This window comes from Desulfovibrio simplex, from assembly GCF_055387835.1.
Map to the genome: position 1 here is coordinate 1,030,980 of NZ_AP042377.1, position 115,343 is coordinate 1,146,322.

The 115,343-nt window shown below is 56.1% G+C and carries 81 protein-coding genes, 1 tRNA gene and 3 pseudogenes (1 of these 85 only partly in view); 36 read left to right on the top strand and 49 right to left on the bottom strand.

Translation table 11 applies throughout. The features are described 5' to 3' along the window. Both ACZ5DH_RS04255 and ACZ5DH_RS04260 read right to left on the bottom strand, forming a co-directional pair. Window positions 1–480: the 5' portion of a YicC/YloC family endoribonuclease gene (locus ACZ5DH_RS04255; protein WP_464255901.1), read on the bottom strand. 402 nt of this gene lie to the left of the window's left edge; 480 of the gene's 882 nt are visible here — the first part of the coding sequence; it begins with the start codon at window positions 478–480; the stop codon falls past the left edge of the window. A gap of 142 nt (window positions 481–622) precedes the next feature. Beyond that, window positions 623–877 (bottom strand): zinc ribbon domain-containing protein, encoded by a 255-nt coding sequence (locus ACZ5DH_RS04260; RefSeq protein ID WP_464255902.1) that lies wholly within the window; start codon window positions 875–877, stop codon window positions 623–625. A 309-nt stretch (window positions 878–1,186) separates the two neighbouring features. Here ACZ5DH_RS04260 and ACZ5DH_RS04265 point away from each other — a divergent pair, with 309 nt between their 5' ends. Further along, on the top strand, window positions 1,187–1,768 hold the full coding sequence (locus ACZ5DH_RS04265) for a DJ-1/PfpI family protein (RefSeq protein WP_464255903.1): 582 nt from the start codon (window positions 1,187–1,189) through the stop codon (window positions 1,766–1,768). A 477-nt stretch (window positions 1,769–2,245) separates the two neighbouring features. Here ACZ5DH_RS04265 and gcvH read toward each other — a convergent pair whose 3' ends face one another. The 4 genes from gcvH to ACZ5DH_RS04285 form a co-directional block, all read right to left on the bottom strand. Further along, a complete protein-coding gene (gcvH, locus tag ACZ5DH_RS04270) occupies window positions 2,246–2,626 on the bottom strand; it encodes a glycine cleavage system protein GcvH (RefSeq protein WP_464255904.1) in 381 nt (126 codons plus the stop codon). A gap of 10 nt (window positions 2,627–2,636) precedes the next feature. Beyond that, window positions 2,637–4,022: a dihydrolipoyl dehydrogenase family protein gene (locus ACZ5DH_RS04275; protein WP_464255905.1), complete on the bottom strand. Its 1,386-nt coding sequence runs from the start codon at window positions 4,020–4,022 to the stop codon at window positions 2,637–2,639. 12 nt (window positions 4,023–4,034) lie between these two features. Further along, window positions 4,035–4,859: a glutaredoxin family protein gene (locus tag ACZ5DH_RS04280; protein ID WP_464255906.1), complete on the bottom strand. Its 825-nt coding sequence runs from the start codon at window positions 4,857–4,859 to the stop codon at window positions 4,035–4,037. A gap of 96 nt (window positions 4,860–4,955) precedes the next feature. Continuing rightward, the gene (locus ACZ5DH_RS04285; protein ID WP_464255907.1) at window positions 4,956–6,290 is read right to left on the bottom strand and encodes an MFS transporter; all 1,335 of its coding nucleotides are present in this window, start codon (window positions 6,288–6,290) and stop codon (window positions 4,956–4,958) included. A gap of 335 nt (window positions 6,291–6,625) precedes the next feature. Between ACZ5DH_RS04285 and ACZ5DH_RS04290 the strand changes: the two genes are divergently transcribed. Next, complete coding sequence (locus ACZ5DH_RS04290) at window positions 6,626–8,158, top strand: outer membrane homotrimeric porin (RefSeq protein WP_464255908.1); 1,533 nt, start codon at window positions 6,626–6,628, stop codon at window positions 8,156–8,158. 816 nt (window positions 8,159–8,974) lie between these two features. On the opposite strand, the gene ACZ5DH_RS04295 is transcribed toward ACZ5DH_RS04290, so the two are convergent. Then, window positions 8,975–10,423, bottom strand: a complete 1,449-nt coding sequence (locus tag ACZ5DH_RS04295; protein WP_464255909.1) for an aryl-sulfate sulfotransferase — start codon at window positions 10,421–10,423, stop codon at window positions 8,975–8,977. A 334-nt stretch (window positions 10,424–10,757) separates the two neighbouring features. Here ACZ5DH_RS04295 and ACZ5DH_RS04300 point away from each other — a divergent pair, with 334 nt between their 5' ends. After that, window positions 10,758–11,465, top strand: a complete 708-nt coding sequence (locus ACZ5DH_RS04300) for a Crp/Fnr family transcriptional regulator (RefSeq protein WP_464255910.1) — start codon at window positions 10,758–10,760, stop codon at window positions 11,463–11,465. 378 nt (window positions 11,466–11,843) lie between these two features. On the opposite strand, the gene ACZ5DH_RS04305 is transcribed toward ACZ5DH_RS04300, so the two are convergent. Next, on the bottom strand, window positions 11,844–13,628 hold the full coding sequence (locus tag ACZ5DH_RS04305) for a sigma-54-dependent Fis family transcriptional regulator (RefSeq protein ID WP_464255911.1): 1,785 nt from the start codon (window positions 13,626–13,628) through the stop codon (window positions 11,844–11,846). Between the two features lie 683 nt (window positions 13,629–14,311). Here ACZ5DH_RS04305 and ACZ5DH_RS04310 point away from each other — a divergent pair. The 4 genes from ACZ5DH_RS04310 (at window position 14,312) to ACZ5DH_RS04325 (ending at window position 20,945) form a co-directional block, all read left to right on the top strand. After that, window positions 14,312–17,137 (top strand): molybdopterin-dependent aldehyde oxidoreductase, encoded by a 2,826-nt coding sequence (locus ACZ5DH_RS04310; RefSeq protein WP_464255912.1) that lies wholly within the window; start codon window positions 14,312–14,314, stop codon window positions 17,135–17,137. A gap of 119 nt (window positions 17,138–17,256) precedes the next feature. Next, window positions 17,257–18,363, top strand: a complete 1,107-nt coding sequence (locus ACZ5DH_RS04315) for an NAD(P)-dependent alcohol dehydrogenase (protein WP_464255913.1) — start codon at window positions 17,257–17,259, stop codon at window positions 18,361–18,363. Window positions 18,364–18,485: 122 nt separating this feature from the next. After that, window positions 18,486–20,747, top strand: a complete 2,262-nt coding sequence (locus ACZ5DH_RS04320) for a pyridine nucleotide-disulfide oxidoreductase/dicluster-binding protein (protein WP_464255914.1) — start codon at window positions 18,486–18,488, stop codon at window positions 20,745–20,747. 9 nt (window positions 20,748–20,756) lie between these two features. Beyond that, window positions 20,757–20,945 (top strand): DVU_1557 family redox protein, encoded by a 189-nt coding sequence (locus ACZ5DH_RS04325; protein WP_464255915.1) that lies wholly within the window; start codon window positions 20,757–20,759, stop codon window positions 20,943–20,945. Between the two features lie 260 nt (window positions 20,946–21,205). Here the strand turns inward: ACZ5DH_RS04325 and ACZ5DH_RS04330 are convergent. After that, window positions 21,206–21,639 (bottom strand): annotated as a pseudogene (locus ACZ5DH_RS04330) (IS5 family transposase); the annotation flags it as partial. An 810-nt stretch (window positions 21,640–22,449) separates the two neighbouring features. Beyond that, window positions 22,450–23,612: pseudogene (locus tag ACZ5DH_RS04335) on the bottom strand (IS3 family transposase). 249 nt (window positions 23,613–23,861) lie between these two features. Here ACZ5DH_RS04335 and tnpA point away from each other — a divergent pair. Then, a pseudogene (gene tnpA / locus ACZ5DH_RS04340) lies at window positions 23,862–24,270 on the top strand (IS200/IS605 family transposase). A 367-nt stretch (window positions 24,271–24,637) separates the two neighbouring features. On the opposite strand, the gene ACZ5DH_RS04345 reads toward tnpA, so the two are convergent. Next, window positions 24,638–24,991 carry a helix-turn-helix domain-containing protein gene (locus ACZ5DH_RS04345; RefSeq protein WP_464255916.1) on the bottom strand — a complete coding sequence of 118 codons (354 nt, stop codon included), beginning with the start codon at window positions 24,989–24,991 and terminating at the stop codon, window positions 24,638–24,640. A 101-nt stretch (window positions 24,992–25,092) separates the two neighbouring features. On the opposite strand from ACZ5DH_RS04345, the gene ACZ5DH_RS04350 reads away from it, so the two are divergent. Further along, complete coding sequence (locus ACZ5DH_RS04350; RefSeq protein ID WP_464255917.1) at window positions 25,093–25,356, top strand: helix-turn-helix domain-containing protein; 264 nt, start codon at window positions 25,093–25,095, stop codon at window positions 25,354–25,356. Between the two features lie 213 nt (window positions 25,357–25,569). Here ACZ5DH_RS04350 and ACZ5DH_RS04355 read toward each other — a convergent pair whose 3' ends face one another. Then, complete coding sequence (locus tag ACZ5DH_RS04355; RefSeq protein WP_464255918.1) at window positions 25,570–26,163, bottom strand: site-specific integrase; 594 nt, start codon at window positions 26,161–26,163, stop codon at window positions 25,570–25,572. Window positions 26,164–26,400: 237 nt separating this feature from the next. Further along, complete coding sequence (locus ACZ5DH_RS04360) at window positions 26,401–26,586, bottom strand: hypothetical protein (RefSeq protein WP_464255919.1); 186 nt, start codon at window positions 26,584–26,586, stop codon at window positions 26,401–26,403. A 261-nt stretch (window positions 26,587–26,847) separates the two neighbouring features. Here ACZ5DH_RS04360 and ACZ5DH_RS04365 point away from each other — a divergent pair, with 261 nt between their 5' ends. Continuing rightward, window positions 26,848–27,363, top strand: a complete 516-nt coding sequence (locus tag ACZ5DH_RS04365) for a PAAR domain-containing protein (RefSeq protein ID WP_464255920.1) — start codon at window positions 26,848–26,850, stop codon at window positions 27,361–27,363. Window positions 27,364–27,376: 13 nt separating this feature from the next. Then, entirely contained in the window at window positions 27,377–27,955 is a 579-nt protein-coding gene (locus tag ACZ5DH_RS04370; protein ID WP_464255921.1) for a type VI secretion system amidase effector protein Tae4, read from the top strand. Between the two features lie 829 nt (window positions 27,956–28,784). Here ACZ5DH_RS04370 and ACZ5DH_RS04375 read toward each other — a convergent pair. The 13 genes from ACZ5DH_RS04375 to ACZ5DH_RS04435 form a co-directional block, all read right to left on the bottom strand. Further along, window positions 28,785–28,861 (bottom strand) — tRNA-Pro (locus tag ACZ5DH_RS04375). 54 nt (window positions 28,862–28,915) lie between these two features. After that, window positions 28,916–30,949, bottom strand: a complete 2,034-nt coding sequence (locus ACZ5DH_RS04380; RefSeq protein ID WP_464255922.1) for an alpha-amylase family glycosyl hydrolase — start codon at window positions 30,947–30,949, stop codon at window positions 28,916–28,918. 102 nt (window positions 30,950–31,051) lie between these two features. Next, window positions 31,052–31,954: an NAD(P)-dependent oxidoreductase gene (locus ACZ5DH_RS04385; protein ID WP_464255923.1), complete on the bottom strand. Its 903-nt coding sequence runs from the start codon at window positions 31,952–31,954 to the stop codon at window positions 31,052–31,054. A 14-nt stretch (window positions 31,955–31,968) separates the two neighbouring features. Further along, window positions 31,969–33,675, bottom strand: a complete 1,707-nt coding sequence (locus ACZ5DH_RS04390; protein WP_464255924.1) for a formylglycine-generating enzyme family protein — start codon at window positions 33,673–33,675, stop codon at window positions 31,969–31,971. Beyond that, on the bottom strand, window positions 33,665–34,948 hold the full coding sequence (locus tag ACZ5DH_RS04395) for an FtsX-like permease family protein (RefSeq protein WP_464255925.1): 1,284 nt from the start codon (window positions 34,946–34,948) through the stop codon (window positions 33,665–33,667). The genes ACZ5DH_RS04390 and ACZ5DH_RS04395 overlap by 11 nt, the downstream gene beginning before the upstream one ends. Continuing rightward, entirely contained in the window at window positions 34,945–35,805 is an 861-nt protein-coding gene (locus tag ACZ5DH_RS04400) for an ATP-binding cassette domain-containing protein (RefSeq protein ID WP_464255926.1), read from the bottom strand. The genes ACZ5DH_RS04395 and ACZ5DH_RS04400 overlap by 4 nt, the downstream gene beginning before the upstream one ends. 10 nt (window positions 35,806–35,815) lie before the next feature. Further along, on the bottom strand, window positions 35,816–37,819 hold the full coding sequence (locus ACZ5DH_RS04405; RefSeq protein WP_464255927.1) for a vWA domain-containing protein: 2,004 nt from the start codon (window positions 37,817–37,819) through the stop codon (window positions 35,816–35,818). Window positions 37,820–37,845: 26 nt separating this feature from the next. Beyond that, complete coding sequence (locus ACZ5DH_RS04410; protein ID WP_464255928.1) at window positions 37,846–38,928, bottom strand: sel1 repeat family protein; 1,083 nt, start codon at window positions 38,926–38,928, stop codon at window positions 37,846–37,848. Window positions 38,929–38,930: 2 nt separating this feature from the next. Beyond that, on the bottom strand, window positions 38,931–41,558 hold the full coding sequence (locus tag ACZ5DH_RS04415; RefSeq protein WP_464255929.1) for a putative virulence factor: 2,628 nt from the start codon (window positions 41,556–41,558) through the stop codon (window positions 38,931–38,933). A 15-nt stretch (window positions 41,559–41,573) separates the two neighbouring features. Then, window positions 41,574–44,684 carry a virulence factor SrfB gene (locus ACZ5DH_RS04420; protein ID WP_464255930.1) on the bottom strand — a complete coding sequence of 1,037 codons (3,111 nt, stop codon included), beginning with the start codon at window positions 44,682–44,684 and terminating at the stop codon, window positions 41,574–41,576. Window positions 44,685–44,686: 2 nt separating this feature from the next. Continuing rightward, the gene (locus tag ACZ5DH_RS04425) at window positions 44,687–46,024 is read right to left on the bottom strand and encodes an SrfA family protein (RefSeq protein WP_464255931.1); all 1,338 of its coding nucleotides are present in this window, start codon (window positions 46,022–46,024) and stop codon (window positions 44,687–44,689) included. Then, the gene (locus ACZ5DH_RS04430; protein WP_464255932.1) at window positions 46,021–47,226 is read right to left on the bottom strand and encodes a S1 family peptidase; all 1,206 of its coding nucleotides are present in this window, start codon (window positions 47,224–47,226) and stop codon (window positions 46,021–46,023) included. Before ACZ5DH_RS04430 ends, ACZ5DH_RS04425 begins: the two co-directional genes overlap by 4 nt. A 77-nt stretch (window positions 47,227–47,303) precedes the next feature. Then, on the bottom strand, window positions 47,304–48,101 hold the full coding sequence (locus ACZ5DH_RS04435) for a glycine zipper domain-containing protein (RefSeq protein WP_464255933.1): 798 nt from the start codon (window positions 48,099–48,101) through the stop codon (window positions 47,304–47,306). 597 nt (window positions 48,102–48,698) lie between these two features. Between ACZ5DH_RS04435 and ACZ5DH_RS04440 the strand changes: the two genes are divergently transcribed. Beyond that, window positions 48,699–48,902, top strand: coding sequence for a dual CXXC motif small (seleno)protein (locus ACZ5DH_RS04440; RefSeq protein ID WP_464255934.1), 204 nt, complete (start codon window positions 48,699–48,701; stop codon window positions 48,900–48,902). Window positions 48,903–48,904: 2 nt separating this feature from the next. Here ACZ5DH_RS04440 and ACZ5DH_RS04445 read toward each other — a convergent pair whose 3' ends face one another. Further along, window positions 48,905–50,215 (bottom strand): BaiN/RdsA family NAD(P)/FAD-dependent oxidoreductase, encoded by a 1,311-nt coding sequence (locus ACZ5DH_RS04445; protein ID WP_464256501.1) that lies wholly within the window; start codon window positions 50,213–50,215, stop codon window positions 48,905–48,907. Between the two features lie 144 nt (window positions 50,216–50,359). Between ACZ5DH_RS04445 and ACZ5DH_RS04450 the strand changes: the two genes are divergently transcribed. Then, window positions 50,360–51,358 carry a YheT family hydrolase gene (locus ACZ5DH_RS04450; protein WP_464255935.1) on the top strand — a complete coding sequence of 333 codons (999 nt, stop codon included), beginning with the start codon at window positions 50,360–50,362 and terminating at the stop codon, window positions 51,356–51,358. Between the two features lie 285 nt (window positions 51,359–51,643). Here the strand turns inward: ACZ5DH_RS04450 and hrpB are convergent, their stop codons facing one another. Then, a complete protein-coding gene (hrpB, locus tag ACZ5DH_RS04455; protein ID WP_464255936.1) occupies window positions 51,644–54,376 on the bottom strand; it encodes an ATP-dependent helicase HrpB in 2,733 nt (910 codons plus the stop codon). 110 nt (window positions 54,377–54,486) lie between these two features. On the opposite strand from hrpB, the gene ACZ5DH_RS04460 reads away from it, so the two are divergent. From ACZ5DH_RS04460 to ACZ5DH_RS04490, 7 genes are all read left to right on the top strand, one after another. Next, window positions 54,487–55,620: a sigma-54 interaction domain-containing protein gene (locus ACZ5DH_RS04460; protein WP_464255937.1), complete on the top strand. Its 1,134-nt coding sequence runs from the start codon at window positions 54,487–54,489 to the stop codon at window positions 55,618–55,620. 62 nt (window positions 55,621–55,682) lie between these two features. Then, entirely contained in the window at window positions 55,683–59,339 is a 3,657-nt protein-coding gene (locus tag ACZ5DH_RS04465; protein ID WP_464255938.1) for a tetratricopeptide repeat protein, read from the top strand. A 221-nt stretch (window positions 59,340–59,560) separates the two neighbouring features. Continuing rightward, window positions 59,561–60,304, top strand: a complete 744-nt coding sequence (locus ACZ5DH_RS04470; protein ID WP_464255939.1) for a DUF4851 domain-containing protein — start codon at window positions 59,561–59,563, stop codon at window positions 60,302–60,304. A gap of 335 nt (window positions 60,305–60,639) precedes the next feature. Next, window positions 60,640–61,038 (top strand): Ros/MucR family transcriptional regulator, encoded by a 399-nt coding sequence (locus ACZ5DH_RS04475; RefSeq protein WP_291302683.1) that lies wholly within the window; start codon window positions 60,640–60,642, stop codon window positions 61,036–61,038. Between the two features lie 429 nt (window positions 61,039–61,467). After that, window positions 61,468–62,418, top strand: coding sequence for a biotin synthase BioB (bioB, locus tag ACZ5DH_RS04480; RefSeq protein WP_464255940.1), 951 nt, complete (start codon window positions 61,468–61,470; stop codon window positions 62,416–62,418). After that, window positions 62,402–64,525 carry an adenosylmethionine--8-amino-7-oxononanoate transaminase gene (gene bioA, locus ACZ5DH_RS04485; protein WP_464255941.1) on the top strand — a complete coding sequence of 708 codons (2,124 nt, stop codon included), beginning with the start codon at window positions 62,402–62,404 and terminating at the stop codon, window positions 64,523–64,525. Before bioB ends, bioA begins: the two co-directional genes overlap by 17 nt. Window positions 64,526–64,572: 47 nt before the next feature. Beyond that, the gene (locus ACZ5DH_RS04490; RefSeq protein WP_464255942.1) at window positions 64,573–65,877 is read left to right on the top strand and encodes a sodium:solute symporter family protein; all 1,305 of its coding nucleotides are present in this window, start codon (window positions 64,573–64,575) and stop codon (window positions 65,875–65,877) included. On the opposite strand, the gene ACZ5DH_RS04495 is transcribed toward ACZ5DH_RS04490, so the two are convergent. Further along, window positions 65,798–66,040 (bottom strand): hypothetical protein, encoded by a 243-nt coding sequence (locus ACZ5DH_RS04495; RefSeq protein ID WP_464255943.1) that lies wholly within the window; start codon window positions 66,038–66,040, stop codon window positions 65,798–65,800. The genes ACZ5DH_RS04490 and ACZ5DH_RS04495 overlap by 80 nt on opposite strands. After that, window positions 66,034–66,417, bottom strand: coding sequence for a prenylated flavin chaperone LpdD (gene lpdD, locus ACZ5DH_RS04500; protein ID WP_464255944.1), 384 nt, complete (start codon window positions 66,415–66,417; stop codon window positions 66,034–66,036). Before lpdD ends, ACZ5DH_RS04495 begins: the two co-directional genes overlap by 7 nt. A 506-nt stretch (window positions 66,418–66,923) precedes the next feature. Here lpdD and ACZ5DH_RS04505 point away from each other — a divergent pair. The 5 genes from ACZ5DH_RS04505 (at window position 66,924) to pbpC (ending at window position 78,289) form a co-directional block, all read left to right on the top strand. Further along, window positions 66,924–68,699, top strand: coding sequence for a formate--tetrahydrofolate ligase (locus ACZ5DH_RS04505; RefSeq protein ID WP_464255945.1), 1,776 nt, complete (start codon window positions 66,924–66,926; stop codon window positions 68,697–68,699). 257 nt (window positions 68,700–68,956) lie between these two features. Further along, window positions 68,957–69,469: a hypothetical protein gene (locus ACZ5DH_RS04510; RefSeq protein ID WP_464255947.1), complete on the top strand. Its 513-nt coding sequence runs from the start codon at window positions 68,957–68,959 to the stop codon at window positions 69,467–69,469. Continuing rightward, window positions 69,444–70,001 (top strand): YqiA/YcfP family alpha/beta fold hydrolase, encoded by a 558-nt coding sequence (locus ACZ5DH_RS04515; protein WP_464255948.1) that lies wholly within the window; start codon window positions 69,444–69,446, stop codon window positions 69,999–70,001. The genes ACZ5DH_RS04510 and ACZ5DH_RS04515 overlap by 26 nt, the downstream gene beginning before the upstream one ends. Before the next feature lie 38 nt (window positions 70,002–70,039). After that, window positions 70,040–75,724: an alpha-2-macroglobulin family protein gene (locus tag ACZ5DH_RS04520; protein WP_464255949.1), complete on the top strand. Its 5,685-nt coding sequence runs from the start codon at window positions 70,040–70,042 to the stop codon at window positions 75,722–75,724. A 198-nt stretch (window positions 75,725–75,922) separates the two neighbouring features. After that, window positions 75,923–78,289: a penicillin-binding protein 1C gene (gene pbpC, locus ACZ5DH_RS04525; RefSeq protein WP_464255950.1), complete on the top strand. Its 2,367-nt coding sequence runs from the start codon at window positions 75,923–75,925 to the stop codon at window positions 78,287–78,289. 167 nt (window positions 78,290–78,456) lie between these two features. On the opposite strand, the gene ACZ5DH_RS04530 is transcribed toward pbpC, so the two are convergent. The 8 genes from ACZ5DH_RS04530 to ACZ5DH_RS04565 form a co-directional block, all read right to left on the bottom strand. Beyond that, window positions 78,457–78,591: a hypothetical protein gene (locus ACZ5DH_RS04530; RefSeq protein ID WP_464255807.1), complete on the bottom strand. Its 135-nt coding sequence runs from the start codon at window positions 78,589–78,591 to the stop codon at window positions 78,457–78,459. 423 nt (window positions 78,592–79,014) lie between these two features. Next, window positions 79,015–80,322: a branched-chain amino acid transport system II carrier protein gene (gene brnQ / locus ACZ5DH_RS04535; RefSeq protein ID WP_464255951.1), complete on the bottom strand. Its 1,308-nt coding sequence runs from the start codon at window positions 80,320–80,322 to the stop codon at window positions 79,015–79,017. A 510-nt stretch (window positions 80,323–80,832) separates the two neighbouring features. Next, window positions 80,833–82,278 carry a sodium:solute symporter family protein gene (locus ACZ5DH_RS04540; RefSeq protein ID WP_464255952.1) on the bottom strand — a complete coding sequence of 482 codons (1,446 nt, stop codon included), beginning with the start codon at window positions 82,276–82,278 and terminating at the stop codon, window positions 80,833–80,835. Window positions 82,279–82,639: 361 nt separating this feature from the next. After that, a complete protein-coding gene (locus ACZ5DH_RS04545) occupies window positions 82,640–83,215 on the bottom strand; it encodes a TetR/AcrR family transcriptional regulator (RefSeq protein WP_464256502.1) in 576 nt (191 codons plus the stop codon). A gap of 129 nt (window positions 83,216–83,344) precedes the next feature. Further along, window positions 83,345–85,780, bottom strand: coding sequence for a Lon protease family protein (locus tag ACZ5DH_RS04550; protein WP_464255953.1), 2,436 nt, complete (start codon window positions 85,778–85,780; stop codon window positions 83,345–83,347). 15 nt (window positions 85,781–85,795) lie between these two features. Then, window positions 85,796–86,728, bottom strand: a complete 933-nt coding sequence (gene hemC / locus ACZ5DH_RS04555; RefSeq protein WP_464255954.1) for a hydroxymethylbilane synthase — start codon at window positions 86,726–86,728, stop codon at window positions 85,796–85,798. Window positions 86,729–86,740: 12 nt separating this feature from the next. Beyond that, window positions 86,741–86,974 carry an FmdB family zinc ribbon protein gene (locus ACZ5DH_RS04560; RefSeq protein WP_464255955.1) on the bottom strand — a complete coding sequence of 78 codons (234 nt, stop codon included), beginning with the start codon at window positions 86,972–86,974 and terminating at the stop codon, window positions 86,741–86,743. Between the two features lie 2 nt (window positions 86,975–86,976). Next, window positions 86,977–87,609: a D-sedoheptulose 7-phosphate isomerase gene (locus tag ACZ5DH_RS04565; protein ID WP_464255956.1), complete on the bottom strand. Its 633-nt coding sequence runs from the start codon at window positions 87,607–87,609 to the stop codon at window positions 86,977–86,979. A gap of 204 nt (window positions 87,610–87,813) precedes the next feature. On the opposite strand from ACZ5DH_RS04565, the gene ACZ5DH_RS04570 reads away from it, so the two are divergent. Genes ACZ5DH_RS04570 through gatB form a run of 3 tightly spaced genes read left to right on the top strand, consistent with a single transcriptional unit; the run spans window position 87,814 to window position 91,804 of the window. Continuing rightward, window positions 87,814–88,602, top strand: a complete 789-nt coding sequence (locus ACZ5DH_RS04570) for an NAD(+)/NADH kinase (protein ID WP_464255957.1) — start codon at window positions 87,814–87,816, stop codon at window positions 88,600–88,602. Then, window positions 88,599–90,344 carry an ARMT1-like domain-containing protein gene (locus ACZ5DH_RS04575; RefSeq protein WP_464255958.1) on the top strand — a complete coding sequence of 582 codons (1,746 nt, stop codon included), beginning with the start codon at window positions 88,599–88,601 and terminating at the stop codon, window positions 90,342–90,344. Before ACZ5DH_RS04570 ends, ACZ5DH_RS04575 begins: the two co-directional genes overlap by 4 nt. 26 nt (window positions 90,345–90,370) lie before the next feature. Continuing rightward, entirely contained in the window at window positions 90,371–91,804 is a 1,434-nt protein-coding gene (gene gatB / locus ACZ5DH_RS04580) for an Asp-tRNA(Asn)/Glu-tRNA(Gln) amidotransferase subunit GatB (protein ID WP_464255959.1), read from the top strand. 278 nt (window positions 91,805–92,082) lie between these two features. Here gatB and pgl read toward each other — a convergent pair whose 3' ends face one another. The 6 genes from pgl to ACZ5DH_RS04610 all read right to left on the bottom strand — a co-directional run bounded on the left by pgl (window position 92,083) and on the right by ACZ5DH_RS04610 (window position 97,738). Then, the gene (pgl, locus tag ACZ5DH_RS04585; protein ID WP_464255960.1) at window positions 92,083–92,832 is read right to left on the bottom strand and encodes a 6-phosphogluconolactonase; all 750 of its coding nucleotides are present in this window, start codon (window positions 92,830–92,832) and stop codon (window positions 92,083–92,085) included. 290 nt (window positions 92,833–93,122) lie between these two features. Continuing rightward, entirely contained in the window at window positions 93,123–94,181 is a 1,059-nt protein-coding gene (locus ACZ5DH_RS04590; protein WP_464255961.1) for a DUF2939 domain-containing protein, read from the bottom strand. Between the two features lie 3 nt (window positions 94,182–94,184). Continuing rightward, complete coding sequence (locus ACZ5DH_RS04595; RefSeq protein WP_464255962.1) at window positions 94,185–94,943, bottom strand: class I SAM-dependent methyltransferase; 759 nt, start codon at window positions 94,941–94,943, stop codon at window positions 94,185–94,187. A gap of 197 nt (window positions 94,944–95,140) precedes the next feature. Further along, entirely contained in the window at window positions 95,141–95,521 is a 381-nt protein-coding gene (locus ACZ5DH_RS04600) for a Rid family detoxifying hydrolase (protein ID WP_464255963.1), read from the bottom strand. A gap of 13 nt (window positions 95,522–95,534) precedes the next feature. Next, the gene (locus ACZ5DH_RS04605; protein WP_464255964.1) at window positions 95,535–96,764 is read right to left on the bottom strand and encodes an aromatic amino acid transport family protein; all 1,230 of its coding nucleotides are present in this window, start codon (window positions 96,762–96,764) and stop codon (window positions 95,535–95,537) included. A 26-nt stretch (window positions 96,765–96,790) separates the two neighbouring features. Further along, on the bottom strand, window positions 96,791–97,738 hold the full coding sequence (locus ACZ5DH_RS04610) for a bile acid:sodium symporter family protein (protein ID WP_464255965.1): 948 nt from the start codon (window positions 97,736–97,738) through the stop codon (window positions 96,791–96,793). A 271-nt stretch (window positions 97,739–98,009) separates the two neighbouring features. Here ACZ5DH_RS04610 and ettA point away from each other — a divergent pair, with 271 nt between their 5' ends. The 3 genes from ettA (at window position 98,010) to ACZ5DH_RS04625 (ending at window position 102,099) form a co-directional block, all read left to right on the top strand. Further along, window positions 98,010–99,692, top strand: a complete 1,683-nt coding sequence (ettA, locus tag ACZ5DH_RS04615; RefSeq protein WP_464255966.1) for an energy-dependent translational throttle protein EttA — start codon at window positions 98,010–98,012, stop codon at window positions 99,690–99,692. A 151-nt stretch (window positions 99,693–99,843) separates the two neighbouring features. Beyond that, entirely contained in the window at window positions 99,844–101,343 is a 1,500-nt protein-coding gene (locus ACZ5DH_RS04620; protein ID WP_464255967.1) for a DUF4139 domain-containing protein, read from the top strand. Window positions 101,344–101,448: 105 nt separating this feature from the next. Continuing rightward, window positions 101,449–102,099: an HAD family hydrolase gene (locus ACZ5DH_RS04625; RefSeq protein ID WP_464255968.1), complete on the top strand. Its 651-nt coding sequence runs from the start codon at window positions 101,449–101,451 to the stop codon at window positions 102,097–102,099. A 6-nt stretch (window positions 102,100–102,105) separates the two neighbouring features. Here ACZ5DH_RS04625 and ACZ5DH_RS04630 read toward each other — a convergent pair whose 3' ends face one another. The 5 genes from ACZ5DH_RS04630 to ACZ5DH_RS04650 all read right to left on the bottom strand — a co-directional run bounded on the left by ACZ5DH_RS04630 (window position 102,106) and on the right by ACZ5DH_RS04650 (window position 107,359). Then, complete coding sequence (locus tag ACZ5DH_RS04630) at window positions 102,106–103,335, bottom strand: HD-GYP domain-containing protein (protein WP_464256503.1); 1,230 nt, start codon at window positions 103,333–103,335, stop codon at window positions 102,106–102,108. A 222-nt stretch (window positions 103,336–103,557) separates the two neighbouring features. Then, window positions 103,558–104,781 carry an aspartate kinase gene (locus tag ACZ5DH_RS04635; protein ID WP_464255969.1) on the bottom strand — a complete coding sequence of 408 codons (1,224 nt, stop codon included), beginning with the start codon at window positions 104,779–104,781 and terminating at the stop codon, window positions 103,558–103,560. Between the two features lie 72 nt (window positions 104,782–104,853). Further along, window positions 104,854–105,339 (bottom strand): tRNA (adenosine(37)-N6)-threonylcarbamoyltransferase complex ATPase subunit type 1 TsaE, encoded by a 486-nt coding sequence (gene tsaE, locus ACZ5DH_RS04640; protein WP_464255970.1) that lies wholly within the window; start codon window positions 105,337–105,339, stop codon window positions 104,854–104,856. Further along, window positions 105,327–106,988: an NAD(P)H-hydrate dehydratase gene (locus ACZ5DH_RS04645; protein WP_464255971.1), complete on the bottom strand. Its 1,662-nt coding sequence runs from the start codon at window positions 106,986–106,988 to the stop codon at window positions 105,327–105,329. The genes tsaE and ACZ5DH_RS04645 overlap by 13 nt, the downstream gene beginning before the upstream one ends. Next, on the bottom strand, window positions 106,988–107,359 hold the full coding sequence (locus tag ACZ5DH_RS04650; RefSeq protein WP_464255972.1) for a holo-[acyl-carrier-protein] synthase: 372 nt from the start codon (window positions 107,357–107,359) through the stop codon (window positions 106,988–106,990). The genes ACZ5DH_RS04645 and ACZ5DH_RS04650 overlap by 1 nt, the downstream gene beginning before the upstream one ends. 170 nt (window positions 107,360–107,529) lie before the next feature. Between ACZ5DH_RS04650 and ACZ5DH_RS04655 the strand changes: the two genes are divergently transcribed. From ACZ5DH_RS04655 to ACZ5DH_RS04675, 5 genes are all read left to right on the top strand, one after another. Further along, window positions 107,530–108,864: a UDP-glucose dehydrogenase family protein gene (locus ACZ5DH_RS04655; protein WP_464255973.1), complete on the top strand. Its 1,335-nt coding sequence runs from the start codon at window positions 107,530–107,532 to the stop codon at window positions 108,862–108,864. 172 nt (window positions 108,865–109,036) lie between these two features. Further along, window positions 109,037–110,638, top strand: a complete 1,602-nt coding sequence (locus tag ACZ5DH_RS04660; RefSeq protein ID WP_464255974.1) for a sigma-54 interaction domain-containing protein — start codon at window positions 109,037–109,039, stop codon at window positions 110,636–110,638. A gap of 659 nt (window positions 110,639–111,297) precedes the next feature. Then, window positions 111,298–112,503, top strand: coding sequence for an ammonium transporter (locus ACZ5DH_RS04665; protein ID WP_464255975.1), 1,206 nt, complete (start codon window positions 111,298–111,300; stop codon window positions 112,501–112,503). Window positions 112,504–112,529: 26 nt separating this feature from the next. Then, window positions 112,530–112,868, top strand: a complete 339-nt coding sequence (locus tag ACZ5DH_RS04670; protein WP_464255976.1) for a P-II family nitrogen regulator — start codon at window positions 112,530–112,532, stop codon at window positions 112,866–112,868. Between the two features lie 54 nt (window positions 112,869–112,922). Then, window positions 112,923–115,115: a glutamine synthetase III family protein gene (locus tag ACZ5DH_RS04675; RefSeq protein ID WP_464255977.1), complete on the top strand. Its 2,193-nt coding sequence runs from the start codon at window positions 112,923–112,925 to the stop codon at window positions 115,113–115,115. Window positions 115,116–115,343 lie beyond the last annotated feature (228 nt).

Here is a 115,343-nt window from a genome sequence, read left to right on the forward strand (position 1 = left end):
CGAATGCATGTCGGTGGCCAGGGCGCGCCCTTCAGTGGCGCGGGCCTCGTTCCAGTCTTCCAGAGCGAGAGCCAGGCCTTCTTCAAGGCTGGTGGTCAGCTCTTCATCCATTTCTTCGCCGTTGTCGCCCCACAGAGAAGATATCTGCATGAGGGCGTTGTAGTCAGGCGTAAAATCTTCGTTCCGGGCCTGGGCAAGGGCATGCAGGCTGTCCAGAATGGCGTTGGCCTGGTTGGCGTCAAAGCGCATGGCAGGGGCATCGCCGGGGGCGTACTGCAGTATGAGGCTGATGTCCACCCGACCGCGCGAGGCAAAGCGCCGGACGACCTTTTCAAGGCGTGGTTCAAGACTGCGCACAGCAAGGGGAAGACGCCACTTGAGGTCAAGATGGCGGCTGTTGACGCTTTTAATTTCCCATTGCTGGATCGTGTGGGTATTTTCAACAAGGCAGCGGCCAAAGCCGGTCATGCTGCGTAGCATAGGTTCCTTCCCGTGTAAGAGTATCTTTGCGAGTGTAGAGCAAGCCCCTTACGAATGCAACAAAGCCCTTGTCGCGGGAGGCGCAAGGGCTGAAATCTTTGAGGTAATCGGCTGGAATCGCCTGCATATCCCTCATATTCCGTCAGGACAGGCCGCCGCCGTTTGTTCCGCAGCCGCCGGAAGGGCAGCCGCCTGCGGCGCAAGGGGGCTTTGTCTTGCTCATGGGGCGCACCGGGCCGGGCTTGAAGGGAAAAGCGCCCGTTTTGAGCGGGCTTGGAACACTCATCTGCCGTTGGGTGGCTGCACCGCATTTGGGGCAGGCCGGGGCTTCATCGTCAAAGACCAGCTCTTCAAATACGTTGCCGCAACCAGTGCAGGTAAAGTCAAACATGGGCATACTGAATCTCCTGAAATGCGCTGACTATGCAGGATTTGTGGCGGCCTGCCCGCATCTGTGCCGTTGTGCCGCAGATGCGTGGTACGCCGTCTGGCAATCGCGCCAACCATGCCAACGGGGCCAACCGTATTTATAGGCCCAACCGGGCCATCAGGGCGATGTGCGCCTGGGGGGCCTATGGGCTTGCCCACAGGCTATATCTGCTTATATAAACACATATACGCGTAAAGCAAGGGCGGCATGATGCCGCCCGGCAAGCGCAAACCGGTTCCTGGCTGTTGACCGGCCCGGAGCCGCAGGAGGAAAATTATGAAAAAAATTCTGGTGCTGGCCGGTGATTATGTGGAAGATTACGAAGTAATGGTACCTTTCCAGATGCTGCTCATGCTGGGCTATGACGTGCATGCCGTCTGCCCGGGCAAAAAGCCCGGTGATGTCGTGCGGACCGCCATACACGATTTTGAGGGGGACCAGACATATTCTGAAAAGCGCGGCCATAATTTTTCCATCAACTATGACTTTGACAAAGTGAATACCGCCGATTACGTCGGGCTGGTCATTCCCGGCGGGCGCGCGCCCGAATATCTGCGCCTGAATCCGCGCATTCTTGAAATCGTGCGCGAGTTCGACGCTGCCAAAAAGCCCATTGCCGCAGTGTGCCACGGCCCGCAGATACTGGTTTCTGCCGGGGTGCTGAAAAACCGGACATGCACGGCGTATCCCGCCGTGAAGCCCGATGTGGTGGACGCTGGCGCCAAGTGGGGCGAGTTTAACGAAACCCTTACCAATGCGGTTGTGGATGGCCATATTGTCACCGCTCCGGCCTGGCCTGCCCATCCCGCCTGGATTGCGGCCTTTGCCAAGCTGCTTGGCGCCAAGATCAGTATCTAGGTGTACTGTTCCAGCAGGTCGTTCACACTCCACAAAACCAGTGAACCTGAAGTTAGCAGACAACAGCAAAACAGAAGGAGGGAAGGGGAGAATAGTTGTAAGAATGCCTAACCGAGGTCTGTTGTCGAAAAGAAATAGTGCGCGGACGCAGTACGAGCCTGCGAACAGAGTGGCGGCTGGCTACGGAGTGGACCTGAGTCCCGCTGAAAAGCAGAAAAGCCGTAATGCCTATGGCTGGCGAACTGCGCTTGCAAACCGCAGATTACGGCCAGGTGTTGTTGCAACAGGTACGGAAGTGCGCCGCTGGCTGGATATTGTGGGTGTGGAAACCGCGCGAATGGCATGAACTGTTTGAGCCGCGCGGGCAGCGTGTGGCGCGTCAATGCGACCCAGGCCCGTGCAGAATGGTTGATAGTGGAACAGGCGGTAAGCCCCTACCGGATTTTTTTGCGGGGCTTACCGCTGTGAAACTGTTTTTTAGGCCTTGACCATCGAAGCGTAGTCGCTACCGCTCATGCAGTCGCTTTCATCATAAGAAGAAGCGGTGACGCGCACCAGCCAGCCCTGAGCGTACGCATCGTCGTTGAGCAGCTCCGGCGTATCCGCAAGCGCGCTGTTGGCTTCCACCACGGTGCCTGAGATCGGCATGATGGCATCGCTGGTAACCTTGACGGATTCAATGGAAGCGCAGGATTGCCCCTGTTCGAAATGGACTCCTTTTTCCGGCAGATCCACGAAGATTACGCTGCCGAGCTGCTCCTGGGCATAGTCCGTGATGCCGATGAGCCAGGAACCGTCATCCTGTTTTTGCGCCCACAGGTGGTCAGCGTGGTACAGTCTGTCGTCAGGAAAGTGCATAGTCTTCTCCTTATGCGCCTGTTGCGGAAGATTTTGGCGCCCGTATGGCCGCTGGGATAATTTCATCCAGAGTGGGGTGGGCGAACATGATTTCGTCCAGCCTGGATTCCGTATATGCATCCTTTATGAGCAACTGGGCCACCGTCACCAGATGCGACACTCCGTGCCCGACAGCGGCGATGCCAGCTATGCGGCCCTCATGCCATACCACTTTGACAAATCCAGCGGTTCCGCCGCTCGCCTGCGCAATGGGGTTGGCCGTCAGGGGAGTCTGGGAAACTTCCACCGCTTTGCCCTGACGGAGCAGCGCGTCCGCAGTCTGGCCAACGCGCATGATTTCCGTGCCGCCGTATACGCAGGAGGGAACAGGCCCTGGCTCATAATCGCCCCGGGTTTCACCCAGGATATGTCTGGCCACAAAGGCAGCCTGATGTTCCGCGGCATGCGCCAGAAGGGTAAGGCCGTTGATGTCTCCTATGGCGTACAGGTCTGGGCCGCTTTGCAGCTTCGCGTCCACCTGCACGTAGCCACGTGCCGTAAGGCTGCCGCCGGCGCTCTCCACCCCGAGGCCAGCGCTGTTGGGGGTGCGGCCCACAGCCACCAATGCCTTGGCCGCCGTGACGACTGTGCCATCCTCAAGTTCCAGTCGCGCTTTGCCGTCAACAGAGATCAGGCTTTTGGCCTTGGCACCCTCATGGCAGGCAATGCCCTTCTTGGTCAGAGCGCGAAGCATTTCTTTTGCTATGTCCGCGTCTTCCGTAGGCGCTATGTGTGCGGCGGCTTCCACTATGGCCACCGTACTGCCCATGGCTGAAAAAAAGTCCGCCATTTCAAGACCAATGGCTCCCGCACCCACCACGATCAGACTGTCGGGGATGGCGGTGACGCGCAAAAGATCGGTGCTGTCCAGAACATTCTGATGGTCGGGCACAAGCCCCGGAAATGCCGCGGATGCGGTTCCGCAGGCAAGGATTATCTTTGTACCGGCCAGTGCTACAGGGCCTTGGGCAGTGGTGACCTGCACCTGCGTCTGTCCTTCCTTTTGTCCGGTGCACACACCACGGCCTTCAAAAAGGTCTATGCCAAGAGCGGCCAGGCTTTTGGCAAGAGTCTGGCTTGTTCCCTTGATAAAGCGTGTGACGCGGTTTTGCAGGGCCGTAAAGTCCACCTGTATGCTGCCTTTGGCAATGCGCACACGTTCCTGGGCATGCAAAAGACCTTGCGGAGCCGTGGCGCCAAGCAGCATTTTTGTGGGGATGCAGCCAGCGTTGAGGCAGGTGCCGCCCCAATGGCTGTCCTCAATCAGCGCGACCTTTTTGCCAGCCTGAGCCAGAATGCGGGCCGCAGTGGTTCCACCAGGGCCGCCTCCTATTACGATGACGTCGTATGTCTGCACGAAATAATCCTCCTATTTGGCGACGTCTGCTTTGAACAGAAACTGGCGTGAAGCGGAGCGGTACACGAGCAGCGTTTGTTCCGGCAGAGCCTCCAATCCGCGCATATCCCAGGCCATATCCGGCGTGACGGCCTCAATGACGTAGGGCAGGGTGGGCGCATTGCAGGCCTCAAAGACCATCTTGGCGGCGGCAAGTGCCTCGGCTCTGTCCGGCCATGCCCACGTTCCGTCTTCGCCCGGCTGGGGAACCGCGAAAAAGCGTATGATTCCATCGGGAGTCGCACGCACAAGCTCGATGGTTTCCGCAAGCGCATCCCTGGACGGCGCGCCGCCAAAAACGCGTTCAGTTGCGGCGCTTGCGCCCACGACGTTAAGAATGACGTGCACGTCCTTGATGGCAAGAAGTTTTCGCAGCAGCTCGGGTTTGCGCCCGTCCACCTGCAACCATACCTGAAGACCGCCCTTTGCCAGCCGGTCCACAAGGGTGAGCATATTTTCTTCCTGCCCATCGGGGCATTGGGACGGGTAGATTCCCGCGATCTTGCCGTGAAGCATGTCGCTTCTGGTCACGCAATGCTCAAGAACGCGGCCGGAAAGCAGGTAGGCCAGTATTTCGCCGGAACCCTGTTTGATAACTTCTCCGTCATCAAAAAGCGGAAACTCCACGCCTTCGGGATTGCGATAGATGGCCTTGCGGTTGGTGCGGTAAAATGTGTTGAAGGTCTGCGCGTCGGCCTTGAAATCAACAGTGTCGTATTCCAACCCGCGCTCGGCAAGAAAACTTTTGACAATCTTGCAGCGTATACAGTCGGGCGCTGTGTAAAGGGTGATGCTCATGGCGCTCTCCTTGAAATTACGCAAGCCGGGCAGGCAGAAAGTTTTGGCCTATCTGTCCCGCCCGGCAAGCTGAAAAAAGGTTTGTGGCCGGTATGGTCAGGCGATGTCTTCCAGCGACTTGCCGCCAGTGCGGGCGCCCCACAGGGCAAGCACAATGGCGGGCATGATGCAGAGTGCGCTGAAAATATAAAACACGCCATCAAAGCTGTATGCAGCGTAAACTACAGGAATGAGAGGTTGTGAAAAAGCTACCGCAAGACGGCCTATGGAAGAATGAAAGCCAGTGGCCGTGTTACGCAAGTGAGTGGGGTAGGATTCTGCCGTGTACGAAAAAATGGTGAATCCCAGGCCCATGACAAAGGCTGTGAGCAATGCGCCCACGCCGACCACAACCCAATAGGAACTGACATTGCCGAAAATGGGCGCCAGCACCGACATGACAACCAGCATGATGACCAGCGGTATCTTGCGGCCGCCCATATCGGTAAAGGCGCTGGAGGCGAAGAGGCCCAGAGGCACGCCGATTGAAATGAGCGTCGTGGCCATAAGACATTCTTCAAGAGTAAAGCCGTGCGCTTTGAGAAGCGTGGCCGTCCAGTTGGTGACCACAAAGGTGGCGGGGTTGGTGCAGAGCACCAGCACAAGAATGACCAGAGTGCGTTTGACGTATTTCTGACTGATCATGCCCAGCAGCACTTCGCGCAGGGGTGGTTTGTGGGTGGCGCCTTTGCTGGCAGCTTCTGAAAGATCAATATTCATGTGCGTCAGGTCAAGCATGACCTCTTCCGCTTCCTTGATGCGGCCACGGCTCACAAGCCAGCGGGGGGATTCGTCCAAATACTTCCAGGCGATGAACAGGGCAATGTAGCCCATGCCGCCAAGATAGAAAATGTAGCGCCATGCCTCTTCATGCAGAGGGATGATGGCTCTGCAGAGCATGCCGATGACGGGCACGGCGCAAAACCCCACCCCTGCCACAAGGTTTTGCCATTTTCCCCGGCTTTCTGCCGGGGCCATTTCAGCAATATAGGCCTGTGAGCACACCATGAGGCAAAAGACGCCAAAACCTGTCAGGGCGCGTGAGGCCACAAAAATATGGAAGTCGTCCGTCATGCCGTTGATGATGGACGCCGTGGAAAACAGGGTGATGGCGATAAGAAATGTTTTACGACGTCCAATAAGATCGGATATGAATCCTCCCACAAAACCGCCGCATGTCATGGCCGTGAAATACCAGAAGGTGACCGTGCCAATGTCGCGCATGGTCAGCCCCCAGTGTTGCATCAGGGCCGGGGCAATGAAACCGAAATTCCAGTTGTCCATTTGTTCGCAAAAGTACGCCACCATAATAATGAAAAAGACGGCTTTATGGCGACCAGTGACTTGAAGTCCGTCGAAGTAGTTATTGCTGATTCTCTCTTGGCCGGGCATGGATTTTTCCTTTTGGCGCTAGGAGTTAAGCTTGAATTGTTTTCTGTTGTGCTGAAACTGCCAACTTCAACGGGAGCAGGAGGTTGTGCTTTTATTAACTGGTTACGCTTTTCGTGTTGTAGACTGCACTACGTTTTTACATTTTTTTCACATATCTCGGATTGGCTGTATTTTTGCCGGAATCCACACATATTGCTGACATATTTTATGTGAAAAAAAAGATTTATTTGGAAAATGTGTCGCCTGCGCAACAATTACGGGGAAAATAAAAAGTCATTGTCCTGTGAAGGAAGCGGGAGGTGCAGGAGGTTGCACCCATTTTCACAGGAGGAGTCATGAAAACTTTGGGCAAAAAATTGTTTTGCTTGTTGTTTTGCGGCGTGTCCATTTTGCTTCCTATCCGGGGCAATGCCGTGGATTTTAAGGTCAAGGGGGCCTTTGACATCAGTTTTCAAACATCCAACGTCATGCCGCTTGGTGTGACCGGTAAAGACACTTTTCAGGCATTGCAGCGCCTGCGCATGCAGTTGGACGCCATTGCCAGCGAAAATCTTTCGGGCAGTCTGCAAATTACCGTCGGCACAAACGGCCAATCCTGGGGGTCCGCCAAGGACGGAGCGGCCCTTGGTAGTGACGGCAATAACATAGTGGGTGTTCGTGCCGCGTACATCGACTGGCGTGTGCCACAAACTGAAGCCAAGGTGCGCATGGGCATACAGCCCCTCCTGCTGCCTGGTTTCGTCACGGACTGGAGCGCGGTGTACGGGCAGCTTACATCAGGCATCACGGTCAGCACCCCCGTATATGCGAATGACGGGATGACGGTGGGGGCCACGTTTTTCTGGGGACGGCCATATAATGACAACTCTCAGAATACCCAAAACGGACGTCTGGAAGCAAACTACCTGGACAATCTGGATGTCTTCGCCCTCGTTCTGCCAATCAAGGCCGAGGGGCTGAAGGTTTCGCCCTGGGGCATGTATGCCCTTATAGGGGAAAACAGCCTGCGCGGCATAAACGACAACACGTCTCAGCGCGAACCTGCCATCTATGCCCCGCGCGGCGGACTTATGCCCGTACTTGGCAGCGGCATGAATTATTACCAGACGTTTGAGAAAACTTACCGCAATGCCAACAATACCTGGGGTAACGGTTGGTGGGGCGGTATGACGGTCAACCTGACCCAGTTGGAACCGTGGGATCTCGCCGTTGAAGGCACCTATGGCCGTGTAGATATGGGGGAACTCAAGGATTATACCCAATTTGATCCCAAGGGAAAGGGCAAAACCTTTCAGCTTGTGCGCGAAGGCTGGTATGCGGCCATGCGGGCGGACTACAAGTTCGGCTGGGGCACCCCCGGAATCCTGGCCTGGTATGGCAGCGGCGATGATGATAACCCTTATAACGGCTCCGAGCGACTGCCTGTTTTTAACACGCCGTGGCCGGTGACGCCTCTGGGCTTTGGCGGGGGCTTTTTCGACCTGGATACCTGGAAGGTGCTGGGGCACAACCCCAGCGGTATGATGGGCTTTGTAGGCAGCATCAAGGACGTGAGCTTTATTGATGACCTGAAGCACACGCTCAAGTTTGCCTATTTTCATGGCACCAACAGCTCGGAAATGCCAAAGAAGGCCAACATGACCTCGTATCCCTCTCGGGCGGACGGGCCGATGGCTTACCTCACCACTACCGACCATGCGTGGGAAACAAGCCTTTCCAGTACCTACACAATATCTCAAAACTTCCAGGTCAATCTTGAGGGTGCCTATGTCAAACTGTATCTGGATCCTGACACGTGGCACGGTGTCGAAGATTCACAATATGAGGACAACTGGCGAGTTTCTTTAACCTTTCGTTATACTTTCTGATGTAACTTCGGCCTTGATGCGACGGCTCTGAGCGGTAATATCCAGCCGTTCAGAGCCGTTCTCCATTTTCTGGTCGCGCCATCAATCCCATACGTCCGGTTCGCACGCAGAGGCTGGCGGCGGGGGGCGCCACGGAGCATTAGAGCATTTTCGCATTGAGAATATCTATTCACAATGCTTCCAAGACGCCCACTCCGGCGCGTAACCGCGCAAATAAATTGCGCTTACGCCTCCGCGGCGGGCGTCTGCTCCCGCATCCGCCAGAGCAATTTCAAAGAGAAATTGCTCTAATGCTGTGAAATACCGGCGGCAGCGCGGGCGGAGGGCAGCCATGAAGGCCTGGACGCAACTTCAGCCAGTGCCTCGGTGATTGCGGATAAGCATCTGTTGGCTGGTGATTGTAAAAACCAGCCGCCATGGCTCAAGGGCGACAGCCGTAAACTTTGCGAGTGCACATTTCAGTGGTGACCTGATGAGCCCTCATGCTTAGTATATGGTAGGCGTTAGGATAAAGTCCACATCCTGCGCGTCCAGATCAGATTGCCAACAAAATGCTTTACATCTCAATTTGTCATTCTTCAAAAAGATGCGATTTTCGACAGAATCCACGCCACATTGCGGCGCGCTGCACTCTTGCGCGGCGCTGAAGCATTTGACTTTTTTCAAAGGTAAAACGCTCTAAACCATGCGGGTGAAATACAGCGGCAGGGTACAAAAGCCTTTATCCCGTGTTGAGGATATACCGACAAAAAAGATGAGACCCCGGCGGCAGATCCGGGGTCTCATGGCATACGGAGGAGGGGGGATGGAGTCGGGCTATTCGGTTGCGGCCACGCAATGCCCCGCGCCGCTATAGTAACCTATGGTGCCCTCCACCTTGACGGTGGACATGGCGCCAAAGGGGGCGGCCCCAGGAACACGGAAGTCCTTGACCGTCAAAGGCTCAATGGCTTTTTCTTCGGGAACTTCGGCCTGCGGAACCCACGAATACGGCACGCGGTATGCGCGGTACACCCAGTTCATGGGCAGGCTGATGTGCCCCTTGTAAGGACAAACATATTCCCACACGATTTCATGTTCAGCAGTCACTTCAAACACGCGGCCGTCAGAACCTTCGCAGATGAGCGTGTTGCCATTGGGCAGGCGCTGCGCGGAGCTGATGAAGGGGCTGTAGAAACGGTAGGCGTCGAGCGGGACAAGGAAGCCCGCTTCATGCGGCGTATACTGCCACACGATTTTCATGGCCACGGGGTCAATTTCAAGCACCCGCGAGTAGTCGCGCTGCGCGGCCTTGACGCCATGGGGCGCGCCAGGGTTGGGGTTGCCGTATCCGCCCCAGCCGCCGTTGTCGTACACAAGGATGTTGCCTTCGCCCGGCAGGCCGCGGGGGATCATGTGGGCGTGGTGCTGGCCGATAATCCAGCCAATGGCTTTTTCTTCAGGCGTGCGGTCATAGTCAGGGCCGAGCTGCCACACGATCTTGCCTGTCTTTTTGTCCAGGATCAGGATAATATTGGTTTCGCGGCCATCAATGATGATGTTGTCCGGATGGAAGCGGGCGTCGCCTGCATCAAACCACTTGTTGGGGCCAAGCGTGGACATGGAATTGACATGCATCCAGTCACCCACGCCCGGAGCGTTTTCCATGATGGTTCCGCCACGGAAGTTGGGGTCGCGGCACATGGCGTTGCGGGCGGCCTCGCCAAAGCCCATTTCTTCCGCATGGTCGGCGCAGTTCCATTCCCAAACGATGTCGCCGTCCCAGGTGACTTCATAAATGACGTCATCCACCAGCATCTTGTCGCTGATATAGGGATTGACGGTGTTTTTGTGGCAAAGTACAAGGGTATTGCCGGAATCTATTTTGGGTTCCTGCCCGGGAGCGTAATACCCCGTGGAACTGCCTTCCCGCTGAAAATCATGGTGCTGACGCGCCATCCAGCGGCCTTCCGTACCAGGGTCTTCAATAAATTCCGCCCTGTCAAATTTCCAAACAACATTGCCGTCCCAGTCGACCTGGACGAGGTCGAGCTGGTCTTGCAGGCCATGCTTGGGGTGGCGGGTACCTGTGCTGCCCATGAGCATGCCGCCAGGGAACATTTTATTGGGAAAGCCGTGCAGATCCTTCCACATGCGGATTTCGTGCCCGTTCATGCCGATCAGCAATGCGCCGTTGTCGGGAGCCTGCAGAATGGTAAAGCCGCTCCATGCCTTTTCCGGTTTGTAAACTGTGACCCCTGTGGGATAAATAGTCGGGTGACCCATGAAGACCTCCATACGTGCGGGTTATTTTTTGCACAATAGGGTTGATTGTCAGTAGTTTTCTCAACCTGTTCGTACGATAACCGCATGATAGCCTTGGCTGACAGTGAAAATTGTAGTTCATGCAACAATATTCACAAAAAAAGGGCGCTAGGATTATTTCATCAACAAGCACCCGCCTCGGGCCACTGCCGTCGTGGCCTTTTTCAGCGTACCCCGGCAACGGATGTTATTTCCCATTAATACTCTGTGTGATGGAAGCAGTACTGCTTTTTTGGTTATGGAGATCAATCTTGGACTAGTCAGTTGATCTAACCTCTGTTTCAAGGAGGGGCTAATGTCTTTTATCGAATTGCTCAACCAGAATGAATGCTGGGGCAAGGTTGTCAGAGAAAAAGCTCGTAAATGGGAAAAAGGCTGGAAATTCAGCGATGACGCGCCATCGATGTACTATGTCCTCAGCGGCAGGGTGCGCCTGATGGCACTGGACGCCTGCGGCAATGAGAAAACCCTGTGGTATCTCAGCAAAGGGTGTTGTTTCAATGAAACGGTAATGTTTGACAGAAGTTCCATCACCTCCCATTCTTCCGTGCGAAGGATGAAATTTTACCATGAATGCACGGAAAACTGCTACTTGCACATGTTTTCGCAACGGGAAGTGGAGGAACTGGGTAAAAGGAACCCCGAGCTTTTATTGAATCTTTGTCAAAGCTTTGCAAAAAAGGTCGGCTTTCTGGCAGAGTCTCTTGTTTCGCTCAGTCTTGAATCGCCCTTGACCAGAGTCTGCAAGTATATGGCCTCGCGCATTATACCGGGATCATCACCCCTTCGTGCCCGGCGCGACATTTCCTATCGTGAAATGGCAGATTTGTTGGGCATGCACCGCACCTCAATCCATAAGGTAATGCGCCAATGGCAGGCCGAAGGCGTATGGGATTTTGAAAGAAACAGCTCTGAAGTGGTTATTTTGCAGCCAGATGTGTTTTTTGAAGAAGCCAGCATGTGCCAGGAAGATACGCAGCAACGGCACCACTACAGCAGATAGCGTGTGGAAAATATGGACGCCATGGCCGTGTATGTCAATATCGTCCATCCCTACTGGGCGCAACGCCGGAAGGCTTTTTTATAGACATGCAAGGTTAGGGTCGCGATGCGCGCTACTGGCACAACCAGCCAGGCAGCCAGTTGTTATATTTCTCCTGGGCGGGTATACGTATGCGCGTACGCCCGCTCTTTCATTGCCGGTCGGATAAAGCGTGTCGCCCGGAGCAGATTGCTTTTGAGAATGCGCGCCTCAATGTCTGTGGCACGCTCGTGACGGCGCTCAGCAGCGCGGATAAACCGCGTTACGTATACTTTTGTTGACGCCTGCCATGCAGCCGCTGTCAGGCAGTATGCGGCAGTGTCCCATGGTCCGAAGGGGTCATGACTGCTTTGCCCGCGGCTCGTTCTTTTTCAGTTTACGGTACAAGGTGACGCGGTTTATCCCCAGCAATGCCGCCGCCTTTCCCATGTGGCCGGCGCATTTGTCCAGGGCAGCCTCAATGGTTTCGAGCTCAAGCGCGCGCAAATCCAGCGCTGGAGACTTTGCACGGCACGCGCCGCCGGAAGCTGTTCCCGCCCCACCTCGCAGCCTTTTCGGCAGATCCGCGAGGGTCGGAGCGCCGCCACGCATTTTGGTCAGAGTGCTGATAACCACATTTTCGAGTTCACGCACGTTGCCTGGCCAGTCATGCGCGTACAGCGCTGCCATGACCTCGGAGCCGAAGGTTATGCCGCCAGGCAGTCCGTGTTCGTTTGCATAGTTGTCCACCATAAATTCCAGCAGTGGAGCGAGGTCATCCTTGCGCTTGCGTAAAGGCGGAACCCGCAGACTGATGACGGAAAGGCGATAATAAAGATCATTTCTAAAGCGGCCGCTTTCCACAGCCTGCATCAGAGGCACGTTGGTCGCGGCCATGACGCGTATGTCAAGCGGCCTTGCGCGCTCGCCCCCCACCCTGGTGACGCTTTTTTCCTGTAACACGCGCAAAAGATTAACCTGGGCCGCAAAAGGCATGTCGCCAACCTCATCAAGGAATATGGTGCCGCCCTGAGCCTGTTCGAACTTGCCTTTTTTCCCGGCTTTGTCCGCGCCGGTAAAGGACCCGCCTTCATAACCGAACAGTTCACTTTGCAGTAGTTCGGGCGAAAGGGCCGCGCAATTTACAGCGACAAACGGGCCTGAACGCCTTCCACTGGCCTGATGCATGGCCTGGGCCAGCATTTCTTTTCCGGTGCCGCTTTCGCCCTGGATCAGAACTGTATGCTCCGTGGCGGCAATTTTTCTGGCATCGTCAATAACGCCGCGCATGATTTCACTTTGCCAGATGATATCCTGAAAGCCATAACGGACTTTTCCGCCCCGATCCCGCTCATCCACCTTCCTTCGCAGCACACCGATTATTCCTCCGCATGCGTCATTGGCGCCTCCGGCGCTGCGCAAACATGCTTCAACCACAAGAGGACTGGAAGAAGCTGAAAAGAAGTGCAGTTCGGCCAGGTCACGACCGATTTTCATCCCCTGGCGTACGGAAGCGTAATTGGAAACAAGGGTGTGTATGTCGTGCCCGATCACTCTGTCATCCTTGACGCCCAGCAGTTTCAAGCCTCGCGGGCTGACATGCGTCAGCACGTCATTATTGTCCACCACAATAAGCGCTTCAGCGCTGCTTTGCATCAAGGTGAAAAACTGGGTGCGGAGTTTCTGGTTGGCGTCACTTTGCGCGCGGTAGCCCAGCTCAATTCCGATGGCCCCGGCGGTCAGCCGAACCAGATTCAAAAGCTGGGATGGATGCCTGCCACCCCCCACGGTCGTGATATCAAGCACACCCTGCAGGTCCCCTTGCGGGCTGAATATGGGAGAGGCGGTACAGCTCCAGTCGTGATACACTTCACGGTAGTGTTCACACATGCGAACCTGGACAGGATTTTTTTCGGCCAGGCAGATACCCGGCGCGAATGTGCCGATGCCCGCCTCAGAATGCCTTGCTCCTGGAAAGACACCAAGCTGCTCAGCGAGCCGCTTTGGTCCGCTCGCGCCCAGGAGGTCGAGAATATAGCCGTCATTGCTGTACAGCATGACCAGATACTCCTTGCCAAAGAGCAGATCATGCAATTGCCGTAAATGGCTGGCGGCTGCAGACAGCAAAAGCTTATGTTTTGCCATGACGCCTTCTGATTTTTGTACAAAAGAAGAGTAAGATTCATAAGGGTTTACAGCAAGATTAAGACAACGCTGCCACGAAGCCGCTATTTCCGGACGTAGAAAAGTTGTCTGCACTTCCCGGTTCAGGGCAAGTGCTTTCCAAGCTTCTTTAATGCGCGCCAATGAAGCACGCTGCCCCATCTTTTTCTCTATTTGACTTGTCATAAGTGCACCGGTGGTAAAGCTGCCCTTGAGATCATTTCACGCCGTCCGGGCCTGAAAACAGCAATAGCCTCAATATTCATGTTGCACAAAGCAATGCTGCGGACAAAGCGCATGTTGCATGATGCATTATTCAAAAAATTTTAAATAAATTACACTAGTTCCATGTTGCATTTTGCAACATGGATGTGGCTTTTCATATAAAACAGCATAATTTGGCATACCACAAACAGTTAATAAGGCAAAAATATTTTTTAGTAAAACAATTATAAAAACCTATTACTTCTTATAAAAACTACATGTTACATATAGTTATCTCCAATACGTGCAAACTGGCAATGTTATTGCAAACTATGGCCGTGACGGACGGGCCCAGGCCCGTCTGGCTTCCTCACGCGGAGACGGCGCGACGCGGCAAAGTGCACGTCAACCTGTGCCGTATAAGCCAACGATCTGCTCCAACCATAACAGGGACAGGCCATATGAAACTTACAAGACTCTTTTTGACCATCAATGGCGCACGGCGCATGGTTGTCTGTGATCCGGAAAAGGATTCTTTGGCGGACATGCTGCGCAGACTCGGCCTCACAGGAACCAAGGTCGGCTGCAAGGCAGGGCAGTGTGGCGCATGTTCGGTCATATTGAACGGCGAAGTCGTCCGCTCTTGCGTGCGCAAGATGAAAAATATCAAAGAATTCAGTGTTATTGAAACTATTGAGGGCATTGGCACGCCCACATGCCTGCATCCGCTCCAGCAGGCCTGGATAACCTATGGCGGTGTTCAGTGTGGTTTTTGTTCGCCTGGCTTCATTGTTTCCGCCAAGGGGCTTCTGGATAAAAATCCTGACCCTTCGCGTGAAGACGTGCGCGACTGGTTTCAGAAGCATCGCAACCTTTGCCGTTGTACCGGCTACAAGCCTCTGGTGGATGCGGTAATGGCCGCGGCCAAGGTCATGCGCGGCGAGGCCTCCATTGAAGACATCACCTATCGCGAAGAGGAGGGCGCATCCATTTATGGAAGCAGGTATCCGCGCCCGGCGGCCCTGGCCAAGGTTACGGGCCTGTGTGACTACGGCGACGACATCAAGCTGAAGATGCCCGACGGCACCCTGCACCTCGCCATCGTTCAGCCCAAGGTGGCCTCCCATGCCAGGATCGTCGCCATTGACACTTCTGCGGCAGAAAAAATGGATGGCGTAGTCAGGATTGTAACCGCCAAAGACATTAAAGGGACCAACCGCATTGTGGTGCCTGTTGTGCATCCGCGTTCCACGGAGCCGGGTACGGAACGCCCGATTATAGCCGATGAAAAAATTTTCCGTTACGGCGATGTGGTGGCCGTTGTCATGGCCGCAACGGAAGAAAAAGCCCGTGAAGCAGCGAAAGCCGTCAAGGTGGAAATTGAGCCGCTGCCGGAATACCTCAGTTTTCTGGACGCCGTTGCCCCCGATGCGCTGCGTATCCACACCGGCCCAAATACCTACCTGATGCAGCCTGTGCTCAAAGGGCAAAGGGCCGAAGACGCCATTGATGACGCATTTTGCTCAGTGGAAGGAAGTTTTCACAGTCAGCGCGAACCCCACCTGAGTATTGAGGGCGACACCCTCCAGGGATACTGGGATACGGAAGGCAACCTGACCATCCATTGCAAGACCCAGGCCGTGGGCTGGCACCGGGCGGGCATTGCCGGTGGCATCGGCATGGATGTGGAGCGCGTGCGCATCATTGAAAACCCCACAGGAGCCAGCTTTGGCTGGGCCGCGTCCCCCGGCAGTTACGCCATAATGGGGGCCTGTTTGATGCTTGTGGACAATCCCCTCACGCTTACCATGTCCTATGAAGAACATCAGCATTTCAGCGGCAAGCGCACAGCCTCGTACACCAACGGGCGCATGGCCTGCGATGAAAACGGCCTGCTCACCGCGTTGGAATTCGATACCGGCATAGACCACGGTCCCTACACCGAGGTGTCGGATCATATTATCGAAAAAGTGGCCCGCTTCATGGGCTTTCCGTACGCAATTCCCAATGTGTCGGGCCTGTGCCGCATAGCGCACAGCAATCATAATTACGGCACCGCATACCGGGGCTTTGGTTCGCCGCAGGCCTATACCTGCTCTGAAGCGCTTGTGGACATGCTGGCCGAAAAAATGGGTATGGATCGCTTTGCATTCAGATATAAAAACATAGCCCGTGAAGGCGATCTGAACATAAACAGTGTGCCTTTCAGGGAATATCCCATGCAGACGCTCATGGATATGATCAAGCCCTATTATGACAAGGCCGTCGAAGATGCCAGAACGCGCGGCACCGAAACCAGAAAACGCGGCGTCGGTCTTGTGTGCGGTGGATTCTCCTGCACCCTTGGCCCCCACGACCATTGCGAGGTGGCGCTGGAGCTGAACCCCGACGGTACTGTTACCCACTATAATACATGGGAGGATCAGGGGCAGGGCGGCGATATAGGCACGCTCACCCATACGCACGAGGCTTTGAAGCCTCTGGGGCTTGCCCCAGGCCAGATAACGCTGGTGCAGAACGACAGCCATGTCTGCCCGGATTCCGGCATCGCGGCTGGCAGCCGCCTGCATTACATGGTGGGCAATGCCACCATCCACGCGGCCAACCAGCTGCTTGCCGCCATGCGCAAACCGGATGGCAGCTACAGAAGCTATGCGGAGATGCTGGCGGAAAACATTCCCGTGAAATATGTGGGCGTATTTGACGTCACCGGCGCTGGCCTCAGTGCTCTTGATCCCAATACGGGCGTGGGCGATCCCACACAGGCCCTGACCTACGGCGTTTTTCTCGCCGAGGTGGAGGTGGATACGGAAACGGGCAAGACCGCAGTACTCAGCATGCGTTGTGCTGGTGATGTGGGCAAGATCGGCAACCTGCTGGCCGTGGAGGGACAGGGCTATGGCGGACTGTCCCACACAATCGGTTACGCCCTTTCCGAGGACTACTCCGATTTCAAGCGCCACGCGACGCTTGCCGGGGCGGGCATTCCCTACATCAGGGATATTCCCGACAATATGGAGCTGATGTTCCTTGAAACGCCGCGCGCCGACGGCCCCTTCGGTTCTTCGGGTTGTTCCGAGCTTTTCCAGTCATCCAGCCATATGGCGGTCATAAACGCCATCTATGACGCAACAGGGGTGCGCATCTATGACCTCCCGGCACGGCCAGAAAAGGTCAAGGCCGCTCTTGAAGCCAAGGCCGCAGGAAAACCCCTCAAGCCCAAGAAGTACTTTCTCGGATCTGATCTGTACGATGCCCTGGACGACATCGACGAAAATCCGGTGTAGGGGGCTGGCTGTTCCCGTCGCATCCCGGCGGGAACAGCCGCAAAGCAGGAGCATCGCCTTGTAGCAATATGATTAATGGCCGTTTCACAGCCTTCACTTATTACCATAAGGATACAGCTATGAAGATCACTGCCGCCGTCTGCCGCGCCCCCCAGCTTCCCCTGAACTTCGAGCAATTGGATCTTGAGGAGCCGCGCGACAATGAGGTGCTCGTCAGAATAACCAGTTGCGGCGTCTGTCATACTGATATGGCCATGCGCGATCAGGTGTATCCCGTGCCGCAGCCTGTGGTTTTGGGGCATGAAGGAGCCGGTTTTGTTGAAAAAACTGGTAAAAGCGTGAGCGGCTTCACCCCCGGCGATCCGGTCATTATATCCTATAGCTCCTGTGGCGTTTGTCCCACCTGCCTGGATGCCACGTCTGGCCTGTGCCATCACTACTGGGACTACAACTTCGCCTCACGGAGGCTGGACGGCAGCACCGCGCTGCGCAACGGAGATGAAGAAATCCACAGCCATTTTTTCGGGCAGTCCTCTTTCGCCACATACGCCCTTACCCGCCCGGACAATCTGGTAAAGCTTGAAACAACTGAAGATATGGACTATCTCGGCCCGCTTGGCTGCGGCATACAGACAGGGGCCGGAGCGGTCATGAACGTCATGCGCGTCCGTCCCGGAGACAGCGTGGCGGTCTTCGGCACGGGGTCAGTCGGGCTCAGCGCCGTCATGGCCGCACATGTGTGCGGGGCAACCACGATAGTGGCCGTGGATATCAATGACCAGAGGCTCGCCCTCGCCAGGGAACTGGGCGCCACACACACTATCAACAGCGCCGGGGTTGATGATCTGGTCAGCGCGGTTCGGGAAACTACCGGCGGCAAGGGCTTGAACTACAGCTTGGACACTACGGCCAGAGAGTCCCTGCTCAACGCCCAGGTGGACTGTCTTGGCATCAAGGGCAAAGCCATTATCGTGGGAGCGTCGCCGCAAGGCACACGCATAAATCTTGACGCCGTAATCTTTATGAATCAGGGCAAAACCATCATGGGCGCCGTTGAGGGCAACTGCGTGCCCAAACGCTTTCTGCCCAGGTTGATTGCCTTGTTCCGTCAGGGGCGTTTTCCTCTGGACAAGCTGATTACGTTTTATCCCTTTGAACAAATCAACCAGGCCATAGAGGACAGCGAAAAAGGCCGTACTATAAAGGCCGTTGTCAAAATGTCCTGACCAAATGGTTGCTCCGGCCGGCTGCGACTCCCGGCAAAGCCCTCCGCTCGATTGCGGAGGGCACGGGGCACCTCAGGCAGAACAGGACTTCGATATTTTGTCATGCCAAACGGACGGCATTTATGACGATAGAAAACTTCAAGGCATTTTCCCAAGGCTGTTTTCGCGACTGTCCTCCCCCCTGTTCCTGCGCGTGTCCGCTGGGTGTGGATGTGCGGGCGCTTATGGACAAGGTGCAGAAAAAAAATTTTACCAGCGCCTACAGGCTTTATCGCAATCATGTGCTTTTTCCCGCCATTGTCAGCTCCATTTGTCATGAACCCTGCCGCGAAGCCTGTGTGCGGCGCGGCGCTGGGCAGGAGATTCTGCTCAGATCTGTTGAGGCTGCCTGTGTGGCGCATACAAAAAACTCCGCCCCCATCTCCTTCAATGTTCCTGTAAAACCCCACACCGTTGCAGTCGTAGGCGCAGGGCTCAGCGGATTGAGTTGCGCCTTGAAGCTGGCTTCGCGCAACTACCGCGTCCTTATGTATGAAAGGGAAAAGCAGCCAGGGGGAGCCTTGCGCCGTCTCATGCACGAAGAGGTCTATCTGAAAGAGATTGCCTTGCAGTTTTCAGAGGTGGAGTGCGGCATGTTCTTTTCTACAGAGGTGAAAAACCTGAGCGCGCTGAAGGCAGATGCCATATATGTGGCCACTGGCGGGGGGGGAGAGGACTTCGGCTTGCTTAAGGGGCTTGATGGCAACTCTCTGGGATCAACGCAAACAGGGATCTTTGTGGGCGGCGAAATATTGGGCCATACTCCTATTGAGGCCATTGAGCATGGCATCCGGGCATCTTATTCCATTGAAAAGTTTCTTCAGTGCGGCGCCATGGACGGAGTGCCTGAAACCTTTATGAAGTCCCCGGTACGCAAGGTTTTTTACCAGATGCCCTTGTCGTCAGCCCCCAGGACCATGAATGAAGGGGATCTCAGCCCCGAAGTGGTACAGGCTGAAAGCCAGCGCTGCCAACGCTGCAACTGTTCCCTGTGCCATGACCAGTGCGATCTTATGCAAACTTTCCGCACGTATCCCCCAAAAATGGTACAGGACGCCATATCGTCCCTGGGACCGAGAGAAAACATCACCCAGCGCGTGGGGATGAAGCTGCTGAATTCCTGTCTCCAATGCGGTCTTTGCAAAAAAGTCTGCCCGGAACATGTGGACATGGAACAGTGCCTTCTTGAGGCGCGGCGCAGCCTGCACCTGGATAAGGCGCTGCCCCCGGCCTATCATGACTTCTGGCTCAGGGATATGGAATTTTCCAATGGCCCGGCGTCTCTGCTGTACAAGCCATGCACTGACCATCCGGTCGAGTATCTGTTCTTTCCAGGCTGTCAGCTTGGCGCTTCAGATCCAGCCTATGTCACTGCCACCTGTACGGCCCTGCAAACGCAGTATCCACGCACGGCTCTGTTGCTGGGCTGCTGTGGCGTGCCTGCTGAATGGGCGGGGAATGAACGCCTCCGCGATACGGCTCTGGATTTCGTGCGCCAGACCTGGCTCAGTCTTGGCAAGCCCCGGTTGGTGCTGGCGTGTCCTACGTGCCGTAAGACATTTTTACACTATTTTCCTGAGGCACGGTGCGGTTCTCTTTTTCAGATGTTGGCCAACATGCCTGATCTGCCGATCAGCCGCGTTCAGTCTTGTGGCGGCCAGGACATCTCCGTGTATGACCCCTGCTCCAGCCGCGATGATCCCGATTTGCAAAAGGATATCAGAGCCCTGGTCGTACAGATGGGATTTACGGTGCATGAACTCGCTGTAGGTGGCCCACTGGCCCGCTGCTGCGGGTTCGGCGGACAGACGCATGCCGTCAAGCCGGAATTCGCGCGTGACGTCGCAGCGCGGCGGGCCGCATTGGCCGACCGGGAGTACATCACATACTGCACCAACTGTCGCGATAGTTTTGCCGCCAACGGCAAAGCCTGCAGGCATGTGCTCGACCTGGTCTTCACGGGCAATTCCCCGTTCCGCAGACCGCCCACAATCAGCGAACGGCGTCGCAACAGAATATGGCTCAGAAATTATTACGAAAACATGGGCGGGCAGGCCCGCACCCCAAAGCCACAAGGCGGACCTGACATGCAGATGGTCTTTACCAGGGAGATCAGGGATAAAATAGAATGGCAGCATATCCTTGAGGAAGAAGTGGCCCAGGTTGTCGATCACTGTGAACGTACAGGAAAAAAGGTGATCGACCCCGAGACGGGTCGCTTCACAGGGCACAAGACACTGGGACTGATGACCTGCTGGGTGGAGTATGCCACTGAGGGCGATGTTGCAATTATCCATAACGTGTACAGCCACCGCATGACCATAGAAGACAACCCGCAGGGGTAAGGGGCGATCATGTCCGACAAGCGATTGTGCCATGCATGCAACTTACCGCTACAGTTGGTAAAAACCAACTTCAGCTACCTCAGGCATACATTTTCGGCCGAGGTGCCGCGATGCCCGAAATGCGGCATGGTATACCTGCCAGAAAATCTCGTCCGTGACCGGATGATCCCCGTTGAGCAGCTTCTTGAGGATAAATAAGGTCTCTGGCCAGATGCAACTACGCTGGATAACGCTTTTATGACCGTGATGAAAAAATGCTGGCGCTGTTTCAGGGAAGATTATGCTGTGTCAGACCATCGTGGCTATGGGCCTGTGGTTGCATAAAGAAGAGAATACTTCAATGGTGGCTGCGGCATACGGCTTGTTCAGGCATGCACGTCAGACAGGTCTGTGGCAGCGTCATAATCACTGTGCAGGCTGCCGCTCTTACGGGTGCCCTTGGAATGCCTCGTATCTGTAAATCCATCAATCAGCGCCATCGTCTGCGTACAATCCGCCAATAATAGCCCTGAGCGGCATAGCATGCGAATCCACGGCCAGATGCAGTTTTGTGTTGAACCTCCATTTGTGCGCCTCATATCCTGATTGCCCCCCTTGGCTTCAGCCGCGCGGGAGGGGACTTTGCAATGGCTGGCGTCGATCAGCAACCTCTCAAAACCGGCTTATCAATCAAAATCTCAACTAATCGTTCCCACACGCCATTATCGCGCCAGCGGATAAAGCGCCCATGGGGGGGTACTCCAGCCGCCGAAATCTGGCGGCAGGTCCCGCCAGGGCGCTCCCGTTCGCATGATCCAGAATACCGCATCTATGAAGCGCCGATTGTCATGAGCCCTTCCGCCCCAGCTCCCTTTACGGCCAGGTAAGTGTAACTAAAGTTTTTACCAAGCATTGAAATGTCGTGTCTTCTGTGTGCTGGCTGTGGCATGGCCGGTACGCGGTGAGGAGTCTTTTCGGCCGGGGCCGGGGTCGCCTTTGCTAGGTGCAGGCCGACATGTCGGTCTTGATTCAAATTTTGGGGGTCAGCCGCTGCCTGCCGACGCATTGCCAAACATCGGCCTATACTGACTTTTGAAAAGTCCTCTGGAACATGTAGCAGGTCGTCAAATTTGGACGTCATGTTAAGCGGCAATTGGTAGTTTCAATTCCGACGGAGCATTTTTGACAAACGCTGCAGATGAGAGACCGCCAAGTGCCGTCTAACGCCTTTGCGGATTATAAAAATTCTATACATTAATCCATGTTAGCCTTGAAAAAGATTAAATGTTTTAAGCCTGCGCGAGAGTGCAGCGAGCCGTAACATAGCGCGAATTTCCGGCCTCCATCTTCCTGATTTGAGAGAGTACTGCCGCACGCAGGGCACTTCAGTGTGGGCATTGTATTCCCCCTTGGTTTGACGAATCTGTCCCACTGTTCCCGATTTTTTGACTTTATGCAGAGTTCCATTGGGCCATTCCTTCACATAGAGCCCTAGTCGCACCACGCACTACTCCTCAGGATATGGAGTAGAACGCTACTTCAGTCGATAGAAGCTCCACATGCTGCTTCCTTCAGTGTCCGGATTGGCTTTTAGTGAGTCAAGATTTCTGCATCGCGTTATGGCGTTAGCCAGTTGAGCGCGCCGGCGCGCGAAACAGAGAACCACCCGCATATGGTCTGCACCCCGTCAAGTAGACAGTTAAAAAGGCCCCAGGGGCGATGATTAAGCGGCCAGCTTTTCCCGGTACTCCACCGGGGAAAGCTGGCCGAGTCTTTTTTGAAATCGTTTGGTGTTGTAGAAACGTATGTACTCTTCAATCAGAGCGCTCGTTTCTTCTTTGCCTTGCACTGAATTTTTGAGAAAAACTTCAGCCTTCAAATGCGAAAAGAACGATTCAACGCATGCATTGTCCAAGCAATTGCCTTTGCGAGAATGACTTCCCTGAAGTTGTAATTTTTCAAGCTGGTTACAATACAATTTGTGAGTGTATTGAAATCCTTGATCTGAATGCACTACCGCGCCTCGCATTGCCCGAAGTTTGTCGAATGTGGCGAGCACAAGAGCAAGGTCATTTCGGGATGAGAGGGCGTGAGCGACGATTTCGTTAGTGCACAAGTCTTGCACTACAGACAGATAAATGAAGCCGCTAGTTGTGGGTAAATAGGTTATATCTGTCGCAACCTTCTTGTTGGGGAGTTGAACTTTGAAGTTACGTTCAAGCAGATTCGGAAACACTGTGCTGCCAGATTTACCAAAGTAACGACGCTTTTTGCGAATAACAGACTGGATGCCGAGCTTGCGCATAAGCCGATAAACACGTTTGTGGTTCACGGCAAAACCTTCACGGAGTAAGGCCACCGTTATGCGGCGATAACCATAAAATGGCCGCATGGAGTGGATAGCCTTAATATGGGCTGTAATGTCGGCCTCACTATTCACCCTGGAGATTGCCATCCTCCATTTGTAATAACCGGATCTAGATAATCCAGAAAAGTGTAATAATGTTTCCAAAGATGAATGAGCACGCATCGCATCAATTATTTGGAAAAAAACTCTTTTGGGTGCGCTCCCCATTCGTGCCCGAATCGGGAGCGATACAACTTTTTTAAATAGTCTCGCTCTGCTTTTACATAAGCAAGTTCTTCTTCTACAGATGAAAACTTCGTTTTTGGTCGCCCACGATGCTCCGCATGGCTACTTTTACCGCGGCCATCTTCCAACGATTCACCAGAGTTAATCTTGGCAACCCATTCTCGAAGAGTCTTTTTATCCTTGATTCCCAATTCTTCACAAAGTTGCCGATAGCTACGTCCACCCTTAAGAAAAAGCTTTACGGCTTCTTCCTTGAACGAAGCTGAATATGTAGTCTTCTTACCGTCGGCCATAAAAGACCCCCATCATGTTTTCAAAGGTTAAGCCTAGTGGGGCTTTTTTGCTTTGTCTACCTGATGGGGGTCATAGCAATAGCGGGGGGTTTTCTATTGTGGCTTTAGCCAGTTGAGCGCGCCAGCGCGCGAAACAGAGAACCACACGCTATGCGGGTGGGGACAAAGTGTTATACACACAAAAACACCCTTCCTGTACGATGAAGTTGTTCAAGACCATCGTAACTTTTAAAGAAGGGTGTTTTTGTTATGGGAACCAAGGCCCCCAATTTAGCTCACACAAAATGGCTGTGTAAATATCATACAGTGTTTACACCTAAGTATCGAAGGAAAATAATATTCGCGCAGTTGCGCGACAGCATAAAAAAATTATGCAAAGTCTTTGTAAGTACAAAGGGTAGAGATTTTAGAAGGGCATTTGATGCCAGACCATATCCACATGCTGGTGAGTATCCCGCCAAAGATTAGTGTGTCGAGTTTTATGGGGTATTTGAAAGGCAAAAGCTCATTGATGATCTTTGATAAGCACGCAAACCTTAAGTATAAGTTCGGCAACAGAAAGTTTTGGGCCGAAGGATACTACGTCAGCACAGTCGGACTCAACGAGGCAACGATCAGAAAATATATCCAGCAGCAGGAGAAGCATGATATTTTGTAAGATAAGTTGAGTACGCGCGAGTATCAAGACCCCTTCAAGGGGTAGCCAAGGCGACAAGGGCACTGGGCTTGAACGCAGTGAAAGCCAGCGTCTTTAGGCGCAGTCGGTAGTAGGCCCGGTTTTGGCCTTGCGATCAATGCGAATCCATCTTGCTAGCGTGCTTAGTAAAATTCAAGGCAAATAGTAAAGAGGCTCCAAGCGGCTTCTTTTTTGATGATTTATCGTACGTAATCAAAAAAGAGCAGTGTATGGGCACTAATCAAGCAGTAGCATACCCTCAACAGGGGAGAACGCAGTTGCGGGAGAAAATATCGATGTGCGGCCGTTCAGTGAAAATGGCATAGTGGTATTTGAATGGCATATCTGTTCACGAGTGGGAAATTCTGCGCACCAGCTCATCAGCCAGCATTTTTGAAGGAACCTGACGCAACAACTTTTCTTTTGCCTTGTAGTCAGCCCTTTCGTCCTCCGTTTTATACAGCGGCTTGATGGAAGAAAATGAAACAAATAGGTGCCCGTCGCCAGTTAAAATCCATTCGGGATTCGCGCAAATGAGCCGCAGAAGTATAATCAGCCAATTAGCCGGAATACTTCCACGCCGCTTTGCGTCAGAAATGGAAGATTGCTTGATCCCAAGTAATTCCGCCAGTTCACCCTGCGTTTTTTTGCCAGTAATGAGCTTTATGCGTTCCATTTGTTCGTCAAAAGTCAGATTTTCCACGCTATCCTCACAGCTTTTGATTATAGTCTCGACCTACCATTGGTAGTCAATTGACCTACAATAGTAGGTCGTATTTGTAAAGAGGCGATGTATCAGAAGGCATGAAAAAGAACTTTGATGAAGATAGATTGGCTAAAACTTTTATGCCAGCGGTGATTCGGCGGTATCGTGATGCAGCTGGTATGTCACAGCAAGAGCTTGCAGATCAGGTTGGGATTTCGAAGAGCTATATATCTTCTTTAGAACTTGGCTACCGCGCGCCTAGCCTGAACCTGCTGGTGAAAATAGCCCAGGCTTTAGGAGTTGCACCGGGAGAGATGGTCGATGCAATGGTTGCTGATGCAGAAAGAATTTGTGATCATTGAGGAAAAATTAACAGTGATTGCTTTAAAGGTTTGCAGACGGGGCAGTTCAGCGTAGTTATCTTTTTCGCGTCGGGATGTAGCGCAGCCTGGGAGCGCACTTGAATGCCATAAAAGGGCCGGAATCCCTAAGCCAAGCCAGCCATTGCCCTAAAATCATTAAAAATATACGCCCTATCCGTTTGAATACATTCATATACATTTTGTATACCCCGATTAGATTTCGTGTGTGAGGATTTCTAGCACCTCGGCATCCTCAATGCCGAGATATCGCATGGTCACGGCTGGTGATGAATGGTTAAACCGTTTGCAGAGAATTTCGAATCCGACACCGAATTTTGTCCTTTGAATGTACCCAAAGGTTTTCCGCAGGGAGTGAGCGCCGTAATTTCCGGGTAAATTGATGGCCCAACACCATGATTTAATCATGCGGTTAACGGTTTGAATCTGTAGAGGCTTCTGAGCGCCTTTTTTTGAGGCGAAGAGATAACCATCATCTTTGGGGTTTAATGCGTCCAGATGTCCTCTGAGGGCTTTGTAGACCTCCCTGTTAATGAATAGGGTATTGGTCTTTCCGGTCTTGGATTCTTTGATTTGTATGGCCTGATTTGGTTTGACGGATTTGATGTCTGAGATTTTGAGTTTGAGCAGGTCTCCGGTTCTGATTCCGTTGTTGATGCCCATAGTGAAAAGGAGAAGGTCACGGGGTTTTGATGCGAGGATTTTTTTGATGGATTGAATATGGGTCAATTCTCTGATGGGTTGAACAAGTATTGATGAACCGAGCTTGGGATGATTTGGATTGTTCATGGCAAGCCTCTAATGTCAAGTTTGTATTAGATATCAGCATATTAGTTAATATTATATGTACACAGTCGGTTTGTATTTGATTTAATATATTGAAATGATTAGGCAAGAATGGAGATGTTAAATTTTAAAAAGAACTTATTCTGTAATTTCCGATAATTATATTTAAAAATTCCGGTCAAAATCGAAATTGAAAACGCAAAATGCGTTTTACAGGCGGGTATTTGATTGAATTTTCAATCAAATACAACCAAGAACGTAATTTAAGTTGTGTGGATTTGGAATTTTCAACTCTGCTGCAAGGTCTGAATAAAAAATAGTTTGTGCAGAGTGTGCTTGCCTAGTCAGTACGGGCAGGGCTTCACGTGCTCTTATTTGATAAAGCTTTTTCCCACTGATTAATTCTGCAATTTGAGCAGTTCCCATTGTGTCCCTCACTATTTTTATGCCAAGGGGCAAGGCATACTATTCGATTAGAGTAGCCTAAGAAGTGTAGGAGCACAATTAAATGGGGAGTTTTTACAGCGTTCGAAGATAACCTTACCAACTACTATATAATTGATTGCATAACATTATCGCCTTCAACAACACATTGATTATTAACTCCTGACCAAGATAAGTTTTTGTTAATTTACCTTAACCAGGGTGCGTACATATTTTTAAAAATCTCTTCTCAGGAAATAAGCCATGGTCTGGACGATTGAAAACGAAGAAGTTATCCGAGTTGGAGACTCTACAACGCACGGCGGCAAGGTGCTTACCGGGTCTGAAAATACGTTTTATGAAGACATACCAATAGCCAGAGTAGGAGACAGGGTATCCTGCCCAAAATGCAAAGGAACGCATCATATTGTCAGTGGCGCTCCAGAAGCGTTCGATGATCAAAAGCCGATTGCCCGCAATGGGGATTTGGTTTCTTGTGGAGCAAAACTGATTGCCCGAAGTGCTGCGGCAAACTCTCAGGAGGAGCGAATTCCATATGCTGGGCCATTCGACGGGCAATACGATGAACAAATCATCGCTATTGATGCCACAACTGGTAAGCCCATTCATTATTATCCATTTTTTATTGAAACTGAGGACGGTAGAACCTATATGGGGCGAACCGACAACGGAGGAAAAACTCCCCGAATAAGCACACAAGGCAAACAACTCTTGACAGTATACTGGGGTGAAGAGGCCGTACTCAAGGGCGCAGAATAAAGGAGTTGCTTATATGCCAAACCGCAAAAATAGCATGCTGACGAATCTCAAAGAAGGTTCACAAGTCAAAGAACCCAAAAAAATCATTTCGTTCAGTGAGCTATGGGGTAATTTTCCTACAGGCTATCCCTGCGACGAAAATACATATGAAGATCAATGTGCCATTCGTGTCGCGGTTGCCCTTCAAAGATGTGGCGCATCATTTAAAACATACAGAGGAGCAACATGCGGACTGCATAAGGATGAAAAGCATGCTCTCCGCGCCGAAGAACTCGCAAACTGGCTCAACAAACGATACTTGGCAAACTGGCCTGCCCCAACCGATATTACAGGAACAGATTGGCAGGAGAAGGCAAATGGGAAGACAGGAGTGATTTTTTTCAAAGATTACTGGCTCCGCAAAGGTGAAAGATATCCTTCCGGCGATCATATAGATTTATGGAATGGCTCAAGATTTCCCATTACCTCAGCCCCTTCTGCTGCTATGAATATTCTCCGGTTCGGCTTAGGGGTTGGTTCAATTGACCTAGGCCGCCTTCAATATTCTGATCTTGCTGGCTCAAAAAAAATTCTTATTTGGGAGCTGCGGTAATGAAAAAATTTTTTATTGGTATTTTTAGTTTTTGTATAAGCGCTATAGTTGGTTCTCAGTTTTTCATGATGTCAGCTTCACAGGTTCCACGCTTTCATGGTGAAGAATTTGCTGGCGGATCAGAGTCTTTCATCATGCTATTAATATACTGTATTGTATATATTGCAGCATGCCTTTCTTTTGCTGTAAAATTTTCGTGTTCACAAAAAACAGAATACATTATTCGCCTCTTGTGTTTTTTCGGAGTGACGGCTCTTATAGGATTTACAATCGACAGGTACATATTATTTGGGAAGCCGTAACAAAAGGCGTTAATGATAACGGCTTCCCCCCTGGGGGAAAAGCCCTCACGTGCCGGATCTGCGGGGAGCAACAAACGTAAACAGTTCCAAGTACGCGGTCGTTTTTCTCTTAACGCTCTGCAGCTAATGAAAATCTACAATCCTTCTCTTTACCAAAAACTAGCTTAACCCCGCGTGGCAGCGCAGATTGGCTTTCAAAGCCCCAATGGATCTGGTAGTTTGCCTGAGCGCCTGCGGGAACGTCGAACAGTTGTTTGCACAAGTTATTCCCATGTGGAAACCTCAGGCAACCAGGAAAAAAGTGATTTTGAATAGAATTTCTAACGCCGTGCACACGCCAAAAACCCTCGACCATCGATGTGATGATCGGGGGTTTTAAGATATCTGGTGGAGCTGGACAGAATTGAACTGACGGCCTCTTGAATGCCATTCAAGCGCGCCACAGGCTTGTGTCATGTTTCCTCAGGCCCCCATCGCCCAAACGAGAAAAGGGAATTCATGAAAACATGAATTCCCTTTTAAATCTCTGGTCGGGATGAAAGGATTTGAACCTTCGACCCCTTGAACCCCATTCAAGTGCGCTCCCAGGCTGCGCTACATCCCGACGCGAAGAAGATAACTACGCTGAACCATTTGGTCTGTCAACACATTTTCTAAATTATTTTTTGCGAAGCAGGGCAAGTCCCACTAATGGCGGCAGATACAGATGGATATCGCCTTCCTGCCTGTCTGGCAGCGGGGTGGTAAAATGTTCCGTTACCTGCCCTTCAACATCAAGGTTGCCGTGCCCTCCAAAGCGTTTTTCGTCAGAGCTCATCATCTCCTCATACTTGCCGGGGGTGACGGCAAAGGTCAGGGATTTTTGCGCCTCAAGTTCATGAAAGTTAAATACGAAAAGGAGCTGGCCGCGTTCAAAGGCCAGCAGGCGCTTTTCTTCATGAATAAAGCGGAACATGGGCTTCTGGCAAAAGCTCTCGAGGTGCTGGCGGACAAGTTGCAGCATTTGCGCCTTGTCCCAGGCCGCCAGCAGGCTGTACCTGAGGTCCTGTGCATCGGCCAGATGCCACTGCCTGTGGGCGTAAGCCTCTGCGTCCAGCCATTCGGGATGCCCGAATTCATTGCCCATAAAGTTCAGATAGCCCGCATCGGCCGTCGCCAGCGTGATAAGCCGCATGAGCCGATAAAAGGCAAGACCGCGCGACACGTGCCAGTCATCCGTAAAAACAGACATGTGGCTGTGCATGCGATTGCCGAGCAGTCGCCATATCATGGCATCCTCGCCATTGATGCACTGGTCGTGGCACTCCACATAGCTGATGGTGCGGTCATAAGGGCGGTAATTGGTCATTTCGTACCACAGGCTGCCCATGTCGCGCGGCTCTTCAACACATTTACCCCAGTAGTCCGGTATGCCCATGGCAAAGCGATAGTCAAAACCGAGCCCACCGTCTTCCGGCTGGCAGGTCAGACCCGGCATGCCAGAAAACTCTTCCGCAATGGAAAGGCCGGAGGGGTGAAGCTGGTGAATAAGCGTGTTGGCGAGGCACAGATAAAGCTCACCCTTTTCATTGGTGCGCGGCAGGCCCACGCGATCATAAAAGCAATGGCTGACGTGGATGAAATCGTCATCCCTGCCATGATCTCTGTACAGAATGTTGCCCACGGCATCAAAGCGAAAGCCGTCGATCCTGAATTCTTCAAGCCAGTACCGGCAGTTGGAAAGCAGGAACCGTCGCGCCATCTCCTGGCTGAAGTCAAATGATGGCGTTCCCCACTGGTTAAGCTGGCTGGTGAAAAAGTAATTGCTTCCGTCATACTGCACCAAGCCCTGCTCGGTGTTGGGGCAGGCGTGCCCGTGCGGAATGTCGAGCACAACCGCAAGGCCAAGCCCGTGCGCAGCGTCAACCAGAGCCTTGAATTCGTCCGGCGTGCCATAGCGCGACGAAGGCGCAAAGTAGCTGCTGACCTGGTACCCGAAAGATCGGTACAGGGGGTGCTCAAGGATGCCCATAAGCTGCACAACGGTATAGCCACATTCACGGATGCGGGGCAGAAGATGTCGTGTAAAACCGGCATAGCTGCCTACACTGTCGGCGCTGCGGTTCAGGGCTGGTTGCGCCATGCCCACATGCGCCTCATAAATCCGGGGGAAGGCCTCCAGGCGCGGTCTGCGGTGCTTGAAGCGAAACGGCGCATCCGGCTGCCAGTGGCGGGCGCACCATTGACCCGGCATGGTCTTGTCCTGCTCAACCCAATGGGCGAAGGCGGGCACCCTGCGCAGGGCGCGGGTTTGCGCGTCTTCGGCAGCGGATTCATCGGCCTGGACGCGCAATTCCATATAGGTGCCGTGCTGCAAGGCCTCCTGCGGCAGGATGAGTTCAAAAAAACCGTCATTGTCGCGCTGATACTGGTAGCGCGCATGGCGCTGAAAGTTGAGCTTGTCTGTGGTCAACCATACCGCGGCTGCATTGGGCATGTATTCGCGCAGACGCCATACGGGCTGTCCCGAGACGTCTTTGGCCTCATGTACTCCAAGAGTGGCGTGCAGGTTGGCATACGAGCGCAAGGAACCGTGGAGGCTTTTTATTCGCTCTATTTCAGTAGTGAACCTGTCGCTTCGTGCCAGCAGAAAGGAACGGTAGGACTCCAGTTCAGGGTCCTGCAAGGGGTTTTGTGGAATGTTCAGGATCATGGCGGCCTCCACGGACTGGTTCGCCCAGGGAGAGGGGGCGCAGACGCGTCATGCAGGCGAGACCGCCCGGCAGACAATGCCGCCGGGCGGGAAAAGGCTGTTCTAGCTGTGCGAGCGCCACTGCTTGCCGGAAAGGGTGGCAAGGCAGTCAATAAGCGCCTGGGTGCCCAAGTCGCCCTGACCTCTGGCCTGCATGCTGCGGTACAGCTGTTCAGCCAGGCCTATACCGGGCAGCACAATCTGCATGCGGCGGCATTCGTCAAGGCAGAGGCCGAGGTCTTTAATGAAATGATTGATGAAAAAGCCCGGATTGAAATCATTATTAAGGATGCGGCGACCCAGGGTATCCATCGCCTTGCTGCCGGCAGCGCCCTGCACCACCAGCTCCAGCCACTTGGCCACGTCAAGGCCAGATTCCTGTGCGAAAAAGCATGATTCGCACACACTGAACATGACGCCAGCAACGGCTACCTGATTGGCAAGTTTGGCCTTTTGTCCAAAACCGGCCGCGCCGCAGTGCAGAATGTTCTTGCCCATTGCCTTGAAGCAGGGTTCAAGTTTTTCATACCCCTCTTTGTCGCCACCCACAAAGATGGAGAGGGTTGCGTTGCGGGCGCCGATGTCGCCGCCCGTCACGGGAGCATCCAAAGAAACGCAGCCCTGCTGAAGGGCTACCACGGCAATACGTTCTGCAAGAACGGGGCTGGACGTGCTCATGTCGCAAACAAGGCCACCTGGGGCCAGACCCTGCAGTACGCCGTTTTCGCCAAGAATCACGCTTTCCACATCGCGGGGATAGCCCACAATGGTAAAGACCGCATCGGATTTGGCCGCTACTTCACGCGGGGTATCGGCCCACTGCGCCCCTTTGGCAAGCAGCGGTTCGGTCTTGGCGCGGGTGCGGTTGTATACGGTCAGGGGATAGCCTGCGGCCTGCAGATGCCCCGCCATGGACAAACCCATAACGCCAGTGCCAATCCACCCAATGCGCATTTTATCAGCCATAAAAACTCCTTTGGCTACTGAAAGCGACGTTCCAAAATTTCCTTTTGCATGACGTCACGCGACAGAACCTTGTTTTTGCGAAACAAGTCTACATGCTTGCGGTACAACTCAAGGTTGCGTCGCATGTTTTCGTTGAAGGGATCACTGCCGCTGAAGTCTTTGCTCAGGGAGTCATAGGCAGCTGCCAGTGTTTCCTGGGGCAACTGCGCGCCGTCCTCCACCTTGCTGCGATAAAAGGACAAAGACTTGTCCAGGCTGGTATCCAGCATGACAAGCCCTCTGTGGGCATTATCCATTATCTGGCGCAGTTTTTCAAGCTCGGCCCCCTTGGCCGTCTTGCTGTCCCGTTGCATGCTCTCAAACTGTGATTGCAGCGACTTGCGCCTGCTGGAGTAATTGCGGATGGTTTCAGTCATGTATACGCCGGTGCGTAAGAGCGACTGCGCCTCAAGCTGTTTTTGTCGCTCAAGCATGATATTGTTTTCTTTAATGGTATTGCGCAGTTCCTGAAGGTTTTTCTTCACCGCGTCATTGGGGGCGGACACAAGCAGGCGGTCGAGTTCCTCAAGCGGGTTGCGTGCGGCCTGCGTGTCATAGCCAGCGGCGGTCATTGATTCGCCAGCCTTGCTCCATTCTGCCTGCAATTCCTGCGGGCGGCTGCCGCCTGGTGTATTAATGCCTGAAATAACCGGCCGAAAACCCATATCACGCGCGTGCGCAGGGCCATCGGCCATAAAGAACGGAGTTTCTTCACGGCGGCCGGGCAAAATTTCGGCCTCGCCGGAAAGAAATGAGCCGCCCTTACGCACAAAGCCGCCAGCTGAGCCGTGCAGGCGGCCAGCCAGGGAAAAGCGAAAGGCGTCCAGCACCATCTCCGCGGCATTGCCTGCGGTATCGTAAATTCCAAGGGGATTGGGCTTTCGTGACCCTATGTTGGCGGTGTCTTCGACGCGGGCGGACCCTTCGGGCCGGTACACGGCGTAGTCCTCTTTATTGGCCCCTGGGGGCAAGGCAAAAAAGTCTTCCTGCAAAAGCTGCTGGCTGCCCGCCATGTGGCCGCCGCGCGCGGCATACTCCCATTCCGTTTCCGTGGGCAGGCGCACAAAGCCCACGTTGCGGCTGTCGCCTGAAAAGCGCGGCAACGACTGGGGCGAGTTCTGCAAAAGCCAGGCCGTGTATTTTTGCGTAAAGTCCACGGCCGCGTACCAGCTTATGTCGGTAACGGGTTTTGCGGCTTCGGCCGCGGGAGGCTGCGTTGCCGGACAGGCGCTATCCATGACGGTCTGCCATTGCAGGTTGGAAACCTCGTATTTGGCGACAAGATAAAAATAGTTTTGCCCCTTGGGGGCCAGCGTGCGCCAGTCCGGCGGCAGATCTTCAAGTGAAAACGCCCCGGAAAGAGCAGTGTTGTACCGGCGGTCATAAAAAGCACGGTCGGCATTGGCGCTGTCGTCAATGCCCGGCCGCATGGGCATGTCCCACAGCAGCCCCTTGGCCGGCACCGCCACCAGCTTGAACGCCATGGTCAGGTTGCAGGGCATGGGCAGTATGATGTCGTCATCAGCAGGTTTGGGATTAGTGGCATCCCCCATGCTGAGTTCGCCTTTGCGGGCCAGTGCCGCATGGGCCGGAGACGGCAATGCCGTAAGGCAAAACAGGCCGCAAAGCAGGATCAGGCTGAACAGGGGTAGGGTTGCCTGACGGCAGTACCTATACTTCACGGATAACCTCCGAAGGTTCTATGCGCGCGGCCCGCAAGGCAGGCCCAAGGGCTGCCGCCAGGGCAAGGCCTGCCACGGCGGCGAAGGCCAGCAGAAAATGTTGCGGCAACAAACGGCAGACCTGTTCCATACCGCTGAGGCTGGAACTGAAAAGCTGGTTTATGGCCAGGGCCGCCAGAGCGTACAGACCCGAAGCCAGAGCTGTGCCCAGCAGGGCGGTAAGCAGGGATTGGGTCAGGGGCAGCAACATGAGCTCGCCAGTGGTGAAGCCTGCCAGGTTCAGCAGGCCGAGCGTGCGTTCCTTGCGTTTAACGCTGGCCAGGGTGCTGCTTGTGGTGGAGGCCAGAAATCCGGCTGCCGTGGCGGCGCAAATGAGGGCAAAAACAAGATTCAGGGCACGAGCCAGGCTGTTGATCTGTTCAATCTCTTCCGCATGGGTGTACACGTCGAGCTTTTGCTGCGCAAATCCCTGACGCAGGCGCATGACGGCATCGAGATCTCTGGCGTACAGCCTGAAACCGGGGTACAGGCGGGCCTCCTGCGGGCGGGCTTCGCCAGTCCACCCATTGTTTGTGCCAAGCTCGGGCACGGCGCGGCCATCGCGGTAGTCTTCCGTAGCTTCCAGCAGGGGCAGCGGAATGAAAGCCACATCCTTCTGCTGCGCCGCAAGGGGCAGAACGGACACAACGCGCAAGGGAACGCGCACGCTTTGCATTTGCCCGGCATAGCGGCGTTCCACACGGCCCGTGATGGTGTCGCCCATGGCTGCATGGAGCTTTTCAGCAGCCGAAGCCGACAAGGACACGCCGATGGGCTCTTTGTCGGGATGTTCGGGCATGACGGGTGAGGCCGCGCCATAGCGCTGAAGGAGCGGATCGCCCGTACCCGTGGGCTCCAGTGAAACCACAAGGGTTGTGCGGTCTGTGCCCTGGCCCGCCACAAGATCCATGGTGGCGGCAATGGAGCGCGTGCGCGGCAGTACAAAGGCCACGTCGGGATGCGCGGCAAGCTCGTCGAGGTAGTTCATTGAAAAACGTCCGCTGACCACAGGAGAAATCTCAAGGGTGCGCGGTTCGCTGCGCAGTCTGTCCGTGAGGGTCTGCATCACCCCGAACTTGACGCCATAGAGAACCAGCAGAGGAGTGAGCACGGCGGCCAGGCCAAGAATCGCGCAGGCCGAGAGCAGCTTTTCATACGCGTAATCCCGCCAGGAGAGGCGCAACATCTGCCTCAGCGTCCTGGCGCGGCGCACAGGGGCTGTGCGGTTGCTCATGGCCGTGCTCCTTGCTGTTCGAGGTCGGGAGCAACGGGGCTGTCTTCCACCCTGTGATCGATGCGGGATATGGCACCAGCCCCGCCCTGGTCGAGCGCCACCCGGATGGGACTGAAGCCCGCTTCCACAGCCATTTCAAGACTGTGCGTCACCATAAGCACGGTAATGTTCATCTTTTGGGCCAAGTTTGCGAAAATCCGCAGGGCATTGCGCGCATGCATGGGATCAAGGGCCGCCGTGGGTTCGTCCGCAAGCACCATTTCGGGCGCATGCGCCAAGGCGGCGGCAATGGCAATCCGCTGGCGCTCGCCCACGGAAAGGGTGGCAGGGTATTGTTCAAGCAGGCGTCCAATGCCGAGGCCATCCGCAATGCCCTGTATCTGCTGGCTGCGCTCTGTCGCGCAACCCAGACTGCCGCAACGCAGCATGATATTGTCACGGGCAGTCAGAAAGGGCAGCAGACCGCCCGTTTGCTGCACATAGCCAAGGTGACGTTGCCGCAGGCGGGCCAGGGCGTTCAGGTCTTTATCACGCCATTTTTCCAGCATGTCGTTGTTCGCATCAGGGGCGGGACTGAACAGAAAGCGGCGTTCGCGTCCTGAAGGTGTCTCCACGGCCTGCGCACTTTTCGCCAGCACCGGACTTTTCATCCGCGCCGCACCTGCAGCCTCTCCCGCATCCGGACGCAGAATGCCGGCCAGCAGATCCAGCGCGGTGCTCTTGCCGCAGCCGCTGGGCCCCACCAGGGCCTGCAAACTGCCCCGGGCAATATCAAGGCCGTCTATACGCAGGCGAAAGCCATCCGCGCCGGGACGGCTTTTGCCCACATTGCGCAATGAAAAAACCAGATCATTCATGCCGATCCTTTTAGGGCAGCATGCTCAGGGGCACGCGGTACACCCAGTCGCCGGGGTTGGGCTGCCCGAAGCTTTCCCAGTTGGCCCTGTCGCGGTCATATTCTTCATACCGGGCCAGACGGGACTTGAGCCGGTTGATGAAGGCCGTTTGCTCACCCACGCTCATGCGGTACCAGTCTTCTTCACGCAGAAGCATGATGTCGCTTTTGTAGGGCAGACCATCAAGAAATTCGGCCAGAACGCCCAGTTCAGCAAGGCTTTTGCCCTGCGTGGGCATGTTGGGGTCGCGCGCCATGCGGGTTGATGCGGAAAGCACACCCTGGAAGAAGTCGCGGGAATCCGTTTTTTTGGTGCGTTCGCCGCTGTCGATGATGGCCTTTATCTGGGCGCTGAGGTCGTTGAGCTGATTCTTGGTCAACAGCACGGCAACCTCAACACTGGGGCTTTGCTCGCTTTTGGCAAGCCGTTTGAGGTCCATATCGGCGATCCAGGAACTGACGACGCTGGGGGCCTGATTTTCATGCGCTCTGCCAAGATATTCCAGTTGCATGGCGTATCCGAGCGTTGCGGCAAGGCGCGCTGCTTCTTCTTCAGGAGTGAGTTTTTGCGGCTTTTCGTCCTTGGGTTTGGTCATGATCTTGCCGGAAGCGGTATTTTTGACCATGTCCACCATGCCTGTAGCCAGAACCTTGGCGACTTCGGCAAACTGTTTGGCGCCTGCTGCGGCCGTGGGCGCGGCCACAACCTGATAGTTGGAGCGGTTGCCCGAAAGCTTGCTCAAGGCGCGGTAGCTTTGTTCAGCATAGGCATGGTTTTTGGCCCCGCCAGGGCTTTTAATATGCAGTACGGTTATCCAGATGCCTTTTTGCCGCGCAAAGTCGTTGAGTTCGTTGGGCCCCATGCTCACGGACGCGTATTTGTCTGTGCTTTTGAGGGGACCCGCGTCAGTGATGAGCAGAATGAGGCGTGAGGAATAGCCGCTCCAGTTGAGCGACTCCACAGCCTTATAGATGCCCGCCAGAGAGTCCTCGTTGAAGTCGTGGCTTGAAACCGTGGCTTCCTGAACCTTGCCCAGTTTTTCTTCAAGATTTTTACGGTCTTTTGCAGTGGCAAAGTCGCTCACCACTTCAGATACATATCCGAGCCCGGGCGTGGCCGTTGTGCTGTTGCGAAACGCCACCACAGCAAAACCCACGTTGTCCTCCAGTTTGTCCTGCTCGATCTTGTCATATATCTGCCTGACAACATTGAGGCTTTGATCGATATAGGGCTTCATGGAAATGGTGGTGTCTATAACAAGGGCAATACCTGTTTTTGGCGGGCCGCCCTTGCCGTCCTGACCGCTGCCAAGGCTGCCCGGGTCAATGGATGCCACCCGCAGAAATTTTACGCCGTCAAAGGGGTCTTTCATGTCGAGAATGGGCATGAGATAAAAGCGTTTTTCAGACACGGCCCCGGCTGCGTCAGCGGGTTCACTGGCCAGTATGGGAAAGTCGGCAGGGGGCGTCTTGCCGCCTTGCAGCAGCGCGGCGGCCTCGGCGCCGAGTTTGTCCAGGCGGGCGTCCATATCAGGAGCCGCGCAGATATCATTCAAGGCTTTTTCCGTGTTAAAAAAGAGCACAGGCTCGCGGCCCGTTCGCGGCGTGAAGAGCAGGGTGAGGGACTGGTTCCATTCAGTGGCTTTTGCTGCCTCAAGCCAACCCTCGGCAGAAGCTGTGCCCGTGCCTACCTGAATCCAGCCGTTGGTGCGGGCGTACACATAAAACACGGTAAACGGCGTCACGCTTTCTTTCACCACGGCAGCGTCCGCACTGGGAGCCGCCACAAGGCGCGCTCCCGGGTGGCTGACTACCCGCTGAAAAAGCGTTTTTTTGCCTTCAAGCAGCAGGGGGGCCGCCTGAGCGGCGGACGTGCTGCAGACCACGCCCGTTCCCAGGGCAAACAGCGCAGTCAGTGCGCAGGCAAGCAGAATGAACGGGGCACGCAGATTATATCGAGTCATGGCAGGGCGCATGGCATATCCTCACAGTCGCTTGGACGTTATTTCCACGTTTGCAGCAGGGCGCGCGCTTCGGCGTTGCCCTTGGCTTCTTCAGCCTTGGCGTATTCCTTGAGCTTGTCCAGAGAACTTTGCGCCTGCGCCTTGTCCTGCCCCTTTTGCAGGGCTTCGTCATACCAGCGTTTTGCCTGGGTCATGTCCACCGGGATGCTGCCTCTGGGCAGCGTTGCCGTGGGGTCATAGTATTGCCCCACAAGAAACATTGCCTCGGCATTGCCTTTTTGGGCAGCGTCTTCCAGCAGCAGGAAGGCGGCGTCACACTCTTCGGGGCTGGCATCCATCGTGCGCATGGGCTTGGCCATAGCCAGGCTGACATCGGGCAGAGCCGCGCCGCGCAGCTGTTCGCGGGCGCTGGCCAGCGGCGATCTTTCCGCCGCTCCGCCATTAGCTCCCTGCGGTGCAGACTTGGCGGGTGCAGATAAAGAGCCTGACTGCGTGGGAGCGTCGGGTAGGGGAGGCGTTTCCGGTGTGCGCAGCATAAACCACCAGAGGGCGAATCCCGCGCAGAGCAGAAGAACAATGGCTACAATGAGAGCGATCCACTTTCCTGAACCACCGCTCGAAGATTCAGCGCTTTCAGCCATTTGCAGCGGCGGCTCGGATTGTGCGGGGATGGGCTCCGGCTCAGACTCCGGCGCGGGGGCTTCTTCGGGAGGCGTCACCGGCATGGGGTCAGGCTCGGGGTCGGGGCGGGTCGCCGGAGCTTCCGGCGCTCGGTATCCGCCAGCCATGCCCTGGCCGCCACTGATATTGGAATACACGATCTTGCCCACGCTCATGGCGCAGGCCCCGTAGCCGGGCAGCGTAATGCGGTAGGCGTCCAGACTGTCCAGCTCATCTACTACTTCAGGCCCCACATTAAGACGAAGGCTGCCATCGGCGGCGCTCCAGTCCTGGGGAGTGACGGCGGTTTCACTTTCCTGCCAGCCGCCGGACGAGAGGCATTTTCCGTCCGAGGCCCGTTGCAGCACAAACACTGGCGAAGACACATCGCCCGCACCTTCAAATTCAATAATGCCGTAGCCGGGGCCACGTACGGGGTCCACTGCGATACTGGCGCGCATAGTTATCCCTTGAAAGCCTGCAAAATATCACGCAGGCGGTTATTCTGTTCCGGGTCAAGAGTCTGTTGGCCGTCAAAATCCACATTGGCCATGATGCTGTATGCCAGGGCTCGCAACCAGTCCGTATACCAGTAACGGTCATACGGGGCTTCTTGTTCGGCTATGTGCGGCTCGCCGGAGATAACCGGCGGGGGCTCAAACAGGCTGAAGCTTTTGCCGCCAAAAAGAATGGTGCGCTGGCTCTGGTTTTTGAAGCGCGGGTCGAAGCTCAGCCAGTCCACAAAGGCGTTAATGGCGTCGGCGGCCAGGCTGACCTGCTTCCAGATCAGGCGCTCACGGGCGATATTGCTGTAGGACATGCTGCGCCGCAGGCTGTCCTCAAGATTTTCACGCAAGCGGCACCGTGAAGCGGCCAGAATAATTTCATGGCACAACTGGTCAAGCTCCAGTGCCGGCAAGCCAAGCTGGGCACGGGCTTCGCCAGAAGCGCCGAGATCACGCAGATGGCCTATCCAGTGCTCCATGACGAGCGACGCGAACACGCCAGCCATGTCTCTGGCCTGCGCCTCGTCATTTTCCTGGGCAGGGGGTGCGCTTTCCACATTTTCGCCAAAAATGTCGCCCAGAATGTCGTCGGCCGAAACGCGGGTCCCCACCACCTGCAGACTTGCCGCGGTCTGGCCCTGTTCCGGTATTTTCCGGGCGTTGAGGCACAGCTCGTAAAGATCGTAGTCACGCACCTGCAAGCGGCGCAGAAATTCGCCAAAAAGCTGTTTTTCAGCCAGCTTGGCAAGAAGCGTCACAAGACTGCGCGAAAGCTGCTCCTTCTGGCGGCGCAATTCCTCGCGATCGTCTGTGCGGTAAAAAGGGGAAAGACGCGTAACAATCTGTTCTTTTCTTTCATCGAGGCTGACGCGGATCTGCTGGCGTTTCAGCTCCGGATTGCAAAGAGGGCGCAGGCTGTCGCGCAACAGGCTGACGCCGCCGTCATTGAGCGTCATGGCTGCCTGCCACACCTTGTCGGGCGAGGCCACATGACGCTGCACCAGGGGAGACTGCAAAAACGACTGGCGAACCTCTTCAACAAAAGCCCGCTGATCCTGGCGCACGCCGGTCTCGCGCCCGCCATCGTAATCAAAAATGGCTTCGCAGGTGAAGTTGGGGTTACGCAGCAAAAAGACGTTGTTGAAGGGGTGGATGCCGTCCCAGTTTTCAACCCAGTCGTGTACCTGACCGAAAAATTTGACCAATGAAGATTCAAGCCGGGTGGTCCAGCGTGTTTCCACAGAGGGCGAACCCTTCTTTTTCTCGAATTCCATATCCATCTTTGTCAGCACAAAGAACAGGGCAGGCGCCTTGCCCGCGCGGCTTGAGGGTTTTTCGCCGTGCGTGGAGCAGATCCACTCGTAAACGGCATGGGGCAGGTCATGAACTTCCTGCGGGCCAGACGCGATGCACAGAAGCATGCTGGTCAGCTCTTTTTCCTCGCGGTAGCGTTCGAAAAGGTAGGCCACCTTGCCGCGCAGAAAAAGCTCCTTGAGCATTTCTTCCTTGCTGTCCAGCGCTGCGCGCAGATCGGTGAACTTGTAGCGCGAGCGGTAGCCGGGGAAATCCAGCAGGTCTGTGTGGTCAAAAAAATCATCGGGCTTTTCACGCATGAAGATGGTGATTTCTGCCGTCAGGGCGGTGATCACGGCTCTTGGTAAAGTGACCTTGACGCCGCCGGGAGCAAGAATCGGCAGGGAGTCGTCTGTCGGGTGCTTCAGCCCCTGCAGGCGTTCCACGTCGATGATGCTGCGCTCTCGCGGAATAAGGGCATCAAGAGGGCAGTTCACTTCGGCGGCCCTGCCAAGGCTGTGCAGCGCGCCGCACAATTGCAGATAGACTGACTGAAACTCGTCAACCTCGTCCCACACAAGGCCAAAGAGACGGGCGCGCCCTTCGAGCCCCAGGCGTGGAGCCAGAGCCGCGGCCCGCGCCCAGTAGCCGTTCTGAAGCATCTGCACGCGCGGTCGGGAACTGAAGTTCTTGTTCACGTAGTCGCGCAGGTCTTCAACATCGTCAACGTCAAGGCTGCCTTCAACTGGCGCTGCGGGAGCGCTTGCTTCCAGCTGGTCAAGGGTTTTTACCAGAGCCTCGGCGCTGGGGGCGTCCTGATGGTCGCAGTCTGCGTAGTAGGTATTGGCCAGCACGCGGGCCACGTCCGTTTCAGACAGCAGGCGCAGGCGAATGGGAAATTCCGGCGTAAGGCCTTCGGGTTGCGTTGTGGTAAAGCGCGTCACAAGCCCTGTGGATTCCTTGCCGCCTTCAGGATTGATTTTCTTCAGAAAGTCCTGGCTTTCGCCGCAAAAGTCGGCCAGCAATACCCCGTCGGTATCGCTTGCCAGAGCGGAGATGAGGTAGGACTTTCCCGACTGGCTGGGCCCGAAGACGCCCGCACACATCTTGCGTTCCGCTGCCTGACCGCATTTGCTGAAAAAACGGCCCGCGTGGCGCATATCCTTGAGCAGGGACGCTCTTTCGCCGCCCACCATGTCGGCGTTATCCTGAAGCCAGGTTCCGGCCTTGCGGGCGGTATCCGCCAGCTGGCGGCATTGCCGGGCGAGGTCCATATCTTGCTGCATAACCATATATACCTGCCTCACTTAACCGGCATCAGTCACAATGCCTGTGTCCAGCCAATATCCTTCATCCAGTTTCAGCGTCTGCAAACGTATCTCGAGATCACGCCTGTCAACGCCACGGCCTTGATTATCCACAATGGAAATGATGCTGAATTCACCCTCGCTGCGGTCTTTTTCGTCATCCGTTCGAGGGGCATCATCCCACACGTCATCAACGGTGAGGCGAACTTCCACTTCATAGGGCAGCCTGCCAGAAGCCCTGGCGCGCGCGTCCTCATTGGCAAAGGTCAGCAGATGATAGCGGGTGGTGGGCCAGCGTTCGGCATCCAGCTGTCGGTACCCGATGGACAACGGGCCGCTGAAGGCCACCTTGCGTATCTGCTCGGTGCCCTCATTGCTGTCCACATCAACGGTAAACCAGACCTTGGGTTTTTTGAGCTGGCTGTTGATGTCCATCTCGCCAATGTAACGGGCCGTTGAGGTAAGGTGCAGCGCACCGGAATCAAAGGAAAAGCCCTCAAGGTGTCCGTCTGCCAGAGCGCAAAGAATGGCCCCCACGACCACGGTGGTCTTGGGATCGGTGATGCGGCCCTGCGCGTCAGCAAAGGGATACCACGACCCGGCATGATAGCTGCGCATGGGGATTATCCTGTCCGGCGGAACGGGCAGTTTGGCCAGAACGGACGCCACAACGCCGTTCCAGGAGCTCGGCCGCCCGGTGAGCAGCAAAACGTCGCAGTCATACATGTGCACGACCTCGCACAGTGCCGACAGCGTGGGGCCCAGGGTGGAGCGTATGGTCACGTCCACGGCAGCCGGGCTGACCGTAATGGGCACGTTCAGAATGTCAAAGTCCTGAATGAGGGGGGCTCCCCTGCGTACCATATTTCCCACCGCTTTCAGAATGGCTGGTTGCGGACGAGGGGCAAGGGCCGCAGGTTCAAAACCCGGGCCAGCTTGATTGTTTTCACCCGCACCGGGGGCGTCAATGGCTGATTCCAGAGGGTCAGGCTCAAAAAAATCCCGTATGGCGCAGGTGTAACTGGCATGACGAATATCGGGATTTTCGCAGGCGGCCAGAAGGCCCAGGGCCACAGGCACGGCAATCTGCCGTACCAGGCGGACGCGGGTATTGCGGTCTTCCTGCGACATGCCGATGGAATCCCGCCCGAAAAGCTGCCCAAGAAGGGCGCGGGGTTCGGCCAGTCCCTGCTGGACAAGGGCCTGCCCGATGGCGGGGATTACATGGTTGGCCACCACTTCGCGCAGAACTTCGTCACCCGCGATGTTAAAGCCGTCCCTGAATTCCGTATGCGGCACTATACGCGCCGTATCCCCTTCGCCGCTTGCCAGTTCATAGGTGGTTATGGACAGATCCGTCGTGCCGCCACCTATGTCAATGGAAGCCATGCGGACGCAGGGGTGCCCCTGGCATGAGGCGCGGGGCCTGCCCAGCAGGCGAAAAAGGTGGTGGGCGTCGCCGTGCTGTTTGACTGCCAGTTCATTATACAGCAGCACAAGCTGCGAGCAACTGGCTTCATCCCAGTCACAGCGCACTTGCGGGCTCTGGCGGTAGTCGCCGCTCTGACCGCGCACCAGCGCCTTGGGCGTGTACCATTGCCCCCAGCCCAAAGCTGTCCAGACGACGCGCACGGCCCATACAACCCAACGCCGGAATATCCGTTTTTCGGCCACGGGCATGGCCGTTGGTACGGTAAAAATGAGCCTGCGCAAGCGGCGGGGCAGATTGGGCAGCTCACGGCGCGCCCTGGTCGCGGGGGAATTTATGGTCACAAGAGCCTGAGTGAGAATTTCGCCAAGCATGAAGAGCATGAGCGAAGAGCGTGTGAACAGGGACTCAAAAATGGGTTCAGCCTGCTGTTTTTGCAGAGCGGGACTTTTTTTGAACAGCGGATCGTCAAAGCAGGCCAGCGGCGTGCCCAGAGGATTGAGCTGCCGTGGAAAAAGCCCGCGACTGACCATGGGTTCAGCCTTGCCGCCGGTATTGTACCGCCAGCTTTGTTGCCAGGGGCGCTCGTCCCACAGGTAGCGCTTGGGGCTGGACATGCCCGTGGTGCCTTCGGCGCAGACGGCCTGGGTCGCCAGGCGCGCGGCCTCGGGGCCGATACGTACGGCGGAAGGCCAGGCAAAGGCCGGGGTCTGCCTGCCGGAGCGCCGTGAAAGGGCATCGTTGCCAAAGGCAGCATCCACAAATTCCACCCGTGTTTCAAAGGGTTCGGAATAAATGTTTTCCGGATTACTCAGGTCGCGCAATTCCAGAAGATAGCTGTCGTTGAGATTGGTCACCCGCTGCGGCAGGGTTTCCACCAGTATGCCCGTGGTGCGTGAATTGCCGATGTCGAGCACAAGATCCACATCCACTGGCGTATCGCGGTCAGGGTTGATGACCTGCGCCGCAAGGTCGTTGAGGGCCATGCGGACGACATCAAGCCAGGTGAGGTAGTTGGCAAGATGTTCGAGCACATAGGGGGTGTCGTCCTTCCAGGAGCCCCGGCCCCGGTGCTGCGACTGCCGCCAGAGGTCGAAGATGCCGCAGAGCCATTCGTCAACCCAGGCTTCATTGAGAAACCAAGAATTGTCTCGAACAAGGTGGGCCAGCATAAAATGCCCGTGGGCGGCCACGTCCTGAGGCGACAGGGCATGATAGCGGTCCCCTTCGGACGGGCGTTGCTCCACATTGGTGTCAAAAGCCAGAACGACGCGCAGCTGGTCCGGGTGACGTTCGGACTGCATGACGCGAGCGCGCGCCCAATTGGACGGCCCGCATTCAAAGCGTTTGCCGCCGTCAGGCCATGCCTGGTCAAGGGTGCGCAAAAAGGGAATGGGCAGCCAGTGCCCGTCCCATGCGGTCACGGCGCGGCGGGCTTCAACGCTGTAGTCCTCGTCGCAGGGCTGCCCCGTCAGCTGGTCGATAAACCCGTTCTCCGTCTCGCTCAGACAGCGCAGATAGTGGGTATAGCGCCCATTGGCATCGCCCTGATTCTTTTTCTCTTCCCGAAAGTACCGCCGCAGTCGGCGGATGGACTCCTCACGCAGAGAAAAGTCCAGAAACTGCGGGCAGCCCCCGGGAATGATGCTTACAGGGGAAAGGTAGCTCGGTATGCCATTCATGCTTATTTCCTTCTGAAGCGGGCGTCCCACTTGTTGTTGCCCGCGCCTTGCTCTCTGCCTTTGCACTGCGTGGTGTTTTCGCTGCCGGTGCATTCCACCTTCTGGGGAACGTAGACGCCGCCGCGCGGACATTTGGCCTGTCCGGATTCAAAATTCAGCCTGTTGCCCTGGAAGCGGGCCGAGGCGGGGCCGCTGCACACCTGACCGTTGCGCTCACGCACGAAACGGCGGCCGCTGCCCTTTTTGTCAAAGCAGTACTCCGCAATGATAGGCTCATTGGAAGGATGGGAATACAGACCCGTCTCGCTGGTCCAGCAGCCTTCGAGGAAGCTCAGATCGTTCTTTTTGGCCGCGTCCTCAGGAATAGTCAGATCCTCATTCTTTTTCTTGGGCTTTTCCGGTTCCTTGGGCGGATCCACTGGCTTGGGTTCCGGCTTTTGCTGTTTGGGCTGCTCCTTGGGCTTTTCGGGCTGCGGAGGAGCCACCGGGGTCTCCCCAAGGAACGGCTCCACCATTTCCGGTTCCGGCGCTGGTTCAACCGGTTCGGGTTTCTTTTCCTCAACCGGGGGCACCACTGGTTTCACGGGTTTGCACAACGCGGCCCGTTCCTGAAGCTGGTTCCATAAAAGGGCCAGTTCGTCATCCAGGGAAGCGGCGCGCTGTTCTTCAGCAGCGAGTTTCTGACGGTCCACCGGCATGCAGCCCGCAGGCAGGGGAGAAGGCAGAAAGCCGAACGCCGCGCCCAGAAGCCAGAGCAAAAGTAAAAGCAGCAATAGCGGCAGCAACCAGGGCAGGCAGCCGCTCCTCACAGGGACAGCGACCGGCGTGACCGGAGCAACGGGTGGCGGGGGCGGTATGGCCGCGCCAAGGCGCGTCAGGTCCTGAGGCAGGGCTCCCGAACTGCCGGAGGCAAAGCCCCAGTTGATCAGCACGGGCTGGCCGTTCACAGACCAGAGGTCTTCGTCTGCGGAATAGGGATGTTGCAAAGCCTGTTGCAGCAACTGTCCAGAAAGGGCCTGACGGGCCTGGACGTCGGCAGTGAGATTCTGCGCCAGGGCGGCGATATCCTGGGCAAGGGCCGCAGCCTTGAGGCGAAGGGCATTGGCTTCGGTATCCGCGAGTTCCTTGAGGGGAAGAGCCTGACCCTGCCCTTCGGCATACCAGTCTACAGTATTGCCTTCGGCGTCGTGCTGTGGCTCGGCCAGCAGGGCTGCGTGTTCCGGTCCGAGCTTTTGCAGTAGAATGGCTTTGATCTGGGCGTGGCAGTCTGTGGCCAGGATGCCCTGGCTGGCAAGCGCCCGCATGGGCCCGCGCTGGCTTACGGCTATGCGTATGCTCATGGCTTGCCTCCCTGCGCGCCCTTAACCCCGTCAGACGCTATTTGCGCCTGATCGGACTTTTGTACGGGCTTTGCCCCATCGGTTTGAACGGCGGGCTGTGATGCCCCCTGATCCGGACCAGACGGCGCAGCCATGGTGACGGGCACTCCGGCTGCTTTCAGAAATTCTGCCAGACTGGCGCTTACAATGGCCAGACTGGACTGCCTGTAGGACTCGTCGTCCAGCTTGATGAAGGTATTGATGCCCACAACCTCGCCCTTGTCGTTAACAAGCGGGCCGCCGCTGTTGCCTTGTGACACCGTCGCCGTATGGACGATAAGGGCTGGCTTGCGTTCAAGAATGACGCTGACCACGCCGTCGGTGTAAACCACTTCAGGGGCCGCCGCCGCATTGCCCTTGAGCAGGGCCAAAAACTGGGGGTCGTCGTTGGTCACAGCGCCGGGGAAACCCCATGCGCTGACTCTCTCTGTGCGCCAGACGTCAGTGGTCAGCGCCAGGGGAGTGATGGCAGGCCCGCCCTCAACTTCAAGTACGGCAAAATCGCGGCCGTTGCTCTGAACGGCTCGCAAGACGCGGGCAGGAAGTGGCGCGCCTGTGGCCTTGTTAACCACAACAGCCTTTTCGGCAGGACCCACCACATGCGCATTGGTCACCACATGCCCCGGCGACACAAAAAATCCGGAACCCATTGACAGTCCTTCTTCACGCAAAGCCAGCACAAGAACAGTTGCCTGCTCCATAAGGGCGGCAAAGCCCTGAGGCGCTTTTGCCGGCTGCGAAGCCTGCGGAGTTGCGGGGGCGGTTCGTGCGGCCGGTTCGGAGGCGTCGGGCGAAACGCTGCCAGCTCTTGCAGCGCCATCAGCCAGAGGAGGCCATGCAATGCCTGGCGGCGGCGAGAGAAGGGGCAGCTTGCGCTGCACTTCGCAGGGCTCTTCTTTAAGAAGCTGGCGCAAGCGCGCGAGAAAATCTTCGCGGGCCTGGTTCTGCTTTTGCAATTCTGCGGTTTGGAACGCTATTTGCTCTTTAAGGTTCTCCGCCGACTGCCATTCTTTCCAGAAAAGCCAGGCTGCCAGAAGCAGGAGGCCCAAAAAGAACAACAGTCCCCAAAGCAGGGGACGGCGATACCAGGGCAATACTGAGGACGGCTGTCCTCCGTTATGCGTTTCCTGCTCCGGGGCAGCGGGACTGGGCGTTTGACTCATGGTGACTCCGCGGCGCGCGCCGCAAGAAATATTCGCGCGCCCTGCCCGAAAAAGGGCAGGGCAACGCGAACGGGCGACTAACCAAGCAGGTTGTTGACGGTTTGCTCGTAGCTGTTCATGCGGGCGTCCACATCAGAACGTGTATTTTCAAGCTCTTTGCGCGAGGACTTCCATTCCGATGCCTGCGGGCTCAAAGTGGCCTGTTTGGCAACGGGTTTGGACTTTTTGGAGCCAGATGCGGGTGAAGAGGCAACAGGCTGTTCCTGGGCGGTTTCGCCAGCCAGAACGCGCTCGTATTCACTGTCTTTTTGCGCCATGGCAGCCGACGTGTCCTTGAGAATGAACGCCGTTTCTTCAAGGCCGCTGCGGATTTCATTGTAACGGTCCTGAAGGTCAAAGCGGGTGAGCTGGCCTGCCTTGTATTGATCGACCGCCAGCTTGAACTGCTGGTCATAGCATTTGGTAGCCACTTTAGCGGCGGCGGTCGCGCGGTTCATGCTGGCAGCTTCCGCGCCCATCTGACGGTTGTATTGCGCCAGATAGTCAGCGTCACGCTGCTTTTCCTGCGATTTTCCGTAGATGTTGCCGCCGACAGCGCCCGCGGCGCCACCAGCCACGGCACCGGCCAGCGCCCCCTCTATCTTGCCCGTAGCGAGCCCGCCGATAAGCGCGCCAAGCAGCGCGCCGCCAGCAGCGCCAGCCGCCGTGCTTTTGCCGGTGCTGTTTTCGTCCTGACGCAACTGGGCTACAGGTTCATAGCACTGGGGATAGTGGTTTACCTTGGTTTTCTGCTCGCCGTAGCGGCTGGTGCAGCCTGAAAAAAGCAGGCTGCCCGCAAGAAGCAAGATGAGAGGAAGAGATACGCGCCGCTGCATGCCACGGCCTCCTGATTAAAGTTGAAGGAAGTCATCACTTCTTTAATGATACTGCAAATTCATGTAAAACGGCAAGCCCCACCAAGGCTGGTGGCTGCGGGATTGAACGGATAAACACGCAATCCCGCGGCCTTTGAGGCTAAAAATGCAGGGGGCATCAGTAGGGACTGGCCTTGCGAAGATTCATTCTTAAACTTTATCGCATGCAGATTACGGCGTTTGTGCGCTCGCCCTGCCATTGTATCCTTCAGGCTGCGCAATTATTATGATGAACGCTGGTGCAAGGCAGCTTTGCGCATGTTCATTTTTGACGATTTTGCCACGCCAGATGCAACGCTTAACAGCACAGACAAATACGCTTGCGCCTTCAAGGGATCGTCAGCTCACGGAGCCGCCAGCGTAGCTTCAACGTGAAATAGCGCTGGCGGGGTGACGGAGGGGCAGACAACATATTTGACAAGGGCCGGGCAGTGGTTAAACATCTCGTTCGGCGTGTTTGGGGCTGTGTTGTTTCGCAGTTCGTGAACATTGCCGACAGGCCCGTTTGGACAGGCGCACTGCCGCCTTTTTTTGCAACATGCTACCTTGTGAGTCATCATGGCTTTTTCAGCTTCCCGCGATGCCAAAACTACCATTGCCTGCCCCAACTGTGCAGACAAGCTACATATCACGCGCACCTGCCATGAAGTGTTCATGCGCTGCCCATCCTGCAAGGCTGAACTTCCCTTGCAGGAATACATCAAGCAGGCTGACGCCGCCATGGAAAGCTTTTTGGAAAACGTATACTGCAACAGAATCTGAAATCAGCTTTGCACTGGATGCGGGTCGGCGGTTTGCGGGCCGACTCCGCCCACCGCCCTGCCAGCGGCCACACCGCTGGCCCAGGCCCAATGCAGGTTATACCCGCCAAGCAGGCCGGCCACATCAAGGATTTCTCCGGTAATATACAAATTGGGGCAGCAACGGCTGGCCATGGTCTGCGGGTCTGCCTCACTGACGGGTATGCCGCCAAGACAGACTTCTGCCTTTTTCAGCCCGGCCACTCCAGTGGGCAGAATCTTGTGCCTGTGAACAGCTTCTTCCAGTGAAGCGCGGACAGCGCGCGACAATTCCGCCGCCTTGCGTCGTGCGCTTTCCTGCGGCAACAGGGCGTCAACCAGTCGTTGCGGCAGCAGCCGGGCCAGCAAGGCCCGTGGGGTCTGTCTGCCCGACTCGTGATTGTCCAGAAGCGCCTTGAATTTTTGCGCGGGGAGGAAGTCGATGCATACCTCCATTCCTTCTTCCCAGTACAGGGACGCCTTGAGTGCTGCTGGCCCGCTCAACCCTTCATGGGTGAAGAGGAGGTGGTCCTGCCACTGTTGTTTCCCCACGGAGATGCACACCGGCAGGCTGATGCCCGTCAGGGTCGTCAAGGGATGGTTTTGCGGCAGCATGAGCGGGCTCAGGGCCGGGCGTGGCGGCACCAGGCTGTGTCCGAGGCTCTGGGCCAGTCTGTATCCCTGACCGCTGCCGCCAATCTGCGGCCACGCGGGGCTGCCCATGGCAAGGACGACATGTTTTGCCTGCCAGATGCCCGAAGCCGTTTGCACTTCAAACACGCCGTCAGCACGAGTGATTGATTCTACAGGATTTTTGCATTCCACACGGCATCCGCGCCGGCGGCAATCGTCCAGCAGGGCATTGACCAGTTTCTGCGCGGGAACCGTCAAAAAAAGTTGCCCGTGTTCCCGCTCTTCAAACGGCAAATGCCACTGGCGTACAAGACGCACCATGTGCGCCGGGGTAAAAGACCGCAGGGCAGGAGCGCAAAAATCGCTGTCCGGTGCGCCACAGCAGCGGTAGTTTGCCATATCAACCCGGCGATTGGTGAAATTGGCCTTGCCGCCGCCGCTGACGGCCAGCTTGCGGCCGGGGGTCGCCCCGCGTTCGATCACGACCACCTTCAGGCCACGCCCGGCAGCTTCTCTGGCGCACATGAGCCCGGAGGCTCCCGCACCCAGAATCAGTACGTCTGCCGCATCGTTGGCAGTGTGGCGGCTGCGTCCGCCATGGGCGTGCGGGTTACGTACAGGGGTGGGAATCGGAGATTTTGTTTCGCCGCTGAAATTTGACAGCGCTTTTCGGCGAGCGTTATGTAACTGATTTGTCTGCATGGAGTAAAAGTATACGAGTCGGCAAGGTCTGCCAAGGCGTCCCTTGGTTCGTCGGGCAGAGCGTGCCCAGGCCGACGAGAAAAATGTTCACGGATTGAGAGGATCATGCCCGTACTTGCCACAACCTACGCCTGCCCCTGGTTTATGACCAATGCCCATGTCAGCACCATGTGGCCGTCGCTTTTCCGGCCGCAGCCACCGGTCTCGCCCAAGGTATCACGACAGCGCATTGATACGCCTGACGGTGATTTTCTGGACATCGACCTGCATCCGGCCTCGGACGCGCCCGATGGAAAATTCGGCATGGGCCGGGCCATTGCCATTGTGTCGCACGGTCTTGAAGGCAACAGCCGTCGCAAGTACGTCCTTGGTATGGCCGCAGCGCTGCGGGCTCTGGGTTTTGACGTGCTGGCCTGGAACATGCGCTCCTGCTCCGGCGAACCCAACCGCACGTCACGACTGTACCATATGGGAGAAATTGAAGACCTTTCCACGGTTGTGCGCTTTGCCGAGGCCTTCAACCGTCCCTTGCTGCTGGCGGGTTTCAGCATGGGGGGGAACCAGATATGCCGCTACCTTGGCGGTGAAACGGCGTCTCCGCAGGTCAAGGCGGCAGTCGCCATTTCGGTGCCGTGCGACCTGTCCGCCGCCGCGCCGGTTATGGATGGCCCTGCCTGCCGGATATATATGTGGTATTTTTTACGGACGCTGCGCGAAAAGGTGCGCTACAAGGCGGCCCGTTTTCCTGGATATCCGTCTGTGGAAGGTCTGGAGTCCATCCGCACCTTTGCCGAGTTTGACAGGCGTTTTACCGCCCCGACATTCGGGTTTTCCTCAGCGGAAGACTATTGGGAGAAAAATACGGTGTTGCCTGACCTGCCGCGCATTACTGTACCCACCTATCTTCTGCTGTCGGCCGACGACCCTTTTTGCGCACCGTCCTGCTACCCGTGGGACACGGCGCGCGCAAGCCGACACCTGTTTCTTGAAGTTTCAGCGCATGGCGGGCACGTGGGTTTTGGTCAGGCTGGCGGCATGTACTACAGTGAGCAGCGAGCGCAGGATTTTATCCGTGGTCTGGTGGAGCAGGGCATCTTCAACTGAAGCCCTCGGGCTTTCCAGAACGTACCGCTGTCATTATCCCGGCAAAAGCGTTTTTCGGCTCGCATGGCTGGGCCGCGGCCCCTGAGATGGAATTCCTTTGCGACAAGGCAGTCTCAAGGCTTGCAGCGCGCCCGCTACTGCGCCGCCACTGTGAATACAGCAAAGAAGTTGCCACGCTTGCGCCGCGCCGCTACTGCTGTTGTCAGCATAGGCAAACCGCGTCTACGTCTTCACTGTGAGGGCCAGTTCAGGCAGCCGCCAAAGCAATTCCAAAGTTAAGCTGTTCTACCCCTTGCCTTTTGCCGCCAGCTTTTTCTTGGTCAGGCCAGTGGCTGTGGCTGTAAAAGGGTCTTCGGGCCAGGGATGGCGTGGGTATCGGCCGCGCATTTCGCTGCGCACAGCGGGGTAGCCGTTACGCCAGAAATGCGCCAGATCACGCGTGATCTGCAATGGCCGCCCTGCGGGAGAATTGAGGCGCAGGAGCAGGGGCACGCGCCCCTGGGCAATGGTCGGTGTATCCCTGCTGCCGAACATTTCCTGAAGCTTCACGTCAAGCGTAGGGCCGCCTTCTTCGCCGTATACTATGGGTTTTTGCGCGCCGGAAGGAACCTGCCAGTGCGTCGGGGCCAGTGTTTCAAGCTGTCGCCGCAGATGCCCCGGCAGCAGCCCACGCAGGGCGTCAAAAAATGCGGAAGCCGACAGGCCCGCCAGTGAGGCGCAACCATCCAAAGCAGGAGCAAGCCAGCTTTCCAGGCTGTCCAGCAAGGCGGCGTCGTCCACGAGCGGCCAGGGGTCGCCGTCCAATCGTTGCAACAGGCTCACGCGGGCGCGCCACTGGCGGCTTTGGTCGTCCCATGGCAGGCAGTCCAGCCCCTGACCGCGCACGTATGCGCACAGGGCCGTTGCCGCCTGCTCCGGCTTCGGGCGGGGCAGGGGCGTATCCTCAAGCAGCAGGGCGCCCAGCATCCGTCGGTGGCGGGCCGATACCTGACCTGAATCACTGACGCGCACCGTGTCTTTCTCAATGATTTTCTGGGCAAAGAGGCTATTGATGGCTTCCGGGTCCAGGGCCGCAGCCATGCGGACACGGCCGTGCGGCAATGCGCCGTCCACATGCGCAATCGCCAGAAAGTCCTGGCGGGCCAGCGTGTCTGTTTGCGAAAGAAGGGCTGATCGTCCGTTGCGCATGCGGTAGGCAGCCATGGGCGAACCCGCGCTGTTCACGGTGTTGAGACTGCCTGCCTGGAGCATGGCCACCTGCTCCGGCCAGGCAACGGCAACCAGCATGCCCACGGACTCCATATCCGAAAGGGCGGCGGCAAATAACACATCCGTAGCGTCATTCAGGCCACCATCAGGGGCAGCGATTGCCGATCCGGGCTCGCCGGATGTCATGTAACGGGTCAGGCGAAGGCTTTGGCGGCGAATGCGCTGGCGAAGCCCCTGTTGTCCTGGGTCATCTCTGCCCCGGTGCGGTTTCCGGCTATCTGCCTGGCGGCACAGCCAATCAAGGCGGCGCGTCAGATCACAGTCCTGTCTGCGATGAAGACAGTGTTTCTGTCCGTCAGGCGCGGCGGCAGCGGCCAGCGGGTCCCTTTCTTCAAGCAATGCCGCCAGACAGCATGCCAATGGGCCGAGCCCGTGCGCTGCGCCCCACAGCAGCATGCGGGCGGTTCGGGGGGCGAGCGGCAATCGGGCCATGAGCCGGCCCATATCCGTCGGCTTTCCTGCGCCGTCAAGCGCCTCAAGAAATTCAAGGCATTGGCGCGCCACGGCGAGATGCGCCGGGGGCGGCACATCCAGCCATGCCATTGCGGCCGGGTCGGAAACTCCCCATACTGACAACTGCAAGAGCAGGCCCGTAAGGTCGGCATCCAATATTTCCGGCCGGATATGCGGGCGCATGCCTTTTTCCTCTTCAACGGGCCACAGGCGGCAGCAGATGCCGGGTTCTGTTCTTCCGGCGCGTCCGGCGCGCTGGGCCGCCCCTGCCAGAGATACGCGCTCCGTCACCAGCCTGGACAAGCCGCTGGACGGGTCAAAACGTGACAGCCGGGCCAGCCCCGCATCAACCACCATACGGACGCCCTCAATGGTCAGCGACGTTTCGGCAATGGAGGTTGCCAGCACCACCTTGCGTTTTTGCGCCGGGGCTGGCGCTATGGCTTCGTTCTGGCTGGCGGACGAAAGGTTCCCGTATAGGGGGCAGAGCAAAACATCCGGCGGCAGGCGGTCTTCCAGCAGGTTCATGACCTGCCGGATTTCACCCGCGCCAGGCAGAAATGCCAGTAAACTGCCTTTTTCTTCGCGCAACAGCGCAAGAATAACATGGGCCATATGTTGACACAGGGCAAACGCGCCCGCCAGACCAGCCGCAGCCCCGTCAGTTCTCCCTGATCTGGCGCGCAGGGGGATGTGCCGTATCTCCACAGGGTACGCGCGCGTTTGGCATTGAATTGTCGGGCAATGCCCCATCAGGCCGGAAACAGCCTGGACATCAAGCGTGGCGGACATAACCAGAATGCGCAGGTCAGGACGCAACACCGCCTGACTTTCAAGGCAAAGCGCCAACCCGGTATCTGCTGTAAGCGAACGTTCATGAAATTCGTCAAAAATGATGCAGCCAGCATGCGGCAGGTCGGGATTTTTCTGCAACAGACGGGTGAGCACGCCTTCAGTGACCACTTCAATGCGCGTATGTCGGCTTACACGGCTTTCATCACGCATGCGCAGCCCTACGGTGCATCCGACGTCTTCATTAAGAAGAGAGGCCATGTACTGCGCAAGAGCCCGGGCCGCGACCCTGCGCGGTTCAAGCATAATGATGCCGCGGCCCTCAAGCCATGACGCGCAAAGGAGCCATAGCGGAACGCGGCTGCTTTTGCCCGCGCCGGGGCTGGCACTGAGAACAAGGTTGCAGCCTGCATCCAGCGCGGCAAGAAGAGCCTGACGCTCTGTATCAAGGGGGCAGGGCGGCAGGACGGTTGTGGCGGCGACGTGTGCGGTACGTTCAGTCATGCGGTGCTGCGTACTGTATAAGGACGTAAAGTTCAAACAGCTTTTTTACTGGCAATCCTTCTCGCGTCAGTGTATTGACACAGGAAAGGATGACCGGCGGAGAAGAACTCATGGAGTTAAACAAAAGCGGCATTATCGGGCAGAGTACAAGTCTGGCCGAAGTATTTAAAGTTCTGGGCAAGGTTGCGCCCACAGACAGCACCGTGCTTGTAACCGGGGAATCCGGAACAGGCAAGGAGTTGCTGGTGCGTGCCCTGCATTCCAACAGCTGCCGGCACGATAAACCCTTTGTGCCCATCAACTGTGGGGCCATCCCCAAAGAATTGCTGGAAAGTGAGCTTTTCGGGCATGAAAAGGGCGCTTTTACCCATGCAATCCGCTCCCGCCCAGGCCGCTTCGAAGTGGCGGACGGGGGCACCATTTTTCTTGACGAAATAGGCGAGATGGACCTGAGCCTTCAGGTCAAAATCCTGCGCGTACTTCAGGAAAAAGAGATAGAGCGCGTTGGCGGAAGCGGCTGCAAGAAAGTTGACGTGCGCATTGTGGCTGCAACCAACCGTGACCTTGAGGTCGAGGTGGCTGCCGGACGCTTTCGTGAAGACCTGTACTATCGCCTTAACGTCATACCGCTGCACTTGCCGCCCCTGCGCGAAAGGGGTGGAGACGTGCTTGTGCTGGCCAAATATTTTCTGAACTTTTTTTGCTCCAAAAAAAAGCGCCCGACCCTCGTACTTTCGCCTGACACGCGCCGCGTGCTGGCTGCGTACGCCTGGCCCGGCAATGTGCGTGAACTTGAAAATTTTATGGAGCGTCTGAGCATTCTTGTGGATGGTGATCTCGTTCGTCCAGAGGATTTGCCCAGAAAAATACTTGACCATGTCGGCGATATTGCAGCATTGCCTGAAGTTGAAGAGTGCGCCGACGAAATTGAGCCCGTGGCGCATGAAGAATCCTGCCATGCCGAGCCCGCTGCAGACCATGCTGCGCCTGTTGTGGAGAGCGACGTTCCAGATTCGCACGCTGTTCAGGTGTTTGCCCCGCAGAAGCCCGGAAGTTTTGTCTGGCCCGATCTGGCTGTGCTTGAGGCCCAGGCATTGAATCTTAAAGATTTCCTTGACGCTGTGGAAAGTCGTCTGATTGATGAAGCGTTGGGACGGGCCGAAGGCGTCAAAAACCAGGCCGCTGAACTGCTTGGCATAAAACGTACGACCCTGATTGAAAAGTTGAAGAAACGCAATGCATGACGGCGCATTTTTTGCATAACGCATGGCGGCTCCAGGTGCTTCAAACTTTCCGTGAAGTGTACGTGAATAAAAAGATACCCGCTGGCACAAGCCAACCTCATCTTCCTTTTAGTGAAGGTTTTGTCGTCAATCTGCGCTGTGTTCTGCGTCGATTCGGGCGATCTTTTTTTGTTTTTCTTCTGGGGATCGTAAGCATCGGATTGATCCCCTTCAGCGCTCACGCCCTTTCGTGGAGCTGGTCAGCGGCGGATAATGGCGCTGAAAGGCTGCATCTGCAACTGGATGCTCCGGATCAGGTCAGCAGTCTGGCCCGCTCTGGGGGTAATTCTTTAACGCTTTACTTGAACTCTGATGCTCACTCCGCGCCTTCGTTCACGCCTGACGGCCCTATGCCTGTCCAGGGAGCCCTGCTTGAACATGCCGGTCTTGTTGACGGCCACGTGCGCATTCTGCTTTCTTCCCGTACCGTGCGGCATGCTGTGCACCGCACAGCGCCCGACAGGCTGGATATAGAATTTTTTGCCGCCGGAAAGGGGGCATCTGTCCCGTCGGGTGAAGCCGTCAGTCTGGCACGGGAAAAAAACTCCCAGGCCGCAGGCGCGGCCCAGTCATCCGCGCCAGACGGGTTTGCTCATGACAAAGATGCCTTGGGCGACCCCAGGAGCAAGCCGTTTGCATCAGCTTTAGGCACGCAAGCGTCAACCTTTCCTGCTGCTGCAACTATAGCAACTGGCCGTTTTGACAACGTTGCTTTTGCAAAGGCGTCAGGCAGTGCTGCGGATGGCCTTGGCGATACTTTGGGGCGCACGCTTGGGCATGAACCGACCCTGCCGTTTTCGCAGTTGGCGCAGTTGAGTGAAAAAGCGCCTTCAAAAAAATCCTCCTCATTCGGCATTGAAGAATTTCCTGACAGGATTTGGGATTTTTTGGGCTTTTCCGAGGCGCAGGCGGCGCAGCAATCCGCTGATCCGACGGCCGCCGCGCCGGCTGGCGCAGCGGCAGCGTCCCCGCAAACGCTTGGAGAGCGGGGGAGCATGGTTGACCGCCAAACGGTGTTCGGCCGGATAAACACCGGGGGGCCGGAAGACTGGCCGGAAGACAAGGCGCTTTCCACTGTAACCGAGTCTCTGCCCGGTGCTGAACCCGCCCGCGCCGAGCAGGCCCAAGGCGAACCGGGCGCGCCCGCGCCGCAAAGTACCGGCGCAGCTTCACGGCAAGAAGCCGGAACTGCCGGGCCCGCTGCCCATAATGAAGTCGCTGCCGATACTTCCACAGGCGGCAAATTGCCTTTTGCCAATGACGCCACCCCGTCAGGGGGTGCGCCAGCTTCCGGGGCGCCAGTTGAACAGGAGAAGGGTGAGCCACAGAAAGCTGAGCCGCAGAAGGATGCACTGGCGCAAAAGAGCGAACAGGCGCAGCCTGACGTCACAGGCGGCGCTCCGTCGACAAATGCTGCTGTTCTGCCGCCAGCCACGCCTGCTTCAAACGCCGCGCAGCCCGTGGAAAATAGGGCTCAGCCCGGTTCTGCCAAACAGGACAGCCCGTCCGCCTCTGGCGAGGTATCCGGCAAGGTGAGCGGACAAACCGTGGGCCTGCCCTCTGGGCAGCATGCGCCCGAAGCCCCCGCCAAAGCGGCGGAAGAGCGCCCCGTCATTTACGTGGACGAGCAGGGCAATCCGGTATCCAAACCCATCAAGCCTGAAGTTGTGATGGAAGAAGCCGAGCGGCTTCTTCGCGAGCGCAAGTACGTTGAAGCTTTGCCGCAGCTTGAGAAGCTCAAAAGCCTCCCCGGGATCAGCCCGGAGATGCTTGAAAAAACACTCTACTACATAAGTGACTGCGCATGGGCGCGCTATGCGGACAATCCGCTTGCGGGATATGAAGCCATTGTGTCCGCCACCAGTGAGGCAATGAACGCCAACCTGCGGTCTCCGCGCGTGCCCGAAGCCTTGCTGCGCCTGGGGCTGGCAAACGTTAACGTTGGCAACCTTGTGGACGCGGGGGGATACATTGTGGCCCTGCTGCGCCGTTATCCCGACTATCCAGGCGTTGCGCAAGGGTTCACCGCGCTGGGCAAGGCCCAGTTGAAGCGCGGTCTCAATGAACGCGCAGAACAGTCTTTTTCCATCGTTCTGGATAAATATCCGGAATCTTCCTACTTGCAGGAAGCTTCCGTGGGGCTGGCCGAAGCCTTCAGCAACCAGAAAAAATTTCAGAATGCACAACTTATACTTGACTTTATAAGCAAGCGCTGGCCCCGATATTATATCGACCAACCTGCTTTTTTGCTTTTGCAGGCAGGCACTGACAAGGCCCTGGGTAAAATACCCGCAGCCCTCAACCTGTACTGGCTTTACTACAATCTTGTGCCCGGCAATTCCGGCAATGACGCTCTTCTGCTGGAACTGGGCGATATATATGCCCGGCAGGGCGTCTGGCCTACGGCTGAATTTGTTTACCGCTATGTCGAGCGCCAGTATGCCGGGACGTCACCCGCGGCTCTGGCCAGGCTCCGCCTGGCGGAGAAGGGCATTTACGATTCGCCCATTTCCTATGCCGAGATGAGCGCAGTGTTTGCCAAGACAGGCAATGGGGCATTGTGGAAAGTATACCATGAGTTGGCCGCGAGCTCCAAAACGGCGCCAGAGGCTGTACTGGCCCGCCTCAAAGAGGCCATGTGGCTGTATTGGGATAAAAAGTACACCGATGCCATGGGCAAGGCCGCCGACTTTATAGACGCCTATCCTGACAATGCCAATGTCCCCGAAGCCCGTGATCTTATCTGGGAAGCCTTTCAGAAAGAGCTGGCCAACTCTTTGGCCGAGCATAATTACGGGCGCATTCTTATACTTTGGAACGGCTTTCCGCTTGTGCGCGAGCGCTACGGCGTTCCTGATCCGCGCATGCGCTATGTTTTGGCTCAAGGTCTGCTCGAGCGGGGCGATGAGGCCGCCGCTCTGGCTCTGCTGGCGGATTTTTTGAAAAGCCCTATGGATCCCAACTACGGCGAAGCGGCTTTTACGGAATTTTTCAACAGGTATCTCAAAGCTGGCGCATGGGATAAAGTGCTTGATCTTGGCAGACTTGTTTCCACCTGGCCCATGAACAAGCAGTTGCGCAACCAGCTTGACTACGCCATGGCCCTTTCTGCCCAAAACCTCAACCTTTCCGGCCCGGCGCTGGCCATGTGGGCGCAGTTGGCGGAGAGGCAGGATATTCCGCTGTATCAGCGCGCCTACGCGACATACTTTCTGGCGCGTGACGCCGAGGAACGAAAAGACATCAAGAACGCCTACGCACTCAACCGCAAAGTTGTGGAGCTCTTTACCCGGTTGCAGGATGAACGTTCGGAAAAGGCTGATCCCCAGCGCATCAAGGATGCCCTGGCAGCACTTATGGATATCAGCGAAGTGGCCAACCGTGTTCCTGAGGCGCTGGAATGGGTTGAGCGCTATAATGCCTACGCTCCCCCGCAGTCGCCGGAGTACCCCGGTTTGAGGTTCCGTGAGGCGCGGCTCTACCGCAAGCTGGGGGATGCAGCGCGCTCGCAGGCCTTGCTGGAAGACATCGTGCGCAACTATCCCGGTTCGCCCTTTGCGCAGGCTGCCGCCAGCGAACTTCGGACTTTTGAGGTTTCGCGTGACCTGCAGAATTATCTGCCAGGAGCGGCCGCTGCACCACAGGGATCCTCTGCGCCGCAGGGCGCTTCCGGCCAATAGGCCGTTCTGCGCGCGCCACAGTTCAACAGTTATTTGTAATTTTATAACTAGTACCATTTGTTATGGTTTTTATCAGAACTGGTAATGAATGCAGGCAATTTTTGACCAAATGCATGCGTTGCCAGGTCTGCGCTCATGGCATAGTATCGTAATAGATATTGTTATCGGACAGTCTTGTTTGTGTAACTGTGTCACGAAATGCCGTGGTAAAGGGGACAAGTATGAAAATATTGCGTCACGTCTGTTTTATGGCGCTTCTGGCGATGCTTCTCGCCGGTTGCAATGCGGGCTTGCAGCGTGGGATGGTTGGCCCGGTGTATGTGTCAACAGCACGCCCGGCTATCAGTCTGACGGTCAAGGACATGCCCTTGCTCACTGGCGGCCAGGGGCAGTGCAATCTTCCCTGGACAAGCGTTTTGGGCGGGCTGCCCGTATCTGTATGGCTGGCCGCTTACGGACAGGGCACGCCGCAATCACCACTTGCAATTGTGGCACAGGCTGAACTGCCGCACAGCTGGTACTGGAACAGCGATTCAACGCCTCCGTTCAGCGTGGATCACGCAACCGAGATCATCGGTGACACCCAATTCTCGGCCAGCACCTTTATTGTCGACGGCGCGCGCGATCCTTTTTCGCTTCTGGCCGGGGTGCAGCCTGATACCCCTCCGGTGCGCTGGCTTGTGCGCAGTTTTACTTCCCGGTTCAACTTTAATGTCGACAAGGTTATCCTGGAGTACCGCGAACCCCTTCCGGAGCAGATGGCTTTTCTTGACGTGCTGACTATTGCGCAGACCGACCAGTTGAAGGCCTTCGAACAGCGTGCCAGAAACACCTTTGTTGTCGGCCGGGTGCCCGAAAATTTGATCGGACTTGTTGATCCTTACCTGAAAAATGTTCTGTGGCAGTTCATGGATCAATATTTTTTGGGAACTGTATCACAGTATGATAGCTTTAAGGTCAACTGATTTATTATTAATAATCAGTTCTCATTGTCTCGGAATCCTCTGGCAACGGCCTTCCAAACCCCGTGTTCTGGAAGGCCGTTGCACATTAAATAATGTCAAGTTAAATGAAATTTCGCCGTTACTGCGCCAAAATCGCCAACATATTCGAAATACCTACATTAATGTTTGTAAAATGATTTTTTAAATACGTATTAGTACATTGACGAAATAATAAGCTCTGTGTATGTTCGGCCAATTGGGACTGTGGATTTAACAACTCGATCTGTGTTAAATATAAACGCGCCCCCCACTGTTGCGCGTTTGGCGGATCATAAAGATGACCATAAGGGGTAACTATGGACGACTATTTGAAAGAAGCTCTGGAGATCACCAGGGCGCAGGCCGGTGTGCGTGTGATGAGCGAAGAAGAAATAGCTACTTTCATTCAGAGGGTGGCTCTTGGCATTCGCGCCGTGGCCGAAGGTGAAACGCCGGTTGAAATGGACAGCCTTGAAATGGCTCAAGAAGCCCGTAAGTCTGTCAAGGAAAAGTCTGTTACCTGCCTTGAGTGTGGCAAAAGTTTCAAAATTCTGACCAAACGCCACCTTGCCGGCCACAGCATGAGCACTGCGGAATATCGCGAAAAATGGGGCTTCAAAAAAGATGCTCCGCTCGTTTGCAAAGCCCTGCAGCGTGAACGTCGCAAAAAAATGAAAGACATGAAGCTGTGGGAAAAAAGACGTAAAGTCCAATAATGCACAGGCCCGCCGCAGGCGGGCTTTTTTGCATTTGTGGGTCGCGACCCTAATTGAAGTGCTTTGTGAAGCGCTCATTCATGTGCGCGAGCAGACGCCCGGCAGAAAGGCACGGTCGCAACCCCAGCCCTTACCCGCAGGGCCTGCGGTTGAGAACCATATTGCCAGGTATTGCCCGTGCACGTGCCGTAACGGGCATGACCTGCATTTGTGGAATGTTTTTTACAGCAAATCTGCCTGAAGGGATGCCTGCCATTTGTGATGGTGCTTTTTTGAAGCGGCTACGAACCCATTTTCATGAAAACATTGCAGACGATTCCTGGCGCAGATGTTTCTGCGCCAGGATGCCCCTGCTTTTTGTGAAACGGCAGGCGAGGGAGAGTAGCCGCCGCCTGGTCATGGTTTTTTCAGGTTTTTCAGGATCAAGGTATGACTGTATATTACACGGCGGATGCCCCTGCGGAAGCGTTGGAGCTTTTATCTCTTTCAGATGAACAGCTTTTTGCCAGCGCTTCACATCTTCGCACAGCAACATTCGGCAACAAGGTCACGCTCTGCGCCATTATCAACGCCCGAAGCGGAAACTGCGGCATGGACTGCAGGTTTTGTTCGCAAAGCAGGCACAACCATACCCCTATTGATGTGTTTTCCCTGCTGTCCGATGAGGAATTGCGCGCCCGTATCCTGGCGCTGGCTGAACAGCCTGTTGCCCGCATCGGCATTGTGACCAGCGGCGGCGCGCTGAGTGGTGAAGAGTTTGAGCGCCTGGCAGGCGTACTGCAATCTTTGCCTGAGTCAGCGCGCAAACGTGTCTGCGCGTCGCTTGGCAGGCTTGATGCAAACCAGCTGGCCCTGTTGGCTGACATCGGGCTAGACAGGTATCACCACAATCTCGAAACCTCACGTGAGTTTTATCCAAGCATCTGCACCACGCAAACCTGGAGTCAACGCAGGGATACCGTCGTTCGCGTCCAAAAGGCGGGTATGACGGCCTGTACCGGCGGCCTGTTCGGTCTTGGCGAAAGCTGGCGTGACCGCATTGATTTTGCCTTCAGCCTTAAAGAGATGGGTGTGGGCAATGTGCCCATAAATTTCCTGCATCCGCATCCTGAAACGCCCCTTGCCGGGCAACCGCTACTTTCGGCGCGCGAAGCCTTGCGCATCATTGCTCTTTTCAGGCACATCCTGCCCAAAGCAACATTGCGCGTCTGCGGTGGCAGGCCTTTAGTGCTTGGTCAGCGGCAGAAAGAAATTTTCCATGCCGGAGCCAACGCGCTCATGACAGGAGACTATCTCACCACGCATGGCCGAGGTGTGCCCGATGATCTTGCAATGATTGCCGATCTTGGGCTGGAGGTTGACTGTGCCCCCCATTGCTGAACCTGACGTGTCCACGCAGGAAGCACGGCCCCTGCGTGGTGTTTTTGTGGCCGGCTCCGGCACGGATGTGGGCAAGACCGTATGCACGGGAGCGTTACTGCGCTGTCTGCGGCAGGAAAACGTGGCCGTGCAGGCGGTCAAGCCTGTGCAAACCGGCGTGCGGGCAGATGAAGTTGCCTGTTCGCCCTTGTCTGACGCCTTTGTTTACGCCAGGGCCATGCAGGGCATAAAACCCATGCAAGGGCTGCAACCTTCAGCGGTTCTTCGCTGTTTCGAGTTGCCAGCCTCGCCGCATCTTGCTGCCGCCAGAGAAAACAGACGGCTGAGCTGCCGGAGCCTGCGTGAGGACATCCTTGCCCACTGGCGGGCTGTTCCGGCCAGGGCGCTTCTGTTGGAAGGCGCGGGAGGATTGCGCGTTCCCCTTAATGAAGACGAGGATATGCTGGACTTGATGGCCATGCTGGGCTTGCCCGTTCTGCTGGCTGGCGGCAACTATCTTGGCGGACTCAATCATATTTTGCTTTCAGTTGAAGCTCTGCGTCATCACGGACTTCTTCTGGCAGGGGTTGCCCTGACGCCCGCCGCTGATCCTGCCATGAACTGCCCCGGAGTGGATGTGGCGGGCCTGCTGGCGGACAATGCCCGTATTCTGCGGAAAAAGCTTGAACGTATGGGCTGTGATGCGCCGGTGGTTGAGCTGCCGCGTCTTGAAAAACTGGACTGGTCCGGCTGGGAAAAGCTGACAGATCTGCTGAGGCCCATAGCGCTGCAAATGGGCCAGCGCTGGTCTGAAAAGGGCCAGAACTCTTCAGAGTTTCTGGAAGAAGAACGCCTCATACAGCGAGACAGAAAAACTGTCTGGCATCCCTATGCCTCGGCCACGGATGTTCCGCCCCTTAACGCCGTCAGGCGCACCTTTGCCAACCGCATGGTGCTTGCTGACGGAAAAGAGCTTATTGACGGCATGTCGTCCTGGTGGGCGGCCATCCATGGGTACAATCATCCACGCCTGCTTGATGCCCTGCATTCCCAGGCTGGCCGCATGCCCCACGTCATGTTCGGCGGCCTTACCCATGAACCGGCCGTGGCCCTGGCTGAGCGCTTGCTTGAGCTTATGCCTGAGGGATTGGAAAGAATTTTCTTTGCGGATTCCGGTTCTGTTGCTGTTGAAGTGGCCCTGAAAATGGCCTTGCAGTATCAGCAGAGCAGGGGAGAAACGCAACGTACCCGTTTTTTGGCCCCACGCGGCGGCTACCATGGCGACACCATCGGGGCCATGTCTGTCTGTGATCCGGTCACAGGCATGCACAGCCTTTTTTCGGGCATATTGCCTGAGCAGCTTTTCATGGAGCGCCCTTCGTGCCGCTTCGACCAGCCCTTTGATCCCGCGTGTCTTGGTGATGCCCGCCATGTGCTCACTGAACACGGCAAGGAGCTTGCCGCAGTTATTCTTGAGCCTGTGGTGCAGGGTGCGGGCGGCATGTGGTTTTACCATCCGGAGTATCTGCGCGAACTTGCAAAACTGTGCCGAGAGGCCGACACGCTTTTGATATTTGATGAAATTGCGACTGGCTTTGGCCGTACGGGCAAAATGTTTGCCGCTGAATGGGCCGAAGTGAGCCCCGATATTCTCTGCTGCGGCAAAGGACTTACCGGAGGTATGCTTACGCTGGCGGCCACTGCCTGCAGCAGGCAGGTTGCGGAAGGCATTTGCCGGGATGGCGGCGTATTTATGCACGGGCCCACCTTTATGGCCAATGCCCTGGCTTGCGCCGTGGCCGGAGCCAGCCTTGACATGCTCGCCTCGGGCGGCTGGCGAAAGCAGGTGGACGATCTTGAGCTTGCGTTGCGCGAGGGATTGGCAGGCTGCCAGGGGCTGCCGGATGTCGCCGATGTGCGCGTGCTCGGGGCCATAGGTGTGGTTGAGATGCACGAGCCGGTGAACACGCGCGCATTACAGAAATTTTTTGTCGAGCACGGAGTGTGGCTGCGACCCTTCAACCGCCTTGTCTACCTTATGCCGCCGTATGTGACTCCCGTCGAAGATGTGGCACGGCTGTGCGCCGTGGTTGAAAAGGCTTTGCATCTGGGAGTGTATTTGCCGTGATGTTTCTGCTGACGTACGTTGGCGTTCTGTTTTTGCACGCATGGGCGATGGCGCGGCGCCGCCCCGACAAGGATGCCTATTTTGTCAATGGACGGCGCAGTTCCGCAGGTTTGGTGGCCTTGTCCATTGTGGCTTCCTGCGTGGGCGGTTCCGCCACTATGGGAATGGCCGGGTTGGCGTGGCAGGTGGGGGTTCCCGCCATCTGGTGGCTTATGTCGGGCTCGCTCGGGCTGGTTTTGCTGAGCCTTTTTCTGGCCCGCAAGGTGCGCCGCAGCGGGGCCATGACCATGCCGGAAATGCTCACCACGTTTTTGGGGGCTCCCAGCCGTTCTCTGGCATCTGTCATCATCGTCACGGCATGGCTCGCCATTCTTGCGGCGCAGTTCAGCGCATTGGCCACAATCATAGCCCCGCTGGCAAATATTGATAAAAACACGGCCATGTTCGTGGGGGCGGCTGTGCTGGTGGGGCATACGCTGGCTGGCGGCCAGGCCTCGGTAATGAAGACCGACATCTGGCAGTTCGGCATTTTGTTGCTTTCTCTCGCCATCGCGCTGCTGCTGGCTCTGCATCTTGGAGGTGGGCAGGCGCTTCTGGCTGTGCCTCTGGAAGTGTTCAATGCGCAGTTTCCCATTTCCAAACTGCGCTATTTCCTTCTTATTCTTGGCGGGAGCTATGTGGTCTGCCCCATGCTTTTCGGACGCATGCTTACGGCTCGTAACGAACGTGCGGCACGCAATGGCGGGCTCGCAGCAGCGGCAGGCCTCACTCTCACCGCGGCCTTGATTGTGGCTTTGGGCATTGCCTGCCGTGACCTTGTACCCGCCGGAACAGCGCCCGAACAGGTGTTGACCACAGCCTTGCTGACCCACCTGCCTTCATGGGCGGCCACACTCATTCTGCTCGGCATTTTCAGCGCCATTTTTTCCGCAGCGGATTCCTGCCTGATTACCGCCGCCTCGGTATGCAGTAACGACATTTTGCGCAAGCCCGGCGTGAAAACGTGCCGCCTGTGCCTGATCCTGCTTGGGATTATGGGGCTTGTCCTGGCGCTGCCGGGCAAAGGCATTCTTTCCCTGCTGCTTATGGCCAACGATATCTATGTGTGCGGCGTGGTGATTCCTGTTTTTATCGGCATGCTCCTGCATGGCAAGGTGCATTTTCGCCCCTGGAGAATGGCGCTGGCCATTGCGGGAGGGGGAGGGCTTGGACTCACAGCCGCGCTTACCGGCGTCAGCGACTGGAGCTTTGCTGGCCTGGCTTTTTCGCTGATCATGAGCCTTGCGGCTGCCCGCCGTTTTCCCCGCCCTGCGCGGACGGCGGCATCGGCACAGGCAGACCCCGGAATATGAGCCTTGTGGCAGTGGCGTCGGCCAGTTCCGCTATGTCCATAAGCTTTTCAAGCAGTTCAAGAAGGTAAAAACGGTCATGCTCGCAGCCGTCTTTGAAGTCTTGTTCCAATTGGCCTGATGTTATGTAGGCTTCCAGATTTTCCAGGTCTTTGACAGTCAGCATGGGCACTCCTTCGCGGCTTGTTTCAGTCTGGTCAGGCAACGTTCTGTGAGGGTATCAGCCAGGTTGAGCACTCGCTCTATTTCTTCTTTGGTGATAGAGTCAAAATGAATGCCGGCGGTCACACACACTGCGCAGTTGAGTTCATCCGCCAAACGGCGGGCCATGCGGGCAGCCAGCATGTCTTCGCGGTGCCCGGACAGGACAAGCAGACCATCGGTTTTTTCCCCATCCGCAGCAACAGTTGAAGGATGTGGGCTGGCAAGGGCGACAGCCCCGATATGGGCCTGGCCGCCACTGCATATGACCTGCAGATCCTGCCCTTGGCGCAGCACGCGCAGGGTGACGGCAAGTCTGCCGTGTTTTGCGGTCAGGCGCATGTGTTTCCTCACTAGACCAGATTAACTTTGAGAATGGATATTCTCAAAGTTTAAGACACGCATGCTTCGGCGCTTAACAGCGCAAATAAATTGCGCTTACGCCTTCGCTGCGGGCGCCTGCTCACGCAGTCGCCAGAGCAATTTCAAAGTGAAAATGCTCTAATGGTAGTAATCTTGGTTATGGCGGGGTCAACATAACGCAGGGGGCAGCCCCTTGCAAGCAGTGCAATGGAACCAGTTGATGATGTTTATGGCGTGACAACACGCAGTTGCTGATCAAGGTGTGTTTGCGACTGTAATGTGCGCTGATCTCTGTTACGTGTTTAACACTTGAGTGTTACATTGTTTTTTTACGAAAAATATCGTACTATCATTTCATTTAAAATAAACAGAAGAGAGCTGGACACGCAGATGAAAAACGCTCCTTCCGTCTGTCTTCTTCGGGTTGAAGCTCTTTGTGCCGATCGTAACATTATGAACTTAGAAAACCATATTTTGGAGCTGCTATGACTCTAGATCCCACCAAGCACCCTGACTGGAAAATCGCTCAAGATGCGGAAAGCCGCATGAAAACCATTGAGGTCCTGGCATCAGAGATGGGCCTTGAAGGCCCGGAATTGCTGCCCTACGGGCACTATATGGGCAAGGTTGAGCAACAGGCTGTGCTGCGTCGTCTGGAAAATCGCCCCAACGGCAAATACATTGATGTCACGGCCATCACGCCCACTCCTCTCGGTGAGGGAAAATCCACCACAACAATAGGTCTGGTGCAAGGCCTTGCCAGGCGCGGCCAGCGCTCTTCGGCGGCCATTCGTCAGCCCTCCGGCGGCCCCACTATGGGTATGAAGGGGTCTGCTGCCGGGGGCGGGCTGTCGCAATGCATCCCCCTGACGCCGTATTCCCTCAACTTTACGGGTGACCTTCACGCCGTGGGCGCTGCCCACAATCTGGGCATGACCGCGCTTACCGCCCGCATGCAGCATGAGCGCAACTATGATGACGCCACGCTTGAAAAGCTTTCAGGAATGGCCCGCCTGAATATCGACCCCACGCGTGTCAACACGGGCTGGGTTATGGATTTTTGCGTTCAGGCGCTGCGAAACATCATTATTGGCATTGAGGACGATGGACGCCGCAATGACGGCTTCATGATGCGTTCGCATTTTGACATCACCGTGGCTTCTGAAGTCATGTGCATTCTGTCCATAGCCCGCGACCTCGCCGACCTGCGTGAACGCATGGGGCGTATGGTCCTCGCGCACGACCGTAACGGCAAGCCTGTGACCACAAGCGACCTGGGCGTTGCCGGAGCCATGACCGCATGGCTTGTGGAAGCGGTGAAACCCAACCTTATCCAGACCATTGAAGGGCAGCCGGTATTTGTGCACACCGGGCCTTTTGCCAATATCGCCCTCGGGCAGAGTTCGGTCATTGCGGACAGGGTTGCCCTCAAGCTCAGTGACTACCATGTGACCGAATCAGGCTTCGCTTCTGAAATGGGCTATGAGAAGTTCTGGAACCTCAAGTGCCACTATAGTGGTCTTACTCCGGATGCGGCCGTGGTTGTGGCCACGGTGCGCGCGCTCAAAAATCATGGCGGCGCGCCGCAGCCCAAGCCCGGTCAGCCCCTTCCCGAGGCCTACACCCGTGAAGATGTGGGGCTTGTTGAGGCCGGTTGCGCCAATCTGCTGCACCATCTTGGCGTTGTTCGCCGGTCTGGCGTGCCCGCAGTGGTCTGCATCAACAAATTCCATACTGACACCAAGGCTGAAGTGGACGCCATACGCCGCATATGTGAACAGGCCGGAGCCCGCGTAGCCCTGTCCGAACATTGGGAAAAGGGCGGAAACGGCGCGCTTGAACTGGCTGACGCGGTTATGGACGCCTGCAAGGAAAAGAATGAATTCCGCCCGCTGTATGACTGGAAGCAGCCCATAGCCGCGCGTATTGAAAGTATCGCGCGTGAAGTTTACGGGGCTGACGGCGTGGAATTTGAGTCTCTTGCGTTACAGCGGCTCAAGAGCTTGCAGGAGCGCCCGGACGCCGACAATCTTGGCGTGTGCATGGTGAAAACCCAGTACTCCCTGTCTGACAACCCTGCACTCAAGGGTGTGCCCACAGGCTGGAAGCTGAACGTGCGCGATGTCCTCTTCTTCGGCGGTGCGGGGCTTGTGGCTCCTGTGGCTGGTGATATCAGCCTGATGCCTGGCACCGGGTCCAGACCCTCTTTCCGGAATATTGATGTTGATGTGGAAACCGGCAAGGTAACTGGCTTGTTCTAGCAAAAAAGTATAGGCTTTTAGCTTCATGTATGATCCGCCGTTAGTGTGCCGCTTGCCAGCTGTACGCTAACGGCGGAAATTTTTTGCCGAATGCCATTCGTTCGCGATAGAATATTTTTTTGTATGCAAGTTTATAAGCTTGCGTGTAAAATTGACATAGATGCAGGCAGAGTATAGCGTTGCATCGTACGAACTGAATGTTCAGACAAAATTGAGCGCGTTCGCCACAAAAACATCAATCAGCAGTGTGGCCGAAGTTGGCTCTGATTGCCGCATCTATGCCTTCTTACAGCATTTTTGTTTCCATACAACTGTATCCGGCTGTTTTTGTTCAGGCAGGTTCTGAAGAATTTTTTGCGCAGCCGTATATGTTCCACAAGAGAGCAACTCTCCCGTCCGGTTGTCAGTATGGTTACTGCATCGCCGATCCTGGCGACAGTCAGGCTCTTTTTATTTTGAAATTGTTCTGGCGACTGCCCGAACAGCCGCCCGCCGTGAAGGCACACGCAGTGCTTCAGCCGTGGCCGCGACGACGCGACTTGTTCCCGGCAAGTACTGCGGCCTTCATTGCCGTACGAAGCGCTTTGTCCCTAAAGCTCTGTGCCGCAACGGCAAAGTTCCTCGCTGCAATGACCGCTGCAACGACAATGCCGCTCGGTGGCTGCGCTGTGGATCGTGGTACCGTGTGTGTTTCAAGCCTTGCCAATGGATATTGTAAAAGCAAACCGCTCTTGGAGAAACTGCATGATAGCGTATATTCATGGCTTTAATTCCAGCCCTGCAAGCAATACTTTTGGCATGCTGCGCAAGTTTTTTCCTGACGCGCATGCGCTGGACTATCCTTCAAGCGGCTTTTTTCCTGAAAACCTGGCGCGTCTGCAAAAACAGGCGCGGGATATCAAAAACGCCTCATCTCCTTTTGTTCTTGTAGGCGCTTCCCTTGGCGGATTTTACGCATCCCAACTGTCGGCGCTGCTGCTTTGCAACTGCGTTCTTATCAACCCGGCAGTTCGGCCTGCCCAGTCATTGCGGCAATTTGTGGGGCCAAACACCTATTTTTACGGGGGCCAGCACTGGGAATTCACGCCCGAAATGTGCGACAGCTATTCCATTTTTGCCGATGTGCGCTCTGCTCCCGTCAAGCGCATGGTGGTTCTGGGGCTGGCCGACACCCTGCTGGACCCCGAAGAGGCCCGCGCCTACTGGAAAAATTACGCATATATTCATGAAACAAATGATGGTCATAGCCTGACGGCACTGGATGAGACTATTGTGCGCACGCTGCGCGATTGGCAACAGTAACGCACATATTAGGCCGCCTTGTAACACGTGGAGATACCATGCTTCATAAATTCATTGTGCACATCATTGCAGTGTGCATGCTTATAACAAGTCTTGCCGGCGCTGCTATCGCAGGTCCGGCATACCGTATTGCCGAACCCAGCCGACCTGAAGCCGACAGCTGGAAACGGGCGGACGGATTTTCCATAAGTTTTGAAGTCGATGTTGAACGCTGCAAAAAACAGTACGGATCGGACTGGTCGCGCCAGTGCTCCGGCCCGCCTGCCGGTCAGGAAGGCCGCCTGGTGGAAGGTGTGCGCATGACTCCGGCTGTGCCTGGGCAGTGGCGATGGAACTATGGTTCCACGATGTATTTTCAGCCAGAAACGTCATTGAATCCCCAGACCACGTACTCCATCTCGCTTGACAGAGTGCCATTGCCGTCACGGTTCGAGGTTAACCGTCAGGTTCGCTACACGACGCAGCCGCAGGCCGTAAGGCTAGGTAAGGAAACCTTCTGGATCGATCCGTCCCCCAAGGGGGCGCACGCCGTTTCTGTTCCGGTGTATTTTATGTGGCCGGTCAATCCCCAAAGTATGGAAGGGAGTATAACCCTGCGCCCCAGCGACGCGAAGAGCGGTCTGGCTCTTGGCGCTCCGCGTTTTGTATGGAACGAACGCCGTGATGAGGTTGTGGTCTCTGCCACTGTTACAAGCCTGCCCAGGGATAACGCTGCCGCCGTCATATCTGTTAAGGGCCTGCCGGGATTCATTGAAAAAAACAACATGCGCATGGTGAAAAGCTCTGGCGGCAAAGCGACCGGAAATACCGAGGCACTGCTTTATGTCACCGGGCGTGACCGCATTATGAACGTCAGTGATATCGGCGTGCGGGTCGCGTATGACAAGGGGTTGGACAAGGAATACCACCTGGTGGTGAAAACCAGCCTGCGTGTGCTGCCCTCAGAGGTGCTGCGCTACCTGGATGTCGTCCAGTTGCCGCGCACAATAACGCCAGAAGCAGGGCAGGAAGCCAATTGGGCAAAGATGCCCGCCATCAGCGCCGCGGACATCGCAAATGGTGAAAAGCTGCAGCCGCAATTGGTTCAGGCTGCTGATGAACCCACAGATCAGGTTGTACTGCGTGTAAAAGCCGCAAGCGGGCGGGGCCTGCTGGCCGCTGTGAAGCCCGGCCTCACGTCCACAGGCGGGCTCTCACTGTCTGATGTGCGCCGCTTTATTCTGACTGTTCCCGGCATGGGAGCGGAATTGTCTTTTTTGCAGCCCGGCAACATTCTTGCGCTCAGCGGAGATAAAAAGCTTGATATTTACGCTCTGGGCCTGACGGAAATCGACTGGCGCGCCGAGCGCGTGCGCGAACCCTTTATGGCTCTTTTGGCCAAGGACGGCAGCTTTGAAGAACCGGAAGCGGACTTTACGGTTCTGAGTGATATGGTTCAGGGGCATATCAATGTGCGCAAGGGCGAGCGTGGGGATATCCCCGGCCAGGCGTTTTTTGGCGTGCTGGATCTGGCCCCGCTGCTGCAAGGGCAGGGTGGTCTGCGGCACGGTCTTATGCGCATGGTGCTCACAGGGCGCAATGGCGACAAACAGGTGGCTGAGGCCGCACGCCTGCTGCTGGTCACCGACATGGGGCTCAGTGTGAAAACAGCTTCTGACGGCACCCGGGCGGTGTTTGTGCAGAACATTGCCACAGGCAAGCCCGTGTCCAACGCCGAGGTGCGCCTGCTGGGGGCCAACGGTCTGCCCGTTTGCAGCGCTGTGACCAATGCCCAGGGGCGTGCCGATCTGCCCTCCACGGTTGGACTTGAAAGGGAAAAACGCCCCGTGGCCCTTGTGGCCCTTGCGCCTGCCCAAGGCGGGGGACAGGACATGGCCTGGCTTTCTCTTGACGACAGCGCCCGTACCGTGGATTACAGCAATTTTTCCGTGTCGGGCCGCCATGCCGCCAGCAATGGCCTGAGCGCTTCGGTTTTCAGCCAGCGCGGATTATATCTGCCAGGGGAATCTCTGCACTTTGGCTGCGTGATACGCAGGTTTGACTGGCAGGCACTGCCCGAAAACCTGCCGCTGGAAGCCGTGCTGACAAGTCCTGCCGGAACGGAAGTCATGCGCCGCTCCTTTACTGTTGGCCCTGAAGGGCTTCAGAATTTTACCTGGACCAGTTCCGAAGACGCCGCCGTCGGACAATACCGCATGGATATCCGTCTTGCTTCGGACAAGCCCGGTTATGGCGGCCCGGTTCTGGGCAGCACCACCACGCGGGTAGAGGAATTTCAGCCCGACACCCTGGCCCTTGCCGCCAGTTTTGAATCCAGCGCGCCAAAGGGCTGGATACGTACTGGCGAAAACATGCCTCCCGCAATGGTGCTGGCACGGCTGGACAATCTTTATGGTGAGCCTGCCGCCAGCCACCGCATCCATACCGCCTTCCACGCGCGAAAAGGACTGCTGCGCTTTCCGGGGTATGAAGACTATGCCTTCTATGACGCCTTGTCCGGGAGCGTACAGGATCAGTACATGGACCTGCCCGACGTGTTCACCGACCCCAAGGGACTTGCCAAGCTGGCCTTGCCCCTGGGTAAACTGCACGGCAGCACCTTTTACGGCACCGTGCTGATTGAAGGCTTTGAACCCACAGGCGGCAGGGCCGTCACGCGCCAGCTGTCAGCCCTGTTTTCGCCGCTGGAGGTAGCCCTTGGCTACAAGCCCGAGGGACAGGCCAACAATCTGGATTACGTGCCGCAGAACGCCAAGGCTTCGTTGCGCTTTCTGGCCGTCAACAACGATCTTGCGCCTACCGCACTGCGTGATGCCGAGATCGTGTTTTCTGCCCGGCGCTATGTGAACAGCCTTGTTACGGATTCTCGCGGTGAATACCGATATGACGCCACCCCCGTTGATACGGAGATCACGCGCCAGACCGTCAGTCTTGACGCCAAGGGGCTGGTCTGGCCCCTGCCCACAGCCGAAGCGGGAGACTATCTGGTCACAGTCCGCCAGAACAACGGTCATGTGCTGGCTCTTGTTCCGTTTTCCGTTGCGGGCACGCGCCTTGCTGAACCTTCTGACCTTTCCACCCGTTCCCTGGCCAAGGGCAACCTGCGCCTGAAGCTTGAAAAGGAGCAGTACGCTCCTGGCGATACCATCAAAATGAGCCTTTCCACGCCGTATTCCGGCACAGGGCTCATAACCATTGAAAGAGAAAATGTGCTGACCCACGCATGGTTCACGGCTCAGGCCGGTGAAAGCGTGCAGGAAATACGCATTCCTGAGGGTTTTGAAGGCCGAGGCTACGTTAACGTGTCCTTTGTGCGGTCCCTTGGTTCTGAAGCTATATACATGAATCCCCATTCCTTTGGCGTCGCGCCCTTTACCGCTGGCGTCAGCCAGAGAAATATGGGGCTGAAGCTCAATGCCCCCGCTCGTGTGCTGCCCGGTGAAAAAATCACTGTCCGTGTAAGCTCGCGGGTGCCGGGCAAAGCCCTGCTTTTTGCTGTGGACGAAGGCGTGTTGCAGCTTACCGGCTTTACCACGCCCGATCCCCTGAATGATCTTTTGAACGACCGGGCTCTTGATGTCGCCACCATGCAGGCCTTTGACCTGCTCATGCCCGACCATGCGCGCCTGCAGGGCCGTATCCCCGGATTTGGCGGCGACATGGCGGGAGCGGGCGGTCGTTTTATCAATCCCTTCAAACGGCGCGGCGAACCTCCTTTTGCCTTCTGGCAGGAACTGGCGGCCGTCAATGCGGATGGGACGGATGTTACCCTTGCCATTCCCGAATATGTGAGCGGCCGCATCAGGATAATGGCCGTCGGAAGCAGCGTCGCACAAGGTGGAGCCTCCACGGCCGGAAATGCGCAAACCAGCACTGAAGTACGTGGAACGCTCATCCTGAAACCCCTTCTGCCCCTGGCTGTCGCACCGGGCGACGAGTTTGACGGAGCTTTGGTTATCGCCAATACCGTCGAAGGCAGCGGCAAGGATGCCAGGGTTGCCATAAAGATGGAGAGCGGCCCCGAACTGGTGTTCCTGAGCGGCCAGAATCCGCTTCCGCTTGCAATCAATGAAAATGGCGAGGCTGTGGTACGTTTTCGCATGCGTGCGCAGGACAGCCTGGGTTCGGCGGACGTGCGTTTTACCGCCAGCCTTGAAGGCAAGGGCAAGGCCGGGAGCGTTCGCAACCAGAGCCTTTCTGTGCGTCCTCCCGCGCCTCGCGTGCGCACCGAGCAGGTCGTGCCCCTCAAGGACAGTATGAACGTATCTGTGAACAGAGACGTCTATCCGTATGAAGCGCAGGGACAGGCAAGCGTATCGGCGCTCCCCCTGCTTGGCCTGCGTTCCTTGCTGGACCGGCTGGATACCTACCCCTATGGCTGCACCGAGCAGCTCATCAGCCGGGCGATGCCCTATGTCTCTTTGCTGGGCAATCCCGCTTTGCGCGAAAAGGTTCTGCTTGATCCCAAGGCATCACCAGAAACACTGGCAAAGCGCGGCAATGCCGTCATCAGCGCCGCTCTTGCCATCATACGCAGCAACTTTTCCTACTATGAAGGGGTTAGCCTCTGGCCTTCAGCGCCAGCCAATGATTTTGTGACAGCCTATGCGGGAGATTTTCTGCTTACGCTGCGCGAAAGCGGGGTAGCCGTGCCCGAGGGGCTGACCCGCAACATCCTCGATACTCTGGAAAGCACAGTGCGCAGCGCCCCGGTAGATATCGACGATGGCCGCGTCAAGGTCTATGGCGCATGGGTTCTTTTGCGCGACGGGCGCATAATGACCCAGGAAGTTGAAAGGCTCGAGCAATGGTTCAGGGAAAACACCAATGGCTGGGACAGAGAGCTTGTGGCGGTGCTTCTGGCAGACTGCTACAAGATGCTGCGCATGGAGCGCCGCGCCCAGCAGCGCATGCCTGTGACGTTTACTGCGGTTACCACAGACAACATGCTGGATGAAGGAGCTGCCAGGGCGCTTCATGCCGCAGTCATACTGCGTCATTTTCCGGAGCGCCGCAAAGAGGTCAACGTCGCGGCCCTGCTTGATGCAGCGTTCAATACCACAGCCACAACTGTTGATATGGGGCTTTTGTCCCGCGCTCTGATAATGCTGGCTGAAAAAAATGCGCCTGCGCCTGTGGGCATTGAATTGACCTGCACCCGCTATGGTCAGGACTTTGCGCCTGCTGCTGGCAAGGCCGAACTGCTTGGCTCTGTTCTTGAACTGAACGCGCCCGGCTGCCTTGAGTATGGCGTGAAGCTGCCCAAGGGCGACTCTGGCTGGAATCTTCACACCGCAACTGAAGGCTTTGAGCGCAAACCGCTGTCTGCCGCTGCCAACGGGCTTGAATTGCAGCGGCGTTATCTCAATCACAGTGGCGAGGCCGTGACCAGCGCCAAACTTGGCGAGGTGCTCACTGTGGAACTGACTGTGCGCTCTGCCGATGAATACAGCAATGTGGTTCTGGTAGACCTGCTGCCTGGCGGTCTGGAGCCTGTGCTTGAAAAAAGCGGCAAGGAACCCCAGCAGGGGCTTATCCGTCATGAACGGCGTGAAGACCGGGGCATTTTCTTTGTAAATTCCGGTCTTGCCCCCCGTGCTTTTACCTACAAGGTACGCGCGGCCACCAGAGGACGCTTTGTATTGCCTTCGGCAACGGCGGAAGCCATGTACGAGCCTGCCATCAATGCCCGTCTTGGCGGTGGGCAAATGATCGTTGACTAGGCACGGACGTTGAACGGAAAAGCGGGGCAATGTGCCGGATCCGAAAACCGGCCCGGTCATTGCCCTGCTTTTCCTGTTGGTCGGAATGTAAAAAACACAATTTTACACGTAAATTGCTCTGGCGGCTGTGAGAGACGCCGCAATTCATTTCCATCTGCCCGTGCAGACGTAACAACAAAAACTAATCATTTTATCAGTATGGCAGAAAAAATAGCAACAGAGTCCCCGCAGGCCGAGTCCGGCCGTGAAGGTGCGGACAGCGCGCTGTGTGCTGTCCTGCGCAAGGGGCGCTGGTGGTTTTTGCTGCCTGTTGCTTTGCTGACTCTGTTTATGCTCTGGCTGCAACTGGCGCCGTGTCGGCATCCTCTGGAAGACGTCAGTTTTTCCCGTGTGGTGCGCGACAGCAAAGGCGGGCTTATGCGCCTGAGTCTGTCAAAAGATCAAAAGTATCGTGTATACACACGCCTTGCTGATATTCCCCCGGCAGCGGTGGACGCTGTGCTGCGCTATGAAGATCGCTATTACTGGCATCACCCTGGAGTCAACGCGCTGGCGTTGGCCAGGGCGGGCTACGGGCTTCTGACCGGTAAGCGTCTCATGGGAGGGTCAACCATCACCATGCAGGTGGCGCGCCTTACCTATGGGCTGGAAACAGGAAAAATCGGAGCCAAACTGCGTCAGATCCTTCTGGCTGTGCAACTGAACTGGAAGTTCAGCAAGGAGGAAATCCTTGAGGCCTATTTCAACCTTGCCCCATATGGGGGCAATGTTGAAGGTCTCGGCGCGGCTGCCGTTGTCTATTTTCACAAGACTCCAGAGGAATTGACGCCGGGGGAGAGCATGTCCCTCATGCTGGTGCCGCAAAATCCCGTTCAACGGCGTCCTGCGCAGGATAATCCGCATTTCACCGCAGCTTTGCACAGGCTGGATGCTGCATGGCATGGTCGTAAAGAACACGCTCCGCTCCGCGTGTTCGGAGTGGGTGATCTGCCTTTTGCCTCTCCACATCTGAGTACGGAGCTTTTGCAGCAGCCACAAGGCGGCAACCTGTTGCGCACGACCATAGACCCTGCCAGCCAGAAAAAAATTGAACGTCATTTGCGCCTCTTCATGGCCCGGCAGCGCGCCTATGGGCTGACCAACGGCGCTGCGCTGCTGGTGCACTGGCCCAGCATGGAGGTGCGCGCTCTTGCCGGTTCCGCTGACTTTTTTGAAGACGGCATCATGGGGCAAGTGGACGGCACCCGCGCGCGTCGTTCGCCAGGTTCCACGCTCAAGCCTTTTATATACGCCCTGGCCCTGGATCAGGGGCTGATCCATCCCCTGACGCTGCTGGCCGATACGCCGCGCAGCTTCTCGGGCTATGACCCGGAGAATTATGACGGAAGCTTTCGCGGCCCCATAGGGGCGGCGGACGCCTTGAGAAGCAGTCGTAACGTGCCAGCCATAGCGCTGGCGGCACGATTGAAAAACCCAAATTTTTACGGATTCTTGCGCAGCTCTGGCGTTGCGTTTTTATCAGATGAAAATTATTACGGACTCAGCCTTGTGCTTGGCGGGGCGGAAGTGAGCATGCGTGAGTTGGCTGGTCTGTACGCCATGCTGGCCAACAAGGGCGTATGGCGGCCCCTGCGTTTTTTGCATGATACAGGCCGAGAAGATGCCGCATTGCCCCTGCTGTCGCCGGAAGCCGCATTTGTCACCCTTTCCATGCTGGAAGACGGCGACCCGGATCGGCAGCTTCGTTCACAACGCGGCGCAACGCTTCCGCTTCGCCTTAAAACAGGCACGTCCAACGGTTTTCGCGATGCCTGGGCCGTAGGCATCGTGGGGCCCTATGTGCTGGTGGTCTGGCTGGGAAATTTCGACAACAGGCCGAACCCGCTTCTTGTGGGGGCCATTTCAGCGGTGCCGCTGTTCACGCAAATAGCGCGTGAACTGGCTGCCTCCGAACCGATGCAGGACCATTTTTCCGAACCGGCGCACGGCCTGAATGTGGAACGTATTGAAGTTTGCGCGGCCACGGGCGACCTTGATACTTCGTTGTGCGCGGACACGGCAAAAACCTGGTTCATCCCCGGTGTTTCGCCTCTTGCGGCATCAGGAGTGTTCCGCTCCATACTCGTGGATAAAACCACCGGGCAGCGGGCCTGCATGCCGCAGGAAGGCCGCACGGAAGTGCAGACATGGGAATTCTGGCCCACGGATCTCGCACAGATGTTTGCCCGCGCGGGCATGCCCAAGCCGGAACCGCCGCCATTTGCACCCGAATGCGGAGGCAGGGAAGTCGCATCGGGCAATGCCCCTCGAATTGTCCAGCCCAAGGACGGGTTGGTGTACAGGCTGAGTCTGAGCGACAAGGGAAATGAAAAACTGGCGTTTATTGCTCATGCCGAGGCTGGCGTCAAATATCTGCACTGGTTCGTCAACGGAAGTTATCTTGGCAGCAGGGCTCCTGGCGAAATCCTTTTGTGGCAGGCAGTGCCAGGCGACGCCGAAGTCCGTGTGGTGGATGATGCCGGGCGGGCGAGTCAGAAACGTCTGCGCGTCCGCGTCACGCAGTAGCAGGCAGAGTACCGTGAAGGAGCGCCGTCGCAAGGTGCTTTTTGAAATGCTTTTGGGGGAGGAGACCCTTTTGCAAAAGGGTCTCCTCCCCCACGCCCCCACCCCCTAGACCAGATTAACTTTGAGAATGGACATTCTCAAAGTTTAAGACACGCATGCTTCGGCGCTTAACAGCGCAAATAAATAGCGGTGCTGTCTTCGCGGCAGCCGTTGCCCGCAGGGCTTACGGATGGCGACAGCGATTGTATGGGGCAAGCCGTGTCGTTACGCGTGCTGTCTTCAAGCGTAGTTTCCTGCGTCACAACGCTTGAAGCATCCGTAAGCCCTGCGGGCGCGTTAGCCGTTGCAGCGTCAGCGGCTTACGGATAATGACAGCGACGCTTTGGGTAAGATTTTTGCGTAACTCATTGCCGTCTTTATCCGTAGCTTCCTGCGTCACAACGGCTAAAGCAACGGCTGAAGCTGCGCTTACGCCTTCGCTGCGGGCGCCTGCTCACGCAGTCGCCAGAGCAATTTCAAAGTGAAAATGCTCTAAAACTCTTGTTATGTTTCAGTATGGCATAAAGAGTTTTCTGCTCTGAAGCGGGGGTTCCAGAGTCCTTGTCTTCCAGGCATTACACCATCTCAAAATGCTTCTGTGCAAGCCGTAACAGCAAGGTATTTCATAATGAAATTGCTCCAGGTCGCCTGTTTGTGATGCCGTCATGCTGCCAGCAAGGCTGTACTTATCGCGCGGACGGCTGCTGGGGGCGGCGCACAAAGTAGCCGACCATGCCCAGAACGCAGGCTGGCGCTATCCAGCCAAGACCGGCAGCACTGAAGGGGAGGTGCGGGGTGATCACCAGGGGCAGGCCGTACTCTTCCAGAACGTTGAGGCCGCTGGCGAGAAGGGCTCCTGCCGTGGCGAACCTGAAAATGTTGTCATTGGCGATATGTTTGTCGAAAAGCGAAAGCACAATGACCACAAGGGTGCCGGGATAGAGAAAGGTCAGGATGGGCGCTGCAAAGGCAATGATATTGTCCAGGCCGAAGTTGGAGACAACCATGCTGAAAAGGCCGGTGCCGATCACAATGGTTCTGTAGCTGAGCCGTCCCTTGCTGAACTGGGAGATGAAGGTTCCTGTTGTTCCGATAAGCGCCACAGACGTGGCCATGCAGGAAACCGTGACAATGACGGCCAGCAGAACCGTGCTTGCGCGGCCAAAAAGCCTGCCCACAAGGTTGGTGACCAGGGTCCCTTTTTCCATATCCACAGGATAATAGGTAGAGCCAGTAGCCCCCAGATAGCACAGCCCGAAATAGATGACAAAAAGCAGAGCGCCGGCAACCAGACTGGCAATGCCCACGGAGAGGGCTTTCTGGCTGCCTGTCTCATAACCCTTGTTTTTCAGGGCGGTGACAATAATAAGGCCGTAGACCAGCGCCGCCATGACATCAAGGGTCTGATAGCCGGAAAGAATGCTGTGCCACGCCACGTTGTCATCGCGCACCGCATCGCTGATGGGGCCAATGGGCATATACAGGGCGGCTGCCACAATAAGCAGAAAACCGCCGATCTTGATGGGGGAAAGGTAGCGTGCAATGACGTCCACCATGTTGGATTCCCTGAATGCCAGCATGGTGGATATGCCAAAAAATGCCAGAGAATAAAGGGCTTTTGCTGAACTTATGCCCTTGGAGGAATACCCCAGAGGTGAAAAGGAGATGGCAAAGGCTGTAGCCCCGGTACGGGGTATGGCAAGAAGGGGGCCAATGCAAAGGATGATGGCGCACATCATGAGCATTGCCGCCGTGCTTCCAAGGCGGTGCATGATGCCTTCTTTTTTGTCTATGCAGGAAGAAGCCAGCATGGCGTAAATGGCCAGAAAGGCCAGTCCCACGTCAGCCATGTAGTAACAGAGAAATCCCAGGAACCACTCCGGCCCTGCCGTCAGCCCTATATATGGGGGAAATACCACATTCCCTGCGCCAAAGAGCATTGAAAACAGCGCTGCGCCAACAATTATGGAGTCGCGGACAAGAGATGGTTTCATTATGTGAACTCACAGGCTTATGCCAAAATGGCGCGCGTCGGGCGCGCGCACTTCTGGACGCAGGTTACGGTTTGAGCAATTGCGCCTTGAGAGTGCTCTTGCGGATGCGTGAGCAGCGCTCGCCGCAAAAGCGTACGCGCGGTTTGCCGCGCTGTTAAGCGTCGAAGCGGGCGAGTCGAAAAGATTGGAATGTCTCTTCTCAAGGTTGTCCCGCTCCGGACGAGCGGTTGTCGCGCGACGCTGCGCGCCTGGGAATGGGCAGAGCCAGAGATAGCAGAAGTCGCAGCAGCATGCCAGCGCTCATTTTATGAAACAGGCTGCCTAACGTACGATTTATGGCTTGAAAAAGCGCCCGCAGAACCGTTTTACGGAACACTGCGGGCGCTTTGTGCTTGTGGCGCGCTTGCCGTGAAAGGCTATGCACGGTTCATTGGCGCTGTTGAGGAGCGCCGTAACAAGTATATTATGAGCGTTGAGAACCTATCTCCCTAAAGTTTATCTCTTATTGGCTCAGGCGTTAGGCGCTGGCCAGAATGTGGAAGCCTTGCGACCCTCATGGTCCAAAGCCCAGCCGGCGAACCAGCCCACCAGCGAACAAGCCAGGCCCACAAAGAAGGGAGGAACAAGCGCAGCCTGCATTCCCAAAACAGGAGTGGGGGAAACGGCCTTGTTGGCCAGCAGATACCAGAGCAGACATGAGGTAAAGCCGAAACCGCAGCTCATGCACGCGGCAAGGGAACTGCGCTTGCCAAAACGCACCAGCGCCACATAGCTGATAAGCACGGTCGCGCCTACTATGCTCCAGCTGGTGGTGCACAAGAGCGCGATAAGCTGTCCCTTGATCTGGGCGCTGCCGCCGGAAACGGCAACACAAAAGACAATGCCCAGAAACCAGGAAAACCTGGTTGCAGGCTTGCCCGGCAAATCTTCGGCAATGGCTGACACCGCAATATGATACAGGGCGGTAGCCGTCGACAGGGAGGCAGACACAATGGCCAGAACAAAAACCTGAAGCCCGGCGTTGGGCAGAAGCATTTTTACAAGATGGGGAACAACCTCGTCGGCCGAAGCAATTTCTGGCAGGATAATGCGCGAAAGGGCCGCCACAAAATAGGTTCCGCCCACAAGCACGGTAAGCACGAGCATGGCCAGCGGGGTGATGCGGTTGATCTGGCGCGGGGAATGGAGCGCGAAGTGTCGCTGCATCATCTGGGGTTGCGACCACACCGCCACAGATGTGACCATGACAAGAGAGAGAACAAACCAGCCTTGTTCACCCATAGAAAGCGCGAGAAACCCTTCATTGGCCCGTGCCGTGGGAGCAAGTTTGGCCAGTTGCGCAATGCCTTCAAGCGGGCCGCCCACCTTGTTAAGCACAGCCCAGATAAGCAGGACAATGCCCACCAGCATGACAATGCCCTGCATGGCCTCGGTGTAGAGGACGCCGCGCAAACCGCCGATAAAAACCACAACGCCAACGACCGCTGCCGCGATCCAGACCAATGCCCATACGGGGATGGGCAAGATCTGGGCAAGCATGAGCGCCGCCCCTTTAATGACCGCCGAAGCGTAGACGCCAAGAAAAATGGCGAATATCAGCGCAAGAGCCTTGCCAAGCATTGGGCTTTTGTGCCCCTTGGCAAGAAGTTGCGTGGGCGTCCTGGCCTGCAGGTTGCGCTGGCAGATCCTGGTCGGCCATGCCAGGTAACGGTAGACGAACCATGTTCCCAGCCATACGTTGCCGGCAGCCACCAGCAGCATCTGCATGCCGTACAGATATGAAAGTCCGCCGAAGCCCACCAGGGCAACGGCGGAAATGTAGGTCGCCACATAGGCCAAAGCCTGAATGACAAAACCCACACGGCCCGTGGCCATGGCGTCATGCCCTTGTCCCTTGCGCGCAAGCCAGATGAAAGCCGCGATGTAACCGAGCCAGATGAGAGCGTCGCCCAGCATGTCTATCCCCTTTGAGTCTGGCGCACCAGGTTGATGAGCGCCAGAAAAAAGGAGCCGACCAGTAATGCCATTGCGATGAGTACTGCGATATCCATCAACTGTAGCGTTGAAATCAGGTCCATGAGCCCTCCGGCAGATAAAAAAGCGCAGAATCAAAAAAGCCGCCGACCCCTTTGGTCGGCGGCTATGTTGCCTGAATCAGCAAAAAGGCCATAACTCCGCGATCCTGGGGTCAGTGTATGACTCCGGTAAAATAATATCGAAATTCGCGGATGGCACTTAGTAATTTCATGGATGAGATCTACATTTTCTTCATGCTGCTGTCAATAAAACCTTACAGCGGGAAATAGCAATACGCCTTTTAAGCTTTTATGGATCTGGCCACGAAATCAAGCACATCCTTGTACAGGGAGGGCATGGCGTAAGGGGTGAGCACGCGGGTACGGTTGGCGCCGACCATCAAGGAAATGATGACCTGCGCCGTGGAACTGCTGTCAACCGTAACAAGGCTGCCATCCTCGATGCCGCGCGCAATGACCCTTTCCAGTTCCTGATGCACCTGAGAAAACATGGAGTCCATGATGTCGCGGTCAGTCTTGGTTTTCATGTCGCTGTAAGGTGAACAGCGCACCAGAACCAGCCAGTTGGAGTCCTTGTCGATGGAAAAATCAAGATAGGCTTTGCAAAAACGCATGACGCCATCAAAACCAGAATCGGCCTCGGCTGTGGCCTGACGCAGCCTTTTTAGAAAATGCTCCAGTACATCCAGCCCACATGCCAGAAAGAGCTTTTCTTTGTTGCCGTAATGATGGGTTAGCAAGCCTAACGCAACTCCGGCCCTGTCTGAAATCTTTTTGAATGTGGTTTCCACATAGCCACATTCGCCAAACAAATCCTTGGCCGCCTGAAGTAATGATTCTTTTTTACTTTTGTTCATCATAGTTTTCGCGGGCACCGGTTGAATGGTCATACATCAATTTTACTACTACTTTAGCAAGTTAGCTGTAATTGTGCGTAAAGTCAATACTGAACTAAACGTCCGTGAGTCCTTGGGGCGTCTCAGTACTCAGTTGCGCTTGCCGCGCCGGAAAGCGTTTTGCGCATAATCACCCAACCGTTCGAGCCTTCTGTCCACAAGATCATACAGACTGCCGCGCGAGAAGCCGCCATTTTTCAGCCGACGTCCGGCGGCAATTCCTGTAAGCAGCAACAGGGCTTCTTCAATCCGCCGCACGGCATAAATACTGAACTGTTTATTTTCGACAGCCTTGAGCACTTCGGGCGAAAGCATGAGGTGGTCAACATTATCATTGGGTATGATGACGCCCTGCGTGCCCGTAAGCCCATGCCTTGCGCAAACCTTGTAAAAACCTTCAATTTTTCTGGTGACTCCCCCCACGGCCATTATTTGCCCCGAATGGCTGACCGCGCCTGTAAAGGCCAGGTCAAGGCGCACCGGCACCTCGGCCAGCGCCGAGAGCAAGGCCACAAGTTCCGCGCCTGAGGCGGAATCGCCTTCAATGCCCGCGTAGCTTTGCTCAAAATACAGCGAGCCGGAAAGCACAAGAGGTTTTTTGCGGGCAAAAAGGTCGGTCAGACAGCTTTTAAGAATCATCATGGCCTTGGTGTGGATAGGCCCGCCCAATTCTGCCTCGCGCTCAAGGTCAATAATGCCCTCGTGCCCCACGCCCACAGTGCAGGAAATGCAATGGGGCAGACCGAATTCGAAATCCCCGTGCAGGGTGACTGAAAGTCCGTTGACCTGTCCAATGGCGGAACCGGAGGTACGAACCTTGATCATCTCGCGGTCGTATTCCTCCATAAAGATTTCTTCCACAAGGTTGGCGCGGTACGTTCGCGCCGTGTAGGCTTCCTCCAGAATGGGCGCTGTGATGATCTCCTTTCCGCGCATATTGGCGAGGGCAGAGGCTTCAATCATCAGTTCCCGCAGCAGGGGAAACTTGAGCGAAAGGCGGCACTGGTCTTCACACAGGTGAGAGCCCAGGTCCACAAGCCAGGCAAGAGCCGTGCGGTCAAAGGGCGGCAGTTCACAGCCCTGAATGATATGCGCCACATTGCTGAGATAATGTCGGATGTTGGTCGCGTTGCGGTCCGCTTCGTCGGCCATATGCGCCTTGATGCGAAAAAGCTTGGGAAAGCGGTCGTCGTTGACAAGCAGGCCTTCGTACAGCTCTTCGCCGCCAATGAGCACGACTTTCAGGTCCAGAGGCAGCGGGTCGGGGGTAAGGCCCTTGGTGCGGATGGCGGTATCCGGAGCCTCGCCCGAATCCTCGATGCGGGCCTGGTTGGAGCGCAGCGCGCGCAACAGGCCTTCCCAGGCGGTGGGGTGCTGCAACAGGTCTTCAACATGGAGGACAAGAAAGCCGCCGTTGGCTTTATGCAGGCTTCCCGCGCGGATGAGCGTAAAATCTGTCACCAGCGCGCCCATTTCCGATTCCCGCTCTACGCAGCCAAGCAGGTTCACGGCAGTGGGGTGGTCGTCCACCACAATGGGCGCGCCCTGCTGGTCGCTGTTGTCAACCAGCAGGTTGACCGCATAGCGATACAGCACACTGTCCGCGCCTGGTGCGCCATGGACCTCGCCGCCAAGTGAGGGCGGCACGCCGTCCCTTTGCAGAAAAGCGTCGGTATTCTTCAGCATGTCTTCGCGCAGGCTGGCAAAATAGCTGGTCAAACCTTCGTTGGCGCAGGCCTTGAGGGTTCGTTGCTCAAGAGGGGCAAGCAGGGTGTCGAGCACCTGCCCCATGGCTTCGCGCTCCAGCCCGCGTTCATCGTCCTGAAAGCTTTCTTCAGCCTTGTTCAGCTGACGCATGAAGCCAGCCATGGACTGCACCAGATTGTCGCCCCGGCTTTTAAGTTTCAAGCGGATTGTGCTGTCGAGATTGTCGAACTCCTCTTCATTCAGGCGCTTGCCTTCAACCAGAGGATAAAGGGTCAACCCGCCGTTCTCATCCATGTCAAGGTTGAAGCCCTTGTCCACGGCAACGGAGTTCATTTTACGCAAAAGCCCCATGCGTGCCGTCTGAAACTTGTCCACAAGCTTGGCGCGGCGCTTCACATAGGCACTGGCTTCAAAGCGGCGGGGCAGTTCCTTGACTATGGCGTCCACCTGTTCTTTAAGGCTTTGCTTGAGCTTTTTGCCTTGCCCCGCTGGCAGGGCGAAAAGCAGCGGCCGGTCTGGGTCGGCGAAATTGTGCACGTAGATGACATCCGGCGGTGTGGGCGCTTTGCGCGCCTGCGGCCGCAGGTAGTTGAGCAGCATGTGCGTACGCCCGAGATCTGTTTCGCCGGAGAGATATACATGGTAGCCGCGAGCCCTGATCTGCAAAGCGAGGTCCAGAGCCTGCATGGCACGCGGCTGGAAGGGGTTTTTCCGGCCGTTGCGCTGGGGAGGAATACCACGGCTGTCATCCCAGAGGATACGGGCCGGGTCCAGCGTGGCATGCAGCCTGGAACCGGACAAAGGTGAGATTTTAGACATATTTATCTGATATACCTATGACTGTCGGTAAAGTTTTTCAAGAATGGCGCGGCCGCCCTGGTCAAGAATTTCATTGGCAAGCTCAAAACCCCATTGTCGGGCCTGAGAAGTATGGCCCTGCTTTTTCATCCTGAGGATGCGGCTTCCGTCCACTTCGGCCACCAGGCCCTCCAGACAAAGCGTGTCGTCATCAAGCAAGCGCGCGTGCCCGGCTATGGGCACCTGGCATCCGCCTTCAAGGCCAGCCAGAAAACCCCGTTCAGCTTCGACGCATACACGGGTGGGGGTGTCTTCCAGTTGCGCCAGGAGGGCAAAAAGCTCGTAATCATCTTCACGGCATTCAATACCCAGGGCGCCCTGCCCGACAGCAGGAAGAAAAGCCTGCGGGTCGAGCGAATGCATGCAGGGGGCTGTCAGTCCCAGCCGATTCAGACCAGCGGAGGCCAGAACAATGGCATCGTAGACGCCGTCCCGCAGCTTACGCAGCCGCGTGTCAACATTGCCGCGCAAGCTCTCGATGCGCAGATCGGGCCTCTGAGCCAGAAGCTGCGCCTGTCGGCGCAGGCTGCTGGTGCCCACACAGGCATTTTGCGGCAATGCGGCCACAGAATTGTACTTGCAGGAAAGCAGGCAGTCGGTGGGATTTTCGCGCGGGGGAACGCAGCCAAGCAGAAGCCCCTGGGGCAGCTCCATGGGCACGTCCTTCATGCTGTGCACGGCAAGGTCAGCCTCGCCGTTGAGCAGGGCCTCTTCGATTTCCTTTACAAAAAGACCTTTACCGCCCACCTTGGCCAAAGGAACATCAAGGATGATATCACCCTTGGTTTTGATGACGTTCAACTGAATCTCAAGCTCTGGCGCAATGTCCTGAAGACAGCTTTTGATATGTTCAGCCTGCCAGAGGGCCAGGCGGCTGCCGCGTGTGGCGATTGTGAGGGTGCTGCGCATGCCTTTCACCGCCTAATGGCCACAGCTTGCACAGTTGCCGCCGGAACAGCCGGCGCAGCCGCCGCCACTGCCGGAAGATGGCGCGTAATCGCCGCCATGAGCGCCGCCGCCGTGATGGGCGCAGCAAGACATGAGCTTATGCGTTGCGTCAGAGCCGCAATACGGGCAGGCCGGAGCCTCATCGCCGTAAACCAGTTCTTCAAATTTTCTGTCGCATTTTTCGCAACTGTACTCATAGATGGGCATGATCAATCCTCTTTTACAGTATCCGCGTGCAGATAGGGCGTCAGGGCCGCCACATTTTCAAAAAGATAATGGTCTGTGAGCTGGCATAGCAGATGCCCGGCCGTAATATGAATTTCCTGGATCAGTGGCGTATGCGGGCTCGGCACATCCAGCAGCATGTGGCACAAAGAGGCCATTTTTCCTCCGCCGCGTCCCGTGAGCCCGAGGGTGCGCATGCCCGCGTTTCGCGCGGCCTCAAGGGCCGCCACCACGTTGGGGCTGTTGCCAGAGGTGGAGATGCCCACCAGAATATCGCCCTTGCGCCCCAGCGCTTCTACCTGGCGGGAAAAAATCTGGTTGAAGTCCAGATCATTGCCTATGGCCGTGAGCGCGGACGTATCAGTTGTGAGCGCAATGGCCGGCAGGGCGGGCCTGTCAATCAGGAAGCGGTTTACAAATTCCGCAGCCAGGTGTTGGGCGTCAGCCGCACTTCCGCCGTTGCCACAAAGTAAAATTTTTCCACCCCTGGCCAGGCAGACCGCAAATTGCAGCGCCGTGTCACGCAGATTGACGGCCTGCTCAGAAAAAAAGCTTTCCCTAAGTCGGGCGCCATCGCGTGCATGGGCGGCAATGATGTCAAGTGCGCTGTCATTCATGGGTGATACGGCCTGTTGGGTTTGTGGCGTGGAAGATTCTGTTCATATGATAAAGCGCCTGCCCTGACAAGCAAGGTGCGGGCTTGCGATAAAAGCCTTGATAACGTAAATTATTGACTTATGCAAAATCAACACAAATGCCACGTCCTTTTGGTTTGCAAAGCCCGCCATGACCGCGCTGCAGAGCTGGGCAAAGAAATATGCGTGTGGCTGAAAGAGCAGGGGCATCAGGCGGATGTCATAGAGGCCGGGCAAGCCTCATCTTTCTATCCTGCCGATGCTCTTGATTTTGTGGTGGTGCTTGGCGGTGATGGCACCATGCTGGGGGTTGCGCGCCGTCTTGTGGGGCGTAACGTTCCTGTGTTGGGCATCAATTTTGGCCGCGTGGGCTTTCTTACTGACGCCCAGCCGGAAAACTGGCGTGAAAAGCTGGAAGAGTGCCTGCAGGGTCATGAGCGCGTTCGCTCCTGCATGGCGCTACGCTGGTCCCTTGCCCGTAACAGTATGGCACTTGCCGAAGGCGCGGCCATCAACGACGTTGTCGTGAGCCGCGGTTCCCTGTCGCGCCTGGTCTGCCTTGATATATGGGCTGACGGGCATCGCATGGGCTCTCTGCGCAGCGACGGCGTCATTCTGTGTACGCCCGTAGGCAGTTCTGGCTACAGCGTTTCGGCGGGTGGCGCACTTTTGTATCCATCAATGGATGCCATTGGCTTCACGCCGGTCTGTCCTTTCCTCAATACCATATCTCCCATGGTTTTTCCCGGAACCACGGATATTCAGCTTCAGATATTGCGCGGCTCCACCGACTGTTACCTGACGGTTGACGGGCAGGAGGGGCAGAAGCTGGAACAGGGCGACATCCTGAACGTTTCGGGCTGGTCTGGCGCTGTGCAGTTTCTTGGTGAAGGCGCTTCTTTTTTTGAACGTCTGCGCAGCCGTGGTTTTGTGTTACAGGGGGCGGCGGGTAGCTGCATGGGGGACAGTCAATGAACAAAGGGCTCGTCCCCATGAAGGTCCGGGATGTCCGTCTGGGGAATAATGTCCGCTTTGACGCATGGCTGTACAGCATGCTGATGGACAACAATATTGCGTACCGCATGAACCCGGACCTCATAGCGAGCCCGGAACAGATGTCCTTCATGGTGCACCTCGCCCCTGACCAGGTGTATCTGCCGTGCTCGGACGCCACGTTTTCCATGCTGTGCGCCACGACCCCCTCTGTGGAACTGCGCAATCAATATAATCGTTCCTGGCGCATCATCATGCGGCTGGTACGCTCGTTTGTGCCCGACAAAGCGCAGCGCAGGCGTATTTTGCAGTTTTGCCGCTATCGATTTTCGCAGTACATAGCGCAGCATACCCTTATTCCATCGAGACTGGTCAAAAGGATGACCAGCCTTGTGCTGGCGCAGGGGCACATGCTGGACGATCCGTGGGAAGACAGGCGACGGGAATCAACGGCGCAACAGCTTGAACTGCTTGCCATGCCGGAGGTTATCGCCAATCTTGAAGCCATGCCCAAGGGGCCGACGCCATCGGGCATTTCTGAAGCGCGCCGCCGCATGGATTATGCGGAAGTGACGCGTCTGCTCTGTCTTTCGGCCATGTCGCGCGACTGGCTTGAAAGTACGCTCTCCAGCGAAGAAATATGCAGGGCAATGGATGAGGCTTATACGGCCTGTGAAGGACTGCGCCTCTATTTTGAGGCCAGCGCCGGGCGGTCTGGCACCGTGCTTCTTCTCTGCGACGCTGACGGGGGCACCCTTTTTGATCTTGTGATGGTTCAAAGCCTCATCCGCATGGGACATAGGGTTATTTTTGCAGTCAAATCGGGGTTTTATTTTTACGCGCCCACACTGGAAGATGTGGAAACCGACCCATCACTCAAGCCGTGGCTGCGCGGAGGCATTGTTTTGCGTCAGGACAAGCTGAGCAAGAATGACCTGCTGCGCTATTTGCGGGAGCATCGCCTTGTGGTGATCGGCGATGGCACGCGCGAAAGGCTCAACCTGTACCGCGTCTCGGTGACGTTTTCCCGCGCCTGGAAGGAGGCAGACCTTATCCTCGGCAAAGGCTGGCGTGCCGCCGATGTCCTGCTTGGCACCAGCCAGGACTTCACGCGCGACATCATCTGCTACTGGCGGGACGCCAATGGTTTTCACATCAAGCTGCGCAAACACGCCCGCGAGGCCCGCAAATTCAGCGAAGAGGCCATTGCCACCCAGGCGGAAAACATCATTGCGAACATGCGCGAGGCCAAGGACCAGGGGCGGACCGTTATGTTCTACAGTTGCGTCATTGGCAGCATTCCTGGTGAAACATCCACGGCAATCAGCCTGGTACACGCCTTTGTGGACAATTTGCGCAAAAAAATGGATAATATCCTGATAATCAACCCCGCTGAGCACTTCATTGAAGGCATGGACGGGGATGACCTCATGTACATGTGGGAGCGCGTCCAACGGAGCGGTCTCATAGATGTATGGCGCTTTCAAACATTTGAAGATATTGAGGAAAGTTTTGCTCTTCTGGGGCGCAAGGTGCCCCCGCAATGGTCCGGAAAGGATGCGACGTATTCCACCGGCTGCACCAAGGAAATGCGCATCGCTCTGGATGTGCAAGGCAAAAACCGTGAAATGCAGATCATTGGTCCGGAAGCCAGGCTTTTTTTCCGCAGGGGAGAGTATGGCGTGGGCAAGTACTTTGACGCGAGCATTCCTCATCAGAGCTGATCACCTAAGAGGGAGTAAGTTGACTTATGGCCGCTTATGAAGCCGTTATTGGCCTGGAAGTGCATGTGCAACTGGCCACGGCATCCAAACTGTTCTGTTCCTGCCCGACCACGTTTGGCCAACCGCCGAACTCCAACGTATGTGAAGTTTGCTCTGGCATGCCTGGTTCTTTGCCTGTTCCCAACAAGCAGGCCATACACTTTGCCGCCCTGGTGGGTCTGGCCACCGACTGCACCATAAATTCGCGGTCCGTCTTTGCACGTAAAAACTATTTTTATCCCGACCTGCCCGCTGGTTATCAGATTTCCCAGTTTGAGCTGCCCATCTGCGAGCATGGCCATCTGGATATCACCGTTGATGGCGCAACCAAAAGAGTAGGGATTACCCGCATCCATATGGAAAACGATGCGGGCAAAAACATTCACGCGCAGGGCGAAAACGTCAGCTATGTTGACCTCAACAGGGCCGGCACGCCTCTGGTGGAAATCGTTTCCGAGCCGGACATGCGTTCCGCCGCAGAAGCTGTGGCCTATCTCAAGGCTCTGTACAGCATAGTCACCTATCTCGGCGTTTGCGACGGCAATATGGAAGAAGGCAGTTTTCGGTGCGACGCCAACGTTTCCTTGCGACCTGTGGGAGCAGAAGCCTTTGGCACACGCACGGAACTGAAAAACCTTAACTCCTTCCGCAATGTGCAGCGCGCCATTGAGTATGAAATTGGCCGTCAGCAGGATGTCCTGGATGACGGAGACAAGGTTGTGCAGGAAACGCGCCTCTATGACGCGGTCAAGAACAGCACGGCGTCCATGCGCAGCAAGGAAGAAGCGCACGACTACCGCTATTTCCCGGACCCGGACATTCTGCCAGTGGAAATTTCAGCTGACGAAATGGCCCGTTGGAAGCAAGAATTGCCCGAACTGCCCAAGGTCAGAGCCGCTCGCTTTACGCAGATGACGGGGTTGCCCGAGGCCGAAGTTGAAGTGCTGGTGCAGAGCCGTGGTCTGGCGGATTTTTTTGAAGCCGCCGCCAAGCTTTCCGATGCGCGCAAAGCCGCCAATTTTGTGCTTGGCCCGCTGCTGCGGGAATGCAACGCCCGTGGCGTCAGCGCTGCGGACCCGGCCCTGTGGGCCATGAAGCCCGAGGCCCTTGCCGAACTGGTGCGCATTGTGGATCAAGGACTTATCAGCGCCAAGATCGCCAGCGATATTTTTGGTGATATTTTTGAAAGCGGAGCCATGCCTGAAGCCTATGTGAAGCAAAAGGGGCTGGTGCAAATTTCCGATACCTCCGCCATTGAAGAAGCGGTGGATGCCGTCATTGCCGCCAACCCCTCTGAAGTGGAAGCATACAGGGGCGGCAAGACCAAACTCATAAGCTTTTTTGTGGGCCAGATCATGCGCGCCACCAAGGGCAAGGCCAATCCTGCTCTTGTTAACGAACTGCTGGCAAAAAAACTGTAATAGAGCATGCTGCTTTGAACTGCTTTGAGGGGGAGGAAACCCTTTTGCAAAAGGGTTTCCTCCCCCTTCACCCCTACCCCCTGAAACTCTTATTGTGTCTTGGTTGGTACAACGAGTTTTCAGGTCTGGAGCGGGACTTTGAAAGCAGTGTCTTCACATCACGCCCATTTCTGAAAGCATAAAACAAGGCCCCTTGATTGCAAGGGGCCTTGTTTTATGCTTTCAGAAATGGGCGTCCGGGAGCAATTCCACTTGAATTTGCTCAGCCGCGCCGTCTGCTATTTCACGCCAGTGGCTGCGGCCTCGTCAACAACCCACACAAGATCGCCAAAGCCGGGCCGCACCATTTGCGCGGGCAACGTGGGCGGGGCCAGCAGGTTGAGAGCGCGTGAAAGGACGGCATGCTTTTCCGCCCCTGTCACAAGAAACATGCAACACCGGGCATTATTGATGACCGGAAGCGTCAATGTGAGCCGATCAGCCTTGCGCTCTGGCACATACTGGTCAATGACGAGACGTTTTTTTTCGGCCAGGGCCGGCGAATTGGGAAAGATGGAGCCCGTATGGCCGTCTTCGCCCATGCCGAGCAGCACAAAGTCAAAACGGGGCATCTCCTGAGGGCCAAGATCAAATTCTGTGCGAAGCTGATTTTCGTACTTGGCTGCAGCCTCGACAGGGTCTTCTTCACCGCGCATGCGGTAAAAGTGCGTGGCGGGCACATAGCTCAACAGCTCTTTACGGGCCAGACCATAGTTGCTGTTAGCATGTTCAGGCCCAACACAGCGTTCATCCACCCAGAAAATACTCATTTTATCCCACGGCAGCCGGTCTGCCCAGTCATCTCCCGCCAACAGGCGGAAAAGTGGGATCGGCGTCTGGCCGCCAGAAAGGGCTATGCGAAAAACGCCTCTGTCGGCAACGGCTTCTTCGCACGCGGCAGCAAGGATATGCGCGGCGCGTTCAGCCATGGCGGCCGGGTCTTTATGAATATGCACCGTGAGATGAATGGATCGGCTAAGGCCCGACATGTGGCGGCTCCTTCAAAGTTGACGATGGGAACGGCCCAGCGTGTGCCCAGGGTCGTCCAGCGAGAAATTGCTGCAAAACAGTAGCCGTAGTAGCGCCGAGCCCCCGCTTTTTTTCGGGTAGGCGAAACTGTACGGCAGAAAATCTATATTTCTGAGGCGGGCACGGCAGACAACCGCGTCTGCCCCGTATTGCAAGTTGCGCTGGTCCAGTCGGGCTGGAACAACAGCCCTCACTATGGCACAGAAGCGCAGGAGAGAAAAGTCCTATTTGTGTCGACAGTGTGCCGCGATTATTGAAATTCTTCAATCGGCGCAGGTGCTTCTGAAATATGCAGCACTTCGCCGTTATTAAGGCCCAGGGTTTTCCAGGCGGCCTTGCATTGCAGGGGTTGGCCGCTCAAAACGCGACGGCCGAGTTCACTGCTGCCATCCAGTTCAATTGTCCAGTTGCGTTCGAAATCTTCACCCGGGTGCGTGGGCTGAACAGCATTAAGATAACGGGACAGCAAGGCTTCACCCGTCGCAGAGCTGAATTCGGCAAAAAGATTCATGTTGTTAACGCTGACAGTGCCGATATTGCGCGCCAGAGCATGCACAACGATAAGCAGGGTACTGCCGTCCGAAAGAAGTCCGGCGCTCGCCGAACAGGGCTGGAGCGGGAAAAGTTCCTTGATGCGTTTCTCAGTGGCTGCATTTTTGTTCAGTATCATCTGACGTTGGGCAGTCATGCGCTCCAGCTGCGCTTCACGGAACTGGCGTACCAGTTCGGGGCTGTTCACCAGCTTGCGTACGCGCCACCCTGCAGGCGTTTGATCCATACGCAGAATAAGCAGGAAATTTTTATCAAGAAGCGGATGCCGGGCCTTGGCGGTCAGCAGCGCCGTGCCTTCGCTGGAAGTTTGCAGGCTGAGGGTAGAGGCCAGCTGCGCGAGAAAATCCGGCGGCAAGGCATACAGAGGTGTTTTCAGCCGTGTTTTGATATCAGGCTCATCCTTTATCGGCTCTTGTTTGGAGCGGGTTTGTTTGAGCAGGGCAGTTTGGATCATATCGCCTATCTGCCGTTCCTGATCCGCTCCCGCTTTAAGAAAAGGATAATCCTGTGCCAGATCTTTGGCCAGACTTGCGGAAAGTGAATTGAAATCCACGAGTTCAGCAATGGTTTCGGTATCGGCCGTTTTCAGCGCGTCCCGCAAAATTTCATAGGCGTACTGGCTGGATTGGCGATACTGGTAATAACGCCACCCACTGAAACTTACCACAATGACAATAAGCACCAGTACAGTGGCGACCAGAACAAGCGTATGCTGTCGGGCAATGGCTACTATTTTGGGGATAAATTGAAAATTCATGATCTACCCATGCGAGGACGTCTGACGCGAATTCAGTGAGTTTTTTGAACCGCATTCCAGTACCGGTTCCGGGCTGCGCAAACGGTGACGCTTTACCTTGAGCGGCATGGGGGTAACAGGGCGCGCTGGTTCCAGATCAACACGTATGATGCCCCAGGCTCCGAAGGGCGTACGCAGCCTGCGTGTGTAGCAACTCAAGGGGCAGGTGCCGTCCCAGGATCTGCGAGGGCCGGTCAGCGTGCTCATGCCACAGAGTTTTCCCAGGTTGGCGCTTCTGACGATGCGCCAAACCTGCCACCAGCTGTGGGGCGGGCCCGGCCAGGGCGACTTGCTGCCCTGAAGCCGATGCAGGGCGTAAGCCAGAGAACTGCTGTTCCAAAAGGTAACCGCGATTCCTCTGGAGGAAACGCGCAAAGCCTCCTGTACCGCGGCGTCGATTCTTTTTGCGTCGCCAGCGGCAAGATGCAGGACAGCGCAGTCAAAAAAATTATCTTCAAATGGCAGATAATCGTCCGACGCGGCCAGTACTTCTGCACGACCACCCATCGCTGCCGCAGCTTGCATCCGCAATTCGGGGCGTAATTCAGTGACGGTCAGATCAAAGCCGCATTCCCACAGCAAGGGCGAAAATGCCCCTTGGCCGCAGTTGATTTCCAGCAGGGTTTTTCCTCTGCGTGGCCAACCAGCCAAACATTGCTGCAACAAATTTTGCTGCTTGCTCAGGGCAGAAGAGCCCTTGATGTTCCCGTTCCACCACTTCATGCAATCTGCCTTTTCTGTGCCCGCTAACCGTTCATTACGTCACTATTTTGCAAAGAGGCCAAAATGGCAAGAAAAACCTGCCTGACATCTGGACTTCCCAAAAGTGTTCAGCCACACACTACTGAAAAACCGCTGAAGAAGAAAGATGGCGGGGCGCGTCCGCGTACCCCGCCACGTAAATTCGTTCAATAAAAAGCCTAAACGGCGGCTATGGCTTCAATTTCCACTTTTGCGCCAAGGGGCAGGGCGCTGACTTCGACGCAGGAGCGCGCCGGGCAGGGCTCCGTGATATACTGCTTATAGATTTCATTAACAGATCCGAACGTGGTGATATCGGTGATAAACACAGTGACTTTTACCAGGTTGGCCGCTGTCATGCCCTGTGATTCAAGGATGGCCAGCACGTTTTTGCAGCACTGAGCGGCCTGTGCAGCAGCATCGCCCTCTACCAGCTTACCCGTGGCAGGATCAATAGGCACCTGGCCGGAAAGGAACATGAGGTTCCCGCTTTTGATGGCCTGGCTGTAGGGGCCGACGGCGGCAGGGGCCTTGGGGGTGCTGACGACTTGCTTGTTCATGTTTTGCTCCTTATCAGCGATACATGGGTAAAAGATTGAAGATAAAAAGTGTATGACAAACAGCTACAAAGCAACCATACAATAGCAGCATGGGAGCGGTGAGCCTTCCGCCCGGCGTGACGTAGCCGCTGCTTGCGAATTTTTTACGGCCCGCAGCCAGCAAAAGAGCCGGCACGATGACGGCCCAGAAAGCCGACGCCAGCCCGGCCCAGCCAATGGCAGGCAAAAAACCATCGGGCCATATGATGCCGCCAAGAATGGGCGGGGCAAAGGTGACCAGAAGTGTCTTGGTGCGACCGGATTGACTGTCATCAAATTTGCACAGGTCAGCCATATAGTCAAAAAGTCCCAAGCCGGCACCGAGAAAGGATGTCGCCACAGCCAGCAGCGAAAAGCTTTCGAGCATCCGCAGGATGAAAAAACTGCCAATGTTGTTGCCTGCCGCGCCCATAAGGTCGCCTACATTGCCGCCAGCGGCGATAACGGCCTTGAAATCTTCGCGGGAAATGTTGCCATCCGCCGCTGTCAGCCATGAAATGTAACAAATCAGTGCCACAATTGTTCCGTAACGCAGGCTTGCGTTGATGGTGTGTGGCTTTTTGCCCATATATTTTACCAGGCTGGGAACGGAGGCATGAAAACAGAATGAGGTCAGATAGGTGGACACAGCCCCCCACAGAAAAATCATTTCTCCGCCCGTGCCCCGGCGGTCCATCAGGACGTCCACGCGCAGATGCGTCATCATGCCGCTGATGGAGACGAGATAGGTTATGACCATGCCGCCGACAAGCAGAATGGAAAACCTGTCCACCGCCTTGGAACTCCACCAGATGAAGAAAGTAAGCAGCAAGGCGAAAGCGAGGCTTGCAAGCGGCCGGGACGGCACGTTTCCGGTCATGGAACTGACACTTTGCGCAATAATCGAGCCCCCGCCGCTAACATAGGCATAAATCAGGGTATACAGCACAAAGGCCACAGCGCAGCCGTTGGCGAGGCTCCACCTTGGCCCAAGCAATTCCCGCACGATAGTGTGAAAACTATGGCCGGGTTCAAAGTGCAGACTCACTTCCAGCAACGACTGACTTGAGCGCAGCATGACAAGCCATGAAAGCAGCATGAGGCCAATAGACCAGAAAAACCACATTCCCGCCGATGCCATAGGCAGGGCCAGCATGCCAGCGCCAATGGCCGTTCCGGCCACAAGGGTTGAGCCGCCAAGCACGGGAGGAAGGCGAAAATTCATTATTAATCCTTATATATCATGATATATCATGGTCGGGGGGACGTGGGGGAGTGGCGGGTGTGGAAATAGTTTGCAAGCAGCGCGCCCGAAATATTTTGCCAGACGCTGTAGAGGGCACCGGCAATGGCCGCTGTGGGAGAAAAGTGCGCGAGAGCCAGGGCGGTGGCAAGACCGGAATTCTTGGTGCCCACAGAAATGCACAGGGCCCGCCCCATGCCTGTATCAAAACGCCTGAAACGGGCCAAAAGGCTCCCTGCCGCGAGGCCAGCAAGGTTGAGGCAGATGACGGCCAGCAGGATGTCAAAGCCTGCCCGCAGGATATTTTCGGCGTTTATGGCCAGGATTCCCGCAACCACAAGGGTGATGGTCAGCGCTGAAAACAGGGGAAGAAAGGGGAGGGCGTTTTTTGTCAGTTTTCCACAAAAACTGTGGGCCACAATGCCCAGCAGAACAGGAACCACGACAATTTTGCTGATGGATACCATCAGCCCCCATACATCCACGGGAATCCATACGCCGCCCAAAAGCCAGGTAATCAGGGGCATGAGGATGAGAGAAAGAAACGTGCCCGCGGATGTCAGAGTCACCGCGTAGGGCACGTCGCCCCTGGCGATATAGGCCAGAACGTTGGAAGCCGTGCCCCCGGGCGCTGCGCCTACAAGAATGAGCCCCATGGCCATATCCGGCGGCAGGGAGCACAGGTGGCAAAGGATGAAGGCCAATATGCCCATTAGGGCGAACTGCGCCGCAATGCCCCAAAAAATCCGGCCAGGGCTGGTAAAAACATGGCTGAAGTCGTCAAGACGCAACGTCATGCCCATGCCGAACATGATGAAACCAAGCAGGATGGTGATGTGCGGGGCAACCCATGAAAAAAACTCTGGCCGCCAGAGGGCCAGACCAGAACAGGCGATAACCACAATGCCCATATAGCGCGTGATGGCGGCGCTAAGTTTAATTGCGAGACGCAGCAAAACAAGTTCCTCCGGCAGAGGCGTCACAAATCATGTGGGGGATACTGGCAGAGTAGCGCTGCTTTGGCAATAGTCCAATAAAAAAGGTTACTGACACTAGAGGGTTGGACAAACCAGCACGCATGGCGCAGCAATCTTGTGGCAGTAAGTTCACTTGAAAAAGCTCTTTCAAGCAGGTAGGCTGTTTTTTTAAGAACGCGCCCATTTGGCGCGCGTTTTCGTGTCGCACTTCTGCGCAGGGCGAAAACGTCACCAAATTTTGAGGAGCATCATGAGCAACGAACCAGACAAGATTATTTATTCAATGATCCGCGTGACCAAGCGCCACGGCCAGAAGGAAGTGCTCAAAGACATTTCCCTTTCCTATTTTTATGGGGCCAAAATCGGCGTGCTTGGGTTGAACGGCGCGGGTAAATCCAGCCTGCTGCGAATCCTGGCTGGCGTGGACCAGGCCTATGACGGCAAGACTGTCCTCGCCCCAGGCCACACCATAGGCTATCTGGAGCAGGAGCCCCTTGCCAGCGAAACGCGTACCGTGCGCGAAGTGGTTGAGGATGGCGTAAGCGAACTGACCGCCATTGCCCGTCAGTTTGAAGAGATCAACGCCAAGTTCTCCGAGCCGATGGAACCGGAGGAAATGGACGCGCTGATCACACGGCAGGCTGAAGTGCAGGAACTTATGGACGCCAAGAACATATGGGATCTGGACTCCCGGCTTGAAATGGCCATGGATGCCCTGCGCTGCCCTCCTGGCGACATGCCCGTGCCCCAGATTTCCGGCGGTGAGCGCCGCCGGGTTGCGCTGTGCCGTCTGCTGCTGCAAAACCCTGACATCCTGCTGCTGGATGAACCCACCAACCACCTGGACGCCGAGTCCGTGGCCTGGCTTGAACGCTACCTGTCCACCTTTCCCGGCACGGTCATCGCCGTCACGCATGACCGTTACTTTCTTGATAACGTGGCGGGCTGGATTCTTGAACTGGATCGCGGCCGGGGTATTCCCTGGAAGGGCAACTATTCGTCCTGGCTTGAACAAAAGCAAAAACGCCTTGCCCACGAAGAAAGGTCAGAGGCAGAACGGCAGAAAACCCTGCAACGCGAGTTGGAGTGGGTGCGGATGTCTCCCAAGGGGCGGCACGCCAAGGGCAAGGCCCGCCTTAACGCCTATGAAGCCATGCTTTCGCACGAGAGTGAAAAGCGTGCGCCCGATCTTGAAATCTACATTCCGCCGGGACCGCGGCTCGGCAAGAGCGTTATTGAAATCGACGGAATCAGCAAGGCCGTGGGCGACCGCATGCTGATGGACGGCGTGAATGCAATCATTCCGCCGGGGGCCATTGTCGGCATTGTCGGCCCTAACGGCGCCGGTAAAACGACGCTGTTCAAAATGCTGGTCGGGCAGGAAAAACCCGATACCGGCGCACTCAAGGTTGGAGAAACCGTACAGTTCGCCTACGTTGATCAGGGGCGTGAATCCCTTACGCCCGGAAAAACCGTGTACGAACTCATCAGTGACGGGGCAGAAACCATAAAGCTCGGCACCCGCGAGATCAATGCCCGCGCGTACTGCACCCGTTTCAACTTTCACGGGGCGGATCAGCAGAAAAAGGTCGAGATCCTTTCCGGCGGAGAGCGCAACCGGCTGCACCTGGCGCGCATGCTCAAGTCCGGTGCCAACGTGCTGCTGCTTGACGAACCCACCAACGATATTGACGTCAACACCATGCGCGCCCTTGAAGACGCACTGGACAACTTTGCGGGCTGCGTACTGGTGATCAGCCATGATCGCTGGTTCCTTGACAGGGTGGCCACACACATCATGGCCTTTGAAGACGATGCCAATGTGGTTTTTGTCGAAGGCAACTACTCGGATTATGATGATGATCGCAAAAAGCGGCTTGGCAAGGATGCCGATACGCCGCACCGCCTCAAATTCCGTAAACTGACACGATAAACGCCTCCCCCCCGCGTCGGCTGCCCGGCGCGGGGGGGCAGGTTCTTCTGGAGGGCAGATGCATAAATGGAAAAACCTGCAAGGCCGCGTTCGCAACTGTAATTTTTCAGATAGCGCGCGCGTCTTGGTCTTGAGTCTCTTGGTAACTCTTATGGCCACAGGCGGCGCCTGGGCGGTCACTGAAAAAGTTGCCGTCACCGCGCCAACCAGTCCGGTTTCCGTCATTCTTTCGCCTTCTGGCGGCCAGGTTCAGGTTGAAGAAACCCTGCCTGTTGTCATGAATGATGATATGGGCGTTTTAAGCTTTGTGCTGCCCGGCGGCGCTGAAGATCTGCAGATCAATGTGCCGGGGCACGTCATCGCCCGTTGGACCACCTTTCCCCAGGCTTTGGAGCGTAAGGGGCATCTCGCCGCCATGCGCGAAGGGCTGACGACGGAGATTAACGAGGTCAACGGCAAACTGGCTGCGCTCAAGGCCCAGCTGGCGCTCTGGCAGAGCCCGCCGGTCAGCAGTTCCTATCAGGACCTTGTGCAGAGAGAGAAAAGGCAGGAGGGCGCAATCCCCGGTCTGATCGTTGAACAGGCTAATCTTGTAAAGCATCTGGAAACGCTGCGTCAGCAGCTGGACCAGTTGCCCCTGAGCCCGGAGATGGGACAGCGCGTCACCATCGCCCTGCGCAAACCCATCAAGGATAAAAACCTGAAAGTAACCTACAGCTATCAATTGCAGAATTGTGGCTGGCGGCCAGTATATTCTTTTGACGCAAAAACCGGCAACGGCAAAAGCAATGAAACCGCCGTTCGCCTGATGGCTGAAATCTGGCAGCTTTCGGGCATTGACTGGCAAAATGCCCAGATTACCCTTATTTCCAGAGGCGAAGGGCCGCGCGAGCCCTCTCCGTTGAAAAAGTGGGTCGTCGATTCACAGGCCACGCCTGCGCCCCTGCCAGCCCCCATCGCCCGGCAGGCCGCCGGGCGGGCCATGATGATGGCGGCTGAAGCTGATGCCGCCCCCATGGCGCCCCCTGTGGTGCATGACAGCAGTGCGGTGTTCGCCCGCTGGAGTCTTGCCGTGCGCGGGCTGCCCGAAGGACGCTCCCGTCTGCTCATTGTTGAAGACATATGGAAAACTTCCCTGCAGTGGCTGGCCCGCCCCACGACAGGCGACAGTCGCGTATGGCTCATGGGCAAGTATACTCTGCCGGCAGAGCAATCCTGGCCTGATGGTTCCGCAGAGTTTTGCGTGGATGGTCAGGGCGTTGGTCAGGGTTTTTTTACCCCACGCGGTGGAGAAGCAACCCTGTATTTCGGACCTGACCCGCGCGTGCATATAAACGTCATTGTGAACAGCAGACGTCGCGGCGAAAGCGGCTTCCTGGAAAAGAGCCGCACATGGACATGGGCCTGGACTTACGTGCTGACCAATACGCACAAGAGTCAGGTCAGCGTCCGCCTTGAGCGGCCAATGCCGATGATAGTTGATCAGGGCGTCACGGTTACCTATAATGACGCGCCGCCTTCGCAGCAGGTAGCGGATGAGCAGATGCTGCTGTGGAATGTTGACGTGCCCGGCGAAGGCAAGGCCGAGGTCAAGCATTCCGTGACCATCACTTCATCCAAAGAAATACCGATGATCAGTGATATCCCATAGCGCACACGCGTACGCAATTCATAGAGTAAAAGCCGCCCTGCCCTGGCAGGGCGGCTTTTACAACCACAAACAAGTGCATAAAGGTTTAGCGAGGAGCAAAATCACGTGAGATTTAACCCCATCTTTTTTGACCTTGACGGTACCATCACCGATTCGGCGCAGGGCATCATACGTGCGGTGCAGTACGCGCTGGAATACTTCAATATCTCCGCCTCGGAAGAAAGCCTGATTCCCTTTATCGGCCCGCCGCTCCGGGATTCGTTCGCGCAATTTTTTCCCGGAGATACTGAAAAACTGGAACTGGTGGTCGCCAAGTACAGGGAGTATTATGTGGAGCGGGGCATTTTTGAGGCCCGCCTGTACGATGGCATTGCTGATCTGTTGCGCCAACTGGCGGAGAACGGGCAAACCCTCGCCCTGGCAACCTCCAAGCCGGAATCCTTTGCCGTGCGCATCATCGAGCATTTTGACCTGACCAGATATTTTGCCTGCATTGCAGGGGCGCAGCTCAAGGGGGAGCGCACCGACAAACCCGCTGTCCTGCGTTACGCCTGCCAGACTCTCGACGTGGCGCCGTCACGGGCCTGCCTGATGGTTGGCGACCGTAAATACGATGTGCTTGGAGCACATGAAGTTGGCATGCCCTGTGCCGCCGTTTTATACGGCTATGGCTCAGAAGAGGAATTGAAAAAGGCCGGCGCGGATCAGATATGCCACGATGTGAAGGGGCTGCGGAAGTTTTTGACCGGGGAGTGATGGGCTCTATTGAAATGCTTGAGACAGAAGGAACGTGATGTCCATCTGGTCGGCCTCATTGCCTGCCAGAGAACGCTCAATCTCAACTTCCGGCTGTCGGCTCAAGTCCAGAGAACGTGGCTTTATGGGTCTGCCCACCGGATCCAAAGCCAGCATGATACACGGCTGGGCGGGGAAGTTGGGATTGGAGCGGCATACAACGCCGCGCTCGCCGCTGGACAGTTGCACTGGCGTGCCCACAGGATAGATTCCCATCATTTTGATAAAGCGTTCGACATATCCGGGGGCCCATGCCTGTCCCCGCATTTTGTACATGACGGCCAACGCCACATTGGCCGGCATGGGCGTTTTATACACCCTTCGGGCTGAAAGGGCGTCGTAGTTGTCGCTCACGGAAAGAATGCGGCCATAGATGCCTATTTTTTTTCCGGACAAACGATACGGATAGCCGGTGCCATTGTGTTTTTCATGGTGCTGCACGACCCCCTGCAAAACTTCAGGGCGCATGTTTTCCACTTTTTTGAGCTGATTGTAACCAAGCAGCACATGGGACTGCATGATCTCCTGCTCGTTTGGCATAAGCCGACGCGGCGCGTTGAGAATCTCCTGTGGAATAAAAGCCTTGCCAAAATCATGAAAAAGGCTGGCCATGCCTACAAGATGCAGGTTGTCTTCTGATAACCCGAGATAATGGGCATACGCGACGGCGAAGATGGTCACATTGACCGAGTGCGTGTATGTGTATTCGTCCGAGCTTTTAAGTTTTGACAATGAGATGAGCGCGTCAACATTGCGGTTGAGACTGTTGACGATGGACTCCACGTACGGCTGGGATGCCGCCACGTCCACCGCGCCGCCCTTGGCGGCCTGCATCAGGCTTTTTACATGCTCAAAAGAATCGGAATAGATGGCTTTGGCCTGAGATATTTCTTCGCCCAGAGAAACCTGCGGGGTACGGGGATCGGGCCAATTTGAGTAGTCGCCATCGTCCCCGTTATCCGATCCGCCCGGGTGGGCAGCATCAGGGTCTTTTGCAAAGCCGTCCATACGGCTGAAACGGCTGGGGTCATGATAGGCTTCTGCGAAGCCCTTCTTGATGATGGTATCTATTTCTTCCTGCGATGTAATAAGCCCCTCCTGCATGTACAAGAGGGGAGCTTTAAGCCAGGAAATTCCTGGGTTAACAATAAACATCCCTGGCTTGAGATCAGTAATAATTATTTTTACTGGATTCATAGCCACAAAACCACCTCTCTATCTCCGGGCCACTTCGCGTGGCCCGGATATTCAAGTGCGGAGCAACGACTCGATGGAGTTATTTAATATCTTTGCAATCAATCTGACAGCTGCGTGAGCAGGCGCTCGCCAAAAAGGCGCAAGCGCAGCCTTTCAGATAGATTGTCGCCAACACAGATGCGCCATAAGTTTTAAAGAGGATATACTTAAAGTAGATATACTCTAGCCAATATCCCAGTCAAGACCGAAAGTGTCGTGCAATATGCGCACGGCCAGTTCAACATACTTTTCTTGAATCAAAATGGTGATCTTGATTTCAGAAGTGCTGATCATGAGAATATTGATGCCTTCCTGCGTAAGGGCGGCAAATGTGCGGGCCGCGACGCCTGAATGGTTACGCATGCCTACGCCAATGGCCGAAACCTTGGCCACGCTCACATCGTGCAGAACTTCAGACGCGCCGGTTTTTTCGGCAACTGCTTTCATCACCGTCAGCGTTTGCTGCAAATCTTTGCGCGAAATGGTGAAGGTGATGTCCGTGTGGCCGTCCAGGCTGGTGTTCTGAACAATCATGTCGACCAGAATGCCTTTTTCGGAGAGCGGTCCGAACACGGCAGCGGCCATTCCAGGCACATCGGGCAGATCGCGGATGGTCACGCGGGCTTGATCTTTGTCGTACGCAATGCCGGAAACAAGAACGGCTTCCATGCTGGAATCCTCCTGAGTAACAAGGGTGCCGGGATCACTGCTGAATGTGGAGCGCACCCGCACGGGAACTTTGTATTTTTTGGCAAACTCAACCGAACGTATATGCAGAACCTTGGCCCCCATGCTGGCCATTTCCAGCATTTCTTCATAGGCGACGCGGTCCATTTTGCGGGCGGTTGAGCAGATGTTGGGGTCAGTGGTATAGACGCCGTCAACATCTGTATAAATTTCGCATTCGACTGATCCCAAGGCCGCTGCCAAAGCCACAGCCGAAGTGTCGGATCCGCCGCGACCAAGGGTGGTTATACGGCCGTTTTCAGTGCAGCCCTGAAAGCCCGCCACCACAAGCACATCATAGTCTTCCAGAAAAGCGAACAGAGCTTTGCTGTTTATGGAGCGGATGCGCGCGCGGCCAAAGTCTTCATCGGTCGTGATGGGTATCTGCCAGCCCAGCAGGGATCGGGCACGAATTCCCGCATCCTTGAGCAGCATGGTGAACAGGCTGATGGAAACCTGTTCGCCTGTGGCCACAAGAGCGTCGCATTCGGCCTTGTCCGGCGTGCCCGACCATTCATCGGCAAGCGCTAAAAGGTGGTTGGTTTCGCCAGATCTGGCTGACAATACGGCTATAACTTTGTTGCCTTGAGCGAGGCCGTGCAGAACTTTTTCTCGCACCTGCTTCATGCACTCAAGTCTGGCTACAGAAGTGCCGCCGAACTTTTGTACTAAGATTTTCATGCCTGTATCCATTGCCCACAATCCTTAACAGAGTACAACAGGCCAGCCGCGAAACTCGGCCGGACCCCAGCCTCAGGCTTTGCGCATGGGCCATTGACCGCGCAAATGACGTAACAGAGCTTCGGCCCGGGAGCCGTGTGCTTGTATCGTCAGTAATCGACCTTCTTCGCATGACTTTAATGTGATGTCCAGATATTCTTCGGGTCTGTCCTGCTCGGGCAGTAATTCAGCCCATTCAATTATATTTAAAACCTTCGGGTTATCCAGTGCTTCAAAAAGTTCTTCCGGCAAAGATCCGGCACACCGGTAAAGATCGCAATGCAGAACTGGTGGTATTGTTGCGTAATGGTTGCATAGGGTAAAAGAAGGACTTGCTATTTCAGCTTCTGACCCTCCCGGTAAAGACAGCACCATAAAACGTGTCAGCGTGGTTTTTCCGCTGCCAAGGTCTCCATGCAACAGAAGAGTTCTTGTTTTTGCATCGGCACTTACGGCCGTCATAAGCATTTTTGCAAAGCAGGCCGTATCCTCAAGGCTGTAAAGTATTATCGGGGCCATGCAAAAGTATCTTCCTGGTTTTGCTGAATGGTATGAAGCACATGAGGCAGTGCATCCGCTGTCGCTGTTGCGGTATTTCCGCGCAATGGCCATTGCCCGGCCAGGCTGCGTCCGGCAAGGGCGTGCAGGGCTACGCCCATGCCGGACGCCAATAAGGCTGAATGGCAATTCCAGGGCAGGGCAGCGCTGCATTCACGCAGTACGTCCGCCCGGGAGGCCAGCAATCCGCCTATGCAGCCGGCCAGCACATCGCCCGATCCACCCACAGCCAACTGAGGGACATCATACGGACAAATCAATGTGGGGCCAACGGATTGTCGCACCATGGTGCCAGCCCCTTTAAGCACATTGACGCCGCGACTTGCGGCGCACAGTTTATCCAGGGCCGCCCATCGGTCCCCCTGAACGACTTGGGCCGATTCGCCAAGGAGCATACCCGCCTCGCCGGGGTGCGGCGTAAGAACATCCTCGTTGCGAACTTTATCCAAAAGCTTGGGCTCATAAGAGAACAAGGCCAAGGCATCGGCATCAAAAACCGTAGGCGGCCGGTGTGCTTCCAGCAGGACATGCAGAAACTCGGCGCTGTCTTTCCCTCGCCCCATTCCCGGTCCGATCACCACGGCAGTGCAGTTTTCCATTAAAGAACAAAGCCTGGCCGAAATGTCAGACGGCCAATGGGGCCCTGTGTTCTCCAGGGCCAGCGTCATGATTTCGGGCCAGCCGCACTTGATGTCGGCAACGGCATCAGCGGGAGCGGCCACTGTCACCAGCCCCGCGCCAGTACGCAGAGCCGCGCGGGCGGCAAGGTGGGCCGCGCCTCCATAGCCCGGCGCGCCACCCAGAATCAGGATATGGCCGAAAGTGTTTTTAAAGCTGTTCTCGGGCAAGCCCGACGGCAGCGCAAGGGGCGTAAGACAGCGGCCGTCAAGCAGGTAGCTGGAGCAGTGCCCGCCATCGCGCACCTTCGTTGGTATGCCGATATCGCGCACATGCACAGAGCCAGTCCATTGCCTGCCTTCGGGCAGGGCCAGCCCGGGTTTTCCGGCCGCAAAGCAGACTGTGCATGTTGCCCGTACCGCAACCGGCATTGGCTTGCCCGTGCAGGCGTCCAGTCCGGAAGGGATGTCCAGAGACATCACCAAACGCCCTTGTGCGAGTTCGTTTATGGCTTCTACAAGTGCTAAGGCATCGGCACGCAGTGGACCGCGAAAACCGGTGCCGAGCAGGCCGTCTACAATCAGATGCGGCAGTTCATGATGCGGCAGATTCCAGCGGTTTTGTCTGTACCGCAGCTGGTAAAAGGGCACGCCAGCGGCCCTGGTCACCTTCAGGTGTCGGGCGCTGGCCCCTTTGTGCTGGCTTTGCGCTTTTGTATGCAGCACAAGAGGCTTCGCGCCCGCATCAAGGAGGTAGCGCGCAAGGCAGACTGCATCGCCCCCGTTATTGCCGTTTCCCATAAATAGCCAGACAACCTTGCCGGCAATATCCGGACAGTGGCGGCGCAGAACGACAAAAGCCTCGCGCGCGGCGTTTTCCATCAGGAGCATTTCGGGAAGCCCAAGAGCCTCTGCTCCCTTATCCCAGGCGCGAATTTCCTGGGGAAAGGGCAGGGGAGACAAGAGAAAGGAGGACGTGGAAGAATAACTCATTAGCTCTCCAGAACCACCACGGCCACAGCCGAAGAGCGGTCATGACTGATGGACACGTGGCTGCGGGTAACGCCCATGGCCCGGGCCCGTTGCAATGCCTTGCCGTGTAGCAGCAAATGCGGCTTGCCGCCCGGACCGGAAACCGTCTCCACCTGATCAGGCCCGATGCCCTGGCTGAACCCCGTGCCCAGAGCCTTGACGGCCGCTTCTTTGGCGGCAAAGCGTCCGGCCACATAATTGAGAGGATGCCCGGGCAGGCCAGCCAGTTCTTCCGGGCCCAGAATTTTTTCGGCAAAACGCAGGCCAAAACGGCCAAGACTTTTTTCCATACGGGCAAGATCAACGATGTCGATGCCCATGCCTACTATCATTTTATCCTCGCTGCTGCGCAAAGGTTTGTGTGCCGAGGCTTTTGCCACTGGAGCGCTGGTTGCCCAATGAAAAAAAATATCGTATACGCTGCCATTCGACGAACTATTTTGACCCGTTCCCGGTTATAACGTCAAGGGTACGGCCTGTTTTGAATACAGGGAGAATATACATGAAATTGTGCATTATTGGCACCGGCTATGTGGGCCTGGTGAGTGCCGCCTGCTTCGCTGAAATGGGCAATACTGTGACCTGCGTTGATGTTAACCCCGCTGTCGTTGACAAGCTGAACGCTGGTTCTGTGCATATTTTCGAACCGGGCCTTGAACCCATGGTGCGCCACAGCCGTGCCGATGGCCGGTTGACCTTCACCACCTCGCTTGCGGAAGGCATTGCGGAGGCCGAGTGCGCGTTTATTTGCGTCGGCACGCCGCCGCAGCCCGATGGCTCCTGCGATCTGAGCTATGTCCGCCAGGTGGCCAGTGAAATCGGCCGGCATATGCAGAAAGACATGGTCGTGGTGGACAAATCCACCGTACCGGTGGGCACGGCAGACGAGGTGCGCGGCCTTATTGAAAAAGAGCTGGCCGGGCGCGGCGTGGATCTGCATGTCGATGTGGTCTCAAACCCCGAGTTTCTGAAAGAGGGCGACGCCATTTCCGACTTCATGAAGCCCGACCGCGTGGTCCTCGGCACAGATTCGGAAAAAGCCGCCACGCTCATGCGCGAACTCTATGCGCCTTTTGCCCGCACCCGCGACAAAATTATTGTCATGGGCGTGCGCAGCGCCGAAATGACCAAGTATGCAGCCAACTGCATGCTGGCCACAAAAATTTCATTCATCAATGAAATTGCCACCATTTGCGAGCGCGTTGGGGCGGACGTGCGTGATGTACGCACCGGAATCGGATCAGATTCCCGCATCGGCTACCAGTTCATATACCCTGGCGTAGGGTATGGCGGTTCGTGCTTTCCCAAGGATGTAAAGGCGCTTATCCGTACTGCTGAAAATGCGGGCGTAAGGCCGGAACTGCTCAATGCCGTGGAAGCCGTGAACGCCCGGCAGAAAAAACACATGGCCAGCCGCGTTGAAGAGTATTTTGCGCCCCAGGGCGGCGTGGCGGGCAAGACCCTGGCCATGTGGGGGCTGGCCTTCAAGGCGAATACAGATGATATGCGCGAAGCGGCCGCCATCACCATCATCAACGAACTGACATCCCGCGGGATGAAAATCAGGGCGTTTGACCCCGTTGCCTCCGACAATGCGCGCGCGATTTTTGCTGACAACAAACTGGTGGAAATAGTGGACGACCAGTATGCGGCCTGCCAGGGCGCGCAAGCCCTGATGGTCGTGACCGAATGGAACCAGTTCCGTAACCCGGATTTTGCAAAAGTGCGCAACCTTTTGACTGCGCCGCTGCTTTTTGACGGGCGCAATCTGTATTCACCGGCGTCTATGGCTGCCCATGGTTTTGCCTATTTCTGCATAGGAAGAGCAAACGCCTAGCTGGCAAAGAATTGTCATATGAAAGCTGTATAGCAACCAAAAGGGCTGGCCATAGTGTTCAGCCCTTTTTTCGGTTTTTCGACGAGATGTTCCCTTGGATCCTCTGTCAGAGCTGTTTCACCCCCTCCTTTGGCCAATTGCATGACCCGCATTGGTGGAGTATATTGGGCACATGAGTAAAACCACTCCTCCCCTCGAAGAAAGCGTTGCGCAAGCGCTCCATCTTTCTGATTCTGTGGGCGACCATCATGAGCAGCAGCTCAGGCTGCTTTTTGATCTCGCCCAGGTAGTTAACAGCACTACGGACCTTGTGCAGACGCTGAATAAGGCTCTTTCGCTCATGGCGGGCCATCTGCATATGATGCGCGGCGCCATTACGCTCATTTCTCCGCATACTGGTGAAATAAGGACAGAAGCGGCCTATGGCCTCAAGCCCGCCGAGCTTCGTCGCGGCCGTTACGTGCGGGGCGAGGGCATCACGGGCCGGGTTATTGAAAGTGGCCGTCCCATGTATATTTCCAATGTGTCTGAAGAACCGCTTTTTCTTAACCGCACCCGCTCACGGGATTTGGGGAAAGAAGGGATATCTTTCATCTGCGTTCCCATCCGGCTCAACGATCAGGTGGTGGGCGCGCTGTCTGTCGACCATTTGCTGGTGGACGAGGCAACGCTTGAAGATGAAATGCGCCTTTTGACTATTGTCTCCACCTTGCTGGGGCATTCTGCCCTGGAAACCCAGGGCAGAATGGATGAGGAAACCTCCTCGCCATTGCGCCCCAGAGGATTTGTAGGCAATTCTGAAGGAATGCAAAAAGTTTATGCGCAGATCGCCCAAGTTGCGCCATCTGCAACAACGGTTTTTTTGCAAGGCGAATCAGGTACGGGCAAGGAGTTGGCGGCACGGGCCATACACGCTGGCAGCACACGCGCCAGCAAGCCGTTTATTTCGCTCAACTGCGCGGCCTTGCCTGAAAGTCTTATCGAAAGCGAACTCTTCGGGCACGAGCGCGGCGCGTTCACAGGGGCCAACGCAACACGCAAGGGCCGCTTTGAACTGGCCAATAGCGGCACTCTGTTTCTGGACGAGGTCGGCGAGCTTTCGCTCATGACGCAGGCCAAACTTCTACGAGTTTTGCAGGAAAGAGCGTTTGAACGCCTGGGCGGCATGGAAACGCATTATGTTGATGTGCGTTTTATTACCGCAACAAACCGAAATCTTGAGCATATGGTCAACCAGGAAACTTTTCGCCGGGACCTTTTTTATCGCCTCAATGTTTTTCCCATATACCTTCCACCCCTGCGTGGCCGTCCAGAGGATATCCTGCCTCTTGCCAACCATTTCATCAAAAAATTCGCGCAAACCAATGGGCGTGAAAATGTGCGTCTTTCCCTGGCCGTCATGGATATGCTGCAACGCTACGCCTGGCCGGGCAATATCCGGGAACTGGAAAATGTAATGGAGCGGGCAGTGCTTCTTCTTGGCCGTGAAGGGCTTGTGCTGCCCCAGCACTTGCCGCCCGCTTTGCACGGTGCCCACTGTACCACTGTAAACGGAGAAAATGTGTGTACACTGCGACCGGGATTTTCCGGCAGCTTGCAGGATCAGCTTGACGAACTGGAGCGCGCCTCCATTGTTGAGGCTCTTGAGTTCAGCCAGGGGCAGATGGGAAAGGCCGCAGCCAGTCTGGGGCTGACGGAAAGAATAATGGCTTTGCGCATGAAAAAATATGGTATCAGCTACAAGGATTTCCGGCTCAAGCGGGAGCGCATATAAAAGGTCTGGGGCAAACCCTTCGTGTGATTTGTATGCATTGGGTTTTATTACAGTAAAATAAGATATTAGACAGCTTTTCCCTCACTTTTCCCTTTGGCGAGTGCAATCAGCGCGAAGAACCGCCAAAAACAAAATCTACATTATCGTAATTTTATTGCCCTCCGTGTAAAGGCTCTTGCTAAGCCTGAGACAGCTTGCTGTTTCAGGTTTTTAGCTTTTCTTACACTGGTTGAGTCCTTTTTTATGTAAAAATCAACGCAAATGTATTTTTTTTGAAATATCCATATATCATTCCTATATTATTAGTTTTTTGTATGGCACCCCCTTTGGAGCGTACGAGCCTTTGCCCAGGGATAAAAATTTTCTACCAAATTGTAAAAAAATAGCGGGCATAAAGTGGGGTAGCGCGGTGAATAATCGTCTGTTTTGAAAAAATATTGTTTTATATTGGTGCATTATTTGAAGTTGAATAAGCGGTTTCCGCCTTTGGCATGGATAATGCCTAAGAGGGTATGTACTGGCAACGGCATTGTGTCGTTGTGGCGGATCTGGCGCCGATCCGCCAAAGAGGTTCAGCCAACACGGTACGCCGCTGCTGCATCAACTGAAAATTTTCATGCGATGGAGCTGGGCAGGCCGTAAAGATCAAGGATGCCCGTATGAACGCCTCGGATACCGCATTTATCATTATCTGCGCCACTATGGTCATGCTAATGACCCCGGCTCTGGCTCTTTTTTACGGTGGCTTGGTTCGCGCACGCAACGTACTTTCCACGCATATGCACAGCTACGCCTGTTTGGGACTCATTTCTGTCCTGTGGGCCTTTGTGGGGTACACCCTGGCTTTTGGCGACGACGTGGGCGGACTGATCGGCAACCTCAATTACCTCTTTTTGAAGGGAGTCGGCGGTGAATCCGCCCCCATGGCCCCTCAACTGCCGCACACTGTTTTCATGGGTTTTCAGTGCATGTTCGCGGTACTTACTGTGGCCCTGATTTCAGGCGCGTACGCCGAGCGCATCCGCTTTTCCGCCATGCTCCTTTTTTCTGGACTTTGGCTCATATGCGTATACGCCCCCATGGCTCACTGGGTGTGGGGCGGCGGCTGGATGGGCTCCATGGGCGCTCTTGATTTCGCGGGAGGCGCGGTTGTTCACATGTCTTCCGGCGCTGCGGCTCTGGCCTGCGCTCAGGCTCTTGGACCCCGGTTGTCCACCGGAACGCAGCACAGCCCGCACAGTCTGCCCCTGACCCTGCTTGGCGGCGGTATCCTCTGGTTCGGCTGGTTCGGTTTCAATGCTGGCAGCGCACTGGCCGCCGGCGCCCTTGCCGGGCAGGCTCTTGTGACAACGCATATGGCCTCTGCCTGCGGCATTCTCGGCTGGATGCTCATTGAATGGAAGCACACTGGCAAGCCCACAAGTCTCGGCGCAATTTCGGGCGCGCTGGCCGGGCTGGTGGCTATCACACCTGGCGCGGGGTATGTCGAAGTTCTGCCCGCCATGCTTATCGGCTTCATCGGTGGTCTTGTGTGCTACGGCGGCGTGTTCCTGAAGGGCAGGCTTGGCTATGACGATGCCCTTGACGTAGTCGGCATTCACGGTGCCGGGGGTACATGGGGCGCGCTTGCAACCGGCCTTTTCGCCAGCGCCGCCGTCAACAATGTGGATGGACTCTTCTACGGCAACCCCAATCAGGCCTGGATTCAGCTGGTCTCCATCATCGGCACCTGGGTATTTGTGTACATTGCCACTCGCGTGATCCTTTATGTCGTGAACGCTATCGTCGGCCTGCGCATTGCGCCTGAAGAAGAATTTACGGGCCTTGATCTCGGTGAACATAATGAACGCGGCTACAATATGTAAGGCTTGCCGTAAAAAGGAACAACAGCATGAAAAAGCTCGAAATTATCATCCGGCCCGGCATGTTTGAAAAAGTCAGGGATGTGCTCTCGGAACTGGGAATCCATGGCCTCAACTATACCGAAATCAAAGGTTTTGGACGCCAACGCGGTCATACAGAAGTGTACAGGGGGACCATCATGCAGGTGGACTGCCTGCCTAAGGTAAAGGTTGAAGTCGTACTGCATGAGGAAATGCTGGAATCTGTGGTCAATGCGGTAATATCCACGGCCCAGACAGGCCAGGTTGGCGACGGTAAAATTTTCATCAGCGATGTGGAGGATGCCATTCGCATCCGCACAGGCGAACGCGGCGATGCGGCTCTGTAAGAGTTGCCCCCTGAATGGCACTAACTTTCGTTTAAAGGATAAAGGAGAAAACATATGAGTTCCCCCCGTAAAAAGGCTTTGTTCAAGGCGATAAACACCGCTCCTGTTATACCTTCCAGCAAGGATGAGGCCGAGTGCGGCGCTGAAGAGGGTTTTGGCCGCTATGTATTCGGCCTTTCCACCATGCGCAAGCGTCTGCCAAAGGACGTATACCGCAAGCTGGCCAAGACCATTCGCGACGGTGAACGCCTGAATCCCGAGATCGCCGATGTCGTGGCCAACGCCATGAAAGACTGGGCCATTGAAAATGGCGCAACCCACTACACGCACTGGTTCCATCCCATGACCGGCCTTACGGCTGAAAAGCACGACGCTTTTTTGTCGCCCACGTCAGATGGTCAGGTTATCAGCGAGTTTTCAGGCAAGATGCTTATCAGCGGCGAGCCTGACGCGTCCTCCTTCCCGTCCGGCGGCATTCGCTCAACCTTTGAGGCCCGTGGCTACACCGCGTGGGACCCTTCTGTTCCCGTGTTCATAATTCCCGCTCCTTACGGGGCCACACTGCACATCCCCACATACTTCTATTCGTATTCCGGCGAAGCCCTGGACCGCAAGATTCCTCTGCTGCGCTCCATCTCGGCTCTGTCCAGGCAGGCGCTGCGTGTTCTGCGTCTGTTCGGCAACCAGTCGGCCAGCTACGTGCGGGCCATGGTAGGCCCGGAACAAGAGTATTTTCTGGTGGATAAGAATCTTGCGGCTCTGCGTCCCGACCTGATGCTGGCAGGCCGCACCCTGTTGGGCGCGTCCTCTCCCAAGGGGCAGGAGATGGAAGACCATTACTTCGGCGCCATTCCCGGTCGTGTCATGAGCTTCATGCAGGACGTTGAAAAAGAGTTGCTGGCTTTGGGCATTCCCGCCAAGACCAGGCATAACGAAGTGGCCCCCGGCCAGTTCGAGCTTGCGCCCGTGTATGAAGAGGCAAATATCGCCTGCGACCACAACATGCTTACCATGAATATGATGCGTCACCTGGCGGGCAGGCATGGTTTTATCTGCCTGTTGCATGAAAAACCCTTTGCTGGCGTCAACGGCAGCGGCAAGCACAATAACTGGTCCATGGGAGACTCCGAAGGCCAGAACCTGCTCAACCCCGGCACGACGCCTCAGGACAATGCGCAGTTCCTGGTCTTTCTGGCCGCCGTCCTGCGCGCGGTGCACAAGCACAGCACGGCGCTGCGCCTCGGAACTGTGGGCGCGGGCAACGACCATCGCCTTGGCGCCAACGAAGCGCCCCCGGCCATCCTGTCCGTGTACCTGGGCGAGCAGCTGACTGATGTGCTTGAGGGCATAATGAATGGACGCGGCTCCAAGAACAAGAAGAGCGGCTTTATGGAGGTCGGCGTGTCGACCCTGCCGCCCTTGCCCGTGGACCTTGCCGACCGTAACCGCACGAGCCCCTTTGCCTTCACCGGCAACAAGTTTGAATTCCGCGCGGTTGGCTCATCACAGTCCGTGGCGCCCGTAAACATCGTGCTCAACGCCGCTGTGGCCTGCGCTCTGGACGACATTGCCACCGAGCTTGAGGCTTCCGTCTCTGCCGGCACGGATTTGAACTCCGCCCTGCAGGAACTGCTGCCACGTCTCTTCAAAGAGCATATGCCTGTGGTGTTCAATGGCAACGGCTATGCTGAATCCTGGGCTGAGGAAGCTGCCCGTCGCGGTCTCCCCAACCATAACAATACAGTAACAGCTCTGGAGCACTACAGTGATCCGGAAGTCATGAATGTTTTTCTGCGCCACGGCATCCTTACTGAACGCGAAATAATTTCACGTCAGGAAATACTGCTTGAAAACTACTGCAAAACCATCTGCATTGAGGGCAACCTCATGCTTGATATGCTGCGCACCTCAGTGTTGCCCCAGTGCATAGAGGCCCAGGCCAATGCCGCCGATGTGGTGCTCAAAACCCGCGCCGTACTTGGTGAAAAGGGCGCTGATGCTGAAGAGGCATACTTCAACACCCTGCGGGATCATATTGTGGCTCTGCAACAGGCCGCTGTCGAATTGGAAGCGGCCATTGCCAAAACCCACAAAACCCCTGGCCCCCTTGAAGAAGCCAAGGCCGCGCGTGACTGCATCCTTACGGCCATGCACAAGTGCCGCGAACATGCCGATGCCCTTGAAGGCATTGTGGACGACACCTTGTGGGTGCTGCCCAAGTATGCGGAACTGCTGTGGGTGCATTAAGGCGTCAGTGTTGATGCACAGTGAGCGTCCCATACCGTTCAACCGCACGGAGGACTGTGACGCGTAGAGCATTTCCAGAAAGTTGATGGCAGGAGTCTCATCCCGGGGGGGAAGGTGGTCTCCCTGTCATCGGCCCTTGCGGTAAGCCGCAAGGAGCCACGGGCCTCGCCGTTCGCCGCAACGGACGGCGAGGCCCGTGGCCACAAGGTGGAGAGTCTGGCGGCTCTC

What these genes read in the sequence shown, in the direction of transcription:
- ACZ5DH_RS04260 (WP_464255902.1), bottom strand. Translation starts at nt 877, where the DNA reads ATGCCCATGTTTGACTTTACCTGCACTGGTTGCGGCAACGTATTTGAA.
- ACZ5DH_RS04265 (WP_464255903.1), top strand. Translation starts at nt 1,187, where the DNA reads ATGAAAAAAATTCTGGTGCTGGCCGGTGATTATGTGGAAGATTACGAA.
- gcvH (WP_464255904.1), bottom strand. Translation starts at nt 2,626, where the DNA reads ATGCACTTTCCTGACGACAGACTGTACCACGCTGACCACCTGTGGGCG.
- ACZ5DH_RS04280 (WP_464255906.1), bottom strand. Translation starts at nt 4,859, where the DNA reads ATGAGCATCACCCTTTACACAGCGCCCGACTGTATACGCTGCAAGATT.
- ACZ5DH_RS04285 (WP_464255907.1), bottom strand. Translation starts at nt 6,290, where the DNA reads ATGCCCGGCCAAGAGAGAATCAGCAATAACTACTTCGACGGACTTCAA.
- ACZ5DH_RS04290 (WP_464255908.1), top strand. Translation starts at nt 6,626, where the DNA reads ATGAAAACTTTGGGCAAAAAATTGTTTTGCTTGTTGTTTTGCGGCGTG.
- ACZ5DH_RS04295 (WP_464255909.1), bottom strand. Translation starts at nt 10,423, where the DNA reads ATGGGTCACCCGACTATTTATCCCACAGGGGTCACAGTTTACAAACCG.
- ACZ5DH_RS04300 (WP_464255910.1), top strand. Translation starts at nt 10,758, where the DNA reads ATGTCTTTTATCGAATTGCTCAACCAGAATGAATGCTGGGGCAAGGTT.
- ACZ5DH_RS04305 (WP_464255911.1), bottom strand. Translation starts at nt 13,628, where the DNA reads ATGGCAAAACATAAGCTTTTGCTGTCTGCAGCCGCCAGCCATTTACGG.
- ACZ5DH_RS04310 (WP_464255912.1), top strand. Translation starts at nt 14,312, where the DNA reads ATGAAACTTACAAGACTCTTTTTGACCATCAATGGCGCACGGCGCATG.
- ACZ5DH_RS04315 (WP_464255913.1), top strand. Translation starts at nt 17,257, where the DNA reads ATGAAGATCACTGCCGCCGTCTGCCGCGCCCCCCAGCTTCCCCTGAAC.
- ACZ5DH_RS04320 (WP_464255914.1), top strand. Translation starts at nt 18,486, where the DNA reads ATGACGATAGAAAACTTCAAGGCATTTTCCCAAGGCTGTTTTCGCGAC.
- ACZ5DH_RS04325 (WP_464255915.1), top strand. Translation starts at nt 20,757, where the DNA reads ATGTCCGACAAGCGATTGTGCCATGCATGCAACTTACCGCTACAGTTG.
- ACZ5DH_RS04350 (WP_464255917.1), top strand. Translation starts at nt 25,093, where the DNA reads ATGAAAAAGAACTTTGATGAAGATAGATTGGCTAAAACTTTTATGCCA.
- ACZ5DH_RS04355 (WP_464255918.1), bottom strand. Translation starts at nt 26,163, where the DNA reads ATGAACAATCCAAATCATCCCAAGCTCGGTTCATCAATACTTGTTCAA.
- ACZ5DH_RS04360 (WP_464255919.1), bottom strand. Translation starts at nt 26,586, where the DNA reads ATGGGAACTGCTCAAATTGCAGAATTAATCAGTGGGAAAAAGCTTTAT.
- ACZ5DH_RS04365 (WP_464255920.1), top strand. Translation starts at nt 26,848, where the DNA reads ATGGTCTGGACGATTGAAAACGAAGAAGTTATCCGAGTTGGAGACTCT.
- ACZ5DH_RS04370 (WP_464255921.1), top strand. Translation starts at nt 27,377, where the DNA reads ATGCCAAACCGCAAAAATAGCATGCTGACGAATCTCAAAGAAGGTTCA.
- ACZ5DH_RS04380 (WP_464255922.1), bottom strand. Translation starts at nt 30,949, where the DNA reads ATGATCCTGAACATTCCACAAAACCCCTTGCAGGACCCTGAACTGGAG.
- ACZ5DH_RS04385 (WP_464255923.1), bottom strand. Translation starts at nt 31,954, where the DNA reads ATGGCTGATAAAATGCGCATTGGGTGGATTGGCACTGGCGTTATGGGT.
- ACZ5DH_RS04395 (WP_464255925.1), bottom strand. Translation starts at nt 34,948, where the DNA reads ATGAGCAACCGCACAGCCCCTGTGCGCCGCGCCAGGACGCTGAGGCAG.
- ACZ5DH_RS04400 (WP_464255926.1), bottom strand. Translation starts at nt 35,805, where the DNA reads ATGAATGATCTGGTTTTTTCATTGCGCAATGTGGGCAAAAGCCGTCCC.
- ACZ5DH_RS04405 (WP_464255927.1), bottom strand. Translation starts at nt 37,819, where the DNA reads ATGCGCCCTGCCATGACTCGATATAATCTGCGTGCCCCGTTCATTCTG.
- ACZ5DH_RS04410 (WP_464255928.1), bottom strand. Translation starts at nt 38,928, where the DNA reads ATGCGCGCCAGTATCGCAGTGGACCCCGTACGTGGCCCCGGCTACGGC.
- ACZ5DH_RS04415 (WP_464255929.1), bottom strand. Translation starts at nt 41,558, where the DNA reads ATGGTTATGCAGCAAGATATGGACCTCGCCCGGCAATGCCGCCAGCTG.
- ACZ5DH_RS04420 (WP_464255930.1), bottom strand. Translation starts at nt 44,684, where the DNA reads ATGAATGGCATACCGAGCTACCTTTCCCCTGTAAGCATCATTCCCGGG.
- ACZ5DH_RS04425 (WP_464255931.1), bottom strand. Translation starts at nt 46,024, where the DNA reads ATGAGCATACGCATAGCCGTAAGCCAGCGCGGGCCCATGCGGGCGCTT.
- ACZ5DH_RS04430 (WP_464255932.1), bottom strand. Translation starts at nt 47,226, where the DNA reads ATGAGTCAAACGCCCAGTCCCGCTGCCCCGGAGCAGGAAACGCATAAC.
- ACZ5DH_RS04435 (WP_464255933.1), bottom strand. Translation starts at nt 48,101, where the DNA reads ATGCAGCGGCGCGTATCTCTTCCTCTCATCTTGCTTCTTGCGGGCAGC.
- ACZ5DH_RS04440 (WP_464255934.1), top strand. Translation starts at nt 48,699, where the DNA reads ATGGCTTTTTCAGCTTCCCGCGATGCCAAAACTACCATTGCCTGCCCC.
- ACZ5DH_RS04450 (WP_464255935.1), top strand. Translation starts at nt 50,360, where the DNA reads ATGCCCGTACTTGCCACAACCTACGCCTGCCCCTGGTTTATGACCAAT.
- hrpB (WP_464255936.1), bottom strand. Translation starts at nt 54,376, where the DNA reads ATGACTGAACGTACCGCACACGTCGCCGCCACAACCGTCCTGCCGCCC.
- ACZ5DH_RS04460 (WP_464255937.1), top strand. Translation starts at nt 54,487, where the DNA reads ATGGAGTTAAACAAAAGCGGCATTATCGGGCAGAGTACAAGTCTGGCC.
- ACZ5DH_RS04470 (WP_464255939.1), top strand. Translation starts at nt 59,561, where the DNA reads ATGAAAATATTGCGTCACGTCTGTTTTATGGCGCTTCTGGCGATGCTT.
- ACZ5DH_RS04475 (WP_291302683.1), top strand. Translation starts at nt 60,640, where the DNA reads ATGGACGACTATTTGAAAGAAGCTCTGGAGATCACCAGGGCGCAGGCC.
- bioB (WP_464255940.1), top strand. Translation starts at nt 61,468, where the DNA reads ATGACTGTATATTACACGGCGGATGCCCCTGCGGAAGCGTTGGAGCTT.
- ACZ5DH_RS04490 (WP_464255942.1), top strand. Translation starts at nt 64,573, where the DNA reads ATGGCGCGGCGCCGCCCCGACAAGGATGCCTATTTTGTCAATGGACGG.
- ACZ5DH_RS04495 (WP_464255943.1), bottom strand. Translation starts at nt 66,040, where the DNA reads ATGCTGACTGTCAAAGACCTGGAAAATCTGGAAGCCTACATAACATCA.
- lpdD (WP_464255944.1), bottom strand. Translation starts at nt 66,417, where the DNA reads ATGCGCCTGACCGCAAAACACGGCAGACTTGCCGTCACCCTGCGCGTG.
- ACZ5DH_RS04505 (WP_464255945.1), top strand. Translation starts at nt 66,924, where the DNA reads ATGACTCTAGATCCCACCAAGCACCCTGACTGGAAAATCGCTCAAGAT.
- ACZ5DH_RS04515 (WP_464255948.1), top strand. Translation starts at nt 69,444, where the DNA reads ATGATAGCGTATATTCATGGCTTTAATTCCAGCCCTGCAAGCAATACT.
- ACZ5DH_RS04520 (WP_464255949.1), top strand. Translation starts at nt 70,040, where the DNA reads ATGCTTCATAAATTCATTGTGCACATCATTGCAGTGTGCATGCTTATA.
- pbpC (WP_464255950.1), top strand. Translation starts at nt 75,923, where the DNA reads ATGGCAGAAAAAATAGCAACAGAGTCCCCGCAGGCCGAGTCCGGCCGT.
- brnQ (WP_464255951.1), bottom strand. Translation starts at nt 80,322, where the DNA reads ATGAAACCATCTCTTGTCCGCGACTCCATAATTGTTGGCGCAGCGCTG.
- ACZ5DH_RS04540 (WP_464255952.1), bottom strand. Translation starts at nt 82,278, where the DNA reads ATGCTGGGCGACGCTCTCATCTGGCTCGGTTACATCGCGGCTTTCATC.
- ACZ5DH_RS04545 (WP_464256502.1), bottom strand. Translation starts at nt 83,215, where the DNA reads ATGAACAAAAGTAAAAAAGAATCATTACTTCAGGCGGCCAAGGATTTG.
- ACZ5DH_RS04550 (WP_464255953.1), bottom strand. Translation starts at nt 85,780, where the DNA reads ATGTCTAAAATCTCACCTTTGTCCGGTTCCAGGCTGCATGCCACGCTG.
- hemC (WP_464255954.1), bottom strand. Translation starts at nt 86,728, where the DNA reads ATGCGCAGCACCCTCACAATCGCCACACGCGGCAGCCGCCTGGCCCTC.
- ACZ5DH_RS04560 (WP_464255955.1), bottom strand. Translation starts at nt 86,974, where the DNA reads ATGCCCATCTATGAGTACAGTTGCGAAAAATGCGACAGAAAATTTGAA.
- ACZ5DH_RS04565 (WP_464255956.1), bottom strand. Translation starts at nt 87,609, where the DNA reads ATGAATGACAGCGCACTTGACATCATTGCCGCCCATGCACGCGATGGC.
- ACZ5DH_RS04575 (WP_464255958.1), top strand. Translation starts at nt 88,599, where the DNA reads ATGAACAAAGGGCTCGTCCCCATGAAGGTCCGGGATGTCCGTCTGGGG.
- gatB (WP_464255959.1), top strand. Translation starts at nt 90,371, where the DNA reads ATGGCCGCTTATGAAGCCGTTATTGGCCTGGAAGTGCATGTGCAACTG.
- pgl (WP_464255960.1), bottom strand. Translation starts at nt 92,832, where the DNA reads ATGTCGGGCCTTAGCCGATCCATTCATCTCACGGTGCATATTCATAAA.
- ACZ5DH_RS04590 (WP_464255961.1), bottom strand. Translation starts at nt 94,181, where the DNA reads ATGAATTTTCAATTTATCCCCAAAATAGTAGCCATTGCCCGACAGCAT.
- ACZ5DH_RS04595 (WP_464255962.1), bottom strand. Translation starts at nt 94,943, where the DNA reads ATGAAGTGGTGGAACGGGAACATCAAGGGCTCTTCTGCCCTGAGCAAG.
- ACZ5DH_RS04600 (WP_464255963.1), bottom strand. Translation starts at nt 95,521, where the DNA reads ATGAACAAGCAAGTCGTCAGCACCCCCAAGGCCCCTGCCGCCGTCGGC.
- ACZ5DH_RS04605 (WP_464255964.1), bottom strand. Translation starts at nt 96,764, where the DNA reads ATGAATTTTCGCCTTCCTCCCGTGCTTGGCGGCTCAACCCTTGTGGCC.
- ettA (WP_464255966.1), top strand. Translation starts at nt 98,010, where the DNA reads ATGAGCAACGAACCAGACAAGATTATTTATTCAATGATCCGCGTGACC.
- ACZ5DH_RS04620 (WP_464255967.1), top strand. Translation starts at nt 99,844, where the DNA reads ATGGCCACAGGCGGCGCCTGGGCGGTCACTGAAAAAGTTGCCGTCACC.
- ACZ5DH_RS04630 (WP_464256503.1), bottom strand. Translation starts at nt 103,335, where the DNA reads ATGAATCCAGTAAAAATAATTATTACTGATCTCAAGCCAGGGATGTTT.
- ACZ5DH_RS04635 (WP_464255969.1), bottom strand. Translation starts at nt 104,781, where the DNA reads ATGAAAATCTTAGTACAAAAGTTCGGCGGCACTTCTGTAGCCAGACTT.
- tsaE (WP_464255970.1), bottom strand. Translation starts at nt 105,339, where the DNA reads ATGGCCCCGATAATACTTTACAGCCTTGAGGATACGGCCTGCTTTGCA.
- ACZ5DH_RS04645 (WP_464255971.1), bottom strand. Translation starts at nt 106,988, where the DNA reads ATGAGTTATTCTTCCACGTCCTCCTTTCTCTTGTCTCCCCTGCCCTTT.
- ACZ5DH_RS04650 (WP_464255972.1), bottom strand. Translation starts at nt 107,359, where the DNA reads ATGATAGTAGGCATGGGCATCGACATCGTTGATCTTGCCCGTATGGAA.
- ACZ5DH_RS04655 (WP_464255973.1), top strand. Translation starts at nt 107,530, where the DNA reads ATGAAATTGTGCATTATTGGCACCGGCTATGTGGGCCTGGTGAGTGCC.
- ACZ5DH_RS04660 (WP_464255974.1), top strand. Translation starts at nt 109,037, where the DNA reads ATGAGTAAAACCACTCCTCCCCTCGAAGAAAGCGTTGCGCAAGCGCTC.
- ACZ5DH_RS04665 (WP_464255975.1), top strand. Translation starts at nt 111,298, where the DNA reads ATGAACGCCTCGGATACCGCATTTATCATTATCTGCGCCACTATGGTC.
- ACZ5DH_RS04670 (WP_464255976.1), top strand. Translation starts at nt 112,530, where the DNA reads ATGAAAAAGCTCGAAATTATCATCCGGCCCGGCATGTTTGAAAAAGTC.
- ACZ5DH_RS04675 (WP_464255977.1), top strand. Translation starts at nt 112,923, where the DNA reads ATGAGTTCCCCCCGTAAAAAGGCTTTGTTCAAGGCGATAAACACCGCT.